This window comes from Pseudoalteromonas sp. SCSIO_11900 (assembly GCF_000576475.1).
Taxonomy (GTDB): Bacteria; Pseudomonadota; Gammaproteobacteria; order Enterobacterales; family Alteromonadaceae; genus Pseudoalteromonas; species Pseudoalteromonas tetraodonis.
In genome coordinates, this window is record NZ_KK070023.1 from 288,357 (window position 1) to 403,699 (window position 115,343).

General features: G+C 40.7%; 103 protein-coding genes, 4 tRNA genes and 3 pseudogenes (2 of these 110 cut by a window edge). 48 read left to right on the plus strand and 62 right to left on the minus strand.

Translation table 11 applies throughout. From position 1 onward, the window contains the following. The 4 genes from alaS to BG00_RS01325 all read right to left on the minus strand — a co-directional run. On the minus strand, positions 1 to 1,027 hold the start of the coding sequence (alaS, locus tag BG00_RS01310) for an alanine--tRNA ligase (RefSeq protein WP_036980102.1). It extends 1,574 nt beyond the left edge of the window; 1,027 of the gene's 2,601 nt are visible here — the first part of the coding sequence; it begins with the start codon at positions 1,025 to 1,027; the stop codon falls past the left edge of the window. Positions 1,028 to 1,046: 19 nt separating this feature from the next. Further along, positions 1,047 to 1,499 (minus strand): regulatory protein RecX, encoded by a 453-nt coding sequence (locus BG00_RS01315; RefSeq protein WP_024601253.1) that lies wholly within the window; start codon positions 1,497 to 1,499, stop codon positions 1,047 to 1,049. Beyond that, positions 1,499 to 2,287: a BPSS1780 family membrane protein gene (locus tag BG00_RS01320; RefSeq protein WP_036980104.1), complete on the minus strand. Its 789-nt coding sequence runs from the start codon at positions 2,285 to 2,287 to the stop codon at positions 1,499 to 1,501. Before BG00_RS01320 ends, BG00_RS01315 begins: the two co-directional genes overlap by 1 nt. Positions 2,288 to 2,640: 353 nt before the next feature. Continuing rightward, entirely contained in the window at positions 2,641 to 3,264 is a 624-nt protein-coding gene (locus BG00_RS01325; RefSeq protein WP_036980106.1) for a GTP cyclohydrolase II, read from the minus strand. Positions 3,265 to 3,496: 232 nt separating this feature from the next. Here BG00_RS01325 and BG00_RS01330 point away from each other — a divergent pair, with 232 nt between their 5' ends. Next, positions 3,497 to 4,594, plus strand: a complete 1,098-nt coding sequence (locus BG00_RS01330) for a TonB family protein (RefSeq protein WP_036980108.1) — start codon at positions 3,497 to 3,499, stop codon at positions 4,592 to 4,594. A 40-nt stretch (positions 4,595 to 4,634) separates the two neighbouring features. Here the strand turns inward: BG00_RS01330 and BG00_RS01335 are convergent, their stop codons facing one another. Genes BG00_RS01335 through BG00_RS01345 form a run of 3 tightly spaced genes read right to left on the minus strand, consistent with a single transcriptional unit; the run spans position 4,635 to position 6,303 of the window. Next, positions 4,635 to 5,087, minus strand: coding sequence for a low molecular weight protein-tyrosine-phosphatase (locus tag BG00_RS01335; protein ID WP_036980110.1), 453 nt, complete (start codon positions 5,085 to 5,087; stop codon positions 4,635 to 4,637). Between the two features lie 40 nt (positions 5,088 to 5,127). Next, the gene (locus BG00_RS01340; RefSeq protein ID WP_036980112.1) at positions 5,128 to 5,781 is read right to left on the minus strand and encodes a glutathione S-transferase family protein; all 654 of its coding nucleotides are present in this window, start codon (positions 5,779 to 5,781) and stop codon (positions 5,128 to 5,130) included. 15 nt (positions 5,782 to 5,796) lie between these two features. Beyond that, a complete protein-coding gene (locus BG00_RS01345; protein ID WP_036980114.1) occupies positions 5,797 to 6,303 on the minus strand; it encodes a DUF3087 domain-containing protein in 507 nt (168 codons plus the stop codon). Between the two features lie 214 nt (positions 6,304 to 6,517). Here BG00_RS01345 and BG00_RS01350 point away from each other — a divergent pair, with 214 nt between their 5' ends. Then, a complete protein-coding gene (locus BG00_RS01350) occupies positions 6,518 to 7,675 on the plus strand; it encodes a hypothetical protein (protein WP_036980116.1) in 1,158 nt (385 codons plus the stop codon). A gap of 493 nt (positions 7,676 to 8,168) precedes the next feature. On the opposite strand, the pseudogene BG00_RS17935 reads toward BG00_RS01350, so the two are convergent. After that, positions 8,169 to 8,879: pseudogene (locus tag BG00_RS17935) on the minus strand (IS66 family transposase); the annotation flags it as partial. A 625-nt stretch (positions 8,880 to 9,504) separates the two neighbouring features. Between BG00_RS17935 and BG00_RS01360 the strand changes: the two are divergent. The 6 genes and pseudogenes from BG00_RS01360 to BG00_RS01385 all read left to right on the plus strand — a co-directional run. Next, the gene (locus tag BG00_RS01360) at positions 9,505 to 10,836 is read left to right on the plus strand and encodes an MFS transporter (RefSeq protein WP_036980117.1); all 1,332 of its coding nucleotides are present in this window, start codon (positions 9,505 to 9,507) and stop codon (positions 10,834 to 10,836) included. Positions 10,837 to 11,154: 318 nt separating this feature from the next. After that, positions 11,155 to 11,838 carry a CsgG/HfaB family protein gene (locus tag BG00_RS01365; protein ID WP_036980118.1) on the plus strand — a complete coding sequence of 228 codons (684 nt, stop codon included), beginning with the start codon at positions 11,155 to 11,157 and terminating at the stop codon, positions 11,836 to 11,838. Then, positions 11,835 to 12,182: a DUF4810 domain-containing protein gene (locus BG00_RS01370; protein ID WP_036980119.1), complete on the plus strand. Its 348-nt coding sequence runs from the start codon at positions 11,835 to 11,837 to the stop codon at positions 12,180 to 12,182. The genes BG00_RS01365 and BG00_RS01370 overlap by 4 nt, the downstream gene beginning before the upstream one ends. 1 nt (position 12,183) lies before the next feature. Beyond that, on the plus strand, positions 12,184 to 12,864 hold the full coding sequence (locus BG00_RS01375) for a DUF799 domain-containing protein (RefSeq protein ID WP_036980120.1): 681 nt from the start codon (positions 12,184 to 12,186) through the stop codon (positions 12,862 to 12,864). Between the two features lie 141 nt (positions 12,865 to 13,005). Continuing rightward, on the plus strand, positions 13,006 to 13,638 hold the full coding sequence (locus BG00_RS01380) for an energy transducer TonB (RefSeq protein ID WP_036980122.1): 633 nt from the start codon (positions 13,006 to 13,008) through the stop codon (positions 13,636 to 13,638). Positions 13,639 to 13,652: 14 nt separating this feature from the next. After that, positions 13,653 to 14,000 (plus strand): annotated as a pseudogene (locus BG00_RS01385) (sigma factor); the annotation flags it as partial. A 154-nt stretch (positions 14,001 to 14,154) separates the two neighbouring features. Here the strand turns inward: BG00_RS01385 and BG00_RS01390 are convergent. The 3 genes from BG00_RS01390 to BG00_RS01400 form a co-directional block, all read right to left on the minus strand. Next, entirely contained in the window at positions 14,155 to 15,531 is a 1,377-nt protein-coding gene (locus BG00_RS01390; protein ID WP_033102568.1) for a Na+/H+ antiporter NhaC family protein, read from the minus strand. A gap of 80 nt (positions 15,532 to 15,611) precedes the next feature. Then, positions 15,612 to 17,252, minus strand: coding sequence for a penicillin binding protein PBP4B (gene pbp4b, locus BG00_RS01395; RefSeq protein WP_036983313.1), 1,641 nt, complete (start codon positions 17,250 to 17,252; stop codon positions 15,612 to 15,614). Positions 17,253 to 17,282: 30 nt separating this feature from the next. Next, positions 17,283 to 18,455: an exo-beta-N-acetylmuramidase NamZ family protein gene (locus BG00_RS01400; protein ID WP_036980124.1), complete on the minus strand. Its 1,173-nt coding sequence runs from the start codon at positions 18,453 to 18,455 to the stop codon at positions 17,283 to 17,285. A 72-nt stretch (positions 18,456 to 18,527) separates the two neighbouring features. On the opposite strand from BG00_RS01400, the gene BG00_RS18450 reads away from it, so the two are divergent. Next, positions 18,528 to 18,773: a hypothetical protein gene (locus BG00_RS18450; protein WP_081762912.1), complete on the plus strand. Its 246-nt coding sequence runs from the start codon at positions 18,528 to 18,530 to the stop codon at positions 18,771 to 18,773. A 467-nt stretch (positions 18,774 to 19,240) separates the two neighbouring features. Here BG00_RS18450 and BG00_RS01405 read toward each other — a convergent pair. The 10 genes from BG00_RS01405 to xerD all read right to left on the minus strand — a co-directional run bounded on the left by BG00_RS01405 (position 19,241) and on the right by xerD (position 26,813). Beyond that, positions 19,241 to 19,327, minus strand: a tRNA-Arg gene (locus BG00_RS01405). Between the two features lie 143 nt (positions 19,328 to 19,470). Next, positions 19,471 to 19,547: transfer RNA gene (locus BG00_RS01410), tRNA-Arg, on the minus strand. A gap of 58 nt (positions 19,548 to 19,605) precedes the next feature. After that, positions 19,606 to 19,682 (minus strand) — tRNA-Arg (locus BG00_RS01415). Positions 19,683 to 19,716: 34 nt separating this feature from the next. Then, positions 19,717 to 19,809: transfer RNA gene (locus tag BG00_RS01420), tRNA-Ser, on the minus strand. Positions 19,810 to 19,937: 128 nt separating this feature from the next. Further along, complete coding sequence (locus tag BG00_RS01425) at positions 19,938 to 20,120, minus strand: hypothetical protein (protein ID WP_036980126.1); 183 nt, start codon at positions 20,118 to 20,120, stop codon at positions 19,938 to 19,940. Between the two features lie 354 nt (positions 20,121 to 20,474). After that, positions 20,475 to 22,010, minus strand: a complete 1,536-nt coding sequence (lysS, locus tag BG00_RS01430) for a lysine--tRNA ligase (protein ID WP_008467803.1) — start codon at positions 22,008 to 22,010, stop codon at positions 20,475 to 20,477. A gap of 26 nt (positions 22,011 to 22,036) precedes the next feature. Then, a protein-coding gene (gene prfB / locus BG00_RS01435) for a peptide chain release factor 2 (protein ID WP_096038752.1) occupies positions 22,037 to 23,135 on the minus strand; the annotation gives its coding sequence in 2 pieces (ribosomal slippage) (positions 22,037 to 23,059 and positions 23,061 to 23,135; 1,098 coding nt in all). Between the two features lie 145 nt (positions 23,136 to 23,280). Next, positions 23,281 to 25,002, minus strand: coding sequence for a single-stranded-DNA-specific exonuclease RecJ (gene recJ / locus BG00_RS01440; RefSeq protein WP_036983314.1), 1,722 nt, complete (start codon positions 25,000 to 25,002; stop codon positions 23,281 to 23,283). An 83-nt stretch (positions 25,003 to 25,085) separates the two neighbouring features. Beyond that, complete coding sequence (gene dsbC, locus BG00_RS01445) at positions 25,086 to 25,814, minus strand: bifunctional protein-disulfide isomerase/oxidoreductase DsbC (protein ID WP_036980127.1); 729 nt, start codon at positions 25,812 to 25,814, stop codon at positions 25,086 to 25,088. Positions 25,815 to 25,886: 72 nt separating this feature from the next. Next, entirely contained in the window at positions 25,887 to 26,813 is a 927-nt protein-coding gene (gene xerD, locus BG00_RS01450) for a site-specific tyrosine recombinase XerD (RefSeq protein WP_036980129.1), read from the minus strand. A 105-nt stretch (positions 26,814 to 26,918) separates the two neighbouring features. On the opposite strand from xerD, the gene fldB reads away from it, so the two are divergent. Continuing rightward, positions 26,919 to 27,440: a flavodoxin FldB gene (gene fldB / locus BG00_RS01455; RefSeq protein ID WP_008467792.1), complete on the plus strand. Its 522-nt coding sequence runs from the start codon at positions 26,919 to 26,921 to the stop codon at positions 27,438 to 27,440. 47 nt (positions 27,441 to 27,487) lie between these two features. Here fldB and BG00_RS01460 read toward each other — a convergent pair whose 3' ends face one another. Next, on the minus strand, positions 27,488 to 27,946 hold the full coding sequence (locus BG00_RS01460; protein WP_036980131.1) for a DUF2147 domain-containing protein: 459 nt from the start codon (positions 27,944 to 27,946) through the stop codon (positions 27,488 to 27,490). A gap of 94 nt (positions 27,947 to 28,040) precedes the next feature. Continuing rightward, the gene (locus BG00_RS01465; RefSeq protein ID WP_036980132.1) at positions 28,041 to 28,739 is read right to left on the minus strand and encodes a tRNA1(Val) (adenine(37)-N6)-methyltransferase; all 699 of its coding nucleotides are present in this window, start codon (positions 28,737 to 28,739) and stop codon (positions 28,041 to 28,043) included. A 76-nt stretch (positions 28,740 to 28,815) separates the two neighbouring features. On the opposite strand from BG00_RS01465, the gene srmB reads away from it, so the two are divergent. Next, the gene (gene srmB / locus BG00_RS01470) at positions 28,816 to 30,042 is read left to right on the plus strand and encodes an ATP-dependent RNA helicase SrmB (protein WP_036980134.1); all 1,227 of its coding nucleotides are present in this window, start codon (positions 28,816 to 28,818) and stop codon (positions 30,040 to 30,042) included. 239 nt (positions 30,043 to 30,281) lie between these two features. Continuing rightward, the gene (locus tag BG00_RS01475) at positions 30,282 to 30,602 is read left to right on the plus strand and encodes a BON domain-containing protein (protein WP_036980135.1); all 321 of its coding nucleotides are present in this window, start codon (positions 30,282 to 30,284) and stop codon (positions 30,600 to 30,602) included. Between the two features lie 744 nt (positions 30,603 to 31,346). Here the strand turns inward: BG00_RS01475 and BG00_RS01480 are convergent. Both BG00_RS01480 and yaaA read right to left on the minus strand, forming a co-directional pair. After that, positions 31,347 to 32,303 (minus strand): mechanosensitive ion channel family protein, encoded by a 957-nt coding sequence (locus BG00_RS01480; protein WP_036980137.1) that lies wholly within the window; start codon positions 32,301 to 32,303, stop codon positions 31,347 to 31,349. A 105-nt stretch (positions 32,304 to 32,408) separates the two neighbouring features. Continuing rightward, the gene (gene yaaA / locus BG00_RS01485; RefSeq protein ID WP_036980139.1) at positions 32,409 to 33,188 is read right to left on the minus strand and encodes a peroxide stress protein YaaA; all 780 of its coding nucleotides are present in this window, start codon (positions 33,186 to 33,188) and stop codon (positions 32,409 to 32,411) included. A gap of 218 nt (positions 33,189 to 33,406) precedes the next feature. Between yaaA and tal the strand changes: the two genes are divergently transcribed. Then, entirely contained in the window at positions 33,407 to 34,357 is a 951-nt protein-coding gene (gene tal, locus BG00_RS01490) for a transaldolase (RefSeq protein ID WP_036980141.1), read from the plus strand. A 226-nt stretch (positions 34,358 to 34,583) separates the two neighbouring features. Next, on the plus strand, positions 34,584 to 34,772 hold the full coding sequence (locus BG00_RS01495) for a DUF3545 family protein (RefSeq protein WP_008467780.1): 189 nt from the start codon (positions 34,584 to 34,586) through the stop codon (positions 34,770 to 34,772). A gap of 59 nt (positions 34,773 to 34,831) precedes the next feature. Here the strand turns inward: BG00_RS01495 and ung are convergent, their stop codons facing one another. From ung to BG00_RS01535, 8 genes are all read right to left on the minus strand, one after another. After that, positions 34,832 to 35,494 carry a uracil-DNA glycosylase gene (gene ung, locus BG00_RS01500; RefSeq protein WP_036980143.1) on the minus strand — a complete coding sequence of 221 codons (663 nt, stop codon included), beginning with the start codon at positions 35,492 to 35,494 and terminating at the stop codon, positions 34,832 to 34,834. After that, positions 35,491 to 36,339: a cobalamin-binding protein gene (locus tag BG00_RS01505; protein ID WP_036980145.1), complete on the minus strand. Its 849-nt coding sequence runs from the start codon at positions 36,337 to 36,339 to the stop codon at positions 35,491 to 35,493. The genes ung and BG00_RS01505 overlap by 4 nt, the downstream gene beginning before the upstream one ends. Continuing rightward, the gene (gene cobO, locus BG00_RS01510; protein ID WP_028835663.1) at positions 36,339 to 36,938 is read right to left on the minus strand and encodes a cob(I)yrinic acid a,c-diamide adenosyltransferase; all 600 of its coding nucleotides are present in this window, start codon (positions 36,936 to 36,938) and stop codon (positions 36,339 to 36,341) included. Before cobO ends, BG00_RS01505 begins: the two co-directional genes overlap by 1 nt. Further along, a complete protein-coding gene (locus BG00_RS01515) occupies positions 36,931 to 38,412 on the minus strand; it encodes a cobyric acid synthase (RefSeq protein WP_036980147.1) in 1,482 nt (493 codons plus the stop codon). Before BG00_RS01515 ends, cobO begins: the two co-directional genes overlap by 8 nt. Next, entirely contained in the window at positions 38,412 to 39,422 is a 1,011-nt protein-coding gene (locus tag BG00_RS01520) for a FecCD family ABC transporter permease (protein ID WP_036983315.1), read from the minus strand. Before BG00_RS01520 ends, BG00_RS01515 begins: the two co-directional genes overlap by 1 nt. A gap of 1 nt (position 39,423) precedes the next feature. After that, positions 39,424 to 40,236, minus strand: coding sequence for an ABC transporter ATP-binding protein (locus tag BG00_RS01525; protein ID WP_036980149.1), 813 nt, complete (start codon positions 40,234 to 40,236; stop codon positions 39,424 to 39,426). A 262-nt stretch (positions 40,237 to 40,498) separates the two neighbouring features. After that, the gene (locus BG00_RS01530; RefSeq protein WP_036980150.1) at positions 40,499 to 41,431 is read right to left on the minus strand and encodes a porin; all 933 of its coding nucleotides are present in this window, start codon (positions 41,429 to 41,431) and stop codon (positions 40,499 to 40,501) included. A gap of 163 nt (positions 41,432 to 41,594) precedes the next feature. Further along, the gene (locus BG00_RS01535) at positions 41,595 to 42,464 is read right to left on the minus strand and encodes a LysR family transcriptional regulator (RefSeq protein WP_024600797.1); all 870 of its coding nucleotides are present in this window, start codon (positions 42,462 to 42,464) and stop codon (positions 41,595 to 41,597) included. 89 nt (positions 42,465 to 42,553) lie between these two features. On the opposite strand from BG00_RS01535, the gene BG00_RS01540 reads away from it, so the two are divergent. Together BG00_RS01540 and BG00_RS01545 are read left to right on the plus strand one after the other, a co-directional pair. Beyond that, positions 42,554 to 42,928 carry a MaoP family protein gene (locus BG00_RS01540; protein ID WP_008110628.1) on the plus strand — a complete coding sequence of 125 codons (375 nt, stop codon included), beginning with the start codon at positions 42,554 to 42,556 and terminating at the stop codon, positions 42,926 to 42,928. A gap of 86 nt (positions 42,929 to 43,014) precedes the next feature. Then, positions 43,015 to 44,247 (plus strand): response regulator, encoded by a 1,233-nt coding sequence (locus tag BG00_RS01545; protein ID WP_028835658.1) that lies wholly within the window; start codon positions 43,015 to 43,017, stop codon positions 44,245 to 44,247. 4 nt (positions 44,248 to 44,251) lie between these two features. Here BG00_RS01545 and rarD read toward each other — a convergent pair whose 3' ends face one another. Then, positions 44,252 to 45,172 carry an EamA family transporter RarD gene (gene rarD / locus BG00_RS01550; protein WP_013465826.1) on the minus strand — a complete coding sequence of 307 codons (921 nt, stop codon included), beginning with the start codon at positions 45,170 to 45,172 and terminating at the stop codon, positions 44,252 to 44,254. A gap of 51 nt (positions 45,173 to 45,223) precedes the next feature. After that, complete coding sequence (locus tag BG00_RS01555; RefSeq protein WP_028835656.1) at positions 45,224 to 45,679, minus strand: thioesterase family protein; 456 nt, start codon at positions 45,677 to 45,679, stop codon at positions 45,224 to 45,226. 151 nt (positions 45,680 to 45,830) lie between these two features. On the opposite strand from BG00_RS01555, the gene recQ reads away from it, so the two are divergent. The 4 genes from recQ to BG00_RS01575 all read left to right on the plus strand — a co-directional run bounded on the left by recQ (position 45,831) and on the right by BG00_RS01575 (position 50,434). Further along, entirely contained in the window at positions 45,831 to 47,654 is a 1,824-nt protein-coding gene (gene recQ / locus BG00_RS01560; RefSeq protein WP_028835655.1) for a DNA helicase RecQ, read from the plus strand. A 7-nt stretch (positions 47,655 to 47,661) separates the two neighbouring features. Beyond that, on the plus strand, positions 47,662 to 47,946 hold the full coding sequence (locus BG00_RS01565; protein ID WP_013465829.1) for a DUF3630 family protein: 285 nt from the start codon (positions 47,662 to 47,664) through the stop codon (positions 47,944 to 47,946). 128 nt (positions 47,947 to 48,074) lie between these two features. Further along, the gene (locus BG00_RS01570) at positions 48,075 to 49,793 is read left to right on the plus strand and encodes a BamA/TamA family outer membrane protein (RefSeq protein WP_036980152.1); all 1,719 of its coding nucleotides are present in this window, start codon (positions 48,075 to 48,077) and stop codon (positions 49,791 to 49,793) included. A gap of 65 nt (positions 49,794 to 49,858) precedes the next feature. Then, complete coding sequence (locus tag BG00_RS01575) at positions 49,859 to 50,434, plus strand: mechanosensitive ion channel domain-containing protein (protein ID WP_036980154.1); 576 nt, start codon at positions 49,859 to 49,861, stop codon at positions 50,432 to 50,434. A 98-nt stretch (positions 50,435 to 50,532) separates the two neighbouring features. Here BG00_RS01575 and BG00_RS01580 read toward each other — a convergent pair whose 3' ends face one another. From BG00_RS01580 to BG00_RS01590, 3 genes are all read right to left on the minus strand, one after another. Beyond that, positions 50,533 to 51,591, minus strand: a complete 1,059-nt coding sequence (locus BG00_RS01580; protein ID WP_036980155.1) for a succinylglutamate desuccinylase/aspartoacylase family protein — start codon at positions 51,589 to 51,591, stop codon at positions 50,533 to 50,535. Continuing rightward, the gene (gene rimK / locus BG00_RS01585) at positions 51,578 to 52,483 is read right to left on the minus strand and encodes a 30S ribosomal protein S6--L-glutamate ligase (RefSeq protein ID WP_008110610.1); all 906 of its coding nucleotides are present in this window, start codon (positions 52,481 to 52,483) and stop codon (positions 51,578 to 51,580) included. Before rimK ends, BG00_RS01580 begins: the two co-directional genes overlap by 14 nt. Positions 52,484 to 52,548: 65 nt before the next feature. Further along, the gene (locus BG00_RS01590; RefSeq protein ID WP_008110607.1) at positions 52,549 to 52,971 is read right to left on the minus strand and encodes an ATP-dependent zinc protease family protein; all 423 of its coding nucleotides are present in this window, start codon (positions 52,969 to 52,971) and stop codon (positions 52,549 to 52,551) included. 574 nt (positions 52,972 to 53,545) lie between these two features. On the opposite strand from BG00_RS01590, the gene BG00_RS01595 reads away from it, so the two are divergent. Further along, positions 53,546 to 54,517, plus strand: coding sequence for a zinc transporter ZntB (locus BG00_RS01595; protein WP_036980158.1), 972 nt, complete (start codon positions 53,546 to 53,548; stop codon positions 54,515 to 54,517). Between the two features lie 68 nt (positions 54,518 to 54,585). Here the strand turns inward: BG00_RS01595 and rraB are convergent, their stop codons facing one another. From rraB to BG00_RS01640, 9 genes are all read right to left on the minus strand, one after another. Then, positions 54,586 to 54,921, minus strand: coding sequence for a ribonuclease E inhibitor RraB (gene rraB / locus BG00_RS01600; RefSeq protein ID WP_008110603.1), 336 nt, complete (start codon positions 54,919 to 54,921; stop codon positions 54,586 to 54,588). Then, entirely contained in the window at positions 54,921 to 55,634 is a 714-nt protein-coding gene (locus tag BG00_RS01605) for a 1-acylglycerol-3-phosphate O-acyltransferase (RefSeq protein WP_036980160.1), read from the minus strand. The genes rraB and BG00_RS01605 overlap by 1 nt, the downstream gene beginning before the upstream one ends. 166 nt (positions 55,635 to 55,800) lie before the next feature. Then, positions 55,801 to 58,098 carry a DNA topoisomerase IV subunit A gene (gene parC, locus BG00_RS01610; RefSeq protein ID WP_036980162.1) on the minus strand — a complete coding sequence of 766 codons (2,298 nt, stop codon included), beginning with the start codon at positions 58,096 to 58,098 and terminating at the stop codon, positions 55,801 to 55,803. Between the two features lie 10 nt (positions 58,099 to 58,108). Continuing rightward, complete coding sequence (locus BG00_RS01615) at positions 58,109 to 59,203, minus strand: PQQ-dependent sugar dehydrogenase (protein WP_036980164.1); 1,095 nt, start codon at positions 59,201 to 59,203, stop codon at positions 58,109 to 58,111. 27 nt (positions 59,204 to 59,230) lie between these two features. Next, on the minus strand, positions 59,231 to 61,120 hold the full coding sequence (gene parE / locus BG00_RS01620) for a DNA topoisomerase IV subunit B (RefSeq protein ID WP_036980166.1): 1,890 nt from the start codon (positions 61,118 to 61,120) through the stop codon (positions 59,231 to 59,233). A 20-nt stretch (positions 61,121 to 61,140) separates the two neighbouring features. Continuing rightward, a complete protein-coding gene (locus BG00_RS01625; RefSeq protein ID WP_036980168.1) occupies positions 61,141 to 61,704 on the minus strand; it encodes a YqiA/YcfP family alpha/beta fold hydrolase in 564 nt (187 codons plus the stop codon). Further along, complete coding sequence (locus BG00_RS01630; protein ID WP_036980169.1) at positions 61,689 to 62,474, minus strand: metallophosphoesterase; 786 nt, start codon at positions 62,472 to 62,474, stop codon at positions 61,689 to 61,691. Before BG00_RS01630 ends, BG00_RS01625 begins: the two co-directional genes overlap by 16 nt. Beyond that, a complete protein-coding gene (locus BG00_RS01635; RefSeq protein WP_036980171.1) occupies positions 62,461 to 62,919 on the minus strand; it encodes a DUF1249 domain-containing protein in 459 nt (152 codons plus the stop codon). The genes BG00_RS01630 and BG00_RS01635 overlap by 14 nt, the downstream gene beginning before the upstream one ends. Positions 62,920 to 62,949: 30 nt before the next feature. Continuing rightward, positions 62,950 to 63,576 (minus strand): NUDIX domain-containing protein, encoded by a 627-nt coding sequence (locus BG00_RS01640; protein WP_036980173.1) that lies wholly within the window; start codon positions 63,574 to 63,576, stop codon positions 62,950 to 62,952. 204 nt (positions 63,577 to 63,780) lie between these two features. Here BG00_RS01640 and tolC point away from each other — a divergent pair, with 204 nt between their 5' ends. From tolC to BG00_RS01655, 3 genes are all read left to right on the plus strand, one after another. Beyond that, entirely contained in the window at positions 63,781 to 65,139 is a 1,359-nt protein-coding gene (gene tolC, locus BG00_RS01645; protein WP_036980174.1) for an outer membrane channel protein TolC, read from the plus strand. A gap of 372 nt (positions 65,140 to 65,511) precedes the next feature. Further along, positions 65,512 to 66,435 carry an LpxL/LpxP family Kdo(2)-lipid IV(A) lauroyl/palmitoleoyl acyltransferase gene (lpxL, locus tag BG00_RS01650; RefSeq protein WP_036980176.1) on the plus strand — a complete coding sequence of 308 codons (924 nt, stop codon included), beginning with the start codon at positions 65,512 to 65,514 and terminating at the stop codon, positions 66,433 to 66,435. A 37-nt stretch (positions 66,436 to 66,472) separates the two neighbouring features. Continuing rightward, positions 66,473 to 67,045, plus strand: a complete 573-nt coding sequence (locus BG00_RS01655) for a toxin co-regulated pilus biosynthesis Q family protein (protein ID WP_036980177.1) — start codon at positions 66,473 to 66,475, stop codon at positions 67,043 to 67,045. Between the two features lie 64 nt (positions 67,046 to 67,109). Here BG00_RS01655 and glnE read toward each other — a convergent pair whose 3' ends face one another. Continuing rightward, positions 67,110 to 69,905 carry a bifunctional [glutamate--ammonia ligase]-adenylyl-L-tyrosine phosphorylase/[glutamate--ammonia-ligase] adenylyltransferase gene (gene glnE / locus BG00_RS01660; RefSeq protein WP_036980179.1) on the minus strand — a complete coding sequence of 932 codons (2,796 nt, stop codon included), beginning with the start codon at positions 69,903 to 69,905 and terminating at the stop codon, positions 67,110 to 67,112. A gap of 78 nt (positions 69,906 to 69,983) precedes the next feature. On the opposite strand from glnE, the gene BG00_RS01665 reads away from it, so the two are divergent. The 6 genes and pseudogenes from BG00_RS01665 to ruvX all read left to right on the plus strand — a co-directional run bounded on the left by BG00_RS01665 (position 69,984) and on the right by ruvX (position 74,408). Beyond that, positions 69,984 to 70,877 (plus strand): DUF350 domain-containing protein, encoded by an 894-nt coding sequence (locus BG00_RS01665; RefSeq protein ID WP_036980180.1) that lies wholly within the window; start codon positions 69,984 to 69,986, stop codon positions 70,875 to 70,877. 77 nt (positions 70,878 to 70,954) lie between these two features. Then, a pseudogene (locus BG00_RS17940) lies at positions 70,955 to 71,425 on the plus strand (hypothetical protein). A gap of 71 nt (positions 71,426 to 71,496) precedes the next feature. Beyond that, positions 71,497 to 72,231 (plus strand): 16S rRNA (uracil(1498)-N(3))-methyltransferase, encoded by a 735-nt coding sequence (gene rsmE, locus BG00_RS01670; RefSeq protein WP_036980182.1) that lies wholly within the window; start codon positions 71,497 to 71,499, stop codon positions 72,229 to 72,231. 66 nt (positions 72,232 to 72,297) lie between these two features. Beyond that, positions 72,298 to 73,248 carry a glutathione synthase gene (gshB, locus tag BG00_RS01675; RefSeq protein WP_013465847.1) on the plus strand — a complete coding sequence of 317 codons (951 nt, stop codon included), beginning with the start codon at positions 72,298 to 72,300 and terminating at the stop codon, positions 73,246 to 73,248. A gap of 135 nt (positions 73,249 to 73,383) precedes the next feature. Beyond that, positions 73,384 to 73,941 carry a YqgE/AlgH family protein gene (locus tag BG00_RS01680; RefSeq protein ID WP_013465848.1) on the plus strand — a complete coding sequence of 186 codons (558 nt, stop codon included), beginning with the start codon at positions 73,384 to 73,386 and terminating at the stop codon, positions 73,939 to 73,941. Positions 73,942 to 73,958: 17 nt separating this feature from the next. Next, the gene (gene ruvX / locus BG00_RS01685) at positions 73,959 to 74,408 is read left to right on the plus strand and encodes a Holliday junction resolvase RuvX (RefSeq protein WP_036980183.1); all 450 of its coding nucleotides are present in this window, start codon (positions 73,959 to 73,961) and stop codon (positions 74,406 to 74,408) included. Positions 74,409 to 74,460: 52 nt separating this feature from the next. On the opposite strand, the gene BG00_RS01690 is transcribed toward ruvX, so the two are convergent. Next, positions 74,461 to 75,591 carry a PilT/PilU family type 4a pilus ATPase gene (locus BG00_RS01690; protein WP_036980184.1) on the minus strand — a complete coding sequence of 377 codons (1,131 nt, stop codon included), beginning with the start codon at positions 75,589 to 75,591 and terminating at the stop codon, positions 74,461 to 74,463. A gap of 9 nt (positions 75,592 to 75,600) precedes the next feature. Further along, on the minus strand, positions 75,601 to 76,641 hold the full coding sequence (locus BG00_RS01695) for a type IV pilus twitching motility protein PilT (RefSeq protein ID WP_013465851.1): 1,041 nt from the start codon (positions 76,639 to 76,641) through the stop codon (positions 75,601 to 75,603). 2 nt (positions 76,642 to 76,643) lie between these two features. Here BG00_RS01695 and BG00_RS01700 point away from each other — a divergent pair, with 2 nt between their 5' ends. The 8 genes from BG00_RS01700 (at position 76,644) to BG00_RS01735 (ending at position 83,626) form a co-directional block, all read left to right on the plus strand. After that, positions 76,644 to 77,357: a YggS family pyridoxal phosphate-dependent enzyme gene (locus BG00_RS01700; protein ID WP_036980186.1), complete on the plus strand. Its 714-nt coding sequence runs from the start codon at positions 76,644 to 76,646 to the stop codon at positions 77,355 to 77,357. A 17-nt stretch (positions 77,358 to 77,374) separates the two neighbouring features. Further along, positions 77,375 to 78,196 (plus strand): pyrroline-5-carboxylate reductase, encoded by an 822-nt coding sequence (gene proC / locus BG00_RS01705; RefSeq protein ID WP_036980188.1) that lies wholly within the window; start codon positions 77,375 to 77,377, stop codon positions 78,194 to 78,196. Positions 78,197 to 78,222: 26 nt separating this feature from the next. Beyond that, complete coding sequence (locus tag BG00_RS01710) at positions 78,223 to 78,756, plus strand: YggT family protein (protein ID WP_036980190.1); 534 nt, start codon at positions 78,223 to 78,225, stop codon at positions 78,754 to 78,756. Positions 78,757 to 78,813: 57 nt separating this feature from the next. Further along, positions 78,814 to 79,257, plus strand: a complete 444-nt coding sequence (locus tag BG00_RS01715; RefSeq protein WP_036980192.1) for a DUF4426 domain-containing protein — start codon at positions 78,814 to 78,816, stop codon at positions 79,255 to 79,257. A 2-nt stretch (positions 79,258 to 79,259) separates the two neighbouring features. Continuing rightward, on the plus strand, positions 79,260 to 79,859 hold the full coding sequence (locus BG00_RS01720) for an XTP/dITP diphosphatase (RefSeq protein ID WP_036980194.1): 600 nt from the start codon (positions 79,260 to 79,262) through the stop codon (positions 79,857 to 79,859). Further along, entirely contained in the window at positions 79,856 to 80,992 is a 1,137-nt protein-coding gene (gene hemW, locus BG00_RS01725; protein WP_036980195.1) for a radical SAM family heme chaperone HemW, read from the plus strand. Before BG00_RS01720 ends, hemW begins: the two co-directional genes overlap by 4 nt. A gap of 37 nt (positions 80,993 to 81,029) precedes the next feature. Beyond that, positions 81,030 to 82,862, plus strand: a complete 1,833-nt coding sequence (locus BG00_RS01730; RefSeq protein WP_036980196.1) for a DUF885 domain-containing protein — start codon at positions 81,030 to 81,032, stop codon at positions 82,860 to 82,862. Positions 82,863 to 82,966: 104 nt separating this feature from the next. Then, a complete protein-coding gene (locus tag BG00_RS01735; protein ID WP_036980197.1) occupies positions 82,967 to 83,626 on the plus strand; it encodes a hypothetical protein in 660 nt (219 codons plus the stop codon). On the opposite strand, the gene BG00_RS01740 is transcribed toward BG00_RS01735, so the two are convergent. Next, positions 83,618 to 84,334, minus strand: a complete 717-nt coding sequence (locus tag BG00_RS01740; RefSeq protein ID WP_036980198.1) for an SIMPL domain-containing protein — start codon at positions 84,332 to 84,334, stop codon at positions 83,618 to 83,620. The genes BG00_RS01735 and BG00_RS01740 overlap by 9 nt on opposite strands. A 380-nt stretch (positions 84,335 to 84,714) precedes the next feature. Here BG00_RS01740 and BG00_RS01745 point away from each other — a divergent pair, with 380 nt between their 5' ends. Together BG00_RS01745 and BG00_RS01750 are read left to right on the plus strand one after the other, a co-directional pair. Beyond that, positions 84,715 to 87,381, plus strand: a complete 2,667-nt coding sequence (locus tag BG00_RS01745) for a bifunctional acetate--CoA ligase family protein/GNAT family N-acetyltransferase (protein ID WP_036980199.1) — start codon at positions 84,715 to 84,717, stop codon at positions 87,379 to 87,381. An 8-nt stretch (positions 87,382 to 87,389) separates the two neighbouring features. Further along, positions 87,390 to 88,334 carry an ion transporter gene (locus BG00_RS01750; protein WP_036980200.1) on the plus strand — a complete coding sequence of 315 codons (945 nt, stop codon included), beginning with the start codon at positions 87,390 to 87,392 and terminating at the stop codon, positions 88,332 to 88,334. A gap of 24 nt (positions 88,335 to 88,358) precedes the next feature. Here the strand turns inward: BG00_RS01750 and BG00_RS01755 are convergent, their stop codons facing one another. The 3 genes from BG00_RS01755 to BG00_RS01765 are packed head-to-tail and all read right to left on the minus strand — an operon-like array spanning position 88,359 to position 93,507. After that, positions 88,359 to 92,864, minus strand: coding sequence for an EAL domain-containing protein (locus tag BG00_RS01755; RefSeq protein ID WP_036980201.1), 4,506 nt, complete (start codon positions 92,862 to 92,864; stop codon positions 88,359 to 88,361). 25 nt (positions 92,865 to 92,889) lie between these two features. Beyond that, positions 92,890 to 93,291 carry a GNAT family N-acetyltransferase gene (locus tag BG00_RS01760; RefSeq protein ID WP_036980202.1) on the minus strand — a complete coding sequence of 134 codons (402 nt, stop codon included), beginning with the start codon at positions 93,289 to 93,291 and terminating at the stop codon, positions 92,890 to 92,892. Between the two features lie 12 nt (positions 93,292 to 93,303). Then, positions 93,304 to 93,507 (minus strand): DUF3283 family protein, encoded by a 204-nt coding sequence (locus BG00_RS01765; RefSeq protein ID WP_013465864.1) that lies wholly within the window; start codon positions 93,505 to 93,507, stop codon positions 93,304 to 93,306. A 434-nt stretch (positions 93,508 to 93,941) separates the two neighbouring features. On the opposite strand from BG00_RS01765, the gene BG00_RS01770 reads away from it, so the two are divergent. Further along, on the plus strand, positions 93,942 to 94,586 hold the full coding sequence (locus tag BG00_RS01770) for a type 2 periplasmic-binding domain-containing protein (protein WP_051498249.1): 645 nt from the start codon (positions 93,942 to 93,944) through the stop codon (positions 94,584 to 94,586). Here the strand turns inward: BG00_RS01770 and BG00_RS01775 are convergent. Continuing rightward, entirely contained in the window at positions 94,583 to 94,828 is a 246-nt protein-coding gene (locus BG00_RS01775) for a DUF1289 domain-containing protein (protein WP_036980203.1), read from the minus strand. The two genes, BG00_RS01770 and BG00_RS01775, sit on opposite strands and share 4 nt — an antisense overlap. Before the next feature lie 103 nt (positions 94,829 to 94,931). Then, positions 94,932 to 96,065 (minus strand): 1-acyl-sn-glycerol-3-phosphate acyltransferase, encoded by a 1,134-nt coding sequence (locus BG00_RS01780; RefSeq protein WP_036980204.1) that lies wholly within the window; start codon positions 96,063 to 96,065, stop codon positions 94,932 to 94,934. Positions 96,066 to 96,505: 440 nt separating this feature from the next. Between BG00_RS01780 and BG00_RS01785 the strand changes: the two genes are divergently transcribed. Both BG00_RS01785 and BG00_RS01790 read left to right on the plus strand, forming a co-directional pair. Then, the gene (locus BG00_RS01785; protein ID WP_036980205.1) at positions 96,506 to 97,450 is read left to right on the plus strand and encodes a D-2-hydroxyacid dehydrogenase; all 945 of its coding nucleotides are present in this window, start codon (positions 96,506 to 96,508) and stop codon (positions 97,448 to 97,450) included. 174 nt (positions 97,451 to 97,624) lie between these two features. Then, a complete protein-coding gene (locus BG00_RS01790) occupies positions 97,625 to 98,005 on the plus strand; it encodes a DUF3192 domain-containing protein (RefSeq protein ID WP_036980206.1) in 381 nt (126 codons plus the stop codon). A gap of 13 nt (positions 98,006 to 98,018) precedes the next feature. Here the strand turns inward: BG00_RS01790 and BG00_RS01795 are convergent, their stop codons facing one another. The 3 genes from BG00_RS01795 to BG00_RS01805 form a co-directional block, all read right to left on the minus strand. After that, on the minus strand, positions 98,019 to 98,918 hold the full coding sequence (locus BG00_RS01795; RefSeq protein ID WP_036980207.1) for a GGDEF domain-containing response regulator: 900 nt from the start codon (positions 98,916 to 98,918) through the stop codon (positions 98,019 to 98,021). Further along, positions 98,908 to 102,678, minus strand: a complete 3,771-nt coding sequence (locus BG00_RS01800) for a PAS domain-containing hybrid sensor histidine kinase/response regulator (RefSeq protein WP_036980208.1) — start codon at positions 102,676 to 102,678, stop codon at positions 98,908 to 98,910. The genes BG00_RS01795 and BG00_RS01800 overlap by 11 nt, the downstream gene beginning before the upstream one ends. A 66-nt stretch (positions 102,679 to 102,744) precedes the next feature. Continuing rightward, complete coding sequence (locus BG00_RS01805) at positions 102,745 to 104,136, minus strand: PhoH family protein (RefSeq protein WP_036980209.1); 1,392 nt, start codon at positions 104,134 to 104,136, stop codon at positions 102,745 to 102,747. 299 nt (positions 104,137 to 104,435) lie between these two features. Here BG00_RS01805 and rapA point away from each other — a divergent pair, with 299 nt between their 5' ends. The 3 genes from rapA to BG00_RS01820 all read left to right on the plus strand — a co-directional run bounded on the left by rapA (position 104,436) and on the right by BG00_RS01820 (position 109,147). Next, positions 104,436 to 107,330, plus strand: coding sequence for an RNA polymerase-associated protein RapA (gene rapA, locus BG00_RS01810; protein WP_036980210.1), 2,895 nt, complete (start codon positions 104,436 to 104,438; stop codon positions 107,328 to 107,330). Between the two features lie 140 nt (positions 107,331 to 107,470). Next, positions 107,471 to 108,124 carry a bifunctional tRNA pseudouridine(32) synthase/23S rRNA pseudouridine(746) synthase RluA gene (gene rluA / locus BG00_RS01815; protein ID WP_028835629.1) on the plus strand — a complete coding sequence of 218 codons (654 nt, stop codon included), beginning with the start codon at positions 107,471 to 107,473 and terminating at the stop codon, positions 108,122 to 108,124. 93 nt (positions 108,125 to 108,217) lie between these two features. Continuing rightward, the gene (locus BG00_RS01820; RefSeq protein ID WP_036980211.1) at positions 108,218 to 109,147 is read left to right on the plus strand and encodes a DUF3530 family protein; all 930 of its coding nucleotides are present in this window, start codon (positions 108,218 to 108,220) and stop codon (positions 109,145 to 109,147) included. Here the strand turns inward: BG00_RS01820 and djlA are convergent. Genes djlA through BG00_RS01835 form a run of 3 tightly spaced genes read right to left on the minus strand, consistent with a single transcriptional unit; the run spans position 109,130 to position 111,675 of the window. Next, positions 109,130 to 109,987: a co-chaperone DjlA gene (gene djlA / locus BG00_RS01825; protein WP_036980212.1), complete on the minus strand. Its 858-nt coding sequence runs from the start codon at positions 109,985 to 109,987 to the stop codon at positions 109,130 to 109,132. The two genes, BG00_RS01820 and djlA, sit on opposite strands and share 18 nt — an antisense overlap. 33 nt (positions 109,988 to 110,020) lie before the next feature. Further along, positions 110,021 to 110,677 (minus strand): N-acetylmuramate alpha-1-phosphate uridylyltransferase MurU, encoded by a 657-nt coding sequence (gene murU, locus BG00_RS01830; protein WP_036980213.1) that lies wholly within the window; start codon positions 110,675 to 110,677, stop codon positions 110,021 to 110,023. Next, positions 110,674 to 111,675 (minus strand): aminoglycoside phosphotransferase family protein, encoded by a 1,002-nt coding sequence (locus tag BG00_RS01835; protein WP_036980214.1) that lies wholly within the window; start codon positions 111,673 to 111,675, stop codon positions 110,674 to 110,676. Before BG00_RS01835 ends, murU begins: the two co-directional genes overlap by 4 nt. Positions 111,676 to 111,769: 94 nt before the next feature. Between BG00_RS01835 and lptD the strand changes: the two genes are divergently transcribed. Continuing rightward, positions 111,770 to 114,016 carry an LPS assembly protein LptD gene (lptD, locus tag BG00_RS01840; RefSeq protein WP_036980215.1) on the plus strand — a complete coding sequence of 749 codons (2,247 nt, stop codon included), beginning with the start codon at positions 111,770 to 111,772 and terminating at the stop codon, positions 114,014 to 114,016. A 96-nt stretch (positions 114,017 to 114,112) separates the two neighbouring features. Beyond that, positions 114,113 to 115,343: the 5' portion of a peptidylprolyl isomerase SurA gene (surA, locus tag BG00_RS01845; RefSeq protein ID WP_036980216.1), read on the plus strand. 65 nt of this gene lie beyond the right edge of the window; only the first 1,231 of its 1,296 coding nucleotides appear in the window; it begins with the start codon at positions 114,113 to 114,115; the stop codon falls past the right edge of the window.

Genomic DNA, 115,343 nt, shown 5'->3' on the forward strand with positions numbered 1-115,343 from the left:
TAGCAAGTTCTGGGTACGCTTGACCCATTTGCTCAATAAGTGCAGCAACCAATTTATAGAAAAACGCGCCTTTAGCACCTAACTTATTACCGTGACGTACTGCACGACGAATAATACGACGCAATACATAACCACGGCCTTCATTTGATGGCATAACCCCATCTGAAATTAAAAACGCACACGAACGAATATGATCGGCTACCACGCGAAGCGATTTATCATCCATATCTTGTGCATTAGTAACGCTTGCAGCGGCCGCAATTAAGCCTTGGAATAAGTCGATTTCGTAGTTTGAATGCACACCTTGTAAAATAGCTGAAATACGCTCAAGGCCCATACCAGTATCAACAGATTGCTTAGGAAGTGGCAGCATAGTTCCGTCGCTTTGACGGTTGTATTGCATAAATACTAAGTTCCAAATTTCAATGAAACGGTCACCATCTTCTTCAGGTGTGCCAGGAGGACCGCCCCAAATATGCTCGCCATGATCATAAAATATTTCAGAACATGGACCACAAGGACCGGTATCACCCATAGACCAAAAGTTATCGCTCGTTGCAATACGAATAATACGATCTTCAGGTAAGCCTATATCGTTAGCCCAGTAGCCAAAGGCTTCTTCGTCATCATGATAAATAGTTACTAACAGCTTTTCTTTTGGTAGTTTTACAACCTCAGTTAAAAACTCCCACGCAAATTTAATTGCATCTTGCTTAAAGTAATCACCAAAGCTGAAATTACCTAGCATTTCAAAAAAGGTATGATGACGTGCTGTGTAACCTACGTTTTCTAAATCGTTATGTTTACCACCAGCGCGCACACAACGCTGCGAACTAGTTGCGCGTGTGTAAGGGCGGCTTTCAGCGCCTAAAAATACATCTTTAAATTGCACCATACCGGCATTATTAAATAACAACGTGGCATCGTTACCCGGTATAAGCGAACTAGAAGGAACAACTTGGTGTTGCTTGCTGGCAAAAAAGTCTAAAAACTGTTGCCTAATTTGTGCGGTAGTCATGTGCTGCATGTGAAAGTCTCACCTGTATTTACTGTGCTTGCATTGCAAAATTTATTTGATCATAGCTAAATCCTCGATACATTAAGTAGCGCACGCGCTTAGCTTTTTCTTTGTACTCGAGGTTTGCCGGTGTCGTTGAATATTTTTTGTTGTACGCTTCCTGCGCGAGCTCAAACCAATCTATTTCCAGCTCTTCAATCACTGTTTCAAGCAGTGCTCTATCAATCCCTTTACTCATGGCCTCACTTTGAATTCGCTTTAAGCCATGGCATTTAAATATGTGCTTTCTTACAAACCCTTCACAGTAACGCTGCTCGTTAATAAAATTGTGCTTTTCGCACCAATCAAGCAGGTTTTCTATGAACTCGTCGGTTGCTTCTCTTTGCTGTAACTTTTGGGTTAACTCTCGGCGCGAATACTCTTGCCTTCCTAGTAACCAAAGCACATAGTTTTTTAACTTTTGTTTTAACGTATCATCCATTAAGCGTCAAAGCGCCCGCTTTGCTCGCTACTTAAAGGCTTAATGTTACTGTCATCACTTGGTGGCACAACGGGCATAAAAATAGCCTGATAAGAAACAAAGAAACTAATGTAGCAAATTGGCATTAAAATCAACAGCGGTAGTAGCGATAAGAACATCGACACCACTATTAATAATGCGCAAATAATACCATAAACACTCAGTGGTAAAATATTATAATAAAACACCATAAACGAACTTTTTAAGGCATTTAAAATACGTTGTTCTTTATTAAAGTAAACCAGCGGTACCGCATAGGCAAACGAAGTAAAGTATATCGACAGCGCAATTAAAAACAGTGCCACATTGGCAAACGAAATACTCTTAAGCATTTGGCTAATTGCTGTATTAGGATCTAAGTCAGGCTGCGTCATAACCGCCATCGCATCGGCAAATAAACCATTGGCGAGCAGCGCAATTAAAATACCGGCACCCATTTGATAAAGCGCTAAGCGAAATAAGCCTAACCGATTTCCTTTTGCTGAAAAGGGCTTCAAAATGTCGGCTAACATAATTTTTCCGCCTTGCTGCTTGGTAAGCACGGCTTGATAAAAACCAGCGGTTAAAAATGGTGTAGCCAATGCTGCGACTATTTGTAATAACGGCAAAAATAAAGACAACAAGCCAACAATGCCAATAAACAAGTGCATAAAGATAAAGGTTAATGGCTGAGTTTTAAAAATTAGCCAACCCGCTTTAAACCATTTTAATGCCGCATCCGCTTTAAAAATTCGTAATTGTGTAGACATACTTGCTCTTAATTAAAACAAAACACGCCGAGTATAACTCGGCGTTGGTTGGTATTACAGAGGTGGCGGCGATAAATGCCGTTAATATTAGGGTCTGTTGCCCTTTACGGATTAAAATTTGTTCAAACTAGGGGCGATTTAATCGCGGCGCGAGGTTTGTAACCTAGTGGGCTAAGTAAAAACCGAGCAACAAAGAGTAAATCGCCCCTAGGCAGAACCCTTCGGGCAGCGCCTGTTTGGCATTGATGCTGCGTTATCGCCTATTTATGGGGAATAACCACACCACATAGGCTCTGCCTTGCCTAAATACCAAACAGACTGCTGCAAATTCAACCTTGAAAGGTCAACAGACCCTAAGGTTTTTTAATTTTCTTAATATCAAGCATATGAGAGCCATGCTTAATTTTAGTCTCTAAATACGCCTTGTTACCTGAAAGCCCAGCTTTTATATGTGCATGAGTGCCCACAACAGAGTCCACCTCTATGCCAGCATCTTTTAATGCGTTAAGCTTTTTAGGATTGTTAGTCATTAATTTTACATGCTTTAAATTAAGCGCATTGAGCATTAACACAGCATCCGAAAAATCACGTAAATCATCAGCAAAGCCCAAATGATTGTTGGCCTCGTAAGTGTTCATACCTTGTGACTGCAGTACATACGCATCAATTTTATTATATAAACCAATACCACGCCCTTCTTGGCGTAAATAAAGTAAAATACCGCCTTGTTCGTGCATCATTTCAATACACTCATTTAACTGCTCACCGCAATCACAACGTGACGAGTGAAACACATCACCGGTTAAGCATTCAGAATGCATACGAATAAGCGGAACACCTTGCTCGGTATCGGCGTTATTAAACACTATAGCAACATGCTCTTGGCCATCTTTTAAGCCACTAAATGAGATAATTTCTGCAGGAATATCACTATTTTTGCCAACATTAAGCTGGACTCTTGCTCTTACTTGCGCCACGACCAATCCAAATATTAAAAAACTACGACACGATAAAGTGATAATATCACAAAAGTTCAAAATTGGATCGTAGTACACCCTAAGTAATGTCAAATATATTGCGACGACAGCGGCTATTTTCAATATGTAAGCATAAATATATTAGCAACGCATATTCACCTTGGTTTACCTAAAATGATGACATACACATAAGGATTTGCTAATTTACCACCAACAAATAATAGGGATCATTATGAAACTAAATAAACGTGTATTACTGATGGGCTTAAGTTTATCTGTATTAAGTACTATGTCATTTGCCAAACAAGCAAATAGCGCTCAAGCTGTTTTCAGCGACGCGTATCAAAATTACTTAAATGCGGTTAAAACCAAGGAAAATGTGCAACAAGCCGCGGAGCAGGCTTACACATTAGGTAAAGCTGTTTACGGTGATAATTCAGATAACACCGCAAACTTAGCGATTAACTATGCAAAATCAATTAATGGCTATGGCAAAAAATGGATTGAAAAACGTTTTTCACTATATCAACAAGCCTACACTATTTTAGTTAACAACCATGGTAACCAATCGTTAGAAACCGTTGATTCTTTAGTTGGTATGGCTAATTTTGCCCCCTCAGCTCAAAAAGCGGACTATTATTTAGAGCAAGTAATTGCAATAGCAAATACAGAAAATAGACCTAAATTTTTGGCCGATATGAAATTAGAAGCGGCAACCATATTAGCCAATAAATTCAGCTACGAAAAATACCGTGAAGCTAAAAACTACTTGGAAGAGGCCGATGAGTATTACCAGGCTAACTTACCTAAAAACTCAGTTGAACAAATAAAAGCTGACTTTTTAATGGCGTCGTTTGCTGAGGGTAGAAAAAGATACGACCAAGCAATTGAACGGCTTAATCGTGTAGTAAAGGTCTTTGATGAAAACTTAAGTTACGATCACAGCGCTGAGCTTACCGCACACTCAAGATTAATTGGCTTGTATGAAAAACAAGGCAAAAGTGATGAAGCCACCAAACACTGCATCGCGATTGCTAAAATGGTGCCGTGGAAAGAAAGCCAAGAGCAAACGCCGCTATACCGCGTTAACCCTAAATACCCTACAAACAAAGCGCGCTTTCGTAAAGATGGAAAAGTCGTTATGGAGTTTGAAGTGGATGAGTCTGGCTTTGTAAAAAATCCGCAAGTACTTAGCTCTGAGGGTGGCGTGGCCTTTGAAAAATCGGCAGTAGAAGCATTAGCGCAATGGCGCTATGCACCTAAGTTTGAACATGGAAAAGCCGTTGCAGCAACTTCCAAAGTACAGCTCGACTTTAAAGTAAACCGTTAATAACATACCAAAGGCGCGTTGAGCGCCTTTTTAGTTTATTCTACTTTAACTTAGCTAAAATGTTGTCGCTGGCGGCCTCTATTAAATCAAGTACCTTTTCAAAGCCATCATCACCGCCATAGTAAGGATCGGGAATTGCGCTTTGTGTTTGCTCGCCATACTCTAAAAACAACGCAAGCTTGTACTGCAAATGTTCAGGGCAACGTGCAGTTAAATCTGCGAGGTTTTGCGTATCGGCTGCTAAAATTAAATCAAACTCGCTAAAATCACTACTACGCACCTTGCGCGAAAAAATACCTTTAAAACTATAACCACGTTTTTCACCAGCCTGCATTGAGCGTTTATCTGGTGAGTTACCTTCATGGTGCCCAATAGTCCCTGCCGAGTCCACTAGCAGATCAATACCTAACTTTTTAGCGCGAGCTTTTAATACCGCCTCAGCCGTCGGAGATCGACAAATATTACCTAAACAAACAATCAGTACTTTTTTCACTTATGGCTCCCTAAGCTTTGCAAAAAATCAGTGATAAACGTTATTTTAATGAGGCTAATATTTTTTGTTCGCCTTCAAGCATGCTCTGCATAGCGGTCCCCTGCTTTACACGGCAATGTAAAGCAGCAAGCTTAGGCCAGCGCGACTTATCAAGTTGCTCACCGCCATGCTCCATATTCATTAACTGGCAGCTCACTGCAATGTCGGCAAGAGTTAAGCTGTTACCAACAAAAAATTCGTTATTACCTAAATAACCTTCTAAATAATCAAATAAAGGCGGTAATTTTTCATTTAATGCACTTTGCACTAATACTTCATCGGTTTGCTTTTGCATTGTAGGAGCAATAATACGCTGCTGAAATACCGTAAATGTTGCAAAAGGAGCCAGCTCGTAATCTGCGTATTTTTCTAACCAGCGAACGGCTGCACGTTGCTCTATAGTATCACCGAGTAAAGCCGGTGAATTAAGGTGTTTTTCATCAAGGTATTGGCAAATAACGCTAGAATCCGCCAAGCTTAGCTCGTCGTCTTTTAGCGCCGGAATACGCCCCAACGGGTTAATTTCTAAAAACCAATCAGGTTGATTAAACGGCGAGACTATTTCGAGTTTATAGTCCAGTTGCTTAAGCGCTAAACATACACGTACTTTACGTACATAGGGAGAAAGCGGGACACCATAGAGAATTATGCTCATTGTGATTCCTATAAATTAAAACTGCTTTAAAATTGCGTCATCGTAGTCATCGGCATTAAGGGTTAAGTTGAACTTGGCCGCAACGCTATCTAACTCGGCTTGTTTAATTGCTAAATCATCCATGGTGATGGTGTTATCGTCAAGCTTCCATAATAATCGTGAGCCCGCATAACTATAGTGAATGGCTAATAGCGCATCGGGATTACCTTCTCGTCCCGCTGCTTTTAGCTTAGCCATTTTACGAGTGATTTTATTAAGCGCTTGTTTAAGCTCCCATACATACACCACCTCGGTCATAAAAGGATGTGTTCGGTATTTATTTAACAACCAACCTATGCCAATACTCGTAACAATTACGCCTAATAAGTTCCAATGAAAATGACCCCCACTTTCATCGGGAAATAATGCAATTAAGGTTTGTGAAATTGCTAAACTGCCCACAGCTAAACCTGCTGCACAGCCGACTATAACGCGGTTTAAATGTTTACGATAACGAGCTTTATCTATTTGAATAAGTTGCATAGTTGCCTAAAATTAAAAAACTAAAAAATACACAGCCACCATTGTAGCTAAACCCACCACAGAGTTTCGACTCTTTTTAATAAAATACCCGTAGTTTTTGATTTAACGCCGGTTTTATACTGCTTGCAACATAAAACCAACCAACGATTTTATTTGCACCCACTTATTAGGCATAGGATAGTAGACAACAAATACGACTCAGTTTAGGACCATCATGATAAAAACACTGATTGCTGCAAGCTTAATTTTTTCTTCTTCTAATGCGTTAGCTAATTTAAATACACCGCTAACCCCAGAAGAATTGCGAATTGAAAAAGCCAGCCAAGCGATGCCTAGCGTGCTAAGCGCTTTTGCCAGCGAAGTTAATCAATTTGAGCAGCAATTCAAGTCACTCTCAAGCTATGCACAAGCCGTAGATACCGTTAATGACTACTCAAAACGATTATGGTTTAGTGCAAAAAAACGCATCGCTACAACGCAAAACTTAGATGATCGCGCACTTTACTGGGCTCGCTTACAATCAAGCAAAATTATTCGCACCACAAAGCCTGCATTTTCGCTGAGCGCCGCGCAGCAAACAGTGTTATTAACGTTGCTAGAAAACGGAAGCCGAGGTCGCACAGACCTAAGCTACTCACAAAACACCACAAAAAAAATATTACTAACCGGGTTTGACCCATTTTTACTTGATAGAAATATAAACCAAAGCAACCCATCGGGCGTGGCTGCGTTACTTCTTGATGGCCAAGTCATTAACTATAAAGGGATTAGTGCTGAAATAAACACAGTGATGGTGCCTGTGCGTTATGAAGACTTTGATCAAGGCATTATAGAATCTTTACTTGCCCCTTATTACGCACTTAATAATGTTGATATGGTGGTTACCGTTAGTATGGGTAGTAAAGACTTTGACCTTGAGCGCTTTCCAGGCAAGCGCCGCAGTGTAACAGCGCCCGACAACGCCAATATAGTGTATGGAGGCAGTAAAACAGCGCCGCTCATTCCAAGCTTAAACGACCGCCCATTACCCGGTACTGAGTTTGTAGAATTTAGCTTACCCGTTAGCGCTATGTTAAGCGCAAAAGGCCCTTTTCCTATTAATGATAACCATCATGTTATTACCCTAAAAAAAGACTTTGAGCCTAACAGTTTCGATGAATTAAAAGACGCTATTGCAGTGCGAGGCGGTGGCGGTGGTTATCTGTCTAACGAAATTTCGTACCGCAGTATTCGGCTGCGTAATCAGCTAAATTCAGATATTCCGACTGGGCATATTCACACCCCTCGAATTGCCCAGTTTGAACCCGAAACCGAAGCTAAAATAGTTAAGCAAATTCAAGCTATGTTAGAGCGCAGTTTAGTCGCGATCTAACATCGTTTGCTTTTTTAGCGTTAAAACAACAATTAAATAATAAAGCGTAGGAGCACTTAAGTACTTTTATGCTTTATTACTTTAAACCGCTAAAAAAGCATGCTGCAATTACATTAAAATTAAATGTGCTTTGTATCAGCTTTGGCTATTTTGTAATAAAAACTCATTACTTTAATTATTAACTAGATCTTCACAAATTGTGTTCTATGCTCATTTGAGGTTCAGACCTTATTACAGGGACATAGCAATGCTCACAATTAACCACTTTTTAATTCTTTAAATGTAACTATTCAGCCTCATTTGAAATGAATATATCAGGCAGCTGATTTTTGAATAATAACTCAAGGGCTAGGCTTGCAGATACATATTGTTTTCTGCAAGTCGATAAATAGCTTCTCAGCAAGCAGAACATTTCAGCTCCCTGCCTACTTCTAAATCACCCCGGTATTTTTTCTTTAAGTAAGGTTTGCATATCCTTCGCTCATTGCATGCCGTCTTGCTCCCAAGCCCTTCCTAATTCTCGGATGTGGTGAGCATTACATAATGCATGTTGGCATTGGGTATATTGATAATATGGCTTCCAATGGTCATGGCATAGCACACCGGTAAAGTGCGGTAAAATACCGCCCTCATCAACATGCAAAGTTTGATGCGGGTTTTGTAATGCCGCTTTGATGATACCTTCTGCGCCCGATGACTTTACCAGTGCCGCTGCTTGTTCATTAAAGTTAAATAAACTGCCGGCACTGAGCGGAATACCTAGTTGGTCACTAAAGTATTCTTCAATGCGGTTATAAGGGAGTAATTGATATTGTGATAAGTAAACCACATGGGCTTTCACACCAACACCATATTGAATAGAACGGTTAACACCTTGGGGGAATTCACCAACAAACCGCTTCCCTTGCTCATTCTCAAGGATTTGAGCCTGGTATTCGGTCACCACTTCACTGATATCTATATCGACGACTTGTCGCTTTTGAAAACCCACCTCACGATAGTGACCTTTAGGTAAAAAATCTCGGTCAACTAAAATGACTTGTACCTCATCAGGTGTTTCTGTTTGAGTCAGCGTTTTACCTACTCGGCCTTTTTGTCCGCCAGCTGATTTTTCTGACTTCTCTCTCGTTGGCTTTGTACGGTTGATATCTTTTGATGGAGGAATGCTACTATTTTGACTATTAAGTCCTAATTTACTAGCTAACCTGAACTCTGATTAAGAGATTTACTAACACATTGAATCAATAAAAGATATTTGTGTTTATTTATCTCTAGCTAGAGATTTTTAGTGAAAACAAGGCGAAATTACGCGTCAATAGCTCGCCTATTGCAAGTAAATTCAACGCAGTTAGCGCTGAAAATAGCTGCTTGAGATGGATTTATTATCCGGAGTTCAGGTTAGCTAGCATAACAACGACAACAAGAATGAGTTCAATAGACATCTTCAACGCTGGCGAGAGTGTTTTATCTTCTTGTAACTGAGTTTAGTTTGCTCAACTATTTCAGTGATATTTATGCGGTTTAAATTCATTAAAGCTAGAGCAATAGGGTAATCGCTCTAGCTTGGCATACTGGCAGGATCAGCCAATAGCTAAAAAGATCCTTAGAAAATAGTTTGTCTTGGTGAATAGTTACGAAAAAATAAACAAAAAAATTACCGAATATCTGCAAAACGGTGAAATGAAAATATTATTAAATGATTATTTTATTCATTAACCTCTATTTAAAGTCTGCATAGGGCTGCGCCATATAAAACTCCCTTTTACAGCTTGGAAAACCTTCTCGCTTGCTCTAGTATCTAGTTGTCTTAGCTCATAATTTGCATTTTAATGAAATCATTTCCGTCACTGTACTTTGCTAATTTATTTTTAATTATTGGTACCGGTTTACTTACTACCTATTTAGCGCTTTATTTAGGTAAACAAGGCACGTCCACGTTTTGGATAGGCTTGATGACCTCGTGTTATTACCTTGGCTTATTACTGGGTTCAAAACTTGGCTATCATCTTATTAAATCGGTGGGTCACATAAGAACCTTTGCAGCAAGTACTGCGGCGGTTACTGCCTGTGTGGCTGCTCACGGGGTGAGTGATAATCTTTATATATGGTTAGGCCTTAGGTTTTTTGTTGGCTTAGGTATGATGTGTAATTACATGGTGCTAGAAAGCTGGCTGAATGAACAGTCAGCCCCCGAATCACGCGGCCGGGTATTCTCGTTTTATATGATCACTTCATACTTGGGGATGATTTTAGGGCAATTAGCGCTCGCACAATTTCCTGAGCTAGGTTATGCGCCGCTATTTTTAGTCTGCATGGCGTTAGCAATCGGCATTATTCCTATTTCTATCACCCGCAGAATCCACCCAAAACCCTTAAAACCGATAAAAATGAGCCTATTTGATTACGCTAAAAAAGTGCCACAATCGCTTACTGCGGTCCACTTTGCAGGCATTATCAATGGTAGCTTTTATGGTCTAGCACCTATTTTTGCTAAGTTATCAGGCTTTAACGCCGCTGAAATTGCTATTTTTATGTCGCTAACTATTTTAGCTGGCCTGCTGGCACAGTGGCCAATGGGCATGCTTTCTGACCGTATTCGCCGTAGTTTATTAATTCGTACTAATGCCATAGCCATAGGCATTGTGAGTTTGGCATTGTTTTTATTACCAAGCTCACAGTTAATTGCTTACATACTGACCTTTATATTTGGTTTGTTTGCCTTTACTTTATATCCGCTTTGTTCGGCACTGGCCAATTCGCGAGTTGAAGACGAAGAACGCGTAGGCGTGTCATCAGCGTTATTGGTTGCTTTTGGCGCTGGGGCAGCAATAGGCTCAACAGTTAACGCACAGATCATGAGCTACTTTGGGCACCAAGCATTGTATGCGTCTATTTCGCTATTAACCGTAACCATGTATTTATTACTCACGTTTATTAATTCTAAACAAAAAGTAGAGCAGCCTGAACCCAGTGATTATGTGGTGGGTACTTCTGATGTAACTAACTCGCCACTGGCTGCCACTATGGATCCCCGTATTGAAGAAACCACCGCACAAGATCAAATGTTGGTTGTGGATGACGAAGAAATAGATGATGAGTTTTTTGAACATCCCCAAGGGGAGCTGTTTAAAGACCTGGAAAACGAGCAAAAAAATGCATAGCGCTTGCTATGCACTAACAAACAACTAATGAACACTCAATGGCGCTGCACTTTCAGCCTCAATTAAATGAAGCGTCTCAAAAGTTAACCAACAAAATTAGAGAAAATATCAATAATTTTTAAGCTAATAAGAGCAATTATAAACACCTAACAATTAACGTTGTTTACAATTAAAAACAATAATAATTGCATACTAATCACTTTTTGTTTATAAATGACCTCGGAACGGATTCTTGAACAATGTCATAAGCTTATCAGTGTAAACACATCTCCAAGTGTTCGTTTAATTATTGATCCCATACGAACATTGGAAAATTTCATGTTAAAAAATAAAAAACATTTTGCAACAGCCCTAATTGCTGCACTTGCAGCTGCCACTTTATCTGGCTGTGCAACTACTTCATCAAAAGCTATAGATACACCAACAGTCGCAACTTACAACACCACTTACTCTGGCACCAAGAGTAAATTAGTTGTGGGTCAGTTTGTAAATCGCTCAAGTTTTCAAAATGGTATATTTTCATCAGGCCAAGATCGCTTAGGTAGCCAAGCAAAAACAACCTTAATGAGCCACTTACAACAAACTAACCGTTTTAGTGTGCTGGATCGCGACAATATGCAAGCACTTGCAGAAGAAGCTAAATTAACAGGCGCAAAGCAAGTAATTAGCGGTGCAAAGTATGTAGTAACTGGCGATGTAACTGAATTTGGCCGTAAAGCCATAGGTGATCGCCAATTATTCGGTTTATTAGGAAAAGGCAAGTCGCAAATTGCATACGCCAAAGTAACACTTAACATTGTTGATGTAACAACATCAGAAGTTATTTACTCAGTACAAGGTGCTGGCGAGTACAGCTTATCAGAGCGTGAAGTAGTTGGCTTTGGTAGCACAGCTTCATACGATGCAACATTAAACGGAAAAGTACTCGATTTAGCGATTCGTGAAGTGGTAAACAAACTAGTTACTGGTCTTGAATCGGGTCAATGGGGTAGTAAAGCATGAAAAAGCTAATCGCTACCGCTATAGTATGCGTCGCGCTTACTGGGTGTAATAACACCAAAGAACCTCTTTATTATTACGGTGACTATAACAGCGCCGTTTATGCTTATTTAAAAGCAGATGAAGTTTCGGTTGAAGAGCAAATAACTATTCTAGAGCAGGTTATTGCTGATGCAGCTAATAACAGTAAAGCAATAGCACCAGGATTACATGCTCATTTAGGTATGCTGTATTTTGATACAGGCAATGCTGTGAAAAGTATTGCTCATTTTGAAACAGAAAAACAATTATTTCCTGAATCAGTTCAGTACATCGACTTTCTTCTAAAATCGGCAAAGGGTGCTTAATATGCGTTATTTAAAGCTAATCTCTATCGCAACATTATTAACAGCACTCGCAGGCTGTGTATCACCGCCCCCGAGCCATGATTACAGTGCATTTAGACAAGCAGATCCTCATTCAATTCTTGTGTTGCCTCCTTTAAACAACACACCAGAAGTAATCGCGCCATATAGTGTAATGACACAAATGATGACTCCTATCGCTGAATCTGGTTTTTATGTATTTCCTGTCGCGGTTGTTGATCAAACCTTTAAAGGTAATGGCTTAACGGTTGCAAACGATATCCACCAAGTGCCCGTTAAAAAGCTACATGATATTTTTGGTGCTGATTCAGCCTTATATATCAACATTGAAGAATACGGTACCAGCTACGTAGTTATTTCAAGTGAAACAGCGGTCACCGTATCAGCAAGACTTGTTGATTTACGCACTGGCGAAGTCCTATGGCAGGATAAGGCGAGAGCATCGTCTGCTGAGCAACAAAACAACAACACTGGTGGTGGTTTAGTCGGAATGCTAGTTGTTGCAGCTATTAATCAAATTGCTGAAACAGTGAGTGATAAAGGCTTTGAAGTTGCAGCAATTACTTCTAATCGTTTGCTTTCATCTGATACATACAATGGTTTATTGTATGGCCCACGCTCGCCAAACTACGGCCAGCCCGCGCTAAGTGAAAAGAAACAGTAGTTTGTAATTAAATATACAAAAGCCGAGTTAAATACTAACTCGGCTTTTTAATAAATTAAATTTTAAAACTATTTAACTCCTTTTCTATTTGCTAGCCGTTATAGCTCTGAAACAACATAATAAGTTAATTTGGAGCGACTTATGCACACACTTGAATTCCCTAAAAACCCCATGTTCAAAGCATCAACAGCTGTTATTGGCGGTGTCGCGATCACCTTTATCGCATTTGCCTTTATGCAATACTTAATTAGTGGCGAGCAAAGAGCACCTATTAAATTGGGTGATGATATTACTGTTGAGATTTTTCAAGCACCAGAAGATAAACAAACCACGCATATTAAAAGAATACCGCCACCACCCACACCTAAAGTGCCGCCTAAAGCACCACCACGTGTAACACCTAGTAATGAGCCAATAACAGCAATAAACACAGCACCACCCATAGTAATTGACAGACTTGGTGACGATATGAAGCAAATAATTGCCCGCCCTACGGGAGATGCTTCACCCATTGTGCGTATAAACCCTAAATACCCAACTACCGCAGCACGTGATGGTATAGAAGGCTGGGTGCAACTTAGCTTTAATATTTCACCCACTGGTGAAGTGATTGATGCCACAGTAATAAATGCCGAACCAAAACGCATATTTGATCGCGAAGCACTTCGCGCCATTAAACGCTGGAAATATCGTCCAAAAGTAATTGAAGGTGTGGCACAATTACAAACAGGTCAAACCGTACAGCTTGATTTTAAATTAGACAGTTCGCAGTAAAGGAATAAGCGCCTATGCTATTGAGTATTAAGTCATGGTTATTTGAAGTGCCAAGCAAAGACTGCATGGCGCGGTATGCAATAAGTGGCGACAATCGCCACTTAGAGCAGCTTATTGCCTTATACAGTAACGATTTATACCACTACCTAGTTACCCAATCTAATACTCACTTAGCATGCGATGTAAGCCAACAAACATGGCTAAAGGTTATTGAAAAGCGCCACCTTTACCAAGCACAAACCACGCCCAAAGCGTGGTTATTTAAACTTGCACGTAACACTCTAATAGACGAATACCGCAAACAGCAACACTTTATAGAGCTTGACGAAAACAGCAAACTGCCTGCGCAAAATAACAATCAAAGTGTATATAGCAATAATTATTGTAATTGAGTAAACAAAAAATATAGAGCGTCCCTACGATAATCCAGTAAGATAAGCGTCTACAAAAACAGTAAATATATAAACCTACAATTTGAATGGGTGGTACGTTGGGTTTCGCTACGCTCTGCCCAACCTACAAAACAATTAAACTCGTTACTAAGTAAGCTACAAACGTTAAACCGCCGCCTACTAATGCATAGGGTAACTGGGTTTTAACGTGGGTAAGTAGGTCGCAGCCTGAGGCAATGGCCGATACTGCGCTGGTGTCGGATATAGGGGAGCAGTGATCGCCAAATATGCCGCCGCCTAAAATAGCGCCTACCACCAGCGATGGCGGTAAACCAAGCGCTTGAATAAGCGGTACACCAATGGGGATGAGTATGGCAAATGTGCCCCACGAGGTGCCTGTAGTAAACGACATAACCGCGCCAGTTAAAAACAGCACGGGCACTATTAAATATATCGGTAAGTAATCGCCAACCAAAGATGCGACAAACACGCCTGTACCTAGCTCTTTTAAGCTTGCACCCAGTGTAAGCGACAACAGTACTATGGCCACTAACGGCATTAATTCGCCCATGCCTTTAAAGCCGGTATCAACAAGTTGGTGATGGGTAAATTGGCGCGAGCCAATCATTAAACAATAGGCTACAACAATAGCTAAAACCGTGGCGTACAATACTGATTTTGAACCGCTGCCCTCGGCAAGTACGCCGTTACCGGTATAAAACATAAAGCCAACCATACTAACAATTAGCGTTAACAGTGGCACTAGCATAAAGCGTGCTTTAGAGCCTTTTACTTCTTCTTTTAGCTCGGTTGTTTGTAGCTCTAGTTTTTGTTCAGCTACTTTCATTGGGCCATGTACTTTATCAAAGGCAATGGTATAAAAAACAATAACCAAGGTGATTATGGCGTAAAAGTTATAGCCTACACTGCCCCACAGCACTGATACGGCCGACTCGCCTAATTCGTAATTACCTAGCAAGCCCAGTACGAATGCCCCCCAGCCGTTTAGTAATATTAAAATACACACAGGGGCGCTGGTGCTATCGATTATGTAGGCTAAACGCGCGCGGCTCATTTTAAATTTGTCGAACAGACCGCGAGATAAAATACCCGAGGTAAGTACACTTAAGTTTGACTCTATAAATACCGCTACGCCGGTAAACATAGTTAAAAAGCCTACTTGGCGCTTACTTTTAGCAACACCTTTATTCATTAGCAAATTAACGGTAGCAGCGACACCGCCAGACTCGCGAATATAAGCCAGTAATGCGCCTATTAAAATACTAAATATGAGTATACGGGTATTACCTGGCGAACTTGCTACCGAAATAATGCGCTCTATAGTATTTAAAAATGTATTAAATACGCTATTTCCTTCGCCCTGAATGGCCAGTAAAAACTCTGATGAAGCCACTGCCACCAAAAGAGCCATAATCACTTCTTTACGCCAAAACACGATAGCAATGGCAATCAGTGGCGGTAAAATAGAATACCAATGCATAAACAAACCTTATTTATTTTTATAATGACGACGCTTTACTTAACTTAATAGATATAAGCAATTAAGTCACTTACTAACGCTTATTGATTTAATAATGCCTCATAAACAAGCGACACAATAGAGCCGTATTGCGCTGTTTCAAAATTTTTCCCTACAAATTGATAGTGCTTTTCAGTACCTTTAATAGGAGTATGCCGCGCATTAGTGAGTAAAATAATGGCCAAATCGTAGGCCGGATCAATCACGGTGACTGTGCCTGTCCACCCTGTGTGGCCATAGGCCTGAGCGCTGGCATAAGGGCCAAAGTGCCAGCGCCGCGCTTGGTTATTTCCCGCAAGACGAAAACCTAACCCGTAGGTTTCATCACTGCTTTGTGGCGTTAAAAATTGCGCTAAGCTACTGGCGTTAAAAATTTGCGTATCGCCATAACCACCTTTGTTAAGTAGAACTTGGCACAGCACAGCTAAATCGGGAGCGTTACTAAATAATCCCGCATGGCCTGCAACACCATCAAGCGAATAATAAGCACGTTCGTCATGCACCTGCCCTTGCAGTACATTGGTGCGAATATTATCAAAATGAATACGCCCATCTCGAGTATTACCGCTAAGCTCCGTGGCAGCAAACTGCTGACGGTTAAAGCCTTTTTTAAGCGGGTTAAATAAGGTGTTATTGAGTTTTAAAGGCGCGTAAATATGCTGCTCTAGGTATTCATCGAGTGGTTGGCCGCTAATTCGCTCAATTAAAACACCTAAAATCATGTAATCAATATCAGAGTAAACATGCGGCGCTGTAGGTTCAGCGGTTAATGGCACGCTTGTTAATAATAGCTGTTTCGTGGTTTCGCTTGTTTGTGAGAAAAACGCATCGCCGTAAGCGGTGTCTTTTCGATGAAAATCAAACACTGGCGGATAACCGGCACTATGAGTTAGTAAGTCTTTTACTTGACGGTGCTCTCGACCACCTCCCTGATACTCTTTTAAGTATGAATGCACCGTATGATTTATGTTTAACTTCCCCTCGCTGACCAATTTCATTAATGCAAAGTTAGTAGCAAATATTTTAGTATTTGAGGCTAAGTCAAATAAGGTATTGGTTTGCATAGGCTCTGGGCGCAGTAGCATTAAATCACTTTGCTGATATTGTTTTGCATCGCCATACGCGGTTAATTTTAATACCTTACCCGCTTTAACAACCGCTAGTACCGCTCCTGGAAAGCCTGCTTTTATATCGTTTTCAATTAAGGTATCAACTTGGCTAAAGTCGATTTCTTTTGTGGCGGTATTTTCTAAGGTAGCAAATGCAAAGCGCAGGGTTAAACTGCCGCCAGCAGGTTGAATATTCTCTACCTTAAAGGTGTTCACGCCGTTATGCGTATAGTACCCTAAATTAAAGTCGTACTCGGTGTTAGCGCGTAAAGGCTCATTAAGAGAGAGCTTTTTATTATTGATGTATATATCGGCGCTAACCGCACTGACATTTTGTAGCAATAGTTGTCCACGACCCCGGTAGGCTTTAAAAGTGCCGCGGTTATTTACATATTCTCTGCTGCTGGGATTTGGCTCAGGAAAGGTAGCAATCACCTGCGCATTAGCTAACGCGTTAATATGATTAGCCGTTAAAGGGCGCTCTGATTTAATTGCTGTAGAGCGACTACAGCCCGCAATAATAATGCTCAGCAGCAATATAACTACTTTATAGTACGTTTTATTGTTTATCATTTTTAAAGCCCAATGCACGCATCCCTTTTATCAATACAGCAAATAAGGCGCTCTTTGCTGTTTAAACTGTTTAAGCCCGGCTTGCCAACTTTGTTTAATTTCCTCAGCTGAGTGCCCTGCTTCTATGGCGAGCCTTAATTTATCAGTTCCTGCGAGCTTATCCATAAAATCGGCACGTTCAAAAAACAGCTGTTTAGCCTGTGTAAGCTGCTGGTAAGCATTAATTAAATAATTTAAGTTTAAACCGATGGTATCACTATGGCGTAAATCAATCCCTTTCACTAGCTGATCTTTAAATTTAGGATTAAGCGCTGCGCCTTTTATTGAGCGAGGGGTAAAGCTAAAGTCCCCAAGTGCTACTGGTGAATAACCAATAACCTGAAAGGCAAAGTCAGTTCCTCTACCTATACTAATAGGAGTGGCTTCAAAAAAGCAAAGTGATGGGTAAAGCGCAATTGATTGATCGTTGGGTAAATTAGGGCTTGGTTTTACCGGCAAACTATATGGTGTTGTGCGGGTGTAGCCGGCAACAGGGATCACATTTAGCTTTAAATCACGAGCCTGATTGATCCACCCCTCACCTTTGATCATGTTAGCAAGCTCGCCTACCGTCATACCATGCAGTACAGGGATTGGGTGCATACCCACAAACGATTTAAACTTCGGTTCTAAAATTGGCCCGTCAATGTGGCTAATATTAGGATTTGGCCTATCGAGTACTATAAATTCAACCCCCTGCTCGGCCGCGGCTTCCATCATGTAATGCATAGAGCTTATGTAGGTATAAAAGCGTACGCCCACGTCTTGAATATCAAAAATAATTACATCTACATTTTGCAATGACTCGGGGGTTGGCTTTTTGTTTTTACCGTAAATAGAAATAAGCGCAATACCAGTTTTGCTATCAACGGCGTTTTGTATATGAGCACCGGCATCGTGATCGCCTCGAAAGCCATGCTCAGGTGCAAAAATTTTAGTGATGTTGATGTTTTTAGCCAGCAAGCTATCAACTAAATGCGTTTGCCCCACTACAGAGGTTTGGTTAACCACCAGCCCTACACGTTTGTTTTTTAATTGGGGTGCATACAAAGCAAATTGCTCTGCACCAACGGCGATTGCATGTTTAGCCTCATTTGCATGTGTAGCAACGGTAAAAAGTGCACTTAGTATAAAAAAGAAGATAAAAAACACGGTTTTAAACATACAGCAAGATCCTTTTAAACAAGACGTTTAAAATAACACAGCTAAGTTTAAAGAGCAGCTTAGGTTTTAAGAATTAGCGGTCAGCGGTCAGCGGTCAGCGGTCAGCGGTCAGCGGTCAGCGGTCAGCGGTCAGCGGTCAGCGGTCAGCGGTCAGCGGTCAGCGGTCAGCGGTCAGCGGTCAGCGGTCAGCGGTCAGCGGTCAGCGGTCAGCGGTCAGGTAATAAAAATAAAACACCGAGCCTTTTGCAAGCGAAATTTTTAGGTTTTAGTGGGATTTTACCTCGCCCAGGTTTTAGCAATGAGAAACTGTATTTCTAACGTGAGTAAGCACTACGTCCACATTAAAAGTTGACGATGATATTATTTGTAGAATGTAGCTTGCTGGCGTTTAAATACTCATGGTGATTTTGAACGTCTCATTTACTCCTCTTTCACTTCTCTTTGTGCATTTAGGTTTTTAAGGGCGTTATTCACAAAGAGGTTAAGAGGCGCTGCGCTTTTAAAGAAGTGGCTGAATGCAAAATTTAGCGGTGTGTATAATTGGGTTTAACTAATATCTGTTAGCCTTCTCAAATTTCAGACACAAAAAAACCGACTTTCGTCGGTTTCTTTTCTATTAACTTTAATTGTAATAGAAAGTGGTGGGCGCAGGACGTATCTTCTAAGAGTGAACCTCCAACCGCCTGGTTCGTAGCTTACTACTTTCCCATATTCACTTTATTTCAGACACAAAAAAACCGACTTTCGTCGGTTTCTTTTCTATTAACTTTAATTGTAATAGAAAGTGGTGGGCGCAGGACGTATCTTCTAAGAGTGAACCTCCAACCGCCTGGTTCGTAGCCAGGTACTCTATCCAGCTGAGCTATGCGCCCACTTTCATATTTACTTATTTATACTCTAAGTGAGAGTTGAAAGTGGTGGGCGTAGGACGTATCTAATAAGAATGAACCTCCGACCGCTTGGCGTTAGCCAACACTTTACTTATTTATACTCTTAGCAGGAGTTGCAATGAAAGTGGTGGGCGCAGGAGGATTCGAACCTCCGACCGCCTGGTTCGTAGCCAGGTACTCTATCCAGCTGAGCTATGCGCCCACTTTCATTTTGCTTATTTTAACTCTAAGCAGAGCGTTCTCTAAAAGAGAGTAAAGTATGGTGGGCGCAGGAGGATTCGAACCTCCGACCGCCTGGTTCGTAGCCAGGTACTCTATCCAGCTGAGCTATGCGCCCATACTTTATTTTACAAGATGCGCCATTTAAAAAATGGTGGAGAGGGAGGGATTCGAACCCTCGATAGAGCTACAAACTCTATACTCCCTTAGCAGGGGAGCTCCTTCGGCCACTCGGACACCTCTCCGTCTTGTGGGGCGTATAATAAAGATTTCAGAAAATATGTCAAACACTTTTCTGACAAAAGTGACTATATGGCTATAGATTGCACATATGTTTAGTTTTACAGTGAAATTAGTTCGAAATTTAATCGGGTTAGGCATTTGGCGTGCTTGAGTTTACACCCATCACTGGCACTAGTTCGTCCGTAAGTTCAGCAAGGTATTGCTCTTGATAGCCTAACTTCTGAAACTCAGCAATACACGCACGATAATATGCTTGTCGCTGTTGTTCAGTGGTGTTTTCATCAGATAAAGGTTCTACTTGTTTAACTTTCATATTATTTTTCTAAGTCCTTTAGAAATTTTTATTTTTTACGACTAAGAATGACAGCGTATAAATTTCCGCCACATTTTAGCTAAAAAATTTACATAAATACAACACAATGTTTAAAAAACAATCATACCAAAAAGTTATATCACTGCTGTAATGTTGCTAAGCAGTGGAGTAACCATATGCGAGTGAAACTGAATTAAAGGTTAATTGCTCTTTATACCTAGACTTCATTATTAATGTGAAAACAATTAATTAAAAGACTTAATGAGCAGTTTAGGCAATGTCTCACAAACAATAGGGCAAAAAAAACGCCGCTAGTTAGCGGCGTTGATAATTTTTTAGTTTATTCCTTCAAGCTTAGTCTGCTTGTGGGCGCATATGTGGGAATAAAATAACATCTTTGATAGTTGATGAGTCAGTAAACAACATGACTAAACGGTCAATACCAATCCCTTCACCCGCTGTTGGTGGTAAACCATACTCTAACGCGCGAATGTAGTCTTCGTCGTAGTGCATTGCTTCATCATCACCTGCGTCTTTTTCTTCAACTTGGCGAGAAAAACGCTCAGCTTGATCTTGTGCATCATTAAGCTCAGAGAAACCATTTGCTAGTTCACGGCCACCAACAAAGAATTCAAAGCGGTCAGTTACAAATGGGTTTTCGTCGTTACGACGTGCAAGTGGAGACACTTCCCACGGGTACCCTGTGATAAATGTAGGTTGGATAAGCATATGCTCAGCCGTTTCTTCAAATATTTCACATAAAAACTTACCCGGGCCCCATACGCAGTTTTCAGGAATTTTAACATGCACTTGTTTAGCGTACGCTTTTAATTCTTCAAAGTGGTTTTCTGGGTCGTTAAATACCGCAGCATCAAACTCAGGGTTATATTTTAAGATTGCGTCGCTCATGCTTAAACGTGTGAACGGTTGACCAAAGTCATACTCTACTGAATCAATCACTTCACCGTTTTCATCTTTAGTAGTGTTAACAACGATTGGGCTACCCAATACGTTAGTTGCAACTGTACGCAACATGTCTTCGGTGATGTTCATTAAATCAATGTAGTCAGCGTATGCTTGGTAGAACTCAATCATGGTGAATTCTGGGTTGTGACGCGTTGATAACCCTTCGTTACGGAAGTTACGGTTAATTTCGAATACACGGTCAAAACCACCTACTACTAAACGCTTTAAGTAAAGCTCAGGCGCAATACGTAAGTACATGTCGATATCAAGCGCATTATGATGAGTCACAAACGGACGCGCAGATGCACCACCAGGAATAACCTGTAGCATTGGCGTTTCTACTTCCATAAAATCGCGGTCTGCTAAAAAGCGACGAATACCTTCAACCACTTGTGAACGAATACGGAATGTTTCACGCGTTGCTTCGTTAGTAATTAAATCAACATAACGCTGACGGTATTTCGTTTCTTGATCCGACAGGCCATGGAATTTTTCAGGAAGTGGACGAAGTGACTTAGTCAGTAGTTCGTACTCAGCCATATCTACGTATAAATCACCTTTACCCGATTTATTAAGTGGCCCTTTAACACCAATAATATCGCCAATATCAAGCTGGCCATATTTTGCTTTTAAATCTTTTTGAACGTCTTTTGATGCATAAACTTGTACACGGCCTTTCATATCTTGAATAGACATAAACGGACCACGCTTAGCAAGAATACGACCTGCAATCGATACTACGTGCTGTAATTCGATTAATTCTTCTTTACTCTTATCACCAAACTCAGCCTGCAAATCTGCCGTGTAATGCTCACGACGGAATTGGTTTGGATGACCGTTGGCTGGGCAATTTGCGCGAATAGCGTCTAATTTGCCGCGACGCTCAGCGATTAACTTATTTTCGTCTTGGATTTGATCAGTCATTTTTTAGCTCTTTTTTAGCTTGGTGGTTATAAGCCAGATTTTAAGCTGGCTTCAATAAATTTGTCTAAGTCGCCATCGAGTACCGCTTGAGTATTACGGTTTTCAACGCCGGTACGTAAATCTTTAATACGCGAGTCATCAAGTACGTAAGAACGAATTTGACTTCCCCAGCCAATATCTGACTTGTTGTCTTCTTGGCTTTGCTTTTCTGCATTTTGCTGTTGTAGCTCAAGCTCAAATAATTTCGCTTTTAACTGCTTCATTGCTTGGGCTTTATTTTTATGCTGCGAGCGCTCGTTTTGACACTGCACCACAGTATTAGTTGGCACGTGAGTAATACGTACCGCTGATTCAGTGGTATTTACGTGCTGACCACCCGCGCCTGATGCACGGTAAACGTCTATACGCAAGTCAGACGGATTAATGTCAATTTCAATATTGTCATCAACTTCTGGGTAAACAAACGCAGAAGCAAACGAGGTATGACGACGACCACTTGAGTCAAATGGACTTTTACGAACGAGGCGGTGTACGCCTGTTTCAGTGCGTAACCAACCATATGCATACTCACCAGAAAAACGTACCGTTGCGCCTTTAATACCGGCAACATCACCATCGGTCGCTTCAACAAGCTCTACTTTAAAGCCTTTTGCTTCACCCCAGCGTAAATACATGCGAAGTAAAATATTACACCAGTCTTGCGCTTCAGTACCGCCAGAGCCTGACTGTAAATCAAGGTAGGCATCGTTTGAATCGTGAGAACCTGAAAACATACGACGAAACTCAAGCCCTTCAAGCTGCTGATTTAAATCAGCTAGTTCACTTTGTGCTTCATCAAAGGTGTCTTGATCTTCGGCTTCAACAGCAAGCTCTACTAACCCTTCAACGTCGTCAGTACCCGCCACTAAGGTGTCAATGGTTTCAACAACGGCTTCTAGTGCTGACTTTTCACGACCAAGGGCTTGTGCGCGCTCAGGTTCATTCCATACGGCTGAATCTTCAAGTTCGGCGTTAACTTCTTCTAAACGTTCTTGTTTAAGAGCGTAGTCAAAGGTACCCCCGAAGCAGTTCAGTACGTTCGCGAATTTCCTTGATTTGATTAATCACAGGATTCACTTCAAACATGTACATTACTCCAAAATGGCTAGGTTATTGCGCACTTAAAAAAGAGACTGAGCGCAATTAAAAATCATCAAATAATAAAAACGCCCGATTTTAACAAAAAACCGCGCGTTTTATTAGCCTTTTATGCATGGTTTGAAGATATTTTTTAGCCCACTTTTTCAAGCTCTCTTACAATCAGTTGTAAGCTAAATTTACCTCTAAATTCATTTATATCGAGCTGGTACGCTACTTTAACAAACTGCGCCTCGGTATCTGGCCACGCTTTTACATCAATGCCAAAAGCTATGGCGTCAACTAAACGTGCAGATTGGTGTTTAAGGACTAACTTTAGGTGTTTTTCACCCACAATGCGCTGCTGTATCACTTCAAAGGTGTGTTCAAATATCGGCTCAGGAAATTGCTGCCCCCACGGGCCTGATTGCTTTAATAATTGTGCAAAATCCATGCTAAAGCAGTCGTTAGGTAGCTCACCATCGGTAAACACAATGCAACGTTTACTTTCTTCACTTAGTTGCGCGCTGACCGCACTTTCAAACGCACGTTTAAACTCAGTAAATTGCTGCTCGTTAATACTTAACCCTGCCGCCATTGCGTGGCCGCCAAATTTATTAATTAAACCAGGCTGCGCGGTGTTTAATCCCTCAAGTAAGTCGCGCATATGCAAGCCTTCAATAGAGCGACATGAGCCTTTAATTTCACCGTTTTCACCACCGGCAAATATCACAGTTGGCCGGTGGTACTTTTCTTTTAAGCGCCCGGCTAAAATACCAATTACCCCTTGGTGCCAATCGTCTTGGTACAAACAAATGGCATCGGGCACACTGTCTTCTTTAAAGGCGAGCCTATCGAGCACCGCTTGCGCTTCTACTTGCATGCCTTGCTCTATTTCACGTCTGGCAAAGTTTAAGCTATCAAGCTCACCGGCTATGCGTCTTGCTTGATTTATGTCGTTGCTAAGTAAACACGCTATGCCTAGACTCATGTCGTCTAAGCGCCCTGCTGCATTTAAGCGTGGAGCAAGCGAAAAACCAAAGTCACTGGCGCTCAAACGCGCGGCATTGCGATTAGCCACTTCAATCAGTGCGGTAATACCTGGGCGAGTTTTACCGCTGCGAATACGAGCCAAGCCTTGGTGCACTAAGGTGCGGTTGTTCGCATCAAGTGCCACCACATCGGCTACCGTACCTAACGCTACAATATCAAGCAAATCAGCTATATTTGGCATAGGATGATGGTTAAAGTAGCCTTGTTCACGCAGCGCACTTCTCAGGGCAATGAGTAAATAAAACGCCACACCAACACCAGCTATCGACTTAGAAGGAAAATCACAGTCATGACGATTAGGATTAACAATAGCATCGGCGTTAGGCAGTTGTTCGCCTTGCAAGTGGTGATCTGTTACCAGTACTTTTATGCCTGCGGCTTTAACAATCTCAATGCCTGCGATACACGATATGCCATTATCGACGGTGATCACTAAATCGGGCTTCATTGTCACTATTTGCTCAGCCAATGCTGGGCTTAAGCCGTACCCTAAACTAAAGCGGTCTGGTACTAAGTAATCTAAGTGGGTAAAGCCAAACATGGCTAGCCCTTGCATTAAGGTGGCGGTGCTGGTTGCGCCATCGGCGTCAAAATCGCCCACAATAAGTATTTTGCTTTGTGCGTGTAGGGCTTCAATTAACAGTTGGCTGGCTTTGTCTATATCTTTAAAAAGTTTGAAGTCGTGGAGTGTAGCTGCGCTATTGTTTAGCTCATCGGCATGGGAAACATTTCGCGTGGCATAAATTTGCTTAATAACAGGGTGAAGATGGCTCGGCAGATGAGAGTCGTCAACGGGTTCTCGCGCAATGATCATTTTTTTCATGCTAGTTTTTAACTTATGATGTTCATGATATAAGACAAAAAAAGGCCATAAAGGCCTTTTTAAACACATACTCGCGGTATTGCTTAGCCCGCTTTGTTAGCCTCAAGCGCTGCGCTTAATGCCGCAGCAGGCTGATAACCTGGGATCATCGTGCCATCTTCTAAAATAATAGCCGGTGTACCGCTAATACCAAAACTCTGGCCTAACTGATAATGCTCAGCAACAGGTGCGCTACAGCCTTTAACAATTTGGGTATCTGCACCTGATTTAGCTTCAGTTAATGCTTCTTGCTGATCTTTCGCACACCATACATTCATTAAATCAGCGTAACCAGATCCTTGCAGACCGCCACGCGGAAACGCTAAATACTTAACGGTAATACCCGCATCAAGTAAGTCATCTAGTTCACGGTGTAATTTACGACAGTAACCACAGCTAATATCGGTAAATACAGTAATGCTGTGCTTCTCTTCAGGCGCTTTGTAAACAATCATTGAGTCTTCGTATTCTTTTAACCCTGATTGGCGCACACCATTAAGTGCTTGCTCGGTTAGGTTACTACGGTTGTTTAAATCGATTAGCGTACCTTGCATTAAAAATTGACCGTCAGGACTTGCATACAGCACACCTTTATTGGTGATCAATTCTTTTAAGCCTGCAACTGGGCTTGGATTAATTTGTTTAACGGTTACCCCTAGCGCGGCAAATTTCGTCACGATAGGATCATTGGCATCGGGTGTTACTGCAACGCCATTAGCAAAGGCGCTCAAACTAGTGCACAACATGGCACCTGCTAACATTAATTTTTTCATAACGGGTTCTCTATCTTAAAAATACTTATCTTATCGTGTCTATATGACCGGCTTAGTGACAAAAAAATTCGCTTAAGCACGAGGATGATGCTCAGTATGTACCGATTTTAATCGTTCATTCGCTACATGCGTATAAATTTGGGTAGTTGATAGGTCGCTGTGGCCAAGCATCATCTGCACCACACGCAAGTCAGCCCCATGATTTAATAAATGCGTTGCAAATGCATGTCGCAAGGTATGGGGTGATAACGGCGACTCAACGGATGCCAAAATAGCATAGTGTTTGATCCGATGCCAAAAAGTTTGTCGTGTCATGCCTACCCCTCGTTTAGAAGGAAACACAAAATCGGTGGCATGTTTTATCATTTGCGCGCGCCCAAGCTTAAAAAATTGCTCGAGCCAGTACATGGCCTCTTCACCTAATGGCACTAATCGCTCTTTGTTACCTTTACCTTTTACAAACACCACAGCTTGGCGCAAATTTATTTGCTCCATTCTAAGTCCCACCAGCTCGGTTACCCGCAGGCCTGTTGCATACAGTAACTCCAGCATGGCTTTGTCGCGCAACCCCATTGGCTCTTCAATAGTGGGGGCACTTAATAGCGCCTCTACTTCAGCCTCAGAAAGCGTTTTTGGTAACGACTGCCCCGCTTTAGGCTGAGCAATATTAACCATAGGTGAGTCGCTAATTATTTTTTCGCGTACAAAGTACTGATAAAAACGTTTTAATGCACTAATACTGCGTGCAGTACTGCGTGGTTTTAGCCCTAAATCAACGCGGTGTGCTAGGTAACTTTCAACATCTAAGCTGGTTACCGTCATTAAGTTTTCGCCTTTTAAAAATTGGCAAAACTTATCTAAGTCACTGCGATAAGCGCTCAGTGTGTTTTCACTTACGCCTTGCTCTAAATAGAGGCTATCAAGAAAGGTTTCTAAAAAGTCGCTATTGCTGCTTAGCTCAGTATTTTGTTCAGGTAAATCGTCAGATAGCGTTGTCACGTTGTGATCTCATGTTGGTAATACCACGGGAGAAGGTATCAATTAAAAATACCTTACGGTAAACTTGAGCCTATCATAACAGGCAATTACATAGTGATAAATACGATGCAGATTGGTTTATTTTTTGGTTCTACTACCTGCTATACCGAAATGGCGGCAGAAAAAATACGCGACATTATTGGCGCCGATATCGTCAGTTTACATAATATTAAAGACGAACCGCTTAAAAACGCTGAGCAATACGACTTTATCATTTTTGGTATTTCTACGTGGGACTTTGGCGAAATTCAAGAAGACTGGGAATCAAAGTGGGACGACATAAAAGATGTCGACTTAAATGGTAAAACCATTGCTTTGTTTGGCATGGGCGACCAGCAAGGGTATGGTCAGTGGTTTCAAGACGCATTAGGCATGCTTCACGACGAAATAAATGCCCAAGCCATTACTCAATTAGGCTTTTGGCCGAACGACAGTAATTACGAATTTGAAGCATCAAAAGCACTTACCGAAGACGGTAAACAGTTTGTAGGTTTAGCATTAGATGAAGACAGTCAGTACGAGCTAAGCGACGAGCGTATTGCCACTTGGGTAGAACAAGTGATGACAGAGTACGCTGAAACCCTATAACTCACTATTGCAAAGAGCGCTGCCATGCAGCGCTTTTTAATTCTTAACTATTCTACTTTTAACCAGTATTGGTTACGGTAAAAAAAGCCCACATAACCACGCACTTCAAGTTTTTCGCCATTTTGCTGCGGTGTTAAACGCACGCTGTAGGTTTTACCGTTATTTGGGTCGAGTATTTCACCGTCTTCCCAACTACCGTTACCCGCATAGGTCACATCTTCAATAATGGTCATCCCCAACATAGGCTGATTCTTTTTATCTCCATCACACTCGGTGCAAAGTGCATCTTGCTTGGCTTTATTGAGTATTTTTTCAATTTTACCAGTCAGCACGCCATCTTGCTCAGTAATGCGTACGTACGACTTAGCCTCGTTAGTCTCTTCGTTAATAGTTTTCCAAAGCCCAACCGGTGTGGGGTTAGCAAAAACCTCAGAGGTGTTAAATAAGCTACCCGCTAAAAGGGCTAGTAATAGTATTTTTTTTGTTTTTTTAGTTAATAAATTCATCAGATCACTTTAAACATGAGTCAATAATTGTGCCATACTAACAACCCTTTATAAAACACTCTACGTAAAAATGCTTTAGGCATACAGCGTGGTATTACATATTTAAATAAAACGCCTTGCACAGTGCAATGTAGTCTTGACTGTAAGCATTACTTAACTCCCTTATGCATAGGGTGCTTTTACTTACTTCGCAATCATCAAAACTAAAAGTCATCAAACTGCGGCTAAAGGGCTTATTTGGCATAGCTTGTACTTGGCAGTGACGATTTAAATACAGCCCTTGCTGCTGTGCTAATGTTATAAATAACTGCGCCTCAGTGGTGGGTAAAATAAGATTAAAACGCGAATGTTGATGACTTAGGTGCCTATACGCACCAAGCAGTTCTGCAAAGCTTAAACCATCGGTATGGCGAGCGATATTTCGCGCTGCATTATCACCTTTTAAACTGTGATTGAAATAAGGCGGATTAACTATAACACAATCAAATAAACCAGCAGCCTCAAACTGCTGAATAGACTGATGGTAAATACTAATATCCGGCCAAGGACTTTGCTGGCAATTTTGAAAAGCCTGCTGATAGGCTGCTTCATCAACTTCAACCGCGCTCACCTTTAAATGTGGCGCTCGTTGCTTACACATTAGAGCCAGTAACCCTGTACCTGTTCCTATATCAAGTAACGTATTTGCGTGGCTTAAATCAGCCCATGCGCCCAGTAAAATACCATCGGTAGAGACCTTCATGGCGCACTGGTCGTGCTCAACCTTAAATTGTTTAAATGCAAAACCAGACATTTTTTCACCTTTTCATTCACCAAGCAGGTTTAAGTGCGTATAATTAACGGCAATTGTCCCCTATTTTTGACACTCTATGCAATTTTCTGAATTTGATCTTGATGATAAGCTACTCAATGCTATTAATAAAATGGGCTATGAAACTCCCACTAGCATTCAACAACAAGCCATTCCTGAGGCGTTGCAAGGACGCGATATTTTAGCGTCTGCACCAACAGGTACAGGTAAAACGGCGGCATTTTTAATTCCGGCAATTCAATATTTAATGGATTTTCCGCGTCGTGATCCGGGCTTTGCACGGGTATTAATTATGACCCCAACGCGCGAGCTTGCTTATCAAATTCATGAACAATGTGAGTTACTTGCAAAGCAAACCCAGTTAAAAATTGGGGTGGTTACCGGCGGTATAAACTACGGTACACACAAAGAAATTTTTGAAAATAATAACGACATTTTAATCGCCACACCTGGGCGTTTAATGGAGTATTTGGAAACCGAAAACTTCCACGCAGAAAACGTAGAAATGCTCATTCTTGATGAAGCCGACCGCATGCTCGACATGGGTTTTCGTAAAGAAATGCTGCGCATTTGTGATGAAGCTAAAAACCGTCGTCAGTGCTTTTTATTCTCAGCCACCCTTGAAGGTGACAGCGTAGAATTATTTGCTGAGCGTATTTTAAACGACCCCGCGCTACTTGAAGCCGAATCATCACGCAAAGAAAAAGCTAAAATACATCAATGGGTTCATTTAGCGGATGATTATCATCATAAACTTGAGCTATTAGTTAACACCTTAAATGGCCCTGACGTAAGTAAAGCGATTGTGTTTGTAAAAACCCGTGAGCGTCTTGAAACCCTTATTGGTGAACTAACCAATAACGGCGTAAAAGCTGCGTGGCTACGTGGTGAAATGCCACAAGACAAACGCATGAAAGCCATGGAAAATTTCCACAGTGGCAAAACTCGCATTTTGGTAGCAACTGATGTCGCCGCGCGCGGTATTGATGTAGCTGATATAAGCCACGTAATTAATTTTGATATGCCTCGCACTGCAGATGTATACGTACACCGTATTGGCCGTACAGGTCGCGCGGGTAAAAAAGGTATTGCAATTTCACTCATTGAAGCGCACGACATTGGCATACTTTACAAAGTAGAACGTTACATAGAGCAAAAGCTAAAACGCCGTGTATTTAAAGGATTAGAGCCAAAGCATAAAGAAGCCAAACCACCGGTTAAAAAGCGTAAAGATCCAGTAAAAATGAAAGCAAAGAAAAAAGCCAAAGCTAAAAAGAAAAAATAGCTTTAGCTTTAACACATTTAATTGAGCCGACGTTTGTCGGCTTTTTTGTGGCTTAAAAACAGTGAGTAAGCTATTCATAGTAATATGTAAAAAATACTTAGCTGAATAACCAATTAATAAAATAGTAATTTATTTCAAATAGTTAATCTTGGAATGAAACTTGTAACCCTATCGAATATACGAGTATTAAAACGCCGAGTAATGGCATTGTTTTTTAGTAACACACTAAGGATATAGTTATGAGTCGCATTAAATTTACTATCGGTTTTATTTCGTTTTGTTGTTTATTTTTATTAGCCTCTGCTTTTAAAGTCAGTGCAGCAACGCATTTAGCTGTAGTTAGCAGTGTGGCTACACAACCTAATTTACAACAATCTATTACTCATGAATTGCGCACTAACCCAAATTTAAAGTTAGAAAAACTAAACGTACACGTTAATGACGGTGACGTTGAACTTAAAGGCGAAGCCAATAACGGTTTTGAACGCGCTCTTGCACAAAAGTTTTTAGAAAATATGGATGGGGTTAAAATCATTCATAACAAAATTAGTGTCATTTAATATAACTTTTTCTTAACTAATACACTTAACTTATCCCTCAGCGCTGCTTGTTTCTCCAACACAAGCGGCGCTTTTTTATAGTTTGCACAATATAATTCACTGCAGAGCATATTCCCAAGCCAGTTTAAAAACTTAATTAAATGCCTTTTAGTTTACGCATCAATCGCGACGCTCATTGCAGCTGCTTATACTTTTGAAACCTTTATTTATAAACACTTATTATAAAGCGCTTACATCAAGCTTGGGCTCTAGTTCGGTTGATTAAATAATCTATTTTGAGATGAGAAACCTTATCGATATAGTTTTCTAATTGAGGCGTTTTTAAGGCGTTAGCGCAAGGCTTTAATTACTTCAGGTTATCAATTGGGTCTGTTGTTCTTTCAAGGTTGAATTTGCAGCAGTCTGTTTGGTATTTAGCCAAAGGTTCTGCCCAGGGACATTTACTCTTTGTTGTCTATATGGATGGTGGTAAGGAGTGTGAGCTGGATACGGAAGCTTTGCTCGGTTTTTACTTATTATTACATGGATGTAAGCCAGTAGAATAAAGCAGGAGCAGTTATCGAGCCCACTAGGCAACAAACCTCGCGTCGCGATTAAATAGCTCTTAGTTTGAACTAATTTTAATCCGCAAAGGTTAACAGTCCCTTATATTATTTATTATAAAAAGCGCGTTTTACTTTGTAAAAACGCGCTGATAGTCAGTAACTATTTCCCAATGCTTTTACCTTCGGGGTTTTAAATTATTTACTCACCTTGGCTTGCATCAGTATTATTGTCACCCTCTTTATTTGCTGACTGCAGATTTATTTTATCACTTATCATGGCATCGAGTTTTTCACCGCCCTTTATACCAAAATCCAACGTACGAATAGGAAACGGAATACTAATATCAGCGGCATCGAGTGCTTGCTTAACGGCCACAACCCCTTTGTGACGCACTGTCATAAAATCAGGCTCACCAGGGTATTTGATCCAAAACCACACCAACAAGTTTATACTGCTATCACCAAAGCCTTCGGCATAAACAGCGGTTTCATTTTTGCGGATCACAAAGTCAAATTGGTTAATTTTGTCGACGATGACCTCACTGGCTTTTTCTATGTCGTCAGCGTAAGAAATACCCACCGGCACTTCGATTCGTCTTACCCCTAAGGTACTGTAATTACGCAGTACATTTCTAAATAGTATTTTATTAGGTACTAGTATCAATTGCCCGTAAAAGCTCTCTATTAGTGTGTTGCGCAAGTTTATTGAGTGTACCGAACCAAACACATTATCGGTTTCTATGACATCACCCGCTTTAAACGGTTTACGAATTCCCATGGCAATACCCGCTATCAGGTTTTCGGTCATATCTTGAAAAGCAAAACCAATGGCAAGACCAACAATACCTGCACCAGCAAGCAGAGAAGTGACGGTACTTTTTAAGCCCATAAAATCAAGGGCAATAAATACCCCCACACTCAGTACAATAACTTTAAATATTGAGGCCATTAAATCGGCAATTTGCGTAGAGTCGAGCGAGCGACGTAAAACATTTTTCATTCCTTTGCCTGCCAAACGGGCAATAAATGAAAATATAATGGCAATAATTACTGCAACGATAAAGTTTGGGATATGACTTATAACTACATCAAACCAACCGCCAAGCTTTTCTTCTATCAACTTTTCGGCTTCTGTAATTGAGGGAATTGAGAGCATTTATTTTATACCTTAGTTAGGGTTAGTAATCTAAGGCCTGCAAAAATAACGCCAGTATAAAAAAGCCATGCAATGCATGGCTTATTAAATACTTTAAACGATGAGTTAGTTTTGCTCTTCGCGTAAAAATACCGGTTCAAGTTCTTTGGTGGTTGCCTCTGGGCTAAAGTAATAGCCGGCCACAGTAAACTCTTTGAGTTGGCTTAATTGAGTCACTTGATTTTCAATGATGTAGCGTGCCATCATGCCGCGCGCTTTTTTAGCGTAAAAGCTAATCACTTTATATTGGCCGTTTTTACAGTCTTTAAAGTGTGGTGTAATAATGTGTGCGTTAAGCGTTTTTTTATCTACTGCTTTAAAGTATTCGTTAGAGGCTAGATTTACTAAGTATTGTGCATCTTGTGCCGCTAATACGTCGTTAAGTTTATTAGCAATAATACTGCCCCAAAACTCATATAAGTTTTTACCCCGGCTATTTTCAAGTTTTGTACCCATTTCTAAGCGATAAGCCTGCATTAGATCAAGCGGCTTTAATACTCCGTATAATCCCGAAAGTATACGTAAATGGTCTTGAGCGTAATCAAGCTGCTTAGTAGTGAGGGTATTAGCATCTAACCCGCCGTATACATCGCCGTTAAAGGCAAGCACGGCCTGTTTAGCATTATTAGTAGTGAATGGTTGTGCCCACTCACTAAAACGCGCTGCGTTGAGGCCTGCGAGTTTATCGCTAATTTTCATTAAACTACCAATTTGCGCAGGAGTTAGTTCACGGCATACTTTCATGAGCGCTTCGCTGTGCTCAAGTAATTCAGGTTGAGTGAACTTATCTGTTGCGGGTGGCGTGTCGTAATCAAGATTCTTTGCTGGTGAAATAACAGTGATCATAGTTAGCTATTGACTTGTAAATTATTTAATGTCAATTTCAACATTAAATGAAACGAAAAGCACGTTTTGTTTAAAATTATCCTACCTAAAACTCAACCGTTACCGTTTTTTTATTGATAAGGACATAAGACCTATCAAGCATTATCACACTGTTGCAGTATAGCTATATTAAGGTAGTTTAGATTTTCTTTTAACTTGCTTGGAATGAGGAAAAGCAAATGACTAGCGCTCTACAAAGGCTTAAACAACATTCTTCTATCGTGGCCGACACGGGCGATATAGAAGCCATAAAAAAACATCAACCTGAAGATGCGACTACCAATCCATCGCTACTTTTAAAAGCGAGCGAGATTGAAGCTTACAAACCTTATCTGGATAAAGCATGGCAGTATGCAAAAGAAACAGAGCAGCAGCCTGCAAAACAGCTAGAGCTAGCTTGTGATTATTTTGCAGTATTACTTGGTAAAGAAATTAGTGAAATTGTACCGGGTTATATTTCTACCGAAGTTGATGCACGTTTGTCATTTGATACCCAAGCAACAATTAATAAAGCACACACACTATTGAGCCTTTACGAAAAAGAAGGCGTAAGCAAAGACAAAATTTTAATTAAAATAGCGTCAACGTGGGAAGGTATTAAAGCGGCTGAGCAATTAGAAAAAGAAGGCACTAAGTGTAACCTTACTTTATTATTCAGCGATGCCCAAGCGCGCGCTTGTGCTGATGCAAACGTATTTTTAATCTCTCCATTTGTTGGCCGTATTTTAGATTGGCACGTGGCAAACGGTATGGAAAAACCAACCGATCCGCTTCAAGATCCGGGTGTGCAATCTGTACGTAGCATTTTTGAGTTTTACAAACGTCACGACTACAAAACCGTAGTTATGGGCGCAAGCTTTCGTAATACCGGTGAAATTATTGCACTTACAGGATGCGATAAGCTAACAATTAGCCCAAATCTTTTAGAAGATTTGGGTAATTTAGAAGGTGCTGAAGAATACTTGCTAGCAAGTGATATTGCTAAAGAGCCAAAACCTGAGCCACTTAGCGAAACACAGTTCCGTTGGTTACATAACCAAGATGCCATGGCGACTGAAAAACTCGCTGAAGGTATTCGCTCATTTGCAGATGCACAGGAACAATTAGAAGCACGCTTTAAAGCGATGTAGCTAACCGCTGTTTTAAGAGTTTAAAAACGTCGCTTATTGCGGCGTTTTTTATACCTACAATTTTATTTTAAATACTCGCCTTGTCCCCATTTAATTGCTGTTCTCATTGTTCTTCATCAAAATACCACCCGTTAGTAATAGTTTCGTCACATTTATATTCTATTTTATTAATAGCTGTGGTATTGATACTGCCGAGGTTCAAAAAGTGGTCAATAGGAGATAATCAATGGATAGCCTAAACGAAATAATAGAGATATTAGAAGGTTCTGATACATCGAAAAAAACCTCTCAAAAAAATAAAAAAAGAAAATGGCGCGAAATAGAAGCAATAAAAGATAAGCAACGTTTGCGCAAAGAACTACAGGAGCTTGACTATTTTGCAGATAGTGTTGCTATTGATGAGTTAGAGTTTTAACCAACATAAGCAACTAAAAAGGCTTTCATTAATGAAAGCCTTTTTTAATGCCTATTACCCTATACCTGCCAATTAATGGGCTGCGCCCCTTGCGCTATTAACAGTTCATTGGTTTTGGAAAAGTGCTGGCAACCAAAAAAGCCGCGATGCGCTGAAAGCGGCGAAGGATGAGGCCCTGCCAATACATGATGGCGCTGGCGATCAATACTTTTACCTTTTTTTTGTGCATGTGCGCCCCATAAAATAAACACCACACCTTGGCAGTGCTCATTTATATGAGCAATCACGTTATCGGTAAATTGCTCCCAACCTAAGTGTTTATGGGAATGGGCTTGCCCTTGCTCTACAGTTAATACTGTATTGAGCAAAAATACACCTTGCTTTGCCCAGCCTTGTAAATAGCCGTGTTCTGGCGTGGTAAAGCCATTAATATCAGTTACTAACTCTTTATAAATGTTTTTAAGCGAAGGCGGGAGCTTTTTAACCTCAGGCAATACTGAAAAACACAAACCATGCGCTTGCCCTTCTCCATGGTAAGGGTCTTGACCTAATATAACCACTTTAATGTCGCTAAGTGGAGTTGCATCAAATGCGCTAAACACCTGTGATTTTGGCGGATATACTGCAGTGCCTTCACCTCGTTTATTCGCAATATATTCAAGGGTTTGCTGCATATATGTTTGGCTAAGTTCATGGTTTAAAAAAGATGACCAGTTGCTCATAATTGACTCTTAATAAATTCTCTAGATATATCTACTTTGTCACACATCTGCGCTAATCCATCCAACATTCTGGGGGTAAACCGATGTAATAAATCAGCATTGACGCTAATAAATTGCTCATACTTTACCGCAGGGATTTCAGGCCATTGCTGCCAATTTACCGTAGGCATTACCCTTTTTGATTTTTCATCAGGAATAATAATAACTTGTGGCTTAGTAACTATCACATTTTCGATGCTAATTTGTGGGTAATCTGTGTCGCTGTTTGCAAATACATTGGTTACTTGGCAAGTTTCGATTAACTGATTGATCCATGTATTTTTTGATACAGTCATCATAGGCTCAGGCCACAACTGATAAAACCCAGTAAGCGTGGTTTTATCTTTCTGTGTAACTTTAATTGCGTTGAGTTTGGCCGTAAATGTCTCGGCTACTTGTTTACTTTGCTCAATATGACCCGTTATTTGACCTAGTTTTAATATTTCCGAAGCAACCCCTTCAATAGAACTTGGATCACTTAAATATAATTCAATTCCTAAACGCTTTATTTTTGCTAAATCTTCAGCCTGATTACCACTTTTCCACGCAATCACCATGTCAGGTTTTAGCATGAGTAACTTTTCAATAGAAATGCCATTGTAGCCACCAATACGCTCAATTTTAGTCGCTTCTTGCGGATAATCTGCGTAATCCAGCGTGCCCACTATTAAATCACCCGCCCCAATAGCATATAAATTTTCAACTATGTGTGGTGCTAAAGCCACTATACGAAGCGGCCTGTCAGCTAGGGCTTGAGGTACATTAACAGCAAACAATAACAGCCAAAAAACAATACGCTTTAACATTAGTAATCAAAGCCTTTCAATGCTTTTACGCCCGACTCAAACGCATGTTTTACATTACGTACTTCACTTACCGTATCGGCAAGCTCTATTAAGGTGCGATGCGCAGCACGACCAGTAATAATTACCGATTGCATAGGCGGTCTATTATTTACAGCAACAACCACTTCTTCAAGGTCGATATAACCATAGGTCACCATATAGGTGAGTTCATCGAGTAGTACCACATCGATACTGCTGTCGCTTAGCATCCGCTTTGACTCTTGCCATGTTGCTTGCGCTGCCGCGGTATCGGCCTCTTTATTTTGCGTATCCCACGTAAACCCGGTGTTCATAACAGCAAATTCAACCCCAGCACCTTGCAGTAAATTACGCTCACCACACTCCCATGTGCCTTTAATAAACTGACATACCGCAGCTTTTTTACCGTGCCCAACACAGCGTGCAACCACACCAAAACCAGAAGTCGATTTGCCTTTACCGTTACCAGTAATAACCTGAAAAATGCCTTTTTCTCGTTGCGCTGCGGCTACTCGCGCATCAACCTGTTCTTTTACTTTTTGTTGACGCTGTTGGTGCTTGTCGTTAGTTGATTCAGTCATTGTTATGTCCTTGATAAATTTTAATAATTTGTTCAATATTTAAATGCGCTTTACACATATCAGCTAGGCGTTCTAATTGGCGTTCACGATGCTCATTTATACTAATCGCACTAATTGCACTTTCTGGTTTCACCCACTTTAACAGCTGCTCTGTGGCTGCAGGGCTATCAAACAAGCCATGTAAATAGGTACCAGCAATGGCATTATCGTCACTCACAAAACCATCGGTTTTAAAGTCATTGGGGTGTTTATTAAAGCGAATGAGTGGCTTGTAGAGCGCCTTACCTTGACTAATACCTGCATGTATTTCGTAGCCATCACATGCAACCTGTTGCTCATTTAAATTAAGCACTGCGCTCACTCGGCTTAACACTTTTTGCTCACCCAATAGGGTATCAAAATCGCTAAGCGCTAAACCCGCCACTTGCCCCAACGATGACTCCACCCTATTTGGATCACTGATAGTATTGCCCAGCATTTGCATACCACCGCAAATACCCAATACTTTGCCACCATAACGTAGATGGCGCTTAATTTGCTGATCCCAGCCTTCATTTTTTAAAAACGCGAGATCGCTGAGTACATTTTTACTGCCAGGTACAATAATTAAATCAACAGCAGGAATTGCTTGTGTATGGCGCACATAGGTTATATTTATATTCGGGTGTAATCGCAGAGCATCAAAATCGGTATGGTTACTAATATGTGGCACTAACAGTACAGCAATATTTATACTGGCATCGGCCACATTATTATCTATGGCCACAGCATCTTCTGCATCAAGTGCTAAATCATGCAAGTAAGGTAATACCCCTAATACAGGTTTACCGGTGTACTCCTCGAGCCAATCTAGCCCACCTTGTAATAAACTAATATCACCACGAAAACGGTTAATCACAAAGCCTTTTACCCGTGCTTGCTCAGACTCGCTTAATAACGCCAAAGTCCCGACTAAGTGCGCAAATACTCCTCCTTTATCAATATCGGCAATAATAATAACAGGGCAATCCACTTGCTCGGCGTAACCCATATTTGCAATATCGTTTGCGCGTAAATTAATTTCGGCTGGGCTGCCAGCCCCTTCTACCAGTAATAAATCAAAGCGTTTAGCTAAACGCTTATGCGAGGTTAATACTGCATCCATAGCCACTTTTTTGTAGTCATGGTAAGCATCGGCTTCCATATTGCTGATAGCTCTACCATGAATAATAACTTGTGCGCCGGTATCACTATTGGGTTTGAGTAATATAGGGTTAAAGTCGATTTCAGGTTCAACTTTTGCGGCTATGGCTTGTAATGCTTGGGCTCTGCCAATTTCGCCACCATCGTGCGTTACGGCACTATTGAGCGCCATATTTTGTGGTTTAAACGGTGCAACATTAACCCCTTGGTTAGCAAACACTCTGCAAAGTGCTGCCACTAAGGTGCTTTTACCCGCATCGGAGGTGGTACCTTGTACCATTAATGTTTTCATTATTTACCCACCAGCTGGCGCTTACGAAAATACAAGATACTTAAAAAGAATAGACTACCAATGGCCGCCGTGATCACCCCTATTGGCAGCTCTTGGTTAGCGAGTAATGAACGTGCCAGTACATCGACCCATACCATAAATATACCCCCGACTAATCCGGTCATTAACAATCCAACACTACTGCCTTGAGAGATAAAAAAGCGCACTATGTGCGGCACCATTAAGCCAACAAAGCCAATTCCGCCACACATAGCAACCAACACGGCAGTGATCAATGAGCTTAAAATAAGCATTAAAATTCGAAAGCGATGCACCCGAACACCAAGCGTTGTTGCGCTTTCATCACCTAACAACATGGCATTAAGTTGACGTCTAAAACCTAACATAATGACTGTACATGTAATGATGACCAAGGCAGGTAATAACAGTGACGGCCATTGCGCCCTAGCAAAACTTCCCAAAGTCCAAAATAAAATAGCCGCGACGGCCTGCGGATCGCTCCAATAAAGTAACAAACTGGTAAAGGCGCTAAATAAAAATGATAAGGCCACCCCAGCCAATAACATCGACTCAACTTGGGCGTTGCGTTGACTGCCAGCAATTAAAATTAATAACCCCATTGCTACTAAACTGCCAATTAAGGCTGCTGCTGATAGCGCAATGCCTGCGCCTATTCCAACAAAAGCCATTAATACTACGACTCCTAATGATGCTCCCGACGAAATACCAAACAAATAAGGGTCAGCCAATGGATTACGAGTAACTGTTTGTAATATCAATCCAGCAATCGCTAAACCGCTGCCGGCCAAAAAAGCCAGTAACGTACGTGGCATTCTTAATTCAATAATAATGCGGCTGGTAAATGAGGCCTCGCTTGAAAAAGTTAAGCTATGGTATACATCTGCGAGCGAGGTAGGGGCAGCACCAAAGCTCAATGCCACAAATAAACTAAATACAGCGCATAACAGTGCAATAATTAACGCCACACCATGGTTAGACATAATCGTCATGTTATTGGTATCCATAATAATAGGTAATATGGGGAATAGACTCACCATTGGACGCCGTTTGAGGGTGAGTACTAACTTGCGCGCAAACACCAAAAACCTCATCAAGCATTTGCTCGGTAATCACCTTATTAGGCTTTCCCGCGCTAGCGATTTCTCCGTTTTTAATAACCACTAATTCATCGCACATAGCTGCCGCTAAATTTAAATCATGAAATGAAGCAAACACAGTAATGCCCAAAGATTTAGCCAGCTCCATTAATTGAATTTGATATTTAACGTCAAGGTGGCTTGTGGGTTCATCCATAATGAGTAGCTGTGGTTGCTGCACAATCGCTCTGGCAATAAGCGCTCGTTGCTTTTCACCGCCAGATAGTGAGTCAAATGACTGATTGCTATGAGATTCAAGCCCAACACGACTAATAGCCTGCGCTATTTTTTGTTTATCTGCTTGGGTGGTCGAGCTAAATAGCGTTTTATGCGGAGTAAGCCCTAGAGCTACAACATCGAATAACGAGAGATTAAATTGCGACGGTGTTTCTTGTAGCACTACCGCAACTTGCTTGGCATAGTCTTCGCTTTTTAGCTGCCAAATATCGGTATCGTTAAATTTAATGTCGCCTGCTGATGGCTGATTAAATCGATATAAGCACCGCAGTAAACTCGACTTTCCTGCCCCATTAGGGCCAATTAAACCAATAAATTTACCACGCTCAATGCTCACATTAATGTGCTTAAGAATTAATGTATTGTTCACTCGCCAAGAAACGTTGTTAACGGTTAAAAGCGGTAAGTTTAAAGAGGTGTGAGTGTGCAAAAAATTATCCTAGGCAGGGAAACACCCACACTCAGTACTAATACGTACCAAAAAGAAAATGAGTTAACCCGCTCGTTATATGAAGTTTTAAGGCATTTGTATTTGACTTACAGTAAAACTGATCACAATTACGGGAATAGTTGAGGAGTCCCACCTCATTCCAAATGCTTGGCTATTATGCGCAGATACGTAAATAATTTAAAGCAAAAAAACCGCACTCAACTGAGTGCGGTTAAAAGGGAGTGTTTTAACTAAGGTTTAGTTAAAACTTATATTCCATACCTAAACCTAGGTAATCTTGGTCAACGTTGTTGTCCATATCAAAGCTTGAGTAAAAACCAAATATTTTAAGGTTTTTGTTTAGCTTATGGTCAACACCTACCGATATCGCGCTTTTATCATCGCTGTCATCAAAATCCATTGTTTGGTATTGCATTTTGAAAGTGTTGCTACCCATAAGGTAAGCTGCATTCACTAAGTAACCGTCAGCCTCAGCGCTGCCATCTACTTTTTCTTGTGTTTGGTACATAGCGCCAACTCTAAAATCTTCAATTTTACCTTGAACTGTTGCACGCACTACATCGTAACCATTGACTTCGCTATCAGCAGCAATGGCAGCATATACTGCGCTCTTTTTAAGTGCTGAGTCACCGTAGGTCACTGCCATTGAATAACCGTTATCTGCATCTACATCGTCTTCGGCAATAAATGTAGCAAGTACTTTAAAGCCTTCGTAGCTTTTAGATGTATAAGTGATCGAATCACCTAAGCGGTTTTCACCTTTAAAAACATTTTTAATATCGCCTTCAAGGTCATTAAATAAATCTAACTTACCTTGTGATTGTTTAAGCGCTGTATCGTTACGACCCACAACAACTTGACCATAGGCACCTTTTAAACCTACGTACTGGTTACGTGCAGAAATATTGTCGTCATTATCACCTTTCGAGTCAGCATCAGATACATCAACTTGAAACTCAAACTTATAAACTGCTTCTAATCCATCAGTAATCTTTTCAGATCCTTTTAGGCCAAAGCGAGATGCATTACTTTTAATTTCAGTGAAAGACCCTTCACCATCATCAGATGATTGAACTGTTACATTTGCTTTACCGTAAATATCTACCTCTGCAAGTGCATTAAAAGATAAACCACTAAGTAGGGCTAAGCATAAGCTCGATTTTGCAAATTTCATGTTATTTCCTCGATAATCACAAGAGACTAATTTTTAAAACAGCGGCAGTGTGTCACTACTAAATGACAAAAATATTACAAAGGACACATTTTTGTCTTTTTAAGTTAATAAAACTGCATTAAATCTGAAATCAAAATAACATGTAAAATAAACTGCCTACTGACTACCTACTTTGTTTCAATAAACTCGGTGTCATTCGCGACAGCAAATTAACCAAGGTTTCTATCAAGTCTTTCTGTTCGTTATCTCTATGATAGGCAACAAATACATCTCTTGAAGTATTTTCTACCCCTTTAACATGAAAAAGTTCGCCTTTTTCTAAATGATCTTTAACTAATACCTGTGGAATAAACGCACTGCCGCCACATTGCAGTATTAAATCAAGCGCAATTCGTCCTGTACTGGTTCTAAAATAAGGCGGTGTTTTACCGGTAAACTGACGCGCATGCCAAAGAGAAAACGTGGTTCCCCAATCAACATACACATATTGATTATCAAAAAAGTTATCACTGGTTGCCGTATCGTAACCACTCACCGGAATAATAGGCAGTTCACAAATACGTTCAACCACAAGTTCATCAACTTTAGGGGGATCAAACAAAATGGCTAAATCAAGTGTGCGCTCCAACAATAAGCGAGTACTTTCTTGTTGCGCCTTCACTTCTGCCACCAGCGATACACCAGGCATAGCCGATACAATATTTGTAATACCAAACTGTAAAAATGCATCCCAAATATTAGGCGTACCTGCTAAACTAATTTGCTTATGCATATTATCTGCAAGTGCAACATCCACTTTGGCTCTTTGCATCCCGGTAATAATCATTTGCGCATGCGGTAACAAGCGCTCACCTGGTGCGGTGAGTTGAATATTATTACGCTGACGAATAAATAAATTTACGCCTAAGCCCTGCTCTAATTGGCGAATTCTAAAACTCACCGCAGACTGCGTTATGTATAGGTTTTCTGCCGCTTTACCAAAATGGCGAGTACGCACCACTTCAACAAATGTTTTTAATAAATCTATGTCCAATTTTTTATCCTCACGATAAAAATTTTTTGTTTAAAAAAATAGCGATTATGTCCCATACTCCAGCTAATAATTGGTATGAGGGTACAGCTATGAGCAATGATATTTCACTACTTCGTCAAGCATTCGTAAGTCAACGTCAATTTTATGATGACCAAAACTTTCCACGCGGATTTAGCCGCAGCGGACACTTTACCCTGTTAGAGGCAAGTATTTTAGAACAGCACGGTGTTGTTTTAAAAAGCCTGTATAATAAAACAGTTGAGCCACAAAACGAACATCAGCAACAATTTGTAAATGCTGTCAGTGGCATAATAGAGCCAAGTAACCCAATTGAGCGAGCATGGGTTAAATATTTAAAGTTAACAACCTGCAAAACAAAATTCCATACATTATTTGGACGCTCAAAAATTTCAGGACCAACACCAATAAGCCAAGATTATTATTCTGAGGCAGACAATCTATAAGTCACTACAATAGTTGCTTTTTGGCGTTTTAGCAGTTACAACTTGTATAAGCAAACACTTTTGCAAAATTTAAACAAGGCTGTTACGTGACGCACAGAATACTTATTGTTGAAGACACTCCTACTATTGCGCGAGTGCAAAAGCATATCGCGCAAAAAGTCGGCTACGAGGTTGATATTGCTCAATCGTTGGCTGAGACTAAAGAGCTTATAAGTAAGCACCATTATTTTTGCGCAGTGGTCGACTTTATATTACCTGACGCGCCACAAGGTGAAGCGGTTCCATGCACCATTGCTGCAGATATTCCTACCATAGTGATGACAGGCAATATCGATAAGCATACCCGTGATACCGTTGAAAAATACCCCATTATTGATTACATCATCAAAGGCAATAAACAAGCCTACGAGTATTTAGAGAAGCAGCTTTACCGCCTACCCCGTAATAAGCATGTAAAAGTATTGGTTGTTGATGACTCTGCGTCAACACGTCAGTATATTTGTAGCTTATTAACACGTCACAAATATCAAATATTACAAGCAGCCGATGGCCTAGAGGCGCTTAAAGAGCTTGAAAGCACCCCCGATATTTCTGTGATTATTACCGACAAAGAAATGCCTAATATGGGCGGTATTGAGCTATGTAATGAAATTAGACGCATTTATAGTAATAACGAAAAAGCCATTATTGGTATTTCAGGCGCTACTTCGTCTAATTTATCTGCCTTATTTTTAAAAAATGGAGCAAATGACTATTTATACAAACCATTTAACAGTGAAGAATTTTACTGCCGGTTAAGCCAAAACGTCGATATGCTAGAGCATATCGAAACTATAAAACGACAAGCCAATACAGATTACTTAACTAAACTCCCTAATCGTCGTTACTTTTTTGAAGAGGCTAACAAGTCATTAAAGCAGTTTAAAAAAGCAAAAGCACCAGCCATGTTAGCTATGCTTGATATTGACCATTTTAAAGCTATTAATGATACCTATGGCCATGATGCCGGAGATGAAGTGCTTAAAGGGCTGGCTGTATGCTTTAATAAATATTTTGAAAACCAATTGGTTGCCCGTTTAGGCGGAGAAGAATTTGCGGTATTTTTTACTGAACTGACCGAGCAAGAAGCACTAAAACGACTAGAAAGTTTTCGATTATTTATTGAGCTTAATAGCCATGAGTTTAGCCAAGCACAAATCAAGTTTACGCTGTCGATAGGCTTCAGCCACAGTGAAACCTATCAAATTGACGAACTATTAAAACAAGCCGACTTAAAGCTCTACAAAGCCAAAGAGTCGGGGCGTAATAAAGTGGTTTAGTTAACTAAACCACACCTGAGGCGACAATGGCTGCTTTTCTGCGTTTACGCGACTGATGATATGAATCCCAACTAAAAATAGCCAGTGCACTCCAAATACACGCAAAGGTAATTACACGCTCAGCATCAAACACTTCACCATAAAACACCACTGCTAAAATAAACATTAAGCTAGGCCCTATGTACTGAAAAAACCCAAGCGTAGTGTATTGCAATCGCTTAGCCGCGCCGGTAAAACACAGCAATGGCAGTGTAGTCACTATACCTGCACTTACTAATAGCGCATTAGTTAGCCAATCATTCGCTGGTAAATTAGACGTTTCAGTCGGCACCATTAACCACCAATAGGTCAGTGCCACCGGTAATAATATTAATGCCTCAATTAAAATCCCAGGCAGGGCATCAACCTGTAGTTTTTTACGTAATAGGCCATATAACGCAAAAGAAGTCGCTAACGAAAATGCCACAACCGGAAATGAACCAAAACTAATTAACTGTAATAAAACACCTGTAAAAGCCAAGGCAACAGCAGCTCCTTGCAACTTACGTAACCGCTCGTTTAAAAACACCATACCAAGTAATACATTTAACAAAGGATTGATATAGTAGCCTAAGCTGGCATCTAGCATGTGGTTGTTATTAATAGCCCATATAAACAACCCCCAGTTAAACCCCAATAAGGTCGAGGTAACAACTAGCATCAGAATTAATTTAGGTTGGATTAAAATGCGTTTAATTTTATTCCAGTAGTTGAGCACACTCACCACCAAAATAAGAAACATCACTGACCAAATAACACGATGCATTAAAATTTCAAATGCTGATACATGTTGGATCATCTTAAAATAAATGGGTGCTAGGCCCCACATAAAAAAGGCGAGGCAGGCAAAAATGGCGCCCTTTCGCTGCTCGGTATCAATCGACATAGTAACCACTTGATGATTTAAAAGGCCGTAAGTTTAACCCCCTCTCACTTTTTAGCCAACTAAATACGTGCCCGTTCCAAACGCTATTTGTACCGACTGCTCGTTATGTAACTCCATTCGGCACACGCACACTTTATTTCCTGAGCGAATAAGTGTGGCGCTGGCAATAAATACCTCCCCTTTACCTGGGCGTAAATAATCAGTACGTAAATCTATAGTGCCCAGTGTGGCTAACTTTTTATGCACACTGGGTAAGTCGGCATCGTCTAGTTTTCCTATTACACTTGCTGCAGCAAGCATTCCGCCTACATTGTCGAGCACCGCAGAAATCACTCCACCGTGAAGAATCTTTTGCGCCGGATTACCAATTAATACGTCTTGCCAAGGAAATGATATTTTAGCTTGTTCAGTACTAAGTGACTCTACTGCTATTTTTAAAAACTGGTTAAAGGGCATGTTATTAACAAACAGCGCCCCTACTTGATCGATCAACATTTCTTTATTCATTATTATTCTCTATGTTTTCAGTGGTACGATGAGTAAAGCACAGCTTGAGGCTATTGTAACCCCCTGCAGATTTTAGTTTATCACTACAGATGTGTGTACCAAGTAATGAAAGCTAAAGACATCCTGATAAAAAACCACTAAAATAGCGCCGATGAATACACTAACTCCTTCTCCTAATACGCTTGTGCGTAAACCCGAAACTGTACTCAAACAAGTGTTTGGTTACAGTGAATTTCGCGACGGTCAAAGTGCAGTAATTGATGCCGCCATTAATGGCCAAGATTCATTAGTATTACTGCCCACCGGTGGTGGTAAATCGGTGTGTTACCAAATACCCGCGTTGGTATTAGAGGGAGTCACCATTGTTATTTCTCCGCTGATCTCTTTAATGCAAGATCAAGTCACCCAGTTACAAGCACTGGGAGTTAAGGCCGCTTATGTCAATAACAGCCTAGCTCGCGAAGAACAACAATTAGTGTATCAGCAATTGCATCAAGGGCTGATAAAGCTACTTTATGTAGCTCCTGAAAAAGTGCTACAACGCGACTTTTTAGAGCGGCTCTCTCATTTGAATGTTAGCTTGTTTGCTATTGATGAAGCACACTGTGTTTCTCATTGGGGTCACGATTTTAGACCGCATTATTTTCGTTTAAATGAGCTTAAACAACGCTTTGCACATGTGCCTATGATGGCACTCACTGCCACTGCCGATAAAGCGACTCGCTTTGATATTGTTGAGCAACTCAAGCTACAACAGCCCTACATTCATACCGGCAGTTTTGATCGCCCTAATATTCGTTACACCATAGAAGAAAAATTTAAACCTATGGTGCAATTACTGCGTTATTTAAAAGAGCAAAAAAATCAAAGTGGTATTATTTATTGCACCAGTCGTAAACGTGTTGATGATATAGCTGAAAAGCTTGCTGATGCAGGCCTTAATGCTGCCGCTTACCATGCGGGAATGAGTAACGAGCAACGTCAGTTTGTGCAAACCGGGTTTGCCCGTGACGATATTCAAATTGTGGTTGCCACCGTTGCCTTTGGTATGGGAATTAACAAGCCTAACGTACGCTTTGTTCTGCATTACGACATTCCAAAAAGTATTGAAGCTTATTACCAAGAAACAGGCCGTGCTGGACGAGATGGGCTTGCTGCAGAGGCCATCATGTATTTTGACCCTGCCGATATAGGTCGGGTTAGACGCTTTTTTGAAGATATTGACGATGAACAGCGCCGCCGCGTAGAAGAGCAGCGCTTTAATGCCATGGCCAGCTTTGCCGAAGCACAAACGTGTCGCCGTCAAATATTATTGAACTACTTTAGTGAGTACCAACGCGAGCCCTGTGGTAACTGTGACATTTGCTTAAATCCACCTAAAAGTTTTGATGGCACATTGGTCGCACAGCAAGCACTTTCGTGTGTGTATCGCGCACAGCAACGGTTTGGGTTAGGTTACATTGTAGAATTATTACGTGGCGCGAATACTAGCCGCATTCGTGATAACAACCACCATGAACTCAGCACCTATGGCATAGGTAAAGATAAAAGCAGTGAGTTTTGGCTCAGTATTTTACGCCAACTTATTCATCAAGGGCTATTAAGCCAAGATATAACCCAAGGCGCTTCATTGCGTTTAACTGAAGCTGCACGCGCTATTTTAAAAGGTGAATATGCACTGCAATTGGCCGAGCCTCGCTTACAAGCTAAACACGTTTATCAGGATAAGTTAGCGCAGTTTAATTACGATAAAAAACTATTCGCTCGCCTGCGTGCATTGCGTAAAGAGTTAGCCGATGCCGATGATGTGCCGCCTTATGTAGTCTTTAACGATAAAACGCTAGCCGAAATGGCGCAGCTTATGCCCACTAACGACAGTGAATTTTTAAAAGTGTCGGGGGTTGGTTTTACTAAATTAAACAAGTATGGCGGTGAGTTTTTAACCGCAATTCGACATTACCTAGCAACGCAATAAGCCCCTTATGACCGAACTTGAATACGATCACACACATCAATGTATTATTGTTAAACCGACAGAGCTGCCGCACGATGAAGACTTTGAATTGTGGGGAACGTTATTTTTGCACAGCGATGAAATTAGCATTAATGAGTATGCCGCTGGGGCAGATCGCCATCAACTGCGTTTTAACTATGCTAACCACACGTTTAATTTAAATTTTGAGCATTATAGCCAAAGTGTGTGGATTAATGGTGAAGGGCAAGATGCCGACAACCTATTGGCAGCGTTAACATTTTATTTAACTTAAATGCATAGCTAATACCTTATAATCGCTATAAAAATAAAACTAAATCTGTCTTTTACTTACATATCAATAACAATGATGTAAGCTAAGAGTAAGTGTTTTATTTTGCAAAATAGCGCTAAAGAGGGTCAATGTTAAATAGAAAATGGATTGCACGTAGTTGTTTTAGCCTTTCTATTTCGAGTATGTTTATGCTCAGCGTTTGTGCGCAAGAAGCGCCACTAGCCCAAAGCTGCCCTAGTGACGACTCATCACAAACTCATGAAAATAATTTGCGTCGTCAAATTACATCTCAAACTCCAACACTCACAGCACAAAGTAACACTAAAATTGCCTCCATCACTTTGCAACAGCTTAATGTATTTAATACTGAACTAGAGGCTGAAAACAATGCATTATTTCGTTTCGCCAATCGGGCACACATACAAACCGAGCCTGAGGTAATTAAGAGTATTTTACTGTTTAAGTCAGGCGATACCTTTAATCCAAAAGCGCTGGCCGAATCTGAGCGGTTACTGAGAAAACAAAGTTATTTATATGATGCACAAATTATTGCTGACGAAAATTGTGATGGAAATATTGATGTAACAGTAATTACTCGAGACTTATGGACTTTACTGCCCGAACTTAGTTTTAGCCGTAGTGGTGGTGAAAATAAATCAAGTATTGGTTTTCGCGAATCTAACTTATTTGGTTGGGGCAAACGGTTATCGTTTGCACGTAAAACAAACAGTGACCGAAATGGTTATTTATTTGTTTACGATGATCCTAATATCTTATCAACTCGCTACCGAGGGCGTTTAGAGTATGCCGACAACAGCGACGGCAAAAGTCATTTAGTTGAACTAACCTACCCGTTTTATGCCATCCATACGCCCTATAGTTATGGCGCCCTGAGTTACTCAACCCAACGAGAAGAAGCCTTATACATCAGAGGTGAAAAGTTTAGTGAGTTTGAACAAAAAACCGACCTAAACCAGGTATTTTTTGGCCATTCTAAAGCCCTTAGTCATAACTGGACCCAGCGCTTGAGCCTTGGTTATATTGATGAGCAACACACTTTCAAAGCGATTGATTCTACCACTACAGCAGTGGCTGAAAACAGAAGCTTAAGTTACCCCTACATCAGCGGCCATTGGTTTGAAGATAACTTTATAAAAGTACGTAACTTTGACAGTATTTATCGTACTGAGGATTTAAATTTAGGTTGGAATATCAAAGCCACCCTGGGCTACTCCGATGAATCAATAAGTAACGACGATAGCCGCGCTGTGTACTCGTTTAATTTTAACAAAGCCCATTTTAGCACTAACCATACCCTTTGGCGTTTTCATGCAGATATTCAAGGCTATTGGAATAACGAGAAAAAACAGCTCGAAAACTTGCTCACTACTAGCCAAATTCAATATTATTTAAATACCAGTATTGATCAATCTTGGTATGTAAAAGCAAGGCTGCAATACGCAAAAAACCTCACTAATGATAAACAGCTCACCCTAGGGGGCGAAACTGGACTTCGTGGCTATCCTATGGAATTTCAACATGGGGATCGGAGTTTTTTAGTCAGTTTAGAAAAGCGCTATTACTGGGAATATGACTTACTACAGCTGTTTAAAGTGGGAGGGGCAGCCTTTTTAGATATTGGTCGAGCTTGGTATAACAACGACTCGAACACTCAGTATCAAGTTGAGAACACCCCAGTGCTAAAAAATGTGGGCTTAGGTTTGCGCCTTGCGCCAAGTCGCGCCAATGCGGGTACCATGATCCACCTTGATATAGCCGCGCCGCTAAATAAATATGATGATGTTGACTCGGTACAATGGCTGCTCAGCGTCAAAAATTCTTTTTAAAATCACTACTGCGCGCCTACGTTAAACGTTACACTTTGCGCCTATCATTATTGTGAGAATAGATTTTGGAATTAATCACCCTTTTAAAGCTTTTGGGCACACAATATAAACTTATCGTGACCGTGATTGCCCTTTTGAGCTTTCCGCTACTATTAAAAGTAACTAAAAAATTACTCGAAAAAGCTATCAGAGGTAAAATAGATTTACACCGAAAGTACCGTGCAGAGCTACTACTAAAAATAATACTCGCCTTTGTGATGCTGTGTTTAGTATTAGTTTTTTGGGGAATAGAACTGCGTGGTTTACTGGTATTAGGCTCTTCTTTATTTGCCATGCTAGGCGTTGCATTATTTGCGGCGTGGTCATTGCTGAGTAACTTAACCGCGTTTTTACTGATGTTTATTCAAAATGACTGCCGTGTAGGCTATTGGGTAAGAATTGTGGATGGAGCCAACGCCATTGAAGGGCGTATTATTGAAATGGGGCTGATGAATGTCTTACTCGAACACGTTGATGGCCACAGAGTGATTTACCCTAATAACTTATTTGTTACCCGCCCGGTGTTAGTGCTTAATACGGAGCCTAAACCAACAAAAGCGCCTAAAATTAAACGCATTATTGGCCCTAAACCGCGTAGCTAAACAACACCTATTAAAAAACCGCGTTAGCTTAAAACTAAGGCGGTTTTTTATATCGACAGATAGAGTCATACCAATTCACTTAATTGAGCAAATTGGTATTAATTGTTTAGTTCAGCCGTTTTCAGCTCATCATCTAAATCATTTATCTCATCAATAAACGTTTCTAACTGCTGCTCTACCAAGCTATTTGCATGTGCAAAATAAGCAATATGGAATACGGCATCGCCTTCATTTACCAGTGGCATGGTTTGCTGGCCAATAATAATACCGCTTCGAGGAGCAAGGAGTTCAAGTTCTGAATCGCCAAGCGGACTGCTAATATAAGCAAGCACTTGGCTTTTCATTACTCGCTCACCTAACGATACTTGCGCTCTTACTATGCCGTCTACTTCTGCACGCACCCAACTAGTGGAACTTGCAATCACAGGATCAGGCAGTTTTTTAGGACGTTTACCACGTATCATTTTTAAATGTCGCATAACATAATCAACCCCTTGCACGCCTGCAGCAATCGCAATAGGGTCAAAGCGCAGTGCTTCACCCGCCTCATAAGTAATAACAGGTATACCTAAATTAGCGGCTTCACTACGCAGCGAGCCATTACGTAATGACGCATCTATAACCGCAGGCGTACCAAAGGCTTTAGCCATTTGCGCTGTTGCTTCATCGGCTAAATTAGCGCGAATTTGCGGTAAGTTAGTACGGTGAATCGCCCCCGTATGCAAATCAATAATATGCGTACAATGCACAGCTACTTGGTTAAAAAACATATACGCCATACGACCTGCTAATGAACCACGCTCAGACCCCGGAAAACTTCGGTTCATATCACGGCGATCGGGCAAATAACGCGATTTATGAATAAAACCAAATACATTCACAATCGGGACCGCTATTAATGTACCACGCAGCTGATTAGGGTCGATTTTAGCCAGTAACTGGCGCACAACCTCAACCCCATTTAGTTCGTCGCCGTGTATAGCCGCACACACCATCAATACAGGGCCTTCCATTACACCGTTAACCACTTCAATAGGAATATTAAGCGGTGAATGGGTGTAAAGCTTTGCAGCTTCTAGCGCGAGTGTTTTACGTTCACCTACACCAATACTTTCACCTAATAGGGTGAAAGGTCGGTTAATTTTAACCTTTGCCACGAGTTGCCGTTCCTTTACTTGCAGCATTTTTCTCGATGAAATCAATCACCATGCCCGCAATATCTTTACCTGTTGCCACTTCAATCCCTTCAAGACCTGGCGATGAATTTACTTCCATAACCAAAGGACCACGAGATGAGCGAAGTAAGTCAACGCCAGCAACGTTTAAGCCCATTGCTTTTGCCGCTGCTACCGCTGTTTTACGCTCTTCTGGCGTAATACGCACCAGTGTAGCGCTACCACCACGGTGAAGATTTGAGCGGAACTCGCCTTCCTGTGCTTGGCGTTTCATTGCAGCAATCACTTTATCTCCGAGTACAAAACAACGAATATCCGCACCACCCGCTTCTTTAATATATTCTTGTACCATGATATTGGCTTTTAAACCCATAAACGCTTCAATAACACTTTCAGCCGCTTTACGTGTTTCAGCAAGTACCACACCAATACCTTGAGTACCCTCAAGTAGCTTAATAACGACCGGTGCGCCACCTACCATTTCGAGTAAGTCTTTTACGTCATCTGGCTTGCTAGCAAAGCCTGTTACTGGCATGCCTACGCCTTTGCGTGATAATAATTGTAGAGAACGTAATTTATCGCGCGAACGAGAAATAGCCACAGATTCATTAACCGGATAAACACCCATCATTTCAAACTGGCGTAATACAGAACAGCCATAAAAAGTAACTGATGCGCCAATACGCGGAACAATGGCATCAAAATCTTTTAGGTTTTCGCCGCGGTAATGGATTTCAGGTTGATCTGAGTTTATATTCATATAACAACGTAGCGCGTTAATCACTTTTACTTCATGACCACGTTGCTCAGCCGCTTCAATTAAACGACGCGTTGAATATAAATTTTTGTTGCGAGATAAAATACCAATTTTCATAGTTAAAACCTTAACTAAATTATGTTGAGCAAGCACATATAAGTATGTTGCTACTCAACGAATTCTTATAATAAATGTGATAAAGCCGGATCAACGACTATACGATTTTCCATAGCTGTGCGCCCTAATAACATTCTAAACTTCATTGACGCACGACTTGTTAATGTAATTTCTATTGGCCAACTAAATTCGCCGGCATGTAATGTAGTTTCAATAAAGTAACGCAGTTCTTTTTGGCCACTAGAGCTGGTAACGTACTTCATTTTTTTAACTTTGGCATTGCAGGTAATTTGCGTTTGCTCGTCTTCTTGCAATGGTTGGGCTATAAATTTAACCCATTTTTCACCTTCCACTTCATATTCTTCAATATTAATTGCATGAATACAGGAAGTACGTGCACCGGTATCTATTTTTGCTTTAATTTGCTCGATGCCCAGCTCGGGTAAACTCAACCACTCACGCCAACCAACTGTTATTTTTGTCGTCATAAATGTGCCCTTAGTAAAAAAAGTGTTTTATACGCTACAGCAAATAAAACACCAACAAAATAAATTCATCTACTCGATAAGCCGATTTGATTGACCTTTTAAGTTAACTCGTTTAACAATGCAGTTCTTACGTATGCATTTAACCATAGGCTAAAACATAAGTTTTTGTTGCTAAACTCAGTTTAACATATACAAAGTAAAGCTAAATTTTATTTAACTAGGGTCTGTGGACCTTTACGAATTAATATTTGTTCAAACTAGGGGCAATTTAATCGCGGCGCGAGGTTTGTAACCTAGTGGGCTAAGTAAAAATCGAGCAAAGCTTCCGCGTCCTGCTCACGCCCCTTACCTACATCCATGTAGGCAACAAAGAGTTAATTGCCCCTAGGCAGAACCCTTCGGGCAGCGCTTATTTGGCATTGATGCTGTGTTATCGACTATTTATGGGGAATAACCACACTCTGCCTTGCCTAAATATCAAATAGATTGCTGAAATTTAACCTTGAAAGATAAACAGATCCTAAATACATTACAGTTAACTGTATTAAAAACATACTACCGATGAGAAATTATTATGATTAATGGCTTACTTCATGCACTTATTCTTGATGAAAAAGGCGGTGCACGCCCCATAGAAAACAGCAAGCAATTACACCAATGGCAACCTACTGATGGAAAACTGTGGGTGCATATGGACTACAGCCAAACAGATGCGGTGGATTGGTTAAAAAACTGCGAGCTGTTAAACGACTATGAACTGGAATCACTCACTGCTGATGAACCGCGTCCACGAATAACGCCAACAACGAATGGCCATATGTTATTTTTACGCGGGATCAACTTAAACCCAGCACAAAGCCCTGAAGACATGGTATCTATTCGGTTATTTATAAATAACGATGTGGTGATCACCACGCGTAAGCGCCGATTATTATCAGTGCAAGATATTCTAGCCTCGTTGAATAATAATGAGGGGCCATGCAGTATTTCTGAATTGGTGTGTACATTAGCGCACAAGCTCACTTCACGTATGCAAACAGTAATTGATGAGCTAGATGAAAGCTTAGATGATTTTGAAGAGGAAATTGATGAGCCCAGTAAAAAGTTTGATAACCAAGGCTTGTCGCAACTTCGCCGTCAAACCATCGCGCTAAAGCGTTACTTAAAACCACAAAAAGAAGCACTCAGTAGCATGGTTAATAATCATTACCCATGGCTTTTTGACGATGATAAAGCCAAGCTAAATGAAACCACCAATTTACTTATTCGCTATTTAGAAGAGCTCGATAGTTCAATAGAGCGCGCACTTGTTATCCAACAAACCATTACAAATCAGGTCTCTGAGCAATTAAATCAGCGGATGTATGTAATGTCGGTGGTGGCTGCTTTATTTTTACCGCTGGGCTTTCTAACGGGATTATTGGGGGTCAATGTCGGCGGTATACCTGGAACAGAAAGCCCTTATGCATTCACTGCATTTGTGGTGTTTTTAATTGTTTTGACTGGTGGGATTGGTATTTACTTTAAAAATAAAAAGTGGCTGTAATTACAATACAGCTCCAACAAGGCACAAAAAAGGCGAACATCATTGTTCGCCTTTTGCATTGGTAACCATTACTCTTGAAAGTAAGTGCCCCAACCATCGTATTCAACATCGCATTCAACAGCAAGTTGCGCGAGTTTATCAACGTCTTCCATTATCACGTCGACATCTAATTCGGCTTCAACAACAATGTCAAAACTCCAAATTTTTTCACCGTCTTCAAGCTCAAGTTCTGCTGGCTCTTCTACATCGTAACCTAGTTTAAACGCAGCCAATGCCGCTTGTTCTAACTTAGTAAAGTCTTCACATACAAAGTGGTGTTCTACTTCATAAAGAATTTCTGGATCGGACCCATCTTCAAGTAGTGAAGTTACGATGTCTTCACTTATTTCACGCCAGTTTTCCATTATTTCTCTCTCACTTGAGCATCTAATTCTGTTATTTTAGCAGCCATAATACTGTGCACACTTTTAGCATGTTCACGGGCACTGATACTGTTATCAAGTGCTATGGGGGCTAACATTTCAATGTAAATTGTACCATTATCCCAGCGATTTAGTTTAATGGTTTTATCGGTTGTGTTCATACATACTGGCACAACAGGCACCTCTGCACTCATTGCGGTATGAAATGCACCGGTTTTAAAGGGGAGTAAACCACGACCATAACTACGCGTCCCCTCAGGGAACATCCACACCGATAAGCCTTTTTGTTTTATTTTAGCCGCTGCTTTTGAGATTGTGCCAGCAGCTTTTGAACGATTTGATCGGTCGATTAAAATATTACCCGACAACCAATAAAGCTGACCAAAAAATGGGATCCATTTAAGACTTTTTTTGCCAACGCTCACACAATTTTTTGGTACCATAGCTGGAATAGTAAATAAATCGTAGCTATTTTGATGATTCGCTACATACACAGCAGGCCCCACCTTAAGCGCATCAGGATGATATTTTAGTTCTAATTTAACCCCAAGCATTTTAGCCATTGAGCCAAACCAACTTGCAATAACGTGCACATTACTAGGATGAAATGGTCTAAAAATTGATAACAACAAACCAAAAAAACAACTTAATAATATAAACAACAGCATTATTAAAATACGTATAACAGCTAGCAAGTGCGCCTCTCCAATATAACCACAATCATATATTGCTTTATTATAACGTTATTTTGTTGCGCAGACGAGAAAATAGCGCACAAGCGTTCGCTGAAATAAAACAGTCATAAAAAAACGGCTTACCTAAGTAAGCCGTTATCTAGTTTAGTCTAATTTTCCGAGTGTTTTAACTTTGCTCAGTATCTGAATTTGGCTCATCAACTTGCTGCGGCGTCAACTCTACCACGGCTTCATCAACGCGCTGTAAACCACGAGGTAACTTGTTCCCTCTGCGGCCTCGCTCGCCATGGTAATGCTCAAGGTCGCTTGGTTTAAGCGTCAATTTACGCTTACCTGCATGCAGCGTAACACTGCTCCCTTGCGGCACAACAGCTAATACTTTTACAAACTCTTCGCGCGCTTGTACTTTAGCGCCCGGAATAGAAATAATCTTATTGCCCTTGCCTTTACCTAGCTTAGGTAAATCACGCAGTGGGAATAACAACATTCGCCCCTCGTTAGAAATTGCCATACAGTAATCACTGGCAACGTCATTAACCCGTATTGGCGATAACAACACACCACCTTTTGGCACACTCACTAAGGCTTTACCGTTTTTGTTTTTACTGACTAAATCTTTAAAGTCAGTAATAAAGCCATAACCGGCATCAGAAGCCATTAGCAATACTTGAGCGTCTTCACCCATAACTACGTGCTCAAAGCTTGCGCCTGAGGTTAAGTTAAAGCGCCCTGTCATCGGCTCGCCTTGGCTTCTTGCAGAAGGAAGGCTATGGGCATCGGTCGCAAATGCACGCCCTGCTGAATCTAAAAATACTGCCGGTTGATTACTTTTACCTCGCGCTGATGCTTTATAGCCATCACCGGCGCGGTAATTTAACCCTTCTACATCTAAGTCATGCCCCTTACCAACACGTGCCCAGCCTTTCTCAGATAGAACAACAGTCACAGACTCTGAAGGGATTAAATCTTTTTCGCTCAGAGCTTTGGCTTCCACACGCTCAATAACAGGTGAGCGACGATCGTCACCATACATTTCTGCGGCTTCTTGAATTTCTTTTTTAAGCAACGTCGACATGCGACGGTCTGAGCCTAATGTTTGCTCTAATTTGTCACGCTCTTTGGCTAATTCGTCTTGCTCACCACGAATTTTAAACTCTTCAAGTTTTGCTAAATGGCGAAGTTTTAATTCTAAAATGGCTTCCGCTTGAATATCGGTTAACTCAAAGCGTTCCATTAATAATGGTTTAGGCTTATCTTCAGAGCGGATAATTTCTATAACTTCGTCAATATTTAAAAAGGCAGCAAGCAAGCCCTCTAAAATATGTAATCTTGCGAGTACTTTATCGAGTCGATATTGCAAACGACGACGCACTGTTTCACGTCTAAAAGTCAGCCATTCAGTTAAAATACTACGTAAGTCTTTAACTTGTGGACGGCCATCTAAGCCCAGCATATTTAAGTTTACGCGGTAATTTTTTTCAAGATCGGTTGTTGCAAATAAGTGCGCCATTAATGGTTCAGCTTTAATTCGGTTTGAACGCGGCACAATCACAATACGGGTTGGATTTTCGTGATCAGACTCATCACGTAAGTCAGCCACCATTGGTAACTTTTTAGCGTTCATTTGCGCTGCAATTTGCTCAAGTACTTTTGCACCCGAACATTGGTGCGGCAAAGCGGTAATGACGATATCGCCCTGCTCTTCACAATACACTGCACGCATTTTAATTGAGCCACGGCCGGTTTTATAAATTTTGTGAATATCAGTTTTAGGCGTAATTATTTCAGCATCGGTTGGGTAATCTGGCGCATGCACTAAATCCAGTAACTCTTCGAGCTCTGTTTTTGGCTTATCAAGTAATAAACAACAGGCACTGGCCACTTCACGCACATTATGCGGCGGTATATCGGTTGCCATACCCACAGCAATACCAGTTACCCCATTAAGTAATATATGCGGTAAGCGCGATGGCAACACTAAAGGCTCATCCATGGTGCCATCGAAGTTTGGCGTCCAATCAACGGTCCCTTGGCCTAATTCTTTAAGTAATACCTCAGAGAATTTAGATAAACGCGCTTCGGTATAACGCATTGCCGCAAATGACTTAGGATCATCAGCTGCACCCCAGTTACCTTGACCATCAACTAAGGGGTAGCGATAAGAGAACGGCTGCGCCATCAGTACCATGGCTTCATAACAGGCACTATCACCATGAGGATGGTATTTACCTAATACGTCACCCACGGTACGGGCTGATTTTTTGTATTTTGCATTTGCCGATAATCCCAACTCACTCATCGCATAAATAATACGACGTTGCACTGGTTTTAGGCCGTCACCAACGTGCGGTAAGGCACGATCCATGATCACGTACATTGAATAATTTAAATAGGCGTCTTCGGTAAAACGCCCCATTGTTTGTTGTTCAATTCCTTGCATTAGCAAGGTATCTGTATCACTCATTAAAGCTTACCTAGTTTTTCTTATAGCTTACGCGGTAAATTACGTTTGCGTAATCATCGCTTACCAATAGACTGCCATCATTTAATTGTGCAAATGCAACAGGGCGTCCAAATGTCGTTTCGTCTTGCATAAAGCCGGTGATCAGTGGCGTATACTTTGTTACCTTGGCATTTTCTATAGTTGCCACTGCCACTTTATAACCGACCTTTTTAGAGCGGTTCCATGAACCGTGCTCAGCTACAAATAACTGTTGTTTATAGCTATCAGGGAACTGCTTGCCGGTATAAAAATGAATACCTAATGGCGCAACATGCGCACCTAATGCCAATGCAGGTTGAGTGTAGTCAGCAATGTTTTTGCCTTCACCAAACTCCGGATCAACAATAACGCCGCCATGCACGTATGGAAAACCAAAATGTTCTTCTTCTTTAGTGATGCGGTTTAGCTCATCGGGTGGAATATCATCCCCCATCATGTCGCGGCCATTATCGCTAAACCATAGCATTTGCGTGCTAGGGTGAAAGTCAAAGCCTACAGTATTGCGCACACCTTTGGCTAAAGTGGTTATTTCTTTGGTGTCGGTGTTTAATGAAAAAATACGACCAAACCGAGGATCTTCTTCGCAAATATTACAAGGAACACCCACCGGAATAATCAGCTCGCCGTTTGGCGCAAAGCGTAAAAACTTCCAGCCATGGTGGCGCTCTGACGGTAAATCGCTATAAAACACTTCATACTCAGGGTTTTTGAGGTGTTTATCGATATTTTTAAAACGAATAATACGGTGCACTTCACCGACATATAAGTCACCGTCTTTAATCGCTAAACCCGAGGGCATATTCAGCCCCTCTGCAATCACCATTTTTTTATCTGCAACGCCGTCGCTGTTATGATCAATCAATGCATACACATTACCCGCATTACGCGAACCTGCATACACTATACCTCGGCTTGATACTGCAATTTGCCGAGCATTTTCAACATCATCAGCAAATAAGCTTATTTCAAACCCTGGGGCAGCCGTCAGCTTGTCGAGAATATTTTTCGCCATCACTGGCGATGACATAAAGCCGACTAACAACAGTGTGCTAAATAGTCTTTTCATTTGCCTCTCCTGTAGCCCAAAGGCTTATTAAACTTGTGCTTTGTTACCGTGATCTTCAAGCCATTGGCGGCGATCTGATGAACGCTTTTTAGCAAGTAACATATCCATCATTTCCATTGTTTGCTGCTCTTCATCAAGTGTTAGCTGCACTAAACGACGGGTATTTGGATCCATGGTTGTTTCACGCAATTGTAGCGGGTTCATTTCACCCAAGCCTTTAAAGCGTTGTACGTTTACCTTACCGCGTTTTTTCTCTGCTTCTATACGCGCTAAAATGCCCGTTTTTTCATCTTCATCAAGCGCGTAATAAACATCTTTACCAATATCAATTCTAAACAGCGGTGGCATAGCAACATACACATGCCCAGTTTTTACCAGTTGTGGGAAGTGGCGCACAAATAAGGCACACAATAAAGTGGCAATGTGCAGTCCATCCGAGTCAGCATCCGCTAATATACATATTTTATTGTAACGCAGCCCAGATAAATCACTTGAATCGGGGTCAATACCCAATGCCACTGAAATATCATGCACTTCTTGAGAGGCCAAAATTTGCCCTGATTCTACTTCCCAAGTATTTAAAATTTTACCTCTTAGTGGCATGATCGCCTGAAACTCACGATCTCGCGCTTGTTTAGCTGAGCCACCCGCTGAATCACCCTCTACTAAAAACAATTCCGTGCGGTCATTATCAGCAGCACTACAATCGGTCAGTTTGCCTGGTAATGCAGGGCCTGAAGTAACACGTTTACGAACTACTTTCTTAGCCGCGCGTAAGCGACGCTGTGCATTTGAAATACACAATTCAGAAAGTAACTCTGCGGTGTCAGTGTGCTCATTTAGCCATAAGCTAAAGGCATCTTTTACGACACCCGATACAAACGCAGCACATGAACGTGATGAGAGTTTTTCTTTGGTTTGCCCTGCAAATTGTGGGTCTTGCATTTTTACCGACAATACATAACTACAGCGTTCCCAAATATCATCTGGGGTGAGCTTTACACCACGTGGTAATAAGTTTCTAAATTCACAAAATTCACGCATCGCCTCTAAAAGCCCTTGGCGCAGGCCATTAACATGGGTGCCACCTTGTGCGGTAGGAATTAAGTTTACATAACTTTCGGCTGTTGACTCACCGCCTTCAGGCATCCATACAACGGCCCAATCAGCGCCTTCAATAGAACTTGAAAACTCACCTACAAATGGGTCTTTAGGCAGTATCTCATAGCCTTTAACTGCTTCTACTAAGTAATCTTTTAAGCCGGTTTCATAAAACCACTCTTGGGTTTCTTTCGTTTGTTTATTTACAAACTTAATACGCAAACCGGGGCATAGTACCGCTTTGGCTTTTAATAAATGGTTAAGCTTAGTCAGTGAAAAGTTAGCAGAATCAAAATAGCTGGTATCTGGCCAAAAGCGCACAGTAGTACCGGTATTGCGTTTACCCACTGAGCCAATAACATTTAAATCTTCAACTTTATCGCCATGCTCAAAAGCCATTCTAAATTGCTGTGCGTCACGGCGAACCGTTACTTCCACGCGGGTAGATAGCGCATTAACCACCGAGATACCTACCCCATGCAAACCACCAGAGAACTGGTAATTTTTATTTGAAAACTTACCACCTGCGTGTAATTTGGTAAATATTAGTTCAACCCCAGGAATACCTTCTTCAGGGTGAATATCTATCGGCATGCCCCGACCATCATCGCTCACTTCAAGTGAGTTATCTTCATGCAAAATGACATCAATACGCGTCGCATGCCCGGCCATTGCTTCATCAACACTGTTATCAATAACCTCTTGGCCTAAATGATTGGGGCGCGATGTGTCTGTATACATGCCTGGGCGGCGCTTTACCGGCTCTAATCCATTAAGTACTTCAATGGCTTCGGCGTTATAATTTTGTTGAGTCATAGTTTTTATCTTTATATACGCTAATATCTGATTTTAAGAAAATCGACAATGCTTGAAAAAGCTCGCTCAAAGCCATTAAAGCTATGATCGCCGCCAAATTCAATTAACTGTTTACATTGTGAGTAATACTTTATTGCGTGCTGAAAATTTAACACTTCATCCCCTGTTTGCTGTAATAAATACAACAGTTCAGGGTGTTTTAACTCTGTCACCGTTAATGCTTTTAACGCATCTATATGACGAGATTGTAATTGGTAATTATAATCTTGATACGGATTATAATTAGGCCCAAGTATAGGCTCTAATAATGTATATGGGGCAACGGCAGGATTAATTATCACCGCAGGAATTTGATAACGCTGTGATAAATACGTGGCAAAAAAACCACCTAACGAGCTGCCCAATAATACGGTATTCGGTGTTAATAGTTGTTCAAGCGCTATAATCGCCTCTATAGGTTCATGATTTAAGCGTGGCACACAATAATCAACATCATAGTGTGCCATAAGCTCACCAAAGCGCACAGCTTTATATGATTTTTCAGAGCTATTAAAACCGTGAATATAGATTACTCGTTTAACCATACCACGTCCGTGCGTATGTGCACCTTTTGTTGCTCAGCATTTAAGTGCAGCATACGATAAGCCGCCCCTTTATCTTCTTGCTGCCAAGTAGCACTGTGCTTTGTAAACTGCACGGAACTGGCCGGTGTCGCGTAAATATCAAGCTCTCTAAATTGCTGTTGGTAGTCATTGTGAACATGCCCATGAAACAGCGCATCAACGCGGCCATTATTAACTAATAAATTTAATAGCTGCGGCCCATTTTCTAGCATGTGTTTATCTAGGTAGCCATTAATAGGCAGTGGGTTGTGATGACAAAATGCAATATGACGATTATCTGAATCGACTAAACACGCCATAATTTCCTCTAAATGCGAGGGCGTCACCCACCCAGCAGGGGTATTTCCTTTAGAATTAATTAATATCAGTTCAAACCCTTGCGCCACAATATGTTTAGCGCGTTGTATTTGCCCGCCACTAATTAAATTGAGCTGATCAATTTCATCATGATTACCAGGAACCCAAAATACGGGGCAATCAAGGTCACTATTATGAATCAGTTCAGCAAATAATAAATAGGAATTAAAGCTGTGATCTTGGGTTAAATCGCCACCAAATATCAAGGCATCAGGCTGCTGTTTTGCTATATCTGTAAGTGCCCTAGTAAAATGTTCTGCGGTGTTAACCCCAAAATACTCGCTCTGCTTATCGCTAAAAAGATGACAATCCGTTATATGGGCTAAACGAAGCTGGGCTTGCTCAAAATAATACGTATCATCAAACCAAGCCATTATTTACATCCCAATTAAGTGTTGATTGACCTCGCTCTACACAGGCAACCAACCAATCATATAAAAAAGCATTCAACTGATATTTTTCATCTTTTTGATGCATTTTTGGGTTAGGGTAGCCATAGGAAGGTTTGATTCGTTGGTGGTAATCATGGTGGACAATTTCGGCTACCTTAGCATCATTATATAAGCGCACTGTTAAATACAAAGGCGAAATATCACTTACCATTCCTGATAACTGTTTAATAGATATATCAAGGGTGTACTTGGCAATATCATCTATGTTGATGGCAAATTTACTGTGGCCCAGTTTGATTTCTCTGACACTGCCAATCGCTCGTTCACGAGGTAGTAATTTTAAAAGGCGTACGTAATTATGCTCACAAAGCGTTAAATACTTTGGAAGGCTTTGAATATACCGATTAGTGGTTAAAATTGCTGTCAAAATACCGCCATTACTATTAAAAATTAAAAACTATGCCCACTTTTTACGTATCTTATCGCGATTTAGCGCTAACCATTGCAAGCTAATTACGGTAGCGGCATTATCTATTTCACCACGATTAAGTCGCTGCAGTGCTTCGTCTACGTGCATAATATGGGTTTTAATATCTTCACCTTCGGTTTCTAACCCATAAATGCCAGTACTCATTTGGCTTAAATCGGCGTGAGCTAAATATAAGAACAAACGCTCTGTAGTACCGCCGGGGCTTGAAAGGTAAGACAACATAAACTCAAGTTCTGTTAAATTAAGCCCAGCTTCTTCAAACGCTTCTTTTTTAACAACCGACTCGTAATCTTCACTGCCATCGGTCATGCCCGCTATACATTCTAACAGCCAAGGCGTGTGTTTGCTTTTAATTGCGCCAATTCGAATTTGTTCAATTAGCAACACTTGCTCAGTCACTGGATCATAAGGTAATACTGCGACCGCATCTCCGCGTTCAAGAATTTCTCGACGAATTACCTCAGACTCTCCACCCGCAAATAAGGCATGCTTAAATTGATAAAGGTTTATTTTAAAAAAACCATCATACAAATTTTCAATTGGTTTTAATCTCACATCGTCATGAGTAAATTGAGTACGACTTTTATTCGCCATGTTTTTTATTTCCTTTTGAAAGCGCAGATACATCAACGCCTTGAATGCCAGCCCTATTAAAACGCTAAATTAAGCGAATTAGGCGTGTTAGGTATATATTCTGTTACACTTGAGAACGTTGTTTTACTAATTTTTTTTTTAGTTATTAAGTAAAACAGGTTAACATGCCTGTAGTACAAAAATTGTCTAAGGACCGAACATCACATGAAAAAGAACATCCTTGCAGCACTGGTTAGTTTATCATGCGCATTGGGCTCAACCGTAGCCAATGCTGAAGATTTACTTCAAGTTTTTGAAATCGCAACAGCCAACGATCCTACCGTTTTAAAAGCAAAAGCCCAAGCTGATGCTCAATCATACCAAAGCGATCGCGCTATGAGCGCACTATTACCGCAAATTGGCTTGACTATGAGTTACACAAAGTCTGACTCAACTTCCTTCAGACAATCTGAGGATTTATCTTCTCTTGATAAAATTAATGCTGAAAACGACGAGTTTTCTCGTGGTATTAGCTTAAGCCAAACGTTATTTGATTTAGGCGCATGGAATTCATTAGGTATAGCCGACAAACAAGCACTTCAAGCAAGCGGCCAATACGACTTTGCCAAGCAAAACCTAATTGTGCGTGTTGCTGAGGGCTATTTTAACGTACTTAGCGCTATTGATAACCTTGAATTTGTACAAGCTGAAAAACGTGCCATTGAGCGCCAACTTGAACAAACTAAACAGCGTTACGCTGTAGGTTTAACGGCTATTACCGATGTACATGAAGCACAAGCACAATTTGATAACTCAGTAGCGCAAGAAATCATTGCTAATAATGCGGTAGAAACAGCCCGTGAGCAACTACGTGAGATCACTGGTAAGTACCACGCAAAGCTAGATATGTTAAACACCGAAACGTTTTCTACGGTTAAGCCAAGTACGCCTGCAACTGATTTAGTTAAAATAGCGAAAGACAAAAACTTAAATCTGCAAGTATCAAAAATAACGGTTGATATAGCTAAAGAACAAATTGAACTCGCAAAAGCAGGTCATTACCCAAAACTAACTTTAAATGCTAGCTACGGCGACTCATTAACAGATAGTGAGTTAAATGGCGCTAGTTTTGACGACCAACCTCGTTCAGATTCAAGCACTATTGGACTAAACTTTAGCGTCCCACTTTACTCAGGTGGCGCAACGGTTGCTGCAACAGAGCAAGCACGCGCATTTTACGTTGCTGCTAGCCAAGATTTTGAAACCGATTATCGCGCAGTAACTCGCTCTGTTATTACTTCTTATAACCAAGTGGTATCTGATATTGCGACCTATAAAGCGCTTGAACAAGCGGTTATTTCAGCACAAAGCGCATTAAAAGCCACTGAAGCGGGTTTTGAAGTGGGTACACGTACCATTGTTGATGTGCTCGTCAGTACGCAAAACTTATACAACGCAAAGCGTAATCTTGCTGATGTGCGTTATCGCTATGTTGTGTCAACGCTTCGTCTAAAACAAGCGACAGGCACATTAAGCCGTGAAGATTTAGTGGGTATAAACCAAGGTTTAAATACTGTTAACTAAGCAGACGACTTCATTATAAATAATCACTAAAGCCAGCTTTTTGCTGGCTTTTTGTATTTTTGAGCGCATAGCGTTAAACTAGGGTCTGTTGACCTTTCAAGGTTAAATTTGCAGCAGCCTGTTTGGTATTTAGGCAAGGCAGAGCTTATGTGGTGTGGTTATTCCCCATAAATAGGCGATAACGTAGTATCAATGCCAAACAGGCGCTGCCAGAAGGGTTCTGCCTAGGGGCAATTAACTCTTTGTTGCTCGGTTTTTACTTAGCCCACTAGGTTACAAACCTCGCGCCGCGATTAAATTGCCCCTAGTTTGAACAAATATTAATCCGCAAAGGTCAACAGACCCTAGCCTTTTATTTTTAGAGAAATTTTTGTGGTTAACTCATCCCCTTTTAAAGCCTCTTTTTTAGGTCCTCGTTATTGGCTAACTTGGATTGGTGTCTTATTTTTATATCTCATTTCATGGTTACCGCAAAAACTACAATTAGCTATGGGTAAACAGCTAGGACGCTTGGTTCATAAATATATGAAGCGCAGAAGGCATATTGCTGAAGTTAATATTAAACACTGTTTCCCCACAATGAGCGAAGCCGAGCAACAACAGCTGGTACTTAAAAATATGGAAAATACCGGTATTGCTATGGTTGAAACCGGTATGGCTTGGTGGTGGCCACAGTGGCGGGTCAAAAAAGTACTCGGGTCAATAAAAGGACTTGAGCATTATGAGCGCGTTCAACAATCAGGTAAAGGTGTTTTATTACTTGTTCCACATATACTTCATCTTGAAATGGCTAGCCGAGTGATGGGGTTAAAGTGCCAAGGTATTGGTTTTTATCGCCCACATAATAATCCGCTGATGGAGTATTTCATCACCAACGGACGTCTTCGCTCTAACGAGTACATGGTTGGTAAAAAGGACGTAAAAGGGCTATTAAAATCATTAAAAAATAAAAAGCTGTGTTATTACTTACCCGATCAGGATTATGGCCGTAACCGCTGTGAGTTTGTGCCTTTTTACGCAGTACCCGATACAGCAACCACCACTGGTACACTAATGTTTGCAGGTAGTAAAAACTGCGAAACAATGAGCTTAATTGCTTACAGGGATAACAACGGAAAGTATCACTTAGAAATCGTACCTGAGCTTGAAAACTTCCCAAGCGGCGATGATAAAGCCGATGTAACACGTGTTAATCAGCGCATGGAGCAATCAATAAATGCCGCCCCTGAACAATATATGTGGTTGCATAGACGTTTTAAAACACGCCCCGATAAAGACGCCCCCTCCTTCTATTAAAGATGGGTTACTAAAATAACAAAGACGAGTGACAGCGATGTGGTTTTGGATTAGATATATACTTTTAGCTTTATTGTTAATTGGTGCAGCCATCTATTTTCTACTAAATGGTTCGTCGTCATTTAATTATCAACAAACCAATAACGCTGCGGCCGAAGGGTTATCGCGGTTTTATGCATCAATTCGAAATAGAGTTTCTGTCAATAAAGACAATCACAAATTTATAATTGAACTCGAAAAACCCGACCTTAGCCTTGATAGAGCGCTAAACCAACGCTCTTTTGTAGTAGAGCCTATGCCTTTAAATTGGAGCGGAGAAGTAGGCCCGCGTCGTTTTCAACGTGATTCAACCTTGCGTACTGTACTGACCCAATACGCTAATAACGAAGGTATTACTTTAATGTGGTACTTAGACAAAGATTACGTAATAAAAGATCACTTTCGTATAGATAGCAGTTTTAACTCCGCTTTATACCGCGTTAGCCGCTCTATTAATGATGACTTTTCAAATGAAGTGTATGCGTTTTTCTGCCCTGAACAACGTGCAGCGGTTATTACCGAGCTACCGTCTGAATTTGTACGCTCAAACTGTTTAAAGCTAAGCAATTAACTACATTGGGTTTAATTTTGTTGATATGCGCTCAAATATTGCTGAGCGCATAACATTAAATTGCTCAATCTAGCCCAAATATTGCCTTCCAAACAGTGCTAACATTATTGATATTTTCACTAAACTCTTCGCGTTTAACGCAGCGACCTTGCTGGTCTAAGCTCAATACATGATAGCGTGAGCGATAGTCTATATACGCTTTAATAAGCTGCTGTTTTTGAATATCGCTGATACAGCCAATTTTAGCCGCATCAGTTAAAATTCTCACATTGTCAGAATTATCGCATAAGTGGGTAAACTCATGGGCATGTTTTAATACCAAGTATTGCGTTATAAACTCAATATCGGTCATGGCACCTACATCTTGTTTTAAGTCAAATTGCTGCGCATTGCCTTTAGCCAAATGGGCACGCATTTTTTCGCGCATTTTAATCACGTCTGCCTTTAAAGTATCTTCATCACGTTGTTGGCACAATATCTCGGCGCGAATTTGTGCAAACCGTGTTACTAATTCAGCTTGGCCTAAAATCAGCCTGGCTCTAACCAGGGCTTGATGCTCCCATGTCCATGCTTGCGTTTGCTGATAATGATTAAAGCTTTCTAGGTTAATAGCTAATAGCCCTGATGCACCTTCTGGACGCAGACGAGTATCTAACTCATATAAAATACCTGAGGCGGTACGGGTATTAAATAAATGCATTAATCGTTGTGCGAGTTTTAAATAAAACTGCCTTGAGTCAATCGCTTTATCACCATTGGTGTAGCTTGTACCATCATGGTTATGCACAAAGACTAAATCGAGATCAGAGTCATACCCCACCTCAAAACCGCCAGTTTTACCATACGCAATAACCGCAAACCCCTTGTTTTCATCATCGGTGTTAGGTGGCATACCAAAGCGTTTTACGCAGTGGTACCACGCAATATTTACAGCCTGATCGACTATAGCTTCAGCCAATGCTGTTAAGTGATCGCTTACTTTCATTACATCAATAACGCCCGTCGCATCAGCTGCGGCAATGCGTAATTGATGGGTTTGCTTAAACTGACGCAGCGCTTCCATTTGCTGCTCTAAATCGTCATGTTCAATGCGTAAAAAATACTGCCTTATTTCATCTTTATACGCAGTTAATGGGGTTGGCTTGTAAAGCACAGCTGGGTCGATAAGTTCATCGAGCAAAATGGGGTATAATGAAATATGCTCGCCAATCCATTTACTGTGACAACAAAGTAAAACCAATTGTTTTAGCGTTCCTGGATTTTCATACAGCAACTCGAGATAAGCGGTGCGCGAAATAATTTTATTTAATATTTGGCATACCGTTGCAAAGGCGCTAGCACTGGCATTAAAGTCGTTTAACTGTTTAAGTAATGCCGGCATTAATTTATCAAGAATATCGCGCCCACGATTGCCGACTTTAGCTTTAGAAACTCGTTGTTTAAAGTCGTGTAATGGTGTTTGCCATTCATCTCTGAGCTCATTTAAAAAGCTAACATCGCCGTGATCCCAAGCACTAATAAACGCCCCTTCACAGGTATCAAGTGGTTCAGTTTCTTCGCCTATAACCTGTGTAAATTCGTTATGTATTTGGCTCATCACATGTTCTATTTTCACAAGCGTTGCAGCAAAATCGGCCTGAGCGAGCAACACATTGAGTCGCTGTTGATTTAGCTCATCATCGGGCAGTGTTTGTGTTTGTTGATCATCAAATATTTGTAGGTATTGCTCTACTTTGCGTAAGTATAAGTAATTGCTTTTTAAATCTTTAGCTTCAAGCTCATCAATAACTTGGCTTAGTGTTAACTCTTTTAATGCCATTAATAAAGATTGCGTTTGTAAGTTTGCCTCTCTGCCACCTCGCACCATTTGCAAAGCCTGAACAATAAACTCCACTTCGCGAATGCCACCACCACCTAACTTAATATTATTGGTTAAGCGCTTACGACGCACCTCTTGGGCAATCATAAGCTTCATTTTTCTTAGCGACTCAATAACCGAAAAATCAATATAACGGCGATACACAAAAGGCTTTAATAACGTATTAAACTCCTGCCAATAAATGTTAGGCGTGCCAATTAAGCGCCCTTTTAACATCGCGTAGCGCTCCCAATCACGCCCTTGCTCTTGGTAGTAATCTTCAATGGCATTAAAGCTCATTACCAACGGACCACTTTCCCCAAATGGTCGCAAACGCATATCTACACGAAAAACTTGGCCATCAACCGTACATTGATTAAGTGCTGTAATTAGCTTTTGGGCAACTTTAGTATAAAAGACAGGTGCTTCAAGCGAGCGACGCCCACCTTGGGTTTTAACATTGCGAGGATATGCAAAAATAAGATCGATATCAGATGAGTAATTGAGTTCTTGTCCACCTAGTTTACCCATTCCTAATACCATTAACGGTAACGGGTTGTTGTGCTCATCTAATGGCTCACCATTGGTTTTAGCGACATTTTTATAAGCCCATTGATTAGCACTGTCGATCAGTTTATCAGCAAGTTCACTAATATATTCAATACTATTTTCAATTGGGTTTTTGCAGCATAAATCTAAAAAAGCCACCTTTAACCAGTATTTTTCTCGGTATTGGCGCAGTAACTTATGGCACTCACTCTCTTCTATTTTAGTTATATCTAGCTGTGCAAAAGGGTCTAAAATTTCTCTATTTTTAATTTCGTGCTCACACAGTAACCAAGACAGTAGCGCAGGTTGAGAGCTTAAGCTGCGCCAAGCAAAATCACTTAACGCCAATAGCCGTATTATCTGCTGCTGGTTTTGTTGCTCTGGGTACAGCGCGGCAAAGCGTGTTTCACCGAGTTTTTGTAATTCAATAGGAAGCTGCGTGTCGTTACTCATCAATACCCTCTTTTATCTCACCAATAACCATACTAGAATGGTTAAAAACCTATCAAGGTAAATCTATTTAGGAACACCATGTCATATTTGTCATTATCTAACACTAGTTTAGTTGCGATTGCTATTAGTTTTGTGGTTATTTGTGTCATCATCATCAGTTTAAGAATTGTTACTCAAATAAAAGCAAAACAAGCACTTAAAGAAGAGTTGGCGCAGCATGATAACTTTGCAATGGGGATTAGTTTTGCCTCTGAAATATCTGTTGTTATAGCCACCATGGCGTTTTTATTTGATGAAATTAGTATTAGCACCGCACAATCAAATCCATTAAAAGTGATTTTGTTAATTGTGCTACTCTTTTCATTTATAAAAATGGGGCATTTAATCCATCGTAAATGGATATTACGCCGCTTTAATGAGGAAGCCGCAATACTAAAGCAAAACGTCTGTGCTGCGCTGGTTGACTCGGGGATGCTTATTGCCAATTGTATTTTAGCGCTGGGTTTATATACATGGACACATACTCAGGGGTTTAGTAATTTATTAATTGCCTCAGTAAGCTTTTTTGTGTTGCAAGGAATGTTTGCTTTGGACAGTAAAATACGTGAATACCGCTTTGCTGAAGCAAATCAAGGCGCCTCATTGCAAAGTAATTTTGGCTTAGAAAATACCTCTATTGGTATTCGCTATGCGGGTAAGTCAATTGGATTAGCACTTGCGGCGTATGCTGGTTTATCTAGTGCGGCATTTCAAAATGGTAAAATGGTAGAAAACTTATTTACCTTGGTAATGCATTGCGGTGTGATGTGGCTGTTACTATACTGTTTAACGTATATTATAAAAATTATTTCAATGCCTAATATCGACACCGCACTTGAGGTTGATCATCAAGATAATATTGGTATTGCGTGTATTGAATTTGCTGTATTTTGTGCTATTGGTTACTTACTTATAAGTATGTTTTCAATTTAGTACCAAACTGGTTAAATTAAGCCGTTACTAAACGTCCCTATTTAATAGTCTGGTAAATTAACAGGGACTTTAGGCATATGGAAATAAAAACAGCGAGTTATCTCTTAATTGATATAGGCAACGAATTTAGCCATTCATTAAACACTATATAAATACAAATGTTCCAGCTAAAAAAGACATCGTTATCGCTGGGGCTAATACCCAAAAACTGGTTAAAATGATGTTTGATGAACTCGTTAAAGGTTATTGCTATTGCGATATTGAAAACGAAATAAGCATTTCTGAGCTGACCAGCTACCTACACGAACACCACAATATTCTGAGGGTACTGTTTAACCCAAACAGACTACTTGCTCGCCGATGATACACAGCGCTTTATTTATAACTCACGGCATGAAAAACGCTATATGGTTATTCAAACAGATCAAGGCTATTAAATTAAGCCCATAAAAGATGAATGCCATTCAAACCATTTATCGTGTGATACAGACACAGCTCAAACTGCACAAGAGTTAACCGCGCTTTTAACCCCCGAATATGAAAAATAAATAATTGCACCCAAGCCTTTGCTTACTTACCATAGAGGGATATAACTTCTTATGTAAAAAAGTGATTTGCCATGCGAGTGCCCCATATTTATCAATCATCACCGATTGCTCTCAACACCCCTTTAAATCTTGACGATGACGCTGCAGGCCATGTAGGTCGTGTGCTACGTATGAAAGTGGGCGAACAGGTTTCTATGTTTAATGGTGAAGGGGGTGAATTTCTCAGTGAAATTATTGAAGTGAGTAAAAAAAACGTTGTTGTTATGCCCCTCGAATTTAATCCTCATGACGTTGAATCGCCATTAAAGATTCATTTAGGCCAGTGTGTATCTCGTGGTGATAAAATGGATTTTACCATTCAAAAGTCGGTTGAATTAGGGATCACTGAAATAACACCTATTTTTAGCCAGCGATGCGGCGTAAAACTCAGCGGCGACCGCCTAGAAAAAAAACACCAGCAATGGCAAAAAATAGCCATTGCTGCTGCAGAGCAGTCCGGGCGCAACTTTGTACCAACCATTAATCCTCCCGTAGATTTAAAACACTGGCTTGAACAGCAAACCGATGCAATTAAATTAACCTTACACCCGCGCGCCGAGCACAGCATTAAAACCATTACTGTTCCTGATGGTGGCGTGCGATTTTTAGTGGGCCCTGAAGGGGGATTTACCGATGATGAAATGGCGCAAACTAAACAACAAGAATTTGTAGATATTCGCTTAGGTCCGCGAGTACTTCGCACAGAAACAGCAGCGTTAACCGTTTTAAGTGCACTGCAATTACAATTTGGCGATTTAGCTAATTGAAATAACTAAAAGCACCCACATATCAAGATTACAGTTGTAAAAAACACATAAATTAAGGCACAGCGCATGGCAATTAAGTTAGGTATTATTTCAGATCCTATTAGTGGATTTAATATTAAAAAAGACACCGGTTTTGCAATGATGATGCAAGCACAAACCCGTGGCTACGAAATTTACTACATGGAAATGGATGATTTATCGCTGCGTCAAGGCAATGCCTACGCCACTGCAGCTAAAGCTCAAGTTTTTGATAACGCTCAAAAGTGGTACCAACTTGAAGAAAAAGAAACCATAGCGCTGGCTGATTTAGACGTTATTTTAATGCGTAAAGATCCGCCTTTTGATACTGAATATATTTACGCAACGTATATTTTAGAGCGTGCAGAGCAAGCAGGCACATTAGTGATTAATAAACCACAAAGCTTGCGCGACGCCAATGAAAAACTCTTTACAGCTTGGTTTAGTGAACACACGCCAGATACATTAGTAACGCGCAGCCAAAAACAAATCCGTGAGTTTTTAGCCCAGCATAAAGATATTATTTTAAAACCGCTTGATGGCATGGGTGGCGCCTCTATTTTTAGAGTAAAAGCCGATGATGCTAATATAGGCGTAATATGCGAAACCTTAACCGAGCATGGTAGCCGCTTTGCCATGGCGCAAAATTATATCCCAGAGATCACTCAAGGCGATAAGCGCGTATTGGTTGTTGATGGTGAAGTGATTCCTTATTGCTTAGCGCGTATTCCACAAAATGGCGAAACACGCGGTAATTTAGCCGCAGGCGGTCGTGGCGAAGCACGCCCAATTAGCGAATCAGATCTTAAGATTGCAAAGGCGGTCGCCCCTACTTTGAAAGAAAAAGGCTTAATATTTGTAGGTTTAGATATTATTGGTGATAAGTTAACTGAGATTAACGTAACAGCGCCAACCTGCGTAAAAGAAATTGAAGCCGCTTACGATATTTCAATTACCGGCATTTTATTTGACGCCATAGAGAAAAAGCTTAATAAATAAATTATCACTGAACCAGCTCTAAGATATAAAGCGATGACGCTTATTGTGCCATCGCTGAAAACTCGAATAAATTTTTAGTGTTAAAACATGGGACTATGCCATACTCAAGATTCAATAACTAAAAGGGTAAAACTTATGCAGTCATTAGAAAATCACTTTTTAATCGCAATGCCATCAATGCAAGACCCTTTTTTTAAACGTGCCGTCACTTATATTTGTGAACACAACGAAGAAGGCGCTATGGGATTGGTGATCAATCAGCCGATTGATGTCACTGTAGGTGAGTTACTCGACAAAATTGATATTGATAACGATAAATCTCAACATGCCGCGCAAGTGACTGTGTTTGCTGGCGGGCCGGTAAAAACAGACCGTGGCTTTGTGCTACATTCACCTAAACCTGGGTACTCGGCAAGCCAAAAGTTGAGCAGTGATATTATGATCACCACCTCAAAAGATGTGTTAGCCACGTTAACCACAGCCCAAGCACCCGAACAATTTATTATTACTTTAGGCTACTCCGGTTGGGAACAAGGTCAATTAGAGCAAGAGCTACTAGATAATAGCTGGCTGATCATTAAAGCCGATCCTAAGATAATTTTTGATACTCCAGTAGAAAAACGCTGGGAAATGGCAGTCTCTATGCTTGGTTTTGATATTGGCCAATTAAGCCCCGAAGCCGGACATGCGTAATAACATAAAAGATAAACATGACTAAAAAAACAGTAAAGCCGCAAGGTGAGCGTACAGTTATGGGATTTGACTTTGGTACCAAGAGTATTGGTATAGCTATTGGTCAGGAGCTCACAGGCAGCGCTACCAGCTTAAAAGCGGTGAAAGCCCAAGATGGCATTCCTAATTGGGATGACATTGCAGTGCAAGTAAAAGAGTGGCAACCCGATTTAATGGTTGTCGGGTTACCGCTAAACATGGATGGCACCTCACAAGAGGTTACCTTTAAAGCTAAAAAGTTTGCTAATCGTTTGCACAACCATTACGGCATTGCAGTTCATACTCAAGATGAGCGCTTAACGACTGCAGATGCAAAAGCACGATTGTTTGAACGTGGTGGCTATAAAAATTTAGGTAAAGGTAACGTAGATAATATGTCTGCGGTGATCATTCTAGAGAGTTTTTTTGAAGCCAGTTATAGTGAATAAAGCACTTAACCCACATAAAAAAAGCGCCTAAGGCGCTTTTTTTGTATCTAGGTCATATGCCTTTGTCATCAAGGCCATCAATGGTCACACCTTGCAAAAAGCCTGCGCCTTGCTGCTCGTTATTACGTAGTTTAATCATCAAGCGTAAGTCATTTGGCGAATCCGCATGATGCAGCGCATCGGCATAATTAATACGTTGCTGCCTGTAAAGCTCAAACAGCGCTTGGTCAAAGGTTTGCATGCCCATCTCTGTTGATTTAGCCATGGTTTCTTTAATGCCACCAATATTACCGTTTTTAATTAGCTCACTGACCATTGGCGTATTAAGTAATACCTCAATGGCAGCAACACGCCCTTCCCCATCAGAGGTCGGAATAAGTTGCTGAGCAATGATAGCGCGTAAATTTAATGCTAAGTCATATTTAAGCTTATCGTGCTTTTCTTTTGGTACCAAATGCATAATGCGGTCAATCGCTTGGTTAGCATTGTTAGCATGCAGGGTGGCAACACACAAATGACCCGTTTCTGCAAAGCTCAACGCATATTCCATGGTTTCTTGCGAACGAATTTCACCAATTAAAATAACATCAGGCGCTTGGCGCAAAGAGCTTTTAAGTGCTGATTCAAAGCTTTCAGTATCTAAACCCACTTCACGTTGGGTAATAATACTTTTTTGATGCTCATGCACAAATTCAATCGGATCTTCTATGGTTAAAATATGTCCACGTTGATTGCGATTTCTATACCCAATAAGTGCCGCCAAAGACGTTGATTTACCGGTTCCCGTACCACCCACAAATAACACGAGTCCGCGCTTTGACATAATCACATCGGTCAATGCAGAAGGTAATCCAAGCTCTTTAACGTCGGGAATTTTAGTGACGATTCGGCGAATAACCATGCCCGCTCTGTCGCGTTGCCAAAAAGCCGAAATACGAAAGCGCCCTTCGCTAGTTGCAACCGCAAAGTTACATTCTTTAGTGTTATGAAACTCTGCTTTTTGTTTTTCACTCATCGCTGATTCGACTAATTCCAGCGCTTGCTCATCTGTTAATTTATCGTCATTAAGAGGAGTTAACTCGCCGTTAATTTTAGCGCTAATAGGAAGTTGGCTCGATACAAATAAATCAGAGCCTTTTTTGTCGACCATTATTTGTAAAAAGTGATTTAAAGATAAAGTCATAATAATTCCTTAAGCGCTAAACTGTGTCTTATCTTGCGCTTTTGTATATGCCGCTGAATGAGTGATAATGCCACGGTTAACTAGGCTTGTTAAACATTGATCCATGGTTTGCATGCCTTGCGACGCACCGGTTTGAATTGATGAGTACATTTGTGCAATTTTATCTTCACGGATTAAGTTACGAATAGCAGGCGTTGCCAACATAATTTCATGTGCAGCCACTCGCCCTCCCCCTACTTTTTTTATCAGTGTTTGCGAAATAACTGCACGTAATGACTCAGAGAGCATAGAGCGGATCATATCTTTTTCTTCGCCAGGGAATACATCAATAATACGGTCAATGGTTTTAGGTGCAGAGGTCGTATGCAAAGTACCAAACACCAAGTGACCCGTTTCCGCAGCGGTCATAGCAAGGCGAATAGTTTCTAAGTCTCGTAGCTCACCAACCAAAATAACATCAGGGTCTTCACGAAGTGCGCTGCGTAGTGCATTAGAAAAGCTATGTGTATCACGATGAACTTCCCGCTGATTAATTAAGCTGAGTTTATTATCATGAACAAATTCGATAGGATCTTCAATAGTCAGCACATGATGATGCTTAGTTTGGTTAATGTAATCGACCATCGCCGCAAGCGTGGTCGACTTACCTGAACCTGTAGGGCCTGTGACTAACACTAGGCCTCGTGGGTTATCTGAAATTTGTTTAAATATTTCAGGTGCGCCTAAATCTTCAAGAGTGAGTACGTCACTCGGGATAGTACGAAACACAGCAGCAGGGCCACGATTAGAGTTAAAGGCATTTACACGAAAACGTGCTAAATTAGGGACTTCAAAAGAAAAATCCACTTCGAGATTTTGCTCATAGTCCTTACGCTGGTTATCGTTCATAATGTCATAAACCAGACTGCTGACTTCTTTATCTCCAAGTGCTGGTATATTAATACGTCGCACATCGCCATCAACACGTATCATAGGTGATACCCCTGATGATAAGTGCAAATCTGATGCTTTATGTTGCACACTAAATGCCAATAATTCGGTGATATCCATTTATGACTCCACAACTAACTGATAAATATATGGTTACAATAGCAGAACGACTCACATCCGCCTACGCTAGAATTGCAGAGGCAGCGCACAAAGCACAACGTAATAGTAACGATATTACGTTACTTGCAGTATCTAAAACCAAACCCGCTACCGATATTATGGCAGCTTATGATCAAGGGCAACGTCAATTTGGTGAATCTTATGTTCAAGAGGCTGTAGATAAAATAGCGCAACTAGACACATTTAGCGATATTGTTTGGCATTTCATTGGCCCTATTCAGTCAAATAAAAGTGCTTTAGTCGCTGCCAATTTTGCTTGGGTGCAAAGTGTAGACAGACTTAAAATAGCCAAGCGCTTAAACTGTCAACGCCCTGAGACAATGCCGCCACTGAATGTACTTATTCAAGTCAATATTAGCGAAGAAGAAGCAAAGTCTGGTTGTCACCCCAATGAAATCACTGAGCTGGCGCAATATATAGACCAATGTGCCCATTTACAGTTGCGCGGACTGATGGCTATTCCCGCTAAAAGTGACGATGCAAACACGCAAATTCAATATTTTGAGCAATTACAAACTTGCTTTGATAAACTACAGACCCAATATCCTCATATAGATACGTTGTCGATGGGGATGAGTAACGATGTAGAAGCTGCCATAGCGGCAGGTTCAACCATGGTGAGGATTGGCACAGATATTTTTGGAACACGAACTTAAAAGGTGATAACAGACATATGTCAGATAAAAAAATCGCATTTATAGGCACAGGTAATATGAGCTACGCCATCATTGGTGGCATGGTAAAAAACGGCTTTAACGCAAATAATATTATTGCGACTAACCGCAACCAAGAAAAACTAGCTAAGGTAGCTGCCGATTTCAAAGTGCAAACCACCAGTGACAATAACGAAGCTATGCGCGATGCCGATGTCATTGTTTTGTCTGTTAAACCACAAATGATGGGCGATTTATGTCAATCATTTCAAGATTCAGGTGTCGACTTTAGCGATAAATTATTTATCTCAGTCGCGGCAGGGTTAACCGTTAAGCGCTTACGTGAAATGCTTGGTCAAGATGTAAAAATGGTACGTTGTATGCCAAATACGCCATCATTACTTGGCCGTGGTGTATCTGGCTTATATGGTGCAGGCGAAACCCAAAGCGAGCATGAGTTTGTACAGCAAGTATTTGAATGTACCGGTATTGTTGTATGGGTAGAGCAAGAATCACAAATTAACGATGTGATAGCTGTTACCGGCTCTTCACCGGCTTACTTTTTCTTATTTATGGAAGCCATTGAAGAAAAAGCCAAAGCGCTTGGGTTTAGTGATGAAGACGCACGCCGCTTAGTGCAGCAAACCGCCCTTGGCGCAGCTGAAATGGCACTTAGCCAAACTGATATTAGCATTTCACAATTACGTTCAAATGTGACATCAAAAGGCGGTACCACGCATGCAGCTGTTGAGCATTTAAAAGCACAAGGTTTAACTAAAACCGTAGGCGATGCAATGGATGCGTGTATTGCGCGTGCAGTGCAAATGGAACAAGAACTTTAAAACCATTTTTTATTGAAGGTTATACTATGAATGCCATGCAATTTTTAATTAGCACCTTGTTTGATCTATTTTTAATGGTGGTACTACTGCGTTTTTGGCTACAGTGGGCAAAAGCCGACTTTTACAATCCGATGAGCCAATTTGTGGTGAAAGCCACTTCGTTTGCAGTTAACCCGCTGCGAAAAATCGTTCCGGGGCTAGGCGGGCTTGATTTAGCCTCTTTGCTGCTGGCATTTATAGTGGCTGCGGCAAAAATAAGTACCCTAATGTGGCTTATTTATAGCTCTTGGGCTATTCAACCTGTGCTTATACAGGCGCTAATAACTGTTTTAAAAGAAGGTTTAAATTTAGTCTTTTGGGTGTTAATTATCCGCGCTATTTTAAGCTGGGTAAGCCAAGGCTATAACCCAATTGAAGCGGTATTCCATCAGCTTACTGAGCCAATGTTAAAGCCTATCCGTAAAGTTTTACCGCCACTAGGAGGCTTAGATTTATCGGTACTGGTACTAATCATCGGCATTCAGTTTTTACAAATGCTGCTAATGGACCTTTTAGCTTAAGCATAACGTAATATAAAAGAGGCCTAGTGCCTCTTTTTACATACTCAGGAGTTAACTATGCAACGTTTAATAAAGTTTTGTTTTATTGCTTGTCTCGCTTTAGCATTTAATGCGCACAGCGCACAAGAACAAGGCGCTCAATATAAAGAACTAGGCCCTTGGCAAGTTCATTATATAGCCTTTCCATCAACGTTTATTCAGCCACAAATAGCCAAAACGTACGGCCTGGAACGCAGTGGCTATAAAGGCATTGTTAATATTTCTATCTTAAAAAATGATGCCAATAAAACAGCGCAAAAAGCGACATTACAAGGCACCGCTAAAAACTTATTAGGTAACAAGCAAACCCTTAACTTTAAAGAAGTGGTTGAAGGCGATTCTGTTTATTACCTAGCACAAGTAGATTACACCAACGAAGAGATTTTACGTTTTGAAATTGAAATCCAACAAGGTAACCAGTTCCAAACATTAAAATTTCAGCAAAAATTTTACGTAGATTAAATATGACCAACACCTTAGTACTTGCAACCGGCAATCCCGGCAAAGTAAATGAGCTGGCTAACATGCTCAGCTCGCTTAACATTAATGTAGTACCACAAAGCGACTTTAATGTCAGTGACGTGGCCGAAACAGGCACCACGTTTGTAGAAAACGCGATAATTAAAGCGCGTCATGCAGCTAAAATAACTGGATTACCGGCTATTGCTGATGATTCGGGATTAGAAGTTGATAGCTTAAATGGCGCACCCGGTGTTTACTCTGCTCGCTTTGCCGGAGCGGGTGCCAGTGATCAAGATAATATCGATAAATTACTGGCTGATTTAGGCGATAACCCTAACCGACGCGCTCGTTTTTGGTGTGTGTTAGTACTGATGCGTCACGCCGACGACCCTACCCCACTTATTTGCAGTGCTAGCTGGGAGGGCGAAATTACCCTTAGCCAACACGGTGAAGGTGGCTTTGGCTACGATCCTATCTTTTTTGTGCCATCAGAAAACTGTACCAGTGCAGAGCTGACAAAAGCGCAAAAAAATGCCCTAAGTCATCGTGGGCAAGCACTTAAAATGTTACTGCAAGAGCTACAACACAAAGGCGGCCTGTGAACCTTCCTCCACTGAGTTTATATGTGCATGTGCCATGGTGCGTGCAAAAATGCCCTTATTGCGATTTTAATAGCCACGGGCAAAAAGGTGACATCCCTGAAGCTGAGTATGTACAGCATTTAATCGACGATTTAAAAGCTGATTTACACTTAGTACAAGGGCGTAAGATTCACAGTATTTTTATTGGCGGCGGCACACCAAGTCTATTAACCGGCGCGGCATACACCCGTTTACTCAAGGAAGTAGATAGCCTAATTGGCTTAAGCGATAACTGTGAAATTACCCTTGAAGCAAATCCCGGCACAGTCGAAACTGGCCGTTTCAAAGATTATGTAAAAGCAGGCATTAACCGTATCTCTATCGGTGTGCAAAGCATGCAGAACGATAAGTTAAAAGCTCTAGGTCGAATTCATGGTGCCGATGAAGCCAGTTATGCAGCACAACAAGCCAATGAAGCGGGATTAAATAGCTTTAATCTTGATTTAATGCATGGCTTACCAGGGCAGTCTCTTGATGATGCACTGAGTGATTTAAAACAAATTATTGCGCTCAATCCACCGCATATTTCTTGGTATCAGCTCACGATTGAGCCCAATACGCAATTTGCTTCAAAACCGCCGACTTTGCCACAAGATGAAACCTTATGGGATATTCAAGAGCAAGGCCAAGCATTATTAGCACAAGCTGGCTATCAGCAATATGAAATATCAGGGTATGCAAAACCTGGCTATCAATGCCAACATAACTTGAATTATTGGCGGTTTGGCGATTATCTTGGCATTGGCTGCGGCGCTCATGGTAAGGTCACTGATGCGAAAACGGGGGTGATAACACGCACTGAAAAGGTAAAACACCCTCGGGGCTACATGGATATTATTAAACCCTACCTGTACAAAAGCTGGCAAGTAGAGCAAGACGACTTAGCGTTTGAATTTTTTATGAATCGCTTTCGTTTAATAGAGCCATGCCCTATAAATGATTTTAATGCGCTGACGCAGCAACCACTGCAAAGCCAACAGCATGCACTAGATAAAGCCATTAATGCCGGTTTACTAACAAAAACAGACAGCCACTGGCACGTTACACTCCAAGGCCAACGTTTTTTAAATGATCTACTTGCGTTATTTGTTTAGTGACAATAATAGGTTTCTAACAACAAAAGGGAAACGAATGCGTAAACTTACTTTAATTGCTGCCACCATCAGCGTGGCACTACTTGCCGGTTGCCAACAAGCAACACAACAATCAACGTCTGCACCGGCGGTTCAAGCTCAACCTGTACAAAGTGAAATTGATAAAGCGAATGCTTTTTTTGAAGACACTTTTAATCGTGATGTAATGAGTAGCCCAGTTTATCAAACCTATATGGGCATCAAAAAAGATTACGATAAATGGGATGACAACAGCGAAGAAAAAGCGCTAAAAGACTTGGCACAAACTAAAGCCGATTTAGTCACGCTCAACAACATTGACCGTGCGCAATTAGATGCAGCTACTCAAGTAAGTTATGATTTAAAAAAACAAGATTTAGAAGCCAGCATTGCTGATTTCAAATGGCGTTACCATAACTACCCAGTAAACCAAATGTTTGGTACACATTCTATGGTGCCGGCTTTTTTAATTAACCAGCATCAAATTAGCAACGTAAAAGAAGCCAACGATTACATTGCCCGTTTAAACGGGGTTCCGGGTGTATTCGATCAACTGATTACCGACTTAGAAATTCGCGCCGATAAAAACATCATCGCCCCTAAATTTGTATTTCCACACGTGATTGATTCAAGCAAAAACATCATTAAAGGTGCGCCGTTTGAACAAGGTGAAGATTCAACTCTTTTGGCTGACTTTAAACGTAAAGTAAATGCATTAGAAATCGACCAAGCTGAAAAAGATGCACTTATTAGTAAAGCGACTGATGCATTAAAATCGGCAGTTAAACCTGCTTACTCTAAGTTAATCAACTACATTGCACAGTTAGAAAAACGTGCTGATGACCGTGACGGTGCTTGGAAATTCCCTGATGGCGAAGTGTTTTACAATAACGCACTGAAACGCACCACCACGACAGACCTTACAGCAAAAGAGATTCACGCCATTGGCCTTGCTGAAGTATCACGTATTCATGATGAAATGCGTGCTATTAAAGATAAAGTCGGCTTTGAGGGCGACTTAAACGCCTTTATGCAGTTTATGAAAACCGACAAGCAATTTTATTTAGCTAACACTGAAGCTGGTAAAGCGCAGTACCTAAGCGAAGCTAAAGGCTTAATTGATAACATGAAAACACGCTTAGATGAGCTGTTTATTGTAAAACCAAAAGCCGACATGATTGTAAAACGTGTTGAAGCATTCCGTGAAAAAGCGGCAGGTAAAGCGTTTTATCAGCAACCTGCGCCAGATGGTTCTCGCCCAGGTATTTACTACGCCAACCTATACGACATGGAAGCAATGCCTACGTACCAAATGGAAGCCTTGGCTTATCATGAGGGGATTCCGGGTCACCATATGCAAATTGCCATTTCACAAGAACTTGAAGGTGTACCTAAGTTCCGTAAATTTGGTGGTTACACAGCCTACATTGAAGGCTGGGGGTTATACTCAGAATTACTACCAAAAGAAATGGGCCTTTACGAAGACCCGTATTCAGATTTTGGTCGCTTAGCCATGGAATTATGGCGTGCATGTCGTTTAGTGGTTGATACCGGTATTCACGCAATGAAGTGGACTCGTCAAGAAGGTATTGATTACTACGTTAACAACACTCCTAACGCGACTTCTGACGGTGTGAAAATGGTTGAGCGCCACATTGTAATGCCATCTCAAGCAACGGCTTACAAAGTAGGTATGCTGAAAATTTTAGAACTACGTGAAGATGCTAAAATGCAACTTGGCGATAAGTTTGATATCCGCCAGTTCCACGATGTAGTGCTTAAAAATGGCCCTGTACCATTAAACGTACTAGAAAACTTCGTTAATGAGTGGATTGCCAGCAAACAAGCTTAATTTTTAAGTATTTACTTAAAGGTATAAAAGGTCGCAATTGCGGCCTTTTGTTTTATAAAGCAAAAAATTAAGCTAGGATAAAGTTGGAACTCAAGGAGAACAGAATGGATCTAAGCATACAGCTACTCAATGCGCGTATTAAACAACAGCAGTTTGATGAACTAGATAACGATTTTAAAAAGCTCACTGAGGCACAGCAAGTAATACAGCTTAATTACCTATTTGAAAGTGCGCTACGCATGAGTATTAAATACGATTTTATGCAAAACATCGCCATGCGTATTTTAACCACCAATACGCCACCAGCGCCGTTTATTGAAAAACTAACCAGTTTAGATGCGCTGAGCTTTTTTACGCCTGCACTTAAATTAAATAAGGGGTTTATTAGTACAGACGACACTGGCAATAACGCCCTGCATAATGTATTTAAGCAAGCAATGCCCACACAACTGCCTTTTAACTATGTTCGCTCGTTGATGTTATTTGAATCTAATGAAGAGTTACTACATGCGTTAGCACATACAAATAAGCAAGGGCTCACTCCGGTTGCCAGTTACATTGCCTATGCACATAAGCCAAACTTTCCGATAAAACATGAATTTTCGGCCTTGCTCGCATTAATGGAAATAGAGCAAAAACAAAATCCTGCAGCAAAATTACAAATACTTGAGGCATTAAAAAATAATCCCCCAAGCGAGATAACCTTGCTACTAAGCGCCGCTTATTTACAGCGCTCTACTGAACAAGTGGCGGCTCTAATCTGATAAGTAATATTCTACGCTGGTAACAACACGTACGTTTTTAATTTGCGGCGTGTTTGAATCCCGATCGCTAATGCTAAACTGCCCTTGGCGAGCGGTTTTAATTTTACCTAAGCGTGAATTTGAATCTTTAGCAAACTTATCTGCCACTTCACGAGCTTTTTCTGTGGCTTCTTGCACCATGGCTGGTTTTATATCGTTAAGCCCAGTAAAAATATACTCAATACGGGTTTGATAGTTGTCTTGCACAATAGCTATATTTTGTTTAGCTAACTGACTCACTTTGCTCAGTGCGTTTTTAACTTTATCAGGAGCATTTGAATACACAATAATATTTGAGCTAATAACATACCTAAACTTTTGATTATCATTCGCGTATTCACGGGCTTGCTTATCTATAATAGATTGAGTACCTGTCGATATTTCTTCATCATCAAAGCCGTGTAACTTTAAAAAAGCAATCACCGCATCGTTTTTTTGCTCAACTCGCTCAACAAGCTTTTCAAGATTGTTGTCGGCATCGTTAAACTGTAAAGGCCAAATAACGGTATCTGCCACAACTTCTCGTTCAGCTAACCCTTTTACCTGCACCGTGCGCTCCATCCCTTTAATATCAAGCGCAGCCCCTTTTACAATAAAACCCAATGCAATTAGGCCAATGCTTAAACACGCCGCTGCCATAACAACACTTAAATTCGATATTTTATTCACCTTAATCTCCTTGATTAGGGTCTGTTGACCTTTGCGGATTAAAACTTGTTCAAACTAGGGGCGATTTAATCGCGGCGCGAGGTTTGTAACCTAGTGGGCTAAGTAAAAACCGAGCAACAAAGAGTAAATCGCCCCTAGGCAGAACCCTTCGGGCAGCGCCTGTTTGGCATTTATGCTGCGTTATCGCCTATTTATGGGGAATAACCACACCACATAGGCTCTGCCTTGCCTAAATACCAAACAGACTGCTGCAAGTTTAACCTTGAAAGGTCAACAGACCCTAATATCAATAATAAGCACGTTCACGCTCGAAAAAACATAATAAACAGGTTACATTGAAAGGGTATAGATAGCAAAACTTAATCAGCCAAGGAAACGCAATGAGTCTAAAACGTATTAGCCAGTTTTTTAATCCAAGCTCAGTCGCTGTTATTGGGGCATCAAACACCCCTACTCGGGCTGGTAATGTGGTAATGCGTAATTTATTACAAGGCGGGTTTAAAGGGCCCATCATGCCCGTTACCCCCAATCATACTGCGGTGCATGGCGTATTAGCTTACCCAAGTATTGAGGCTCTCCCCAAAGTACCTGATTTAGCCGTTATTTGTACCAATAAAAACACCTTAATGAAAATTATTGAGCAGCTAGGTACGCTGGGGTGTCATAGCGCTATTATTATTGCTGATGGCCTAACAAGCGCGCAAAAACAAGAACTTAAAGATAATGCTGTGAAGCATAAGGTAACGCTGCTTGGCTCAAATTGCTTAGGGTTACTTATTCCGCATATAGGTTTAAACGCGAGTTTTTCGCACACTGTTGCCACGCCAGGTAAACTGGCTTTTGTGTCGCAATCAGCGGCTGTTTGTTCAACGATTCTTGATTGGGCTAAAAATAAAGAAATTGGCTTTTCATACTTTATATCTATGGGAGATTGTTTAGATATTGAGTTTGACGAAATACTCGACTTTTTAGGCCGCGATGCTAAAACCAAAGCTATCCTACTTTACATAGATAACATTAATGATATTCGCAGCTTTATTTCTGCCGCGCGTGCGGCGGCATTTTCTAAGCCCGTTATTGCTATTAAAACGGGCAGAACCAGTGCAGGCGCTCTTGCTGCTGAAATACACACCGGCGGAAAACAAAGCTCAGATGCAGTATATGATGCCATGTTTCAACGCGCAGGGATGTTAAGAGTAAATGATTTGCGCGAGCTTTTTGCCGCCACTCAAACCTTAGCAATGCACCCCAAATTATTGCAAGTAGAGCAGCTAACTATACTAACTAATGGCGGCGGCCCTGGAGTGATGGCCGTTGATGAACTTATTCAAAGCTCAGGTAAACTTGCTCAGCTTAGTGATAAAACGCGCGAAGCACTCAATAAAGTGATCCCACATTCAGACACAACATCCAACCCTGTCGATATATTTGGCGATTCTGCGCCAGTGCGTTACAAACACGCATTAGAAATACTGCTTAATGCTAAAGAAGTTAAAAACTTACTGATCATTCATACTCCATCGGCATTGGCCCCGAGTGAAAATTATGCTCAGGTTATTGTTGAGGCTCTGAACAAATTACCGAAAATGGCACGTCCGTATGTGATCACTAATTTCATGGGAGAAGATGCCGCCTTCGCAGCCAGGCGCATCTGCGCAAATAATGCCATTCCGACCTATCGTACCCCAGAAGGCGCAGTAGGTGCCTTTATGCACTTAGTAAGCTATCGTCGTAACCAAAAACATTTAACCCAAACGCCAGAATCAAACACCGATGATGCGACTATTAATAAAGCAGCAGCTAAAGCAGCTATTAAAGAGTTTTTAGATGATGAGCAACATTACTTATCAACCCATCAAGCGAGTCAAATTTTAAGTAGCTACGGTATAGACTGTATCCAAACTGAAGTAGCCTACACCCCTACTGAGGCAAAAGAGCAAGCAATAGAGCTAGGTTTTCCGGTCGCATTAAAATTGATGAGCCCCAGTATTCCCTCTAAGTCTGAAGTCGGTGGCGTAGTACTCAACCTCAATGATGCACAAGAGGTCGAGCAAACGGCATTTGCCATGCTGTTAAGAATAAAAAACACCTACCCTGATGCTATTATTGATGGCTTTTCGTTACAAAAAATGGCGCCAAGAGCAGGTGCCAATGAGCTGCGCATAGCCATTAAAACAGAGCCTAATTTTGGGCCAGTTATTTTATTAGGTGAAGCTGGCACAGGGCTTGAGTACGCTCAAGCGGCGGTGGCCTTGCCACCACTGAATATGAACCTAGCTAAATATTTAATTGCCGCCGCCCATGATAAGGGAGTTCTTAAAGATCGCATTCTGCCAGAAAAAGTAGATAAATATCGTTTATGTGCGCTACTGACCCGAATTTCTCAACTCGTTGTCGATCAACCGGATATCACCTCGTTAGAGCTAAATCCTATTTTAGCCAGTAATGGGCAGTTTTTAGTCCTTGATGCCACCATGAACCTAAATCAGTATCAGGTTCAGGCGCACCGAAAACGTTTATCAATCCGCCCTTATCCTATTGAGCTGGTTGAAACGGTGACCCTAAAAAATAAGACCTTAGCAACGCTCAGACCAATCAAACCAGAAGATGAGCAGGCACATCAAGAGTTTGACCGCTCCTTAAGCAAAGAAGATAGATACAAGCGCTTTTTTGGTGAATTGCCACAATTTAACCATGATCAACTCGCTAAAATGACGCAAATTGATTACGACCGCGAAATGGCATTTATTGTTACCCAAACACAAGACGAGCAACAGCACACATTAGGGGTTTCGCGAGTGATTATGGATCCCGATAACTTACAAGCAGAGTTTGCCATTGTGGTACGTTCTGATTGCCAAGGACTTGGGTTAGGGCGTATTTTAATGAACGCGGCTATTTCTCACTGCAGACGCCAAGGCGTGAAAACGGTTGAAGGTATCACCCTGCCAGAAAATACCGGCATGATTGAGTTGGCTCGTAAACTCGGGTTTAAAATAAGTCGTGATTTTGAAGAAGGCAGTATCAATATGCTGCTCACATTATAATAGGTACTATGCGTAAACTAAGACAAACCATAAACCAAGTATTTGAAGCGTCAGGTAAGTATCAGCGAGCGGGACACATTTTAGATATCATACTGATCAGTATCATTATGATTAATGTGGTGGCGATTGTACTTGAGTCGGTGCGCAGCATCGCAACCGAGTACTATAGCGAGTTTTTAATCTTGGAGCTGGTATCAGTGGCTATATTTAGTGCTGAATACCTAATACGTGCTTGGACCTGTGTCGATCGCGTAAAGTACGCCTCCATGAATTGCTCAAACACACAAAAACGGATTCGATATATTTTATCACCTCTGGCAATTATCGATTTAATTGCCATTTTGCCTAGTTTATTAATGTTTTTCTTTGCTATCGATTTGCGTTTTTTACGGGTACTGCGGTTGTTGCGGGTATTTAAGCTCACTCGTTATTCTCGAGCAATGCAATTGTTATTGCAGGCGTTTATTGATGAGTCGAGTTCATTACTGGCGGCATTTTTTATTATGTCTGTGTTACTTATTTTAGCCTCTTGCGGTATTTATTTATTAGAGCACGACATTCAACCAGACAAGTTCGGCTCTATTCCTGCAGCCATGTGGTGGGCAATGGCAACCCTGACTACGGTTGGTTATGGCGATGTTGTGCCTATAACGCCTATTGGTAAACTATTTGGTGGCGTAATCACGTTGGTGAGTATGGGGATGGTTGCCATACCAACCGGTTTATTAGCGTCGAGTTTCTCAGAGCAAATCCGCAAACGTCGCCAGCTCTTTGAAGATGCCACCCACGAGAAAATAACCGATGGTAAGCTTACTGATGAGCAGATGCATCACCTTGAGGAGTTACGCTACAAACTAGGGCTAAGTAAGCTAGAGGCCAATAAAGCAATAAAAGCGGAGCTAAATAAACGCAGCTCACACTTATTTTGCCGTCACTGTGGTAAACGTCCTTAATAAAATAATGTATTAAGCGGCGCTTTAAGCTTGTGAGAATACAGGGTGCCAATCGTGCTCAATAAGCTCAAGCACCTGCTCTTTAGGCACCGCTTTACTAAACAAGTAACCTTGAAAGTAGCTACAACCTTGCGCTTTTAAAAAAGCCAACTGATGTGCGCTTTCAACCCCTTCAGCAATGCACTCTTTACTTAAACTGCTTGCTAAAGCTAGTGTAGATTGAATAATCGCTTCGTTATCCGAATCAATACCAATATCTTGCACAAAGCTGCGATCTATTTTTAATACATCAATCGGAAAGCGCTTCAAATAAGTTAATGAGGCGTACCCTGTTCCAAAATCATCCATGTACAACTTACAACCTAGTTGCTTTAGTAAGTCCATATTTTTAAGCGCATGTTCTGAGTCTCGCATTAAAATAGACTCTGTTATTTCAAATACAATAGCCTCGGGCGGCAGTGCTGCATTGTTTAGTGCTTGGCGAATTTCAGGGACGAGTCCGATAAATTCAAAATCCAGTGCTGAGAGGTTAATTGATAGGTATAGATCAGGACACACTTTACGCCAACGAGCTAACTGCACCAAAGCACGCTTAAATGTTTGTAGCATTATTTTAGTGATTAAACCTATATTTTCAGCTACGTTTGCAAACTCTTGTGTACTCGCTAACTGATTATCAGGCCAGCGTAGTAACACCTCAAAGCCCACTGTTTTTTGCGTAGACGCATTAATAATGGGTTGATAATAATTACAAAATTCATGTTCATGATAAGCTTTGATCAACTGTGATTCTAAATGCATCGCCTTTTCAACACGTTGATTCATTTCTTGTTTGTAAAACTTATAACACCCTTCCAAGCCATCTTTAGCATAATAAAGCGCCACATTTGATGCTTTCAACAGTGCTTTATAATGCGCGGCATCATCAGGGAAAATAGCCACACCAATACTTAGGTGCACATTGACGCTTTGCTGATTCATAACAATGTCTTTACTCACGCAATCCATTAGTTTGGTGCATATAAGTAATACTTCTTCTATTTGCTGAATATCTTCAACTAGAATTACAAATTCATCACCGCCTAAACGCGCGACGCTATCACAACGGCGTAATGCTGTTTTCAAGCGGTTTGCCACCAGCTTTATTATCTCATCGGCGTTTTCTGTGCCAAATGAATCATTAAAATACTTAAACCGTTTTATATTAACGTGTAACAAAGCCACTTTACACTGATGGCGGCGCGCCTGATTGATGGCATGTATAGCTCTGTCGTTAAACAAGGTTCTATTTGGCAGCCCTGTAAGTGAATCGTAATTAGCTAGTATGTGCAGTTCGCTCTCAGCTAACTTTTGTGCATGAATATCCGTTAAAATAATCACGAAACTACTCAGCCTTTGGCTTTCATCAGCCACGGCGCTTATTTTAACCAGTACATGGCGTTGCTCTTTGTTTGCCAGAACGACAGTGTCTTCACATGAAAAATGTTCGCCCACTTCAAGCTTTTGCATAATTCGTAAATAATCAAAATAGCTACTGCGGGACATTCCCAAATTAAGCGCACGGGTTGAACGAGGCTCTGCTGATAAGCCAAAAGCGCTTTGCAGCGATTTATTTGAGGCACGTATATTAAAGTTTTTATCTAAGATAAACACCCAATCTCGGGTTTGTTCAAACGCGGCGGTAAATAACCGTGCATGCTCTTCAAACACCCTTTCACGTGTCATATTGGTATACGTACCGGCTACTTTTTGCGGCGTTTTTTTGTCCCATTCAACCACCTTGCCAAAGTCTTTGTACCAGCGCCAATGACCTTTGGCGTGGCGTAATCGGTAGGTACAATTAAAATACCCTTTATCTGTTGATAAAAATTCTAACCACTCCAACCTAAAAATAGCACGCTCGTGAGGGTGAATTTTTTCTAGGTAGTCATCTAAACTCACCGAGTCATCTTCGTAGCCTAATTCGTTGACTAATCTAGGCTGATAAATATTTAACTGGCTCGCCTGCCAATCCCATACCCCGGACTCACTTCCCTCTAGTGCAAGCTTTAAACGCGCTTCACTGTCTTGGCTTTCTTTGTGTGCTGCCAATAAGATACGCTGTATTTTGTTGCGCCTCATTACCCATGCAGTCACTATGGTGATCAATAAAATGGCATAAAGCGCTAAAAAGTATGGAGCACGCCATAGCGGATATTTCACTTTAATATTTAACGTTGCTGGCGCAGTATAGTTGCCGGTCAGTGGATCTTTTGCCCAGACTTTTAACTGGTAGCTGCCTGGGTTTAATTTAGGAAACACCACCCGATTATTTCGGGTATAACTTTTTTTACCTTTATCGAGCTGATATTCATAAATAATGCGCTCTTGGAAGCTAAATGACATCGCTGAAAATGCAATCTCAAGCCCGATATCATCATGGTTTAAAGTGATATTTTTTAATGGCTGCTGTAAATTTATAGACAAGTCCCGAGACATTAAGTTGATGCGCGTGATATTGACCTGATCTAATAAACCTTGGCTATTTTTATTGTCTTTAGGATCAAAGTAGGTAAAACCTTTGAGGCTACCGAAGGCAATTCGACCATCCGCTAACTTAGCCATAGCGCCATTATTAAACTCAGCAGAGAGCACCCCATCTGATGTTGTAAATTGCTGAAAATGAATTGTTTCAGGATTTAGTCGCCATATTCCTTTATGGCTACTCATCCAAATCATTCCCTCTTCATCAAGAACCATATCGTACAACAAGGTGCCTAGTTTATTTTTATCTAAATCAATTGTGTGCACTAACTCATAGGTCGTTACATCTATACCAATCAGCCCAAAATTAGATAACGATAGCCAAAGTATGCCTTGCCCATCTACCACGTAGGAAAGAATACTAACGGCTACATTTTCATGGTGTTTAGGCACTTTATAAATGGTGTTTAAACTTAAATCATTGGGGTTAAATTGATATAAAACGCCACCACTAAAAAATAATGGCTTCTCGGGTTGGTGCGGTAATGGGGGTAAAAAGCCATGCGCTAAAAAAGGGTCAAATTGTGCTAATTCGCCTTTTAAGTGAACTAATTGTCGGCTATCAATATTATATTTAAACATACCATGATCTGGGTGTACAAAATACAAATCCCCGTTTGGTAGCAATGTCAGGCCATGCATCCAATCATTTAAAAAAACCTGATTGGTAGGACTGTTAGTTTTTGGTTGGGTAAGTTGCTGAGTTTGCGGGTCAAAAATGAATAATCCTCGGTTTGAGTGCAGCCAGAGTTTATCTTTGTAAGGCATAATTTTGAAAATAGTAAACTCTGTGGTCAGTAAATCGACTTTATAATCTTTTAAATACACCTTTGAGCGATTACTTTTTAAATCAACCGCAGTTAAACCATTGTGTGTGCCTAACCATAGCTTTTCTTGGAACTCCTTAATTGACCATACCGAATGATGTGATAAACCATCCCCAATCAGTGCATTTCCCTCTACATTATAAAACTTGTAATTGTCGCCCGATAAATAAAATGCACCATCGGTTTTAGTGGCTAGCCACATTCCGCCCGATTTATCTTTCACCATATCAATAATACTGTTATCGGCGAGGGTGTACTTACTCTGTTGGATACGTTTATTTTTTACCACTTTTTTAGTAGTTAAATTAAAACAAAGCAGGCCTTTATCTGTTGCTAAATCGAGCACTCCTTGCTGATTATCAATATCCCAAACATTCAAATCGGCCAGTAATTTTTGGCTTGTAAATGATTGTTCGCGGTTGTTAAACATTACCTCTAAATTACTAATATCAACAGCGTATAAGCCCTTAACCGCACCAACAAGCAACTGATTGTTATTACCTAGCGCAAATGATTTCACATTATTTTGATAAATATGTACATCCGTTTCACTCAAGTGCTCGAGTGGCCTTACCTGCTGTGTTGCGATGTTAAAAACATACGCGCCGTCTGTGCTACCTATAAAAATATAACCGTTATAATGAAACAAAGTACGCACAAACGCATTTTCAAATTGCTCAGGAAGTGTAAATAAGGAGGTAATAGAGCCGTTGTCTATATCGAGTTTTGCAAACTCTCGGCCTTGTCCAATCCATAAGGTTTTATCATCGGTGGCTAACATAGTAAAAACGGACTGCTGTAGTATTTGCTCTTCTGTGACAGGTTTTTCTATGTATTGTTGGTAGGTATCCGTTTTCGGATCGTATCTGAACAAGCCTGCTAATAAGGAGGCAATCCAGATATGCCCTTGCTGGTCTTGATATATGCGATCAATGTTCGCCTCTTCTAACTCACCATTAGGGCCATTGATTGTAATAACTTGATAGCCATCGTAACGGTTAAGGCCTCCTTCAGTAGAGAGCCATAAATACCCATTGTTATCGATAAGCATGGTATTAACGTAACTTTGAGATAAGCCTTCGCTTGGGGATAATCGTTTTACTTGCGCTGTTACTTCAACGCTTATGAGCATAAACAGCACAAATATGGCTGTGATAAACCCATTAATACTCATACCCATGCTTGCCCTATTACTAATTTATGTTTTATTGATATTTCAATGCGGTAATATTTCGGTGCTTATAAGCATCAAATAGCGTTAATAATGCAGGAGTATATGTTAACACTTGGTTAAAACCAAGTGCTTGATAAAAATCAGTAAGGCGTTGATAAGCAAAGGTGTAAACAGGTTCTGTTTGCGCATTTAAAAGGGCAGCTAATAACTGGGTTGCCACCCCCTTTGAACGATAAGAAGGAGCCACGAACACCGTTGATAAAAATAAAAATGTGGGCTTATTCTGTAACCGGCAGGCGGCAATAATCGTATTATTATCGTAAGCGACCCAGACCTGATCCTGTTTATTAGCACGGCCGCGGACGTTATATAACGTATAAAACTTATTAACTAAGGGCGTTTTAATTGATTCTAATTGTTTAATTACAAGCATAGTAGGCAAACCCTAGCTAAGCATAATGGCCAAATACTGCTCAAATTTTTGTTTTAAAACACCTTGCTCTGCAACAGGACGACTATGCAGAGTGTCGTACACTTGCTCACGCGTTTTTTTACCGCGCTTAATTTGATAAGCCCAAAATGAGGCCTCGTAATCTAACTGAATTTGATACTTTTGCTCTCGCGGCAAGTTACACAGATTAAAACTCATATTCACTCCAATTATTAGTGGCTATAAACTTATTGTTGCCTGCATGAATACAGGTAAGTGGCGTGAGCAGCATACGGAGGCTTTGCTCGGCTTTTACTAGCCCACTAGGTTAAACAACTCGCCCGAGCGCCCCTAGTTTGAACAAATTTCCATCCGCAAAGGTCAACAGCCCCTCGCTCAATAAAACATAGATTATACGTTTAAGCTTATAAAAAACTAACTCTATAACTAATAAAAATAAGCGACTGTAAATAATTCAACGTAATCAATAATTGTTGGTGGTAACTTTTGCAAGATTACTAATGCAAACTGTGCAAAAGACAGACAATTTGTTACTATGGCTGCTTATTATCTTGCCGCAATTAATTGGAAATACTGACGTGCTTAAACGCTTTAACGGATTGCTGGTATTACTGTGCTTAGTTTTTAGTAATATGTCTTTTGCGCACAGTTATAGCTACACATTTAATCGCCCGCAAAACACTCAACAAGCAAACTATACCATTGAGCTATTACAATTGGCCTATACAGATATGGGCTTTAAACTAAATATTGTCGATTTTAATCGTCAAAATGCACTATTTGCAGCAGATAATGGCATGTTAGATGGGCAGCTTGCTCGCGATATCAGTATTGAAAGTGCCTATAAAAATTTAATTCGAGTTAACTATCCACTCTTTAAATTTAACCTTGAACTTTATAAACGCTGTGAGCCCAGCTCCACTAAAACCATAGATAGCGTTGCTATTATTTCCAGTTACCCTGTACAACAGCGATATTTAGACAGTATTGATTTTCAAGGTAAGGTAATTGAAGTTAAAAATAATAATACGCAGCTTAACTTACTGATCCAGCAAAAAGTACAAGGAGCGTTACTTATTGATTTTGCGATGGCAAATAAAACCATTCCTCCCTCTTTAGGCTGCTATGAAAAACAAGTCGTTGCAACCTACCCGCTTTATCATTATTTACATCACAGTCATGCGGATATTGTTCCCCAGCTAGAAGCAACACTGGATAAGTTACACAATAACGGCACAGTTGCAAAACTCAGGTCAAAATACAACCTACACTTTTAAAAATCAAAACCTTGTTGATCTGCTTGCGGTGATGATTGTGCCACTTTATTTTTTTGCTGTAAGTAACGTTTATAGCGCTGCTGGCATAAACTCAATACTTTTTTCTTTTGGGAATTCGTTAACGAATTCCATGTAAAACGCTCATCGCGACTGCGATAACAGCCTTTGCAATAACCGCGATTATTAACTAAGCAAATACCTTTACAAGGGCTAGGAATATCAAATATTTCAATTTGTTGCATTTTACCCTCCGGTATTAAAAGCATAGCCTGAGTATAGCGCTATTTTTGTGCAAAAAAAAAGCAGCAAATAAATTGCTGCTTTGTTGTTAGCTTAAGCTGTTAATTACTGCTTACAGCTTTGTTCATCTACTTGTGTTTTTCGATGAAATGGCTTGGCATACATAGCTAAAACCAAAGCCCTTAACTCTTCTGGCACCTTGGCCAAACGTGCTTCAAATTGTACTACGTCATTTTTATTGATCACCGCCTCAGTGCAGCCAGCAGCAATAAAGTTGCCTGGGTGTAAGTAAAACGAATCAATAATTTGCTTATCAATGGTTTTTGCCAGTTCATCGGCACTGTCACAACCTGACTCAATAGGCTGACCAAACGATAAATGCACATGCCCTTTGGCTGAACTAAACCCTTCAACAATGCTGGCAATATCTTCACCCGCCGATTTAACATACTTCCCATGATGTTGTTTATGATATAGCTCTTTTGCCTTAGCTATAGCACAAGGCTCGTATTGGTAAGAGATTGCAACTGGCACCACTTTGAGCTCTTTAATGTATTCGCCAAATTCTTTCTTTTGTTTACGGCCATTAAGTTGCAACATTTTTAAAAGCGCAGGATCAGTTTGATCAACCCCATCTTTAGCGCGCCCTTCTTTTTGGGCAATCCAAATTGAGTGCCCGCTACTGAGTGAATCATAAATATAAGCCGATAACTGAGTCAGCGCTTTTAACATCTCTTTTGGGGCTTTCGCTGAGCGTTTCACAATAAAACTTTTATTTAAGCGCATAAGCTCAGTAATGTAAGGAATTTGCAGCAAGTTATCGCCAATCGCAATTCTCACTGTTTTCATTTTATGCTGGAATAAGCCCCAATTAACCAGTGCAGGGTCAAGTACAATATCTCTGTGGTTTGAAACAAAAAGATAGGCTTGATTAGGGTCTAAGTCTTCTAAGCCAGAAAAAGTGACTTTTGAGGTGGTACGTTTTATTAATGTATTTAAGTAATGTGCCACTTCATTTTGTACATCTTCAACCGTTTTAACTTTGCCCCACTTTTTGCGCAACTGATGCTTTATTATAGCGCGTGCTAAAAACCCAACTGCGGATATAAAGCGTGGCAAATTGTATTTTGCAATTACATCAATAAACGCATTATCGTTAATTAATCGCGTTAATGAGGCGGCAACTTCATCGTCATTGTAAGGTCTTATATCTGCGTACTTATCTTCTAATTCAATCATTTACTGCATCTACAAAGTTAAAAACGGCGCGTTAAAACGCCCCGCTGTGTCTGATTTTGATTATAACTCAATCAAAAATACGAAACTAGCAATACTAAAGTTCGATTTACTGAGTTTTCATAGCGTTATAGTTTAACGCTGAGCCTAGCTGTCTTGCTAACAACGCATACGTATAGACTATGGCTATTAATTATTAATTTAAATGGGTAGACCTTACTAACAGCACTTTATTCAAGTTAACTTAGCAAGGCAGTTGATCATAATAACATGCCAGTTAAGCTTCAGTGGGCAGACCACATTTAAATATGGCTCTACAACTGCTAATGTAAACGCAACATGATAAACCCAATAACATTCAAATAGATGATACTCTTTTTATCACAAGCACTTCGCGTACAGGGGTTATTATTCCCTTAACACATACACTATTAGGACACACCGTGAACATAACAATTCTTGATAACGCTACACTGGCAAACACCTCACTTGATTGTATCTCAGCACTGGGAAAGCTTACCGTGCATCAGCTAACTAGCCCAGAGCAAGTGCTAGCACATAGCCAAAATGCAGAGGTGTTAATCACCAATAAAGTAGTGATTAATCGTGACACCATGGCACAATTAACATCACTCAAACTTATTTGTGTTAGTGCTACCGGCACCAATAATGTTGATTTAAATGCCGCGAAAGATTTAGGCATTGCGGTAACCAATGTTGCTGGTTATTCAACCCCCTCGGTTGTGCAGCACACCTTTTCGTTAATTACTAACTTATTAGGCAATACTCATCGCTACCAAGCGGACTGCCAACAAGGTGCATGGCAAAAAAGTGAAATGTTTTGTCGCCTTGATTACAGCTTTAATGACTTTCAGGGTAAAACATTAGCCATTATTGGTGGGGGAACTCTGGGCAATGCTGTATCTAAAGTGGCTGAAGCCTTTGGTGCTCATGTCATTGTTGCAGAGCGCAAAGGTGCTGAGTGTCGCCAAGGACGCACGCCTTTTGAAACCGCAATAAAAACAGCGGATATTATCAGCGTACATTGCCCACTTAATGATGAAACGCGTGACTTAATTACGCTTAATGAATTAAAAATGATGAAACCAACTGCGCTTATTATTAACACCGCGCGCGGGGGGATCATAAACGAAGCCGACTTAGCACAAGCCTTAAAAACCAATATGATTGCTGGTGCAGGTGTTGACGTACTAACCAAAGAGCCTGCTGAGCACAACAATCCACTGGCCAATTACACGGGAGATAACTTACTACTAACCCCACATATAGCGTGGGCCAGTACCGAATCTATTGCGCGCTTGGTTAAAGAAGTGAGTTTAAATATCGCTGCATTTAGTCAACAAGAGTCGCGTAATCGCTTGGTTTAATGCCGTTAAATTAAGTTAGTCAAAATAACTAAAAAGTGGCTTTTAATTTTATTTCTTAAAAAAGCCACTAACTCAAAAAATCACTTTAAAAATAAATAATTGATTTTTAAAGATTAAAAAACTGGCCTAGTCTTTGCTCTAAAGTCTGTAATTAATCATCTAGGATAATAAAAAATGAAAGAAACACTTTTAATCGCCGCCCTTACCGCTCCTTTTTTAACTGGCTGTGTTATTGCTGTATCCGATGGCGAAGCGGAGGGTCATTGGGCTGGTAATAGTTCTTCTAGCTGGCAGGCAACACATAAGAATAATCGTGAAATTATTTCAGGCTTGGCAATGGATAGCTCTTATCAGTCTGTATTAAAAGCCCTAAAAACACCTGACTTCACCGAATTACTTAAAAAAGAAGAGGATGTTTACCAAGTCTTATTTTATGCAACGCACAGCATCCATTCAGATGGTAAAATGACTAAAGATGAATGCACACCGTTGGTATTTAAAAATGATAAATTAGTTGGTATTGGTGCCTCAGCACTGCAAATGCTGACAAACTAAGTAACTACAGCATTTATTGGGCGCTAATTTGATTGCGCCCTAACTTTTTCGCATTATACAAACCGGAGTCAGCTTCTTCTAACAATGCTTTTTCAGTGTAAGCTTGGCTACTCTCACTAGAAGCAATACCGATGCTAATGGTGACGTGTGTAGCGTTTAAAGACGCATTATGTTCAATATTCAAATCATTAACGGCGTTACGTAACTTATTGGCAAAAGCAATTGCACCTTGCTGATTGGTTTCTGGTAATACGGCCACAAATTCTTCACCGCCGTAACGCGCAATAAAATCACCGCCACGCTCACATTGCGTGGCTAACGTTTTTGCCACTGTTTTTAAACATTCGTCTCCAGCTCGGTGGCCATAGTAGTCGTTATAACGTTTAAAATGATCAATATCTATGAGTAAAACGCACAAAGGAGAGTGGTTACGCTTACTTCTACGCCACTCTCTTTCTAAGTTCTCATCTAAATAACGTCTATTAGGTATTTCTGTTAAGCCATCAATAGAGGCAAGCATTTCTAGCAAATCATTTTTTTGCTTAATTAATAGCTGGTTCCGCACTCTAACTTTCACAATAGCGGCACTAAATGGCTTACCAATATAATCCATTGCGCCGAGCTCTAGCCCCTTTGCCTCATCTTCATGACGGTTGTTTGCAGAGATAAAAATAATAGGAATAGCCTGACTTATACTGTTCTCTTTTAGCTGTACGAGCACTTCATAACCATTCATACCAGGCATCATGATATCTAAAATGATTAAGTCTATTTGCGTGTGTTTAACAAACTCCAGCGCGTCTTCACCGCTTGTCACTAAGTAAACATCATGCTCATCGCTTAAGGTTTTTTCTAAAATGATTCGGTTATGCGCATCGTCATCTACAATTAATATTTTTGCTTTATTTATCATTGCTTACATCTAAAATTTTTATAAAAATATGAACTTGTTTTAACTGTATTATCAGCTCTTTAATTGCAGCATTGGCGTTCTTGTCGCCCACTTTTAATAATTGCTCAGTATGTTGAGCACATAATAATAATCGGTTAAACCCTAAGTTTCCTGCTATCCCTTTTAGACTATGCACTAAGCGTACCATTTCAATAGTAGGTATGTCTTTTTGAAGCTCAGCTGAATATGACTCATTTAACACCGCTAACTTAGTAAGCATGCTTTGCAATAGCTTCTCATCATTATTGAACTGTGTCAAAGCGAAGGTTTTATCAAAAAAGCAAGGCTTAGATATGCCTAAATCAGCTATCGATGCCAATAAAATAGGCGCAACCACGGGCTTAGTTAAATGTTTATTCATACCACTATTCAATGAACGTGCAATATCGGCAGGCTCACAATGTGCAGTTAATGCAAAAATAGGCAATTGCTGGGCGTCAAACTGTTGGCGTATTATTTGGGTTGCTTGATAGCCATCAATACCCGGCATTTGAATATCCATTAAAACCAAATCGGGGCGCAATATATTCACCCATTCAACCCCCTGTTTAGCATCACTAGCAGTCACAACATTCACTTCGGCTTTACACAATATACTGCTAATAATATCGAGGTTGAGCGGGTTATCATCTATGGCTAATACTAAGGTTCCCGCTATTTCTTCCTGTGGTTTATCCGCTTTATATTGAGTTACTTTCTTTAACTTTTCAGGGGTTAAACTAAGTAACCGCTGCGCCAGTGCACTGCGCGGTAAATACTGGCTAATAAAAGAGTCATTTATTGAAAGCTGACTCGGTTGCGAGTGCGCTATAACGATGAGTGAAGTAGTACGAGTGTGTAATACTGCTTTTATTGCTGACGTGAGAAAGGCAGGTACGTCATCAGCATCGATTACAATGGTATGCGCTTGTTGCAAACAATCAGGATCAGTTACGACTATTTCAAGAGCTTGATTATTGAAAAAAGGATGCGCGGTAATAACCTGATTAAGCAACTGACTCTTCGCGCTGGTTATCAGTAATAGTCTATCTGTAAAGCTTGCTGATTTCTCGGTATCTGTCGCTAAATCAAGCGTGAAGTAAAAATGACAGCCATGGCCTTTATCACTACTGAGTGCAATTTCACCTCCCATTAATGCCACACTATGCTTTACAATTGCTAGCCCTAAGCCAACCCCTTGATGCAAGCGAGTAGATGATTCATCACCTTGTGTAAAGGCATCAAATAAACGGCGTTGATCCGCTTGAGCAATCCCCACTCCTGTATCGATAACCTGAAAACAAATACGCTGCTCTTTATCGCCCTGGCTCGGCTGTAATGTCATTTTTAATGTCACACTGCCTTTATTGGTAAACTTAACGGCATTGGTAAGTAAGTTACCTAATACTTGTTGCAAACGAATTGTATCGCCGACTAAAAATGGAGAAATTTGCGAGTCTATGTCGATTTTTAGCTGTATCTGTTTTGTTTGGCATAAAGGTAAAATTAAACTTTCGCAGGTGTCAATCAAATCAACTAAGCACAATGGCGCTAATTGCAGCGTTGCTTCTTTACTTTCAACGCGGGCAAAATCAAGCATACTATTTAGCATCTGCAACAAATTATTAGCCGCATATTTTGCTTGGCTAGTTTGTTGAATTTGCCGCTGCGTTAACCCGTGCTCTGCGAGCATATCCAATAACCCCAACACGGCATTGAGGGGGGTGCGTATTTCGTGGCTTAAATTAGCAATAAAACGGCTTTTAGCTAACGTGGCACGCTCTGCATCATCTTTGGCTTTGGTAAGCTCTGTAACATCTTGAATATGAATAACATAATAAAGCGGCTGGCTATTTTCATTCCAAATTAACGACATACTCAACTGTAACCAGGCATTTAATCGGGTATGAGCCAAGGTTAAGTGAAACACCCTTTTTTTATTATTTAATAATTGCTGTAGTAACGCTTCAAGCTTCTTCCATTGTGTATTATTAAAAAGCGCATAAAAAGGAGTATCGGTTAATTTATCATGCTTGGAAAATAATTTTCGTGCGGCTTTGTTTACTTGTAAAATAGCGTACTCAAGCGACAGTAAAAACACCCCATTTGCGGCAAATTCAATTGCGCTTCTAAATATAGATTCAGACTCTTTTAATGCATACAAAGTATGTTGTTGTTCTGTAATATCACGGCCACCCCCCATAGTTCCTAATAATTGCTGCTGTTCATTGTAAAAGGGAGCAATGGTTAACTGATAAGTTCGCTCAGCAACATCTATGCGCTGCTGAATTTGCATTTTATGCTGTAATACTTGATATTCCAGCAAACTAATTTGTTCATACTCGTTACTTATGTTGTGTATTTGCTGCCCAAGGAGTTCACCTTGAGTTTTTCCAATAAACAACTCAAACGCTTTATTACAGCCTAAAAAAATGCCTTCTGTATTTTTAAAATAAATAAAATCAGGCACGCTATTAAGTACTGTGTTTAATAACGCTAAATGACGCTCTTTTGCTTGGTCGCTATGTTTTAGCTTTTGCGATTGTTGCCGTACTTGATCATCTAACTTTTGATTAGCATTTTGCAAAGAAATAACTAAGTGCTCATTTTTCGCAAAAATAGCTTTTACCCGCGCAAACCAAGGTTGCCAGTTTAACGGTATTTGGTAATTTAAATACCCGCTATTGTCATCGTTATGATGCTCTAAATAACGTATCAACTCGGTCATAGGTTTGATAAATATACGTTTGCTTAACCAAAAAAAGATGTAAAACATCAAACATAAAAATAAGACTAACAAAATAAACTCTATCAATACTTCATACACGATACCGCTTGAGAGGGTGTGCTTGTCAGCAAGAAACGCCAGATGAATAGGGTTCTTTTTTGAAGGTTGAATTAAAAATAATGAGTCTGCTCGCGCATTACTCTTTTGTGAGGGGCTTTTAATATTAGGCCAATAGGTCGATAACTTTATGGCTTGATTAATTGGCTGCTGTGAACTGGCAATAATTTCATTCTCTTGGTTGATAAAAACATACTCGCCTTGCTTTGAGGTTATTTTTTTCAACCAACTAGAGATAGCCTGTAAGTCATATATTAAAACAATATAATCTGAGGAGTTAAGCTCTCGCTGTCGGCCAACTGCAAAATATGCGTTATTGTCTACTTTAATAACGGCACTTGAAGTGAGTGTGTTCGCTGAAGGTAAGGGTTTAAAATCGCCATTAAGTACCTGCGTTAAAATATAACTTTGTGTATTGTTACGCCGAGCTAAATAAGCAAAGCCGCGCTCATCAACATAGGCTACAGAATGCAGCGACGACAGCAGCGCTAAGGCAGTGTTGAAAGACGGAGCCAGCGACATGACTTTTTGCCAGCGAGATAATGCCTGTTCGGAATAGCTGAATTGGCCTTTTCCTACTATTTCGCCATTAAAATGTGCTACCTGGCTATAATAATAATGCTCGTATTGATTAATGTTTTTTGTGAAGGCCTGATTCGCTGGTTGTGGGGCGTGTTTGTCATACATTATAAACATCGCATTAAGTAAATCGTCCATGGCTTGCATATCATGGTCAAGCTGCGCCGATAACGCACTAAAATCGGTGGTCTTTTTTGTTATTGCACGGTCCATTTTTATATCATAAAAATGCAAACACAAAAAAGAGGCCACCAATAAAGGGATTGCTAACGCCACAAAAACAGAGCGATGATAATGTTTTAGCGGTAAAAAATTCAACGACCTACCTAATTATTAGCTCAAAAATAAAACTGTAGACTATAGAGCCAAGATGTTAAGCGCAAGTTATAAATTTTCCTCGGCGAACGAAGCCAGTCGACTGCGTACTACCCCATTAAGATTTACGGTAGCACCACCTTCAAAATGTTTAAACCGCTCTACAATATAGGTAAGCCCCGAAGTAACCGCCGTTAAATAATTACTGTCTATTTGAGCTAAATTCCCAGTACAAATTAGTTTTGTTCCTTCCCCACAACGAGTAATAATAGTTTTTAGCTGAGAAGCCGTTAAGTTTTGGCTTTCATCTAAAATCACCACCGCATTTTGAATACTGCGTCCGCGCATAAAATTCACCGACTTAAACTGAATGTTGGCTTTTTCCATAATGTAATTACGGCTCGAAATTGGGTTTTCATCACCTTTATGCAGCACTTCTAAGGTATCGGTTATGGCAGCCAACCAAGGCGCCATTTTTTCTTCCTCAGTACCAGGCAAAAAGCCAATTGATTCTGCAATTTCAGGGGTATTACGGGTTACAATGACTTTGTCGTAAATACCTTTTTCAATCACCATCTCTAGCGCACACGCAAGTGCCAGTAAAGTTTTACCACATCCCGCTGGGCCGGTTAAAATAACAAGCTCAATAGACGTGTCGAGCAAGGCATCAAGAGCCATTGCTTGGTAAATATTTTTTGGTTTTATTCCCCATGCACTTTGATGCATCAACCGCTCTGCACCAATATCTTTAATGGTAATATGCTCACCATCATACGATTTAACTCTAGCGGCAAACTGATCGCCATCATCAAGTAAATATTCATTACAAAACACATCAGGAATTAAATCTTTAGGGATATGATGAACTGTTTCGCGTCCGTGTTGCTCAGTATTACACTGACCGACGTGCTGCCAAAAATCGCCCTCAATTTTTTTATAACCACTGGTGAGTAAATCAATATCGTCAATTAACTGATCAGTACGATAGTCTTCAACATATTTAAGCCCCGCCCCTTTGGCTTTTAAGCGCATGTTAATATCTTTAGTTACTAATATGACTTTTTTATCGCTATGCTGGTTTTGTAAATGCACCGCACAATTAATAATACGATGGTCGTTTTCATTGCCCGGCAAACCAGAAATAGAATCGGCAAATAAATGGTCGTTTACAATAATTAAGCTGCCTGTCGATCCGCCTTTTTTATTCTTTGGCAGCGTCACACCTTGTAGCATTTGTTCGGGAGTTGCCTGACTCAACACCCCATCAAGGCCACGAATAGCCACTCGCGCATCGCGGCTCACATCGTGTTTTCTATCTTTTATATGATCAAGTTCTTCCAATACGGTCATTGGGATAACCACTTGGTGCTCTTGGAATGACAAATACGCGAGGGGTTCGTGAAGTAATACATTGGTATCTAGCACATACATTTTACTATCAAAATTTGAAGCTTTTCCCATAGTACTTTCCTTACGTTTTATGATTTTTATGCTATACCCAATAAACTAATCAGTGGTTACTAATAAACTTGATTAATTACTTAGATATAATTTGAGTTTAGTCTATTTGTCATAAAAGTCTGTTTTATGACAAATATCATTTAGTTTGAATTTTCCACAAAATCGACGCACTAATGAGCGCTTTGGGTTGGTAATAATTCATACTTATAAAATTAATTAAAAGTCAGGCAAATAGCGCCTTGCAGTGGTGTTATCTAACAGGTAACATAGCCGCCTTTTTCTTCATAGACGAGACATACATGAATTTTTCCTTAGGTCAGCGTTGGATAAGTGACACAGAGTCAGATTTAGGATTGGGCACCGTTGTTGCCATTGATGGCCGCCAGGTCAGTATTTTATTTCCTGCCAGTGGTGAAAACCGTGTTTATTCTTCTGCAGAAGCACCGGTAACCCGCGTAGCATTTAATCCTGGGGATGTGATCCGAAGCGTTGAAGAATGGGAATTACAAGTCGAGTCTATTGAAGTGCAGGGTGAGTTACTGTGCTATCACGGAGAGCGTGTTGATAACGGTGAAAAAGTACAATTAAAAGAAACTTTTTTAGATCACTTTATCAAGTTCAATAAACCGCAAGACCGCTTATTTGCAGGCCAAGTAGACCGTTTTGATCGGTATACTTTGCGCTATCAAACCTGGTTACATCAGTTTGAACGTCAGCAATCACCTCTTAAAGGCTTAATCGGTCAACGCGCTAACCTTATTCCGCATCAGCTTTATATTGCTCAAGAAGTCGGTAAACGTTTTGCACCACGGGTATTGCTTTCTGATGAAGTAGGCTTAGGTAAAACCATCGAAGCGGGCATGATTTTACATCAACAAATTATCACCGGTCGTGCCAGCCGTGTACTTATTGTTGTGCCTGAGAACTTACAACACCAATGGTTAGTAGAAATGCTACGCCGTTTTAATTTATGTTTTTCAATTTTTGATGAAGAACGCTGCGACGAAGCGTTTGCTGATTCACCCAATGTATTTGATACCGAGCAACTGGTACTTACTAGCCTTGAGTTTTTAACCAAGAAAAAACGCTGGTTTGAACAAGCTACGTTGGCCGACTGGGATTTATTAGTAATCGATGAAGCGCATCATTTAAGCATTAACAACAATAAACCCAGTGCCGAATACCAACGTATGGCTGAGCTGAGCCAAGATATTCCTGGGCTAATTTTATTAACAGCAACACCAGATCAACTGGGTCATCGTAGTCATTTTGCTCGTTTACAACTGCTCGACCCAGATCGTTTTTACGACTATGACGTTTTTAAAGAAGAAGAAGCAAACTACAAAGACGTTGCCGAAGCTGCTAATCAGCTATTACAAGAACAAGCACTGGATGACAGCGCAAAAGCCACATTAATTGAGCTATTAAAAGAAACAGATATCACCGATATCCTTGAAAAAGCCCAACAAGGCGACCTTGCTGCACGTAAAGAAATACTCAATATGTTACTGGATCGCCATGGCACTGGGCGCATATTATTTAGAAATAGCCGCAGTGGCATTGATGGCTACCCTAGCCGTAAATTACATGCCTACCCAATGGCATTACCTAAGCAATACAAAACAGCAATGACCGTACTGGGTAATATGAGTGGCATTCAAAATGCCGAGCTCAGTGCGCAACGTGCACTTTTCCCTGAAAAAATATTTCAAGAATTTGAAGGTGAAAGCGCAAGTTGGGGATTATTTGACCCTCGCGTAGATTGGTTAATTGAAACGCTGAAAACACTCAAGCGTGAAAAAGTACTTCTTATTTGTGCTAAAGCCGAAACAGCGATTAGCCTTGAGCAAATATTACGTGAACGCGAAGCAATTAAAGCCTCTGTGTTCCACGAGGGCATGTCGATTATTGAACGTGACCGCGCTGCGGCATTCTTTGCCGATGAATACGATAACGCACAAATATTACTGTGTTCAGAAATTGGTTCAGAAGGTCGTAACTTCCAGTTCTCACATCACTTAGTGTTATTTGATTTACCACTCAACCCCGATTTACTTGAGCAACGTATTGGTCGATTAGACCGTATAGGGCAAACACAAGATGTGAACATTCACGTGCCTTATTTCGAAAACACAGCACAAGAAGTACTACTGCGTTGGTATAACGAAGGCTTAGATGCGTTTGAAAGCACATCAACCACTGGGCAGTTGCTGTATAAAGAGTTCAGCGAAGATTTACTTGAGTACATTGCAGCTCATAATTGTGATGAAGATGAGCTAGATCCACTCCTTGAGCAAGTAGCACAAAAAAACGCAGTATTACGTAAGCAAATGGAAAGTGGTCGAGATCGCTTGCTAGAGCTACATTCATCGGGACAGGGTGCTGCTGATTCACTTGTGGCTGACATTGAAAAGCTCGACAACCAGTTTGAACTGCCAAGCTACATGATCAACGTGTTCGACACCTTTGGTGTAAGCCAAGAAGATAAAGGTGAAAACACCATTATTTTAAAGCCCACTGAGCACATGTTAAACGCTTCGTTCCCATCGCTAAAAGACGATGGTATGACAGTAACCTTTGACCGCGATACAGCGCTTTCTCAGGAAGATGTGCACTTTATTAGTTGGGATCACCCTATGGTGCAAGGCACTATGGATATGATTTGTGATGATGATTTTGGTAGTTCATCGGTGGCGTTACTTAAAAACAAAAAGTTACCACCAGGCACCTTTTTTGTTGAGCTAATATTTGTTGCCGAAGCCATGGCACCAAAAGCACTGCAAGTTGGCCGCTTTTTACCCCCTACGCCAATTCGTATTTTACTCGATAAGAGCAGTAATAACTTAGGTGAAAATGTTGGTTTTGATGGCTTTAATCAGCAACTATCTGCGGTAGGTCGTCAAACTGCGAGTAAATTAGCTGGTGCATTACAAAGTGCGGTTCATCCAATGATCAACACCGCAAAAGACATGGCGCAACAAAAATTGGATGTTATCCGTGCCGAGTCATTAGTAAAAATGCAAACATCGTTAAGCGAAGAGCAACAGCGATTAGTTGCACTGAAGCAAATTAATCCAAACATTCGCCAAGAGGAAATTACCTTTTACGATAAACAACGCAATGAGCTAACTGCACATATTGAAAAAGCGCAGTTAAAACTTGATGCGATTCGTTTGATTGTGGTTTCGCACTAGAGAATCTAGCTGTCAGTCGTTAGTTAAAGATCAACTAGTGTGTGCATTGAAAAAAGCGCGATATTTATATCGCGCTTTTTACTTGAGCCTTTGCCTTCGCTCCACTAAAATAACGCACTTCAAAATCACTGAGGTTTGCCGTGTTAGTTAACTACAATCCCCCTATGAGCCCGTATTTAACTATACTGTTTCAAGACGATGATTTACTTATTGTAAATAAGCCTAGCGAGTTACTCACCGTCCCAGGTAAAGACCCAAAACATGCCGATAGTTTAATCAATCGCGTCAATCGTGTTTTTCCTAGTGCTAAAATTGTTCACCGTTTAGATATGGCTACCTCAGGCATACTTTGCTTAGCAATGAACAAAGCCGCTCATCGGCATTTAAGTATGCAATTTCAAGAGCGCGAAACAGCAAAACGTTACATTGCACGAGTATACGGACAACTTGAAACTGAAACCGGCTCAGTTGACTTACCGCTTATTTGTGATTGGCCGAATCGTCCTAAGCAAATGGTTGATCATGACAATGGCAAACCTTCGCTCACTCATTTTAAAGTGCTTGAACGTGAAGCACAGGCAACCCGTGTAGAGCTTACTCCTATTACAGGGCGCTCACATCAGCTGCGCGTGCACATGCTAAGCTTAGGCCACCCTATTTTAGGCGATCGCCTCTACGCCCATAAAGACGCACTTGCTGCTGCTCCTCGGTTACAGCTACATGCACAAATGCTACAACTCAAACACCCTGTAACGGAGCAAGTACTTACTTTTGAAGCTGAGAGCGAGTTTTAACACGGATTAATCTTTTAGCTATTTACTGTAAATAGCTAAACTTTAAGCGTGCTTCGCCGATACATAAATAAGATTTAAATAAAAAGCTTATTTATGTTTATTCCGCAGATGTTTAAAGCCATTATTACTACTCTTGTGCTTGGCTGTACGTTAATCGGTTTTCAAGCACTGAGTGCTGAGTATATCGCTCCTCCTCCCTTTTCAAAAAATATTGATGCGGATATCTCTCGCCTAGCCCAAAATGATGAAGTAAAGCCTATTTTAGCTGGTGATACTGAGTTTTTAACTTTATACAGTGAATATATAAGTGCCGACTTTAGAGGTGTAGTAATACTTATTCCTGACTGGCAATCAACGCCGACAAACAATGCAGGCATGAATTTTTTACGTAAAGAGCTGAATAATCAAGGGTATACCTCTTATGCAATGACAGTTCCTGATATTGATTGGCAAGCAGCTCAAGATGATGCAGCAAAAACGATTAATGATCCTGTGGGCAAAAATAATGAAACAGCCAACGCCAATACTAAGCCAGACACCAGTACACAAAAACAGCCCCATCATGCTGACTATGTTGAACAAGTAAATACTGAAGTGGTAGATAACTATAAATTAAAACTAGTCGCTCGCTACAAAGCTTTATACCAACAAGCTGCGATGGAGTCTGAGAATATTGTTGTTATTGCACAAGGCACCAGTGCTGGGGTGTTGTTGGAGCACTACGCTGAATTTTCAGACTCAAGAATAAACGCCTTCATTAGTTTAAGTAGCTACCTTCCTAATACAAAACGCAATGCAAAGTTAAGCCAAATAACATCTTTGGTCGCCCCTGCTTTGTTAGATATTTATTTTGCTACAGACAGTAATGATATCTTAATGAATCTTAAAAACCGCCAGCGTTGGGTTAACCGAAATGCAAAGTTTGATTATCGCCAACGCCAGTTGTTTGGATTACGCGATGCGCCGCAGCAACATGCGCGGCTAAGCAAAGAAATAGACGGGTTTTTACGCCGCCTTTTTTAAATACTCGTATGCCGCTTGAATATCTTGGCTTTTTTTAACCGCGACTTCCATCATATGCTTAGGTAAACCTTGCGATACCAGCTTATCAGGATGGTGCTGTGCCATGAGCTTACGGTAGGCTACTTTAATATCACGTTGCGATGCGTCTTTATTTAACCCTAATAAGGCCAATGCTTGCGAACGGTTCATATCATTACTTGGCGGTACATGATGCCCTGAGCCTTCACGGTAGCTGCTACTTTGACTTTGCTGCTGTTTAAAACGCTGTTGTTGCTGCCTAAAGTTAAACTCTGCTTGATAACGCTTTAATACAAAGGCAAAGTGTGCTTTAGACACACCTAGCTGCTTACTAACTTCTTGCAGTAAGTGCTTTTCTTGTGCGGCAAGCACGCCATCAGAAAACGCCATCTGGATTTGAATTTCTAAAAATAACTGCAGTAAATCGTAACGTTTAGCAAAACGTTCTTTAAAATCATAAACCGTATCTTTGAGAGAAAAGTCGCTGTCTTTACCCGATTGAAACGCCTGCTGCGCTTCACGGCGCTCTTCGCCTTTTAAGCCCATTTCATCCATAAACAGCGTCGCTGCTTTAATGTGGGTTTCGCTAACACGGCCATTCGACTTGGCAATATGTCCCATTACCGCAAAGCAACTCGAAAAAAACAACGCTTGGCGTTCGTTAACATCATCGCCTTTAAAAAGGTTAGAAAAGCCGCCAGCTTTATCAAAGTCTTTTTTTAAGCTTTTATCAAACATATGGCCTAGGTATAAGCCTAAAATGGCACCAAATATTTTGCCAAACATAAAACCAAAACAGAAACCGAGAATTTTTCCCCACATTTTAAAACTTACCTCTAATGTTTTATATTTAGCTTATGGCGCTAGTTGTTGGTTAAGAGCCGATAAACGCTCTGGCGTTCCTACATCGTCCCATTGGCCAATATAGAGTTCAGTGGAGACTAAATGTTCATTTAATTTTTCACGTAGCAAAGGGCCTAATGGCCGAATGCCTGGGGCTAGCCCCTCAAAAAAGTCAGCTTGATAGCGCCCTATCCCTGAAAAGGTATACCGCAGGCTACTTGTCGGTAAGTGGCTCAGTGTAAAATCGCCATCAGGATTATGCGCAGGGTTTTCAACCAATACAATGTGCGCCTCTTTAGGCTGTAAATGTAGCTGCATTAATGCACTGACATCATAGTCGCTGTAAACATCGCCATTAATCACAATAAATGACTCCCCTAATAAGGGAAGTGCTTGAATAATACCGCCTGCGGTTTCAAGCCCGCCCGTCACTTCTTGGCTATAGGTTATAGTCACGCCCCACGCGCGCCCATCAGCAAAATAGGTTTTTATTTTATCTCCTTGCCACGCAAGGTTAATTATTATTTGAGTAATACCTGCAGCCTTTAGGCGCATAATATGATGCTCAATCAGTGGTTTTCCCGCTACACATAACATAGGCTTAGGTAACTGTGCGGTGAGCGGCATCATACGTTTACCGCGCCCAGCGGCTAATATCATCGCCTTCATGGTTGTTCCTCTTTTAACCGCTGTTGCACCTTTGGCACCACGCTAGTTTTTATCAAAGCCGATAAGTCGCTAAGCTCAGGGTATTGTGCCGCCACCTCTATTACGTATTCAAGTGTAGGGAGTATGTTTGCTAAGTAACCTTGTTTACCATCACGCAAATATAAACGACAAAAAATACCCGCCGCTTTTAAATGGCGTTGTAAACCCGTTAAATCAAACCAATATTTAAATTCTGCAAATGACTCGTTAGCTATTAAACCTTGGCGTTTAAATTCGTCGTAACCAAACTCAAGTAAATGATTCAGCTCGTCTTTAGGCAATTTAAAGTAGCAGTCTCTTAAAAGTGAGACTAAGTCATAACATAACGGACCTTTTACCGCGTCTTGATAATCAATAATCGCCCATTGCTGCTCGCAGCGCATAATATTACGACTGTGATAATCCCGGTGCATTGTGACTGTGGGTTGCTCAAGCAGTGTATTTATTAGCAGCGCTGTGCTTGTTTGCCAAGTCTGTTGCTGCTCAGCGCTGAGCTCTGCGCTAATAAAATCATTAACCAGCCAATTTTTAAAAATATCCAACTCTAATGCAATAAAGTCACGGTCATACGGATTCATTGACGGCGCGGCTGGAGTTTTTGCCCACTTGGCACTTAAACTGATCAGTTGCTGGTAATACTCGCTGCGATTGGCATCATCAAGCAAGTCAGCTAAATGGGTGCTACCTAAATCACTTAGAATAAAAAAACCTTGCTGCTCGTCACTATGAATAATGGATGGTAATAAAAACCCCTGCTCAGAAAACACCTTGTTTAATGCAATATAAGGGACGTTGTTAACTTTTTTTGGATCGGAGTCCATCACAATAAAGTTTTTATTTTCAGCGTTTAACCTATAATAACGGCGAAAACTGGCATCTGCAGTTATTGCATTAAGCGCATAGGATTGCTCACTAAAGTGAGTATTAATAAACTGTTGTAAACTCTCAAAGCGTGTCATTTTATAAGCTATCTATTTTTCACTAATTACTTTGCCATTGTTTTCCTTTATTATGTATAGCTTGTAACTAATCACAGAGCATAAAGGTCGATAAATGAGCAAAACCTGGGGCATTTTGATGCTAAGCGTACTGAGCGCACCATCGCTTGCCGAAACTGAACTGACACACAATTTTTGTGGCACTTCAATGCAAACCAGAGCTTGGCAACCGCTTGCTGGCCTTGAGCTTGGAACGGTTGATATCAGCGCTGATGACGTTGAGCTTTTAGGAACGCAAAGCGCTGAATTTACTGGCAATGTTGATATTAACACCGTTAACATGAGTTTGTCCGCACAATCAGCACTGATTGATAAACAACGTGGCCTGCTTAATGCCACTGGCCCAATTACCTATCGCGATTATGTAAGCCACGTACAAAGTTCGGGCTTAAATGCCGATTTAAATAACTCAGCATTTAGTTTATTAGGCGCACAATATAGCCTAACACAACAACAAGGCAAAGGCGGCGCGGAAAAGCTCACCGTCGATAAGTCTGGCTTAATGCTGATGAATGCAAGCTTTACTGCGTGCCCAGGTAATACGCCTGTGTGGGCTATTGAAGCCGATGAAATAAACTTATCACGTGAAGAAGGCTGGGGCGAAACCTACAATGCCGTGCTACGTATTTTAGATACGCCGGTACTCTATTTACCTTATTTTACTTTCCCACTCGATGAGCGCCGTAAGTCAGGCTTATTAACGCCCAGCTTTTCAAGTTCAGATCGCTATGGATTAGAAACGATTACGCCTTATTATTGGAATATTGCCCCTAATTATGATGCCACTATTACCCCGCGTTATATGTCACGTAAGGGGCTACAATTACAAACTGAATTTAGATATTTAACCCCAGTGCACCAAGGTTTAGTGGCTGTAGAATATTTAAATAAAGATGACTCAGAGCCTGAGCTTAACGAGCGTTTTTTGTTTCATTGGCAACAAAAAAGTTATATTGGTGAAGACTGGCGAGCCAGTATTGATATTACCAATGTTAGTGATGATAACTACCTCACTGATTTAAACTCAACCTATGCAAGTAAAACCGATACGCAGCTTTATCGTACCGGCTCGCTAACCCATATGGGCGAAATGTGGCGTACTGATATAAAAATGCAAAACTTTGAAGTACTCGGTGACCACTTAGAATCATACACGGCGTTACCACAAATTAGCTTTACCCAAACCACCCCTTGGAAAATTGATTATTTCGATTTTAGTGTTTCAGGCGAGCTGAGCCATTTTACTAACAGCTCTGCGGTAATTGACCAAGCTACTCGCGTGCACATCGAACCTAAAGCACGCTTTGATTACAAAGAGTATGCCTGGTCATTTTTATCTGAAGTGAGCTTATTGCAAACTAACTATAAACAAGACGGTGATTTACAGGGTACACAGTATAGCGATAATGTTTCGCGTACTTTGCCTAAAGTGCGCTTATATTCTCAGCTTAACTTTGAGCGCGACACCTCAATTTTTATTGACGATGGTATTCAAACTCTAGAGCCACAAATTCAGTATTTATATACGCCTAATAAAGATCAGTCTGACATTGGCTTATACGATACCACCAAGTTACAAGATGACTTTTTTGGTTTATTCAGGGATGCGCGTTTTTCAAGTGTTGACCGAATTGCCGCAGCTAATCAATTTACATTAGGGGCTACAACGCGTTTATTTGATAAGAAAAATGAAGAAGTATTTAACTTCAGCGCAGGCCAAATATTTTATTTAAGTGATTCAGCCAAGCCTACAGAGCAAGGACTTAATAGCGATAGTAACTACAATGCCTTGTTTGCAGCGCAAACCATGTTACATTGGCACCGCCGCTGGTATTTATCGGGTGGTATTCAGTACGACACGGATGGCAAGCAAATTATCCAGTCAAATTTAACCTTAGACTATAAAGGTGACGATAATCAGCTGGTTCAATTGAACCATCGCTATGCAAATGATGTCTCAGGAAATACAATCGAGCAAGCGGGCTTATTTACAAGCATCCCTATCAGTGACGAGTGGCAATTTATTGCAAGTTACCATCGCGATCTTGATAATAACCGCAGTATTGAAGTATTGAGTGGATTACAGTATGAATCGTGCTGTTGGGCGTTCCAAATTACTGGCCATCGCCAAATTGAAACTGATTTAAATCAGTCAATTGGGCAACCCCAAGCCACTTTTGATTCGAGCATTCGTTTGAATTTTGTATTAAAAGGGCTTGGTAGTAAAAGCCGTTACGATGCTCAAAAATTATTACAACAAGGTATTTTTGGTTATCGTAGGCCGTATTTTCTTAATGACTAAACTGCTTTATTTATAGTAAAAATTTACAAATAACTATATTAATTTAGCCGTATTTAGCATTACAACAGTACTATTAGTAAGAGTAGTAAAAAGAATATGAATTTAAAAAAATTATTAACATCAGCAGTTTTAACGTTCAGCTTGTGCCAAAGTGCATTTGCCGCCCCTGTCGAAATAGACAAAGTAATTGGTATTGTAAACCAAGGCGTTATTTTAAAAAGTGAAGTAGACACTATTGTTGATCGCGTAAAAAAACAAGCAGAAAAACAAAACCAACAGCTGCCAAAAGACGAAACACTACGTGTTCAGGCGATTGAGCGTTTAGTAAATCAAACCTTGATGATGCAGATGGCTGAGCGCATGGGCTTAGAAATTTCAGATAGCCAGCTTGACCAAACACTTGCCAACATGGCTAAAGAGCAAGGCGGTACAATTGCTGATTTGCGTCGTACTATTGAAGCGTCGGGTGAGAGCTTTCAAGCTTACCGCGAAGAAATTCGTAAAGAGATAACCACGCAACAAGTTACACGTGCAAACGTAGACCGCCGTATATATGTAAGCGACCAAGAAATTGATAACTTACTAAAAATTATGGATAGCCAAGGCCAAAATGCCGAAGAATACGATATTGGTCACATACTTATCGATATTCCAAGTGGTGCAAGTGCAGACGACGTTAGCTCAGCAAAAACACGCGCAGACAAAGTTATTGAACTGCTGGAAGATGGCCAAGAATTTAAACGTATTGCCATTTCATCATCAAGCGGCTCAAAAGCGCTTGAAGGCGGACAATTAGGCTGGATGGGCATTAACGAAATGCCATCGTTATTTGCAGAAGCTGTAAAAGGTAAAAAGAAAGATGCGATTATTGGTCCACTTCGTTCCGGTGCGGGTTTCCACATCATTAAAGTGCAAGACGTACGTGGCCGCCAAGTAGTAGAAACCACTGAAGTTAAATCTCGCCATATTCTTATTAAGCCTTCAATTATTTTAAGTGAAGAAAAAGCTCGCACTATGTTAGCAGGCTTTGTTAAAGATTTACGCGCCGGCGATGCTGACTTTGCAGAACTTGCTAAAGAGCATTCACAAGACCCAGGTTCAGCACTTAAAGGCGGTCAATACGATTGGACTGATCCAACCACCTACGTGCCTGCGTTTAGAGATACGTTACTATCACTTGATAAAAACGAAATCAGCGAACCATTTAGAAGTCAGTTTGGCTGGCACATTGTGCAGTTACTAGATAAACGTGTTGCAGATAAGACAGAGCAAGCTAAACGCAATCGTGCACATGGCATGTTGTTTAATCGTAAATTTAAAGAAGAAA

Coding starts and splice junctions, on each gene's coding strand:
- BG00_RS01315 (WP_024601253.1), bottom strand. CDS start 1,499: ATGGATGATACGTTAAAACAAAAGTTAAAAAACTATGTGCTTTGGTTA.
- BG00_RS01320 (WP_036980104.1), bottom strand. CDS start 2,287: ATGTCTACACAATTACGAATTTTTAAAGCGGATGCGGCATTAAAATGG.
- BG00_RS01330 (WP_036980108.1), top strand. CDS start 3,497: ATGAAACTAAATAAACGTGTATTACTGATGGGCTTAAGTTTATCTGTA.
- BG00_RS01340 (WP_036980112.1), bottom strand. CDS start 5,781: ATGAGCATAATTCTCTATGGTGTCCCGCTTTCTCCCTATGTACGTAAA.
- BG00_RS01345 (WP_036980114.1), bottom strand. CDS start 6,303: ATGCAACTTATTCAAATAGATAAAGCTCGTTATCGTAAACATTTAAAC.
- BG00_RS01350 (WP_036980116.1), top strand. CDS start 6,518: ATGATAAAAACACTGATTGCTGCAAGCTTAATTTTTTCTTCTTCTAAT.
- BG00_RS01360 (WP_036980117.1), top strand. CDS start 9,505: ATGAAATCATTTCCGTCACTGTACTTTGCTAATTTATTTTTAATTATT.
- BG00_RS01365 (WP_036980118.1), top strand. CDS start 11,155: ATGTTAAAAAATAAAAAACATTTTGCAACAGCCCTAATTGCTGCACTT.
- BG00_RS01370 (WP_036980119.1), top strand. CDS start 11,835: ATGAAAAAGCTAATCGCTACCGCTATAGTATGCGTCGCGCTTACTGGG.
- BG00_RS01375 (WP_036980120.1), top strand. CDS start 12,184: ATGCGTTATTTAAAGCTAATCTCTATCGCAACATTATTAACAGCACTC.
- BG00_RS01380 (WP_036980122.1), top strand. CDS start 13,006: ATGCACACACTTGAATTCCCTAAAAACCCCATGTTCAAAGCATCAACA.
- BG00_RS01390 (WP_033102568.1), bottom strand. CDS start 15,531: ATGCATTGGTATTCTATTTTACCGCCACTGATTGCCATTGCTATCGTG.
- pbp4b (WP_036983313.1), bottom strand. CDS start 17,252: ATGATAAACAATAAAACGTACTATAAAGTAGTTATATTGCTGCTGAGC.
- BG00_RS01400 (WP_036980124.1), bottom strand. CDS start 18,455: ATGTTTAAAACCGTGTTTTTTATCTTCTTTTTTATACTAAGTGCACTT.
- BG00_RS01425 (WP_036980126.1), bottom strand. CDS start 20,120: ATGAAAGTTAAACAAGTAGAACCTTTATCTGATGAAAACACCACTGAA.
- lysS (WP_008467803.1), bottom strand. CDS start 22,010: ATGACTGATCAAATCCAAGACGAAAATAAGTTAATCGCTGAGCGTCGC.
- recJ (WP_036983314.1), bottom strand. CDS start 25,002: ATGAAAAAAATGATCATTGCGCGAGAACCCGTTGACGACTCTCATCTG.
- dsbC (WP_036980127.1), bottom strand. CDS start 25,814: ATGAAAAAATTAATGTTAGCAGGTGCCATGTTGTGCACTAGTTTGAGC.
- fldB (WP_008467792.1), top strand. CDS start 26,919: ATGCAGATTGGTTTATTTTTTGGTTCTACTACCTGCTATACCGAAATG.
- BG00_RS01460 (WP_036980131.1), bottom strand. CDS start 27,946: ATGAATTTATTAACTAAAAAAACAAAAAAAATACTATTACTAGCCCTT.
- BG00_RS01465 (WP_036980132.1), bottom strand. CDS start 28,739: ATGTCTGGTTTTGCATTTAAACAATTTAAGGTTGAGCACGACCAGTGC.
- srmB (WP_036980134.1), top strand. CDS start 28,816: ATGCAATTTTCTGAATTTGATCTTGATGATAAGCTACTCAATGCTATT.
- BG00_RS01475 (WP_036980135.1), top strand. CDS start 30,282: ATGAGTCGCATTAAATTTACTATCGGTTTTATTTCGTTTTGTTGTTTA.
- BG00_RS01480 (WP_036980137.1), bottom strand. CDS start 32,303: ATGCTCTCAATTCCCTCAATTACAGAAGCCGAAAAGTTGATAGAAGAA.
- yaaA (WP_036980139.1), bottom strand. CDS start 33,188: ATGATCACTGTTATTTCACCAGCAAAGAATCTTGATTACGACACGCCA.
- tal (WP_036980141.1), top strand. CDS start 33,407: ATGACTAGCGCTCTACAAAGGCTTAAACAACATTCTTCTATCGTGGCC.
- BG00_RS01495 (WP_008467780.1), top strand. CDS start 34,584: ATGGATAGCCTAAACGAAATAATAGAGATATTAGAAGGTTCTGATACA.
- ung (WP_036980143.1), bottom strand. CDS start 35,494: ATGAGCAACTGGTCATCTTTTTTAAACCATGAACTTAGCCAAACATAT.
- BG00_RS01505 (WP_036980145.1), bottom strand. CDS start 36,339: ATGTTAAAGCGTATTGTTTTTTGGCTGTTATTGTTTGCTGTTAATGTA.
- cobO (WP_028835663.1), bottom strand. CDS start 36,938: ATGACTGAATCAACTAACGACAAGCACCAACAGCGTCAACAAAAAGTA.
- BG00_RS01515 (WP_036980147.1), bottom strand. CDS start 38,412: ATGAAAACATTAATGGTACAAGGTACCACCTCCGATGCGGGTAAAAGC.
- BG00_RS01520 (WP_036983315.1), bottom strand. CDS start 39,422: ATGACGATTATGTCTAACCATGGTGTGGCGTTAATTATTGCACTGTTA.
- BG00_RS01530 (WP_036980150.1), bottom strand. CDS start 41,431: ATGAAATTTGCAAAATCGAGCTTATGCTTAGCCCTACTTAGTGGTTTA.
- BG00_RS01540 (WP_008110628.1), top strand. CDS start 42,554: ATGAGCAATGATATTTCACTACTTCGTCAAGCATTCGTAAGTCAACGT.
- rarD (WP_013465826.1), bottom strand. CDS start 45,172: ATGTCGATTGATACCGAGCAGCGAAAGGGCGCCATTTTTGCCTGCCTC.
- BG00_RS01555 (WP_028835656.1), bottom strand. CDS start 45,679: ATGAATAAAGAAATGTTGATCGATCAAGTAGGGGCGCTGTTTGTTAAT.
- recQ (WP_028835655.1), top strand. CDS start 45,831: ATGAATACACTAACTCCTTCTCCTAATACGCTTGTGCGTAAACCCGAA.
- BG00_RS01565 (WP_013465829.1), top strand. CDS start 47,662: ATGACCGAACTTGAATACGATCACACACATCAATGTATTATTGTTAAA.
- BG00_RS01570 (WP_036980152.1), top strand. CDS start 48,075: ATGTTAAATAGAAAATGGATTGCACGTAGTTGTTTTAGCCTTTCTATT.
- rimK (WP_008110610.1), bottom strand. CDS start 52,483: ATGAAAATTGGTATTTTATCTCGCAACAAAAATTTATATTCAACGCGT.
- BG00_RS01590 (WP_008110607.1), bottom strand. CDS start 52,971: ATGACGACAAAAATAACAGTTGGTTGGCGTGAGTGGTTGAGTTTACCC.
- BG00_RS01595 (WP_036980158.1), top strand. CDS start 53,546: ATGATTAATGGCTTACTTCATGCACTTATTCTTGATGAAAAAGGCGGT.
- rraB (WP_008110603.1), bottom strand. CDS start 54,921: ATGGAAAACTGGCGTGAAATAAGTGAAGACATCGTAACTTCACTACTT.
- parC (WP_036980162.1), bottom strand. CDS start 58,098: ATGAGTGATACAGATACCTTGCTAATGCAAGGAATTGAACAACAAACA.
- BG00_RS01615 (WP_036980164.1), bottom strand. CDS start 59,203: ATGAAAAGACTATTTAGCACACTGTTGTTAGTCGGCTTTATGTCATCG.
- parE (WP_036980166.1), bottom strand. CDS start 61,120: ATGACTCAACAAAATTATAACGCCGAAGCCATTGAAGTACTTAATGGA.
- BG00_RS01625 (WP_036980168.1), bottom strand. CDS start 61,704: ATGGTTAAACGAGTAATCTATATTCACGGTTTTAATAGCTCTGAAAAA.
- BG00_RS01630 (WP_036980169.1), bottom strand. CDS start 62,474: ATGGCTTGGTTTGATGATACGTATTATTTTGAGCAAGCCCAGCTTCGT.
- BG00_RS01640 (WP_036980173.1), bottom strand. CDS start 63,576: ATGGCGAATAAAAGTCGTACTCAATTTACTCATGACGATGTGAGATTA.
- tolC (WP_036980174.1), top strand. CDS start 63,781: ATGAAAAAGAACATCCTTGCAGCACTGGTTAGTTTATCATGCGCATTG.
- BG00_RS01655 (WP_036980177.1), top strand. CDS start 66,473: ATGTGGTTTTGGATTAGATATATACTTTTAGCTTTATTGTTAATTGGT.
- glnE (WP_036980179.1), bottom strand. CDS start 69,905: ATGAGTAACGACACGCAGCTTCCTATTGAATTACAAAAACTCGGTGAA.
- BG00_RS01665 (WP_036980180.1), top strand. CDS start 69,984: ATGTCATATTTGTCATTATCTAACACTAGTTTAGTTGCGATTGCTATT.
- rsmE (WP_036980182.1), top strand. CDS start 71,497: ATGCGAGTGCCCCATATTTATCAATCATCACCGATTGCTCTCAACACC.
- gshB (WP_013465847.1), top strand. CDS start 72,298: ATGGCAATTAAGTTAGGTATTATTTCAGATCCTATTAGTGGATTTAAT.
- BG00_RS01680 (WP_013465848.1), top strand. CDS start 73,384: ATGCAGTCATTAGAAAATCACTTTTTAATCGCAATGCCATCAATGCAA.
- ruvX (WP_036980183.1), top strand. CDS start 73,959: ATGACTAAAAAAACAGTAAAGCCGCAAGGTGAGCGTACAGTTATGGGA.
- BG00_RS01690 (WP_036980184.1), bottom strand. CDS start 75,591: ATGACTTTATCTTTAAATCACTTTTTACAAATAATGGTCGACAAAAAA.
- BG00_RS01695 (WP_013465851.1), bottom strand. CDS start 76,641: ATGGATATCACCGAATTATTGGCATTTAGTGTGCAACATAAAGCATCA.
- BG00_RS01700 (WP_036980186.1), top strand. CDS start 76,644: ATGACTCCACAACTAACTGATAAATATATGGTTACAATAGCAGAACGA.
- proC (WP_036980188.1), top strand. CDS start 77,375: ATGTCAGATAAAAAAATCGCATTTATAGGCACAGGTAATATGAGCTAC.
- BG00_RS01710 (WP_036980190.1), top strand. CDS start 78,223: ATGAATGCCATGCAATTTTTAATTAGCACCTTGTTTGATCTATTTTTA.
- BG00_RS01715 (WP_036980192.1), top strand. CDS start 78,814: ATGCAACGTTTAATAAAGTTTTGTTTTATTGCTTGTCTCGCTTTAGCA.
- BG00_RS01720 (WP_036980194.1), top strand. CDS start 79,260: ATGACCAACACCTTAGTACTTGCAACCGGCAATCCCGGCAAAGTAAAT.
- BG00_RS01730 (WP_036980196.1), top strand. CDS start 81,030: ATGCGTAAACTTACTTTAATTGCTGCCACCATCAGCGTGGCACTACTT.
- BG00_RS01735 (WP_036980197.1), top strand. CDS start 82,967: ATGGATCTAAGCATACAGCTACTCAATGCGCGTATTAAACAACAGCAG.
- BG00_RS01745 (WP_036980199.1), top strand. CDS start 84,715: ATGAGTCTAAAACGTATTAGCCAGTTTTTTAATCCAAGCTCAGTCGCT.
- BG00_RS01750 (WP_036980200.1), top strand. CDS start 87,390: ATGCGTAAACTAAGACAAACCATAAACCAAGTATTTGAAGCGTCAGGT.
- BG00_RS01755 (WP_036980201.1), bottom strand. CDS start 92,864: ATGGGTATGAGTATTAATGGGTTTATCACAGCCATATTTGTGCTGTTT.
- BG00_RS01760 (WP_036980202.1), bottom strand. CDS start 93,291: ATGCTTGTAATTAAACAATTAGAATCAATTAAAACGCCCTTAGTTAAT.
- BG00_RS01765 (WP_013465864.1), bottom strand. CDS start 93,507: ATGAGTTTTAATCTGTGTAACTTGCCGCGAGAGCAAAAGTATCAAATT.
- BG00_RS01770 (WP_051498249.1), top strand. CDS start 93,942: ATGTCTTTTGCGCACAGTTATAGCTACACATTTAATCGCCCGCAAAAC.
- BG00_RS01775 (WP_036980203.1), bottom strand. CDS start 94,828: ATGCAACAAATTGAAATATTTGATATTCCTAGCCCTTGTAAAGGTATT.
- BG00_RS01780 (WP_036980204.1), bottom strand. CDS start 96,065: ATGATTGAATTAGAAGATAAGTACGCAGATATAAGACCTTACAATGAC.
- BG00_RS01790 (WP_036980206.1), top strand. CDS start 97,625: ATGAAAGAAACACTTTTAATCGCCGCCCTTACCGCTCCTTTTTTAACT.
- BG00_RS01795 (WP_036980207.1), bottom strand. CDS start 98,918: ATGATAAATAAAGCAAAAATATTAATTGTAGATGACGATGCGCATAAC.
- BG00_RS01805 (WP_036980209.1), bottom strand. CDS start 104,136: ATGGGAAAAGCTTCAAATTTTGATAGTAAAATGTATGTGCTAGATACC.
- rapA (WP_036980210.1), top strand. CDS start 104,436: ATGAATTTTTCCTTAGGTCAGCGTTGGATAAGTGACACAGAGTCAGAT.
- BG00_RS01820 (WP_036980211.1), top strand. CDS start 108,218: ATGTTTATTCCGCAGATGTTTAAAGCCATTATTACTACTCTTGTGCTT.
- djlA (WP_036980212.1), bottom strand. CDS start 109,987: ATGTGGGGAAAAATTCTCGGTTTCTGTTTTGGTTTTATGTTTGGCAAA.
- murU (WP_036980213.1), bottom strand. CDS start 110,677: ATGAAGGCGATGATATTAGCCGCTGGGCGCGGTAAACGTATGATGCCG.
- BG00_RS01835 (WP_036980214.1), bottom strand. CDS start 111,675: ATGACACGCTTTGAGAGTTTACAACAGTTTATTAATACTCACTTTAGT.
- lptD (WP_036980215.1), top strand. CDS start 111,770: ATGAGCAAAACCTGGGGCATTTTGATGCTAAGCGTACTGAGCGCACCA.